Origin of the sequence: Microbacterium sp. LS_15 (genome assembly GCF_041954735.1) — a bacterium.
Classification (GTDB): domain Bacteria; phylum Actinomycetota; class Actinomycetes; order Actinomycetales; family Microbacteriaceae; genus Microbacterium.
In genome coordinates this window covers 110289-222554 of record NZ_JAVAYD010000003.1, presented here as the reverse complement: position 1 = coordinate 222554, position 112266 = coordinate 110289, and the positions used below count along the sequence as shown (strand labels likewise).

The 112266-nt window shown below is 69.7% G+C and carries 106 protein-coding genes, 5 tRNA genes and 1 other RNA gene (1 of these 112 cut by a window edge); 30 read left to right on the top strand and 82 right to left on the bottom strand.

Translation table 11 applies throughout. From position 1 onward, the window contains the following. The first annotated feature begins 38 nt into the window (after window positions 1–38). The 3 genes from pstC to pstB are packed head-to-tail and all read left to right on the top strand — an operon-like array spanning window position 39 to window position 2918. Window positions 39–1004, top strand: coding sequence for a phosphate ABC transporter permease subunit PstC (gene pstC / locus RAC69_RS06935; protein WP_341933726.1), 966 nt, complete (start codon window positions 39–41; stop codon window positions 1002–1004). 1 nt (window position 1005) lies between these two features. After that, complete coding sequence (pstA, locus tag RAC69_RS06930) at window positions 1006–2103, top strand: phosphate ABC transporter permease PstA (RefSeq protein ID WP_341933725.1); 1098 nt, start codon at window positions 1006–1008, stop codon at window positions 2101–2103. A gap of 35 nt (window positions 2104–2138) precedes the next feature. Further along, window positions 2139–2918, top strand: a complete 780-nt coding sequence (pstB, locus tag RAC69_RS06925; RefSeq protein WP_251587067.1) for a phosphate ABC transporter ATP-binding protein PstB — start codon at window positions 2139–2141, stop codon at window positions 2916–2918. Window positions 2919–2990: 72 nt separating this feature from the next. Here pstB and RAC69_RS06920 read toward each other — a convergent pair whose 3' ends face one another. From RAC69_RS06920 to sigK, 4 genes are all read right to left on the bottom strand, one after another. Continuing rightward, on the bottom strand, window positions 2991–3875 hold the full coding sequence (locus tag RAC69_RS06920) for an aminodeoxychorismate lyase (RefSeq protein WP_375086081.1): 885 nt from the start codon (window positions 3873–3875) through the stop codon (window positions 2991–2993). Window positions 3876–4056: 181 nt separating this feature from the next. Further along, window positions 4057–4686, bottom strand: coding sequence for a DNA-directed RNA polymerase subunit beta (locus RAC69_RS06915; RefSeq protein WP_375086079.1), 630 nt, complete (start codon window positions 4684–4686; stop codon window positions 4057–4059). Between the two features lie 26 nt (window positions 4687–4712). Continuing rightward, window positions 4713–5537, bottom strand: coding sequence for an anti-sigma factor domain-containing protein (locus RAC69_RS06910; RefSeq protein ID WP_375086078.1), 825 nt, complete (start codon window positions 5535–5537; stop codon window positions 4713–4715). Then, complete coding sequence (sigK, locus tag RAC69_RS06905) at window positions 5534–6133, bottom strand: ECF RNA polymerase sigma factor SigK (protein ID WP_341933721.1); 600 nt, start codon at window positions 6131–6133, stop codon at window positions 5534–5536. Before sigK ends, RAC69_RS06910 begins: the two co-directional genes overlap by 4 nt. 209 nt (window positions 6134–6342) lie before the next feature. On the opposite strand from sigK, the gene RAC69_RS06900 reads away from it, so the two are divergent. From RAC69_RS06900 to RAC69_RS06890, 3 genes are all read left to right on the top strand, one after another. Next, window positions 6343–7002: a fasciclin domain-containing protein gene (locus RAC69_RS06900; RefSeq protein WP_375086136.1), complete on the top strand. Its 660-nt coding sequence runs from the start codon at window positions 6343–6345 to the stop codon at window positions 7000–7002. A 129-nt stretch (window positions 7003–7131) separates the two neighbouring features. Next, window positions 7132–7204 (top strand) — tRNA-Lys (locus tag RAC69_RS06895). Between the two features lie 141 nt (window positions 7205–7345). Beyond that, complete coding sequence (locus RAC69_RS06890) at window positions 7346–7894, top strand: type 1 glutamine amidotransferase domain-containing protein (protein WP_341933719.1); 549 nt, start codon at window positions 7346–7348, stop codon at window positions 7892–7894. Between the two features lie 30 nt (window positions 7895–7924). On the opposite strand, the gene RAC69_RS06885 is transcribed toward RAC69_RS06890, so the two are convergent. Continuing rightward, a complete protein-coding gene (locus RAC69_RS06885) occupies window positions 7925–8446 on the bottom strand; it encodes a CGNR zinc finger domain-containing protein (RefSeq protein ID WP_375086076.1) in 522 nt (173 codons plus the stop codon). A 25-nt stretch (window positions 8447–8471) separates the two neighbouring features. Here RAC69_RS06885 and RAC69_RS06880 point away from each other — a divergent pair, with 25 nt between their 5' ends. Further along, window positions 8472–8672 (top strand): hypothetical protein, encoded by a 201-nt coding sequence (locus tag RAC69_RS06880; protein ID WP_375086075.1) that lies wholly within the window; start codon window positions 8472–8474, stop codon window positions 8670–8672. A 15-nt stretch (window positions 8673–8687) separates the two neighbouring features. On the opposite strand, the gene RAC69_RS06875 is transcribed toward RAC69_RS06880, so the two are convergent. The 12 genes from RAC69_RS06875 to RAC69_RS06820 form a co-directional block, all read right to left on the bottom strand. Then, a complete protein-coding gene (locus RAC69_RS06875; RefSeq protein WP_341933716.1) occupies window positions 8688–9218 on the bottom strand; it encodes a DUF1697 domain-containing protein in 531 nt (176 codons plus the stop codon). Next, entirely contained in the window at window positions 9215–9796 is a 582-nt protein-coding gene (locus RAC69_RS06870) for an isochorismatase family protein (protein ID WP_375086073.1), read from the bottom strand. The genes RAC69_RS06875 and RAC69_RS06870 overlap by 4 nt, the downstream gene beginning before the upstream one ends. 78 nt (window positions 9797–9874) lie before the next feature. Then, window positions 9875–9950 (bottom strand) — tRNA-Thr (locus RAC69_RS06865). Between the two features lie 73 nt (window positions 9951–10023). Beyond that, window positions 10024–11580 carry an alpha/beta hydrolase gene (locus tag RAC69_RS06860; protein WP_341933714.1) on the bottom strand — a complete coding sequence of 519 codons (1557 nt, stop codon included), beginning with the start codon at window positions 11578–11580 and terminating at the stop codon, window positions 10024–10026. Further along, window positions 11577–12734 (bottom strand): DNA polymerase III subunit delta', encoded by a 1158-nt coding sequence (locus RAC69_RS06855; protein WP_375086071.1) that lies wholly within the window; start codon window positions 12732–12734, stop codon window positions 11577–11579. The genes RAC69_RS06860 and RAC69_RS06855 overlap by 4 nt, the downstream gene beginning before the upstream one ends. Before the next feature lie 53 nt (window positions 12735–12787). Beyond that, entirely contained in the window at window positions 12788–13417 is a 630-nt protein-coding gene (gene tmk, locus RAC69_RS06850) for a dTMP kinase (protein ID WP_375086070.1), read from the bottom strand. Between the two features lie 28 nt (window positions 13418–13445). Then, window positions 13446–16301, bottom strand: a complete 2856-nt coding sequence (gene topA / locus RAC69_RS06845; RefSeq protein WP_375086068.1) for a type I DNA topoisomerase — start codon at window positions 16299–16301, stop codon at window positions 13446–13448. A 98-nt stretch (window positions 16302–16399) separates the two neighbouring features. Continuing rightward, a complete protein-coding gene (locus RAC69_RS06840) occupies window positions 16400–16729 on the bottom strand; it encodes a helicase (protein WP_375086066.1) in 330 nt (109 codons plus the stop codon). Window positions 16730–16763: 34 nt separating this feature from the next. Beyond that, window positions 16764–17102 carry a TadE family type IV pilus minor pilin gene (locus RAC69_RS06835; protein ID WP_375086065.1) on the bottom strand — a complete coding sequence of 113 codons (339 nt, stop codon included), beginning with the start codon at window positions 17100–17102 and terminating at the stop codon, window positions 16764–16766. Further along, window positions 17102–17347: a DUF4244 domain-containing protein gene (locus RAC69_RS06830; RefSeq protein WP_375086063.1), complete on the bottom strand. Its 246-nt coding sequence runs from the start codon at window positions 17345–17347 to the stop codon at window positions 17102–17104. Before RAC69_RS06830 ends, RAC69_RS06835 begins: the two co-directional genes overlap by 1 nt. Window positions 17348–17400: 53 nt before the next feature. Continuing rightward, on the bottom strand, window positions 17401–18240 hold the full coding sequence (locus RAC69_RS06825; RefSeq protein WP_375086061.1) for a type II secretion system F family protein: 840 nt from the start codon (window positions 18238–18240) through the stop codon (window positions 17401–17403). Between the two features lie 50 nt (window positions 18241–18290). Then, window positions 18291–19298: a TadA family conjugal transfer-associated ATPase gene (locus RAC69_RS06820; RefSeq protein WP_375086060.1), complete on the bottom strand. Its 1008-nt coding sequence runs from the start codon at window positions 19296–19298 to the stop codon at window positions 18291–18293. Between the two features lie 379 nt (window positions 19299–19677). Here RAC69_RS06820 and acs point away from each other — a divergent pair, with 379 nt between their 5' ends. After that, the gene (acs, locus tag RAC69_RS06815; RefSeq protein ID WP_375086058.1) at window positions 19678–21645 is read left to right on the top strand and encodes an acetate--CoA ligase; all 1968 of its coding nucleotides are present in this window, start codon (window positions 19678–19680) and stop codon (window positions 21643–21645) included. Between the two features lie 58 nt (window positions 21646–21703). On the opposite strand, the gene RAC69_RS06810 is transcribed toward acs, so the two are convergent. Both RAC69_RS06810 and RAC69_RS06805 read right to left on the bottom strand, forming a co-directional pair. After that, window positions 21704–22162, bottom strand: coding sequence for a RidA family protein (locus tag RAC69_RS06810; protein WP_375086057.1), 459 nt, complete (start codon window positions 22160–22162; stop codon window positions 21704–21706). Next, complete coding sequence (locus tag RAC69_RS06805; RefSeq protein ID WP_375086055.1) at window positions 22159–22383, bottom strand: hypothetical protein; 225 nt, start codon at window positions 22381–22383, stop codon at window positions 22159–22161. The genes RAC69_RS06810 and RAC69_RS06805 overlap by 4 nt, the downstream gene beginning before the upstream one ends. 76 nt (window positions 22384–22459) lie before the next feature. Between RAC69_RS06805 and RAC69_RS06800 the strand changes: the two genes are divergently transcribed. The 5 genes from RAC69_RS06800 (at window position 22460) to RAC69_RS06780 (ending at window position 27393) form a co-directional block, all read left to right on the top strand. Further along, a complete protein-coding gene (locus RAC69_RS06800) occupies window positions 22460–25018 on the top strand; it encodes a transglycosylase domain-containing protein (RefSeq protein WP_375086054.1) in 2559 nt (852 codons plus the stop codon). Beyond that, window positions 25015–25953, top strand: coding sequence for a metallophosphoesterase (locus RAC69_RS06795; RefSeq protein ID WP_375086052.1), 939 nt, complete (start codon window positions 25015–25017; stop codon window positions 25951–25953). The genes RAC69_RS06800 and RAC69_RS06795 overlap by 4 nt, the downstream gene beginning before the upstream one ends. Before the next feature lie 53 nt (window positions 25954–26006). Further along, window positions 26007–26083: transfer RNA gene (locus tag RAC69_RS06790), tRNA-Pro, on the top strand. An 84-nt stretch (window positions 26084–26167) separates the two neighbouring features. Next, window positions 26168–26641 carry a VanZ family protein gene (locus RAC69_RS06785; RefSeq protein ID WP_375086050.1) on the top strand — a complete coding sequence of 158 codons (474 nt, stop codon included), beginning with the start codon at window positions 26168–26170 and terminating at the stop codon, window positions 26639–26641. After that, window positions 26638–27393, top strand: a complete 756-nt coding sequence (locus tag RAC69_RS06780; RefSeq protein ID WP_375086048.1) for an HAD-IIB family hydrolase — start codon at window positions 26638–26640, stop codon at window positions 27391–27393. The genes RAC69_RS06785 and RAC69_RS06780 overlap by 4 nt, the downstream gene beginning before the upstream one ends. A gap of 60 nt (window positions 27394–27453) precedes the next feature. Here RAC69_RS06780 and RAC69_RS06775 read toward each other — a convergent pair whose 3' ends face one another. The 16 genes from RAC69_RS06775 to ffs form a co-directional block, all read right to left on the bottom strand. Next, entirely contained in the window at window positions 27454–28713 is a 1260-nt protein-coding gene (locus tag RAC69_RS06775) for an alpha-hydroxy-acid oxidizing protein (RefSeq protein WP_375086047.1), read from the bottom strand. A gap of 11 nt (window positions 28714–28724) precedes the next feature. Further along, the gene (locus RAC69_RS06770; protein WP_375086046.1) at window positions 28725–29447 is read right to left on the bottom strand and encodes a FadR/GntR family transcriptional regulator; all 723 of its coding nucleotides are present in this window, start codon (window positions 29445–29447) and stop codon (window positions 28725–28727) included. A gap of 103 nt (window positions 29448–29550) precedes the next feature. Next, window positions 29551–30204 (bottom strand): thymidine kinase, encoded by a 654-nt coding sequence (locus tag RAC69_RS06765; RefSeq protein WP_375086044.1) that lies wholly within the window; start codon window positions 30202–30204, stop codon window positions 29551–29553. Between the two features lie 7 nt (window positions 30205–30211). Next, complete coding sequence (locus RAC69_RS06760; protein ID WP_375086043.1) at window positions 30212–31681, bottom strand: malate:quinone oxidoreductase; 1470 nt, start codon at window positions 31679–31681, stop codon at window positions 30212–30214. A gap of 83 nt (window positions 31682–31764) precedes the next feature. Beyond that, window positions 31765–32835: an aspartate-semialdehyde dehydrogenase gene (locus tag RAC69_RS06755; protein WP_375086041.1), complete on the bottom strand. Its 1071-nt coding sequence runs from the start codon at window positions 32833–32835 to the stop codon at window positions 31765–31767. Window positions 32836–32946: 111 nt separating this feature from the next. Then, window positions 32947–34227: an aspartate kinase gene (locus RAC69_RS06750; protein ID WP_341933694.1), complete on the bottom strand. Its 1281-nt coding sequence runs from the start codon at window positions 34225–34227 to the stop codon at window positions 32947–32949. Between the two features lie 85 nt (window positions 34228–34312). Further along, a complete protein-coding gene (locus tag RAC69_RS06745; protein WP_375086039.1) occupies window positions 34313–35245 on the bottom strand; it encodes a DMT family transporter in 933 nt (310 codons plus the stop codon). Continuing rightward, window positions 35242–35835, bottom strand: a complete 594-nt coding sequence (gene recR, locus RAC69_RS06740) for a recombination mediator RecR (RefSeq protein ID WP_375086037.1) — start codon at window positions 35833–35835, stop codon at window positions 35242–35244. Before recR ends, RAC69_RS06745 begins: the two co-directional genes overlap by 4 nt. Beyond that, window positions 35835–38165: a DNA polymerase III subunit gamma and tau gene (locus RAC69_RS06735; RefSeq protein ID WP_375086035.1), complete on the bottom strand. Its 2331-nt coding sequence runs from the start codon at window positions 38163–38165 to the stop codon at window positions 35835–35837. Before RAC69_RS06735 ends, recR begins: the two co-directional genes overlap by 1 nt. 176 nt (window positions 38166–38341) lie before the next feature. After that, window positions 38342–40846 (bottom strand): glycoside hydrolase family 65 protein, encoded by a 2505-nt coding sequence (locus tag RAC69_RS06730; RefSeq protein WP_375086033.1) that lies wholly within the window; start codon window positions 40844–40846, stop codon window positions 38342–38344. Next, the gene (locus RAC69_RS06725; RefSeq protein ID WP_375086032.1) at window positions 40843–41673 is read right to left on the bottom strand and encodes an HAD family hydrolase; all 831 of its coding nucleotides are present in this window, start codon (window positions 41671–41673) and stop codon (window positions 40843–40845) included. Before RAC69_RS06725 ends, RAC69_RS06730 begins: the two co-directional genes overlap by 4 nt. A 55-nt stretch (window positions 41674–41728) precedes the next feature. Further along, entirely contained in the window at window positions 41729–42949 is a 1221-nt protein-coding gene (locus tag RAC69_RS06720) for an acetate/propionate family kinase (protein WP_375086030.1), read from the bottom strand. Then, window positions 42946–45063 carry a phosphate acetyltransferase gene (gene pta, locus RAC69_RS06715; RefSeq protein ID WP_375086028.1) on the bottom strand — a complete coding sequence of 706 codons (2118 nt, stop codon included), beginning with the start codon at window positions 45061–45063 and terminating at the stop codon, window positions 42946–42948. Before pta ends, RAC69_RS06720 begins: the two co-directional genes overlap by 4 nt. A gap of 50 nt (window positions 45064–45113) precedes the next feature. After that, window positions 45114–45689: a hypothetical protein gene (locus RAC69_RS06710; RefSeq protein WP_375086026.1), complete on the bottom strand. Its 576-nt coding sequence runs from the start codon at window positions 45687–45689 to the stop codon at window positions 45114–45116. Window positions 45690–45790: 101 nt separating this feature from the next. Beyond that, a complete protein-coding gene (locus RAC69_RS06705) occupies window positions 45791–46411 on the bottom strand; it encodes a rhomboid family intramembrane serine protease (RefSeq protein ID WP_375086024.1) in 621 nt (206 codons plus the stop codon). A gap of 40 nt (window positions 46412–46451) precedes the next feature. Beyond that, an RNA gene (ffs, locus tag RAC69_RS06700) (signal recognition particle sRNA small type) lies at window positions 46452–46548 on the bottom strand. 89 nt (window positions 46549–46637) lie between these two features. Between ffs and RAC69_RS06695 the strand changes: the two genes are divergently transcribed. From RAC69_RS06695 to RAC69_RS06685, 3 genes are read left to right on the top strand one after another with little or no spacing between them, the layout of a single operon-like run. Beyond that, window positions 46638–47627 (top strand): MoxR family ATPase, encoded by a 990-nt coding sequence (locus tag RAC69_RS06695; protein WP_341933686.1) that lies wholly within the window; start codon window positions 46638–46640, stop codon window positions 47625–47627. Window positions 47628–47640: 13 nt separating this feature from the next. Further along, window positions 47641–48855: a DUF58 domain-containing protein gene (locus tag RAC69_RS06690; protein ID WP_375086135.1), complete on the top strand. Its 1215-nt coding sequence runs from the start codon at window positions 47641–47643 to the stop codon at window positions 48853–48855. Then, complete coding sequence (locus RAC69_RS06685; RefSeq protein ID WP_375086022.1) at window positions 48842–51085, top strand: transglutaminaseTgpA domain-containing protein; 2244 nt, start codon at window positions 48842–48844, stop codon at window positions 51083–51085. Before RAC69_RS06690 ends, RAC69_RS06685 begins: the two co-directional genes overlap by 14 nt. Before the next feature lie 30 nt (window positions 51086–51115). Here the strand turns inward: RAC69_RS06685 and RAC69_RS06680 are convergent, their stop codons facing one another. From RAC69_RS06680 to mpaB, 12 genes are all read right to left on the bottom strand, one after another. Further along, entirely contained in the window at window positions 51116–52006 is an 891-nt protein-coding gene (locus tag RAC69_RS06680) for a rhodanese-related sulfurtransferase (protein WP_375086020.1), read from the bottom strand. Window positions 52007–52066: 60 nt separating this feature from the next. Next, window positions 52067–52801, bottom strand: a complete 735-nt coding sequence (locus RAC69_RS06675; RefSeq protein WP_375086018.1) for a hypothetical protein — start codon at window positions 52799–52801, stop codon at window positions 52067–52069. Further along, window positions 52798–53526: an ABC transporter permease gene (locus RAC69_RS06670; protein WP_375086017.1), complete on the bottom strand. Its 729-nt coding sequence runs from the start codon at window positions 53524–53526 to the stop codon at window positions 52798–52800. Before RAC69_RS06670 ends, RAC69_RS06675 begins: the two co-directional genes overlap by 4 nt. After that, entirely contained in the window at window positions 53523–54239 is a 717-nt protein-coding gene (locus RAC69_RS06665) for an ATP-binding cassette domain-containing protein (RefSeq protein WP_375086016.1), read from the bottom strand. The genes RAC69_RS06670 and RAC69_RS06665 overlap by 4 nt, the downstream gene beginning before the upstream one ends. A 12-nt stretch (window positions 54240–54251) precedes the next feature. After that, the gene (gene mpaP / locus RAC69_RS06660) at window positions 54252–55919 is read right to left on the bottom strand and encodes a daptide biosynthesis intramembrane metalloprotease (protein WP_375086014.1); all 1668 of its coding nucleotides are present in this window, start codon (window positions 55917–55919) and stop codon (window positions 54252–54254) included. Continuing rightward, a complete protein-coding gene (mpaM, locus tag RAC69_RS06655; protein ID WP_375086012.1) occupies window positions 55906–56733 on the bottom strand; it encodes a daptide-type RiPP biosynthesis methyltransferase in 828 nt (275 codons plus the stop codon). Before mpaM ends, mpaP begins: the two co-directional genes overlap by 14 nt. 104 nt (window positions 56734–56837) lie before the next feature. Next, entirely contained in the window at window positions 56838–56957 is a 120-nt protein-coding gene (gene mpaA3, locus RAC69_RS06650) for an MpaA3 family daptide-type RiPP (RefSeq protein ID WP_375086010.1), read from the bottom strand. Between the two features lie 35 nt (window positions 56958–56992). Further along, window positions 56993–57106, bottom strand: coding sequence for an MpaA2 family daptide-type RiPP (gene mpaA2, locus RAC69_RS06645; RefSeq protein ID WP_375086134.1), 114 nt, complete (start codon window positions 57104–57106; stop codon window positions 56993–56995). A gap of 49 nt (window positions 57107–57155) precedes the next feature. Then, a complete protein-coding gene (gene mpaA1, locus RAC69_RS06640) occupies window positions 57156–57290 on the bottom strand; it encodes an MpaA1 family daptide-type RiPP (protein WP_375086009.1) in 135 nt (44 codons plus the stop codon). Beyond that, on the bottom strand, window positions 57280–58476 hold the full coding sequence (mpaC, locus tag RAC69_RS06635; RefSeq protein WP_375086007.1) for a daptide-type RiPP biosynthesis dehydogenase: 1197 nt from the start codon (window positions 58474–58476) through the stop codon (window positions 57280–57282). The genes mpaA1 and mpaC overlap by 11 nt, the downstream gene beginning before the upstream one ends. Continuing rightward, window positions 58473–59732, bottom strand: coding sequence for a daptide-type RiPP biosynthesis aminotransferase (gene mpaD / locus RAC69_RS06630; RefSeq protein WP_375086005.1), 1260 nt, complete (start codon window positions 59730–59732; stop codon window positions 58473–58475). Before mpaD ends, mpaC begins: the two co-directional genes overlap by 4 nt. Then, window positions 59729–60796 (bottom strand): daptide biosynthesis RiPP recognition protein, encoded by a 1068-nt coding sequence (gene mpaB / locus RAC69_RS06625; protein ID WP_375086003.1) that lies wholly within the window; start codon window positions 60794–60796, stop codon window positions 59729–59731. Before mpaB ends, mpaD begins: the two co-directional genes overlap by 4 nt. A 138-nt stretch (window positions 60797–60934) precedes the next feature. On the opposite strand from mpaB, the gene RAC69_RS06620 reads away from it, so the two are divergent. Further along, a tRNA-Ser gene (locus RAC69_RS06620) sits at window positions 60935–61022 on the top strand. Between the two features lie 161 nt (window positions 61023–61183). On the opposite strand, the gene RAC69_RS06615 is transcribed toward RAC69_RS06620, so the two are convergent. The 8 genes from RAC69_RS06615 to RAC69_RS06580 all read right to left on the bottom strand — a co-directional run bounded on the left by RAC69_RS06615 (window position 61184) and on the right by RAC69_RS06580 (window position 70137). Beyond that, window positions 61184–61786 carry a GNAT family N-acetyltransferase gene (locus RAC69_RS06615; RefSeq protein WP_375086002.1) on the bottom strand — a complete coding sequence of 201 codons (603 nt, stop codon included), beginning with the start codon at window positions 61784–61786 and terminating at the stop codon, window positions 61184–61186. 32 nt (window positions 61787–61818) lie between these two features. Beyond that, window positions 61819–62448: a phosphatase PAP2 family protein gene (locus RAC69_RS06610; protein WP_375086001.1), complete on the bottom strand. Its 630-nt coding sequence runs from the start codon at window positions 62446–62448 to the stop codon at window positions 61819–61821. A 31-nt stretch (window positions 62449–62479) separates the two neighbouring features. Further along, entirely contained in the window at window positions 62480–63844 is a 1365-nt protein-coding gene (locus tag RAC69_RS06605; protein ID WP_375085999.1) for a multidrug effflux MFS transporter, read from the bottom strand. 91 nt (window positions 63845–63935) lie between these two features. Further along, window positions 63936–65090, bottom strand: a complete 1155-nt coding sequence (locus RAC69_RS06600; protein WP_375085997.1) for a cystathionine gamma-synthase — start codon at window positions 65088–65090, stop codon at window positions 63936–63938. Between the two features lie 53 nt (window positions 65091–65143). After that, window positions 65144–66520 carry a cystathionine beta-synthase gene (locus RAC69_RS06595; protein ID WP_375085996.1) on the bottom strand — a complete coding sequence of 459 codons (1377 nt, stop codon included), beginning with the start codon at window positions 66518–66520 and terminating at the stop codon, window positions 65144–65146. An 88-nt stretch (window positions 66521–66608) separates the two neighbouring features. Continuing rightward, window positions 66609–67571 (bottom strand): carbohydrate ABC transporter permease, encoded by a 963-nt coding sequence (locus RAC69_RS06590; RefSeq protein ID WP_375085995.1) that lies wholly within the window; start codon window positions 67569–67571, stop codon window positions 66609–66611. Continuing rightward, on the bottom strand, window positions 67571–68710 hold the full coding sequence (locus RAC69_RS06585) for a carbohydrate ABC transporter permease (protein WP_375085993.1): 1140 nt from the start codon (window positions 68708–68710) through the stop codon (window positions 67571–67573). The genes RAC69_RS06590 and RAC69_RS06585 overlap by 1 nt, the downstream gene beginning before the upstream one ends. Before the next feature lie 107 nt (window positions 68711–68817). Next, window positions 68818–70137 (bottom strand): ABC transporter substrate-binding protein, encoded by a 1320-nt coding sequence (locus tag RAC69_RS06580; protein WP_375085991.1) that lies wholly within the window; start codon window positions 70135–70137, stop codon window positions 68818–68820. Between the two features lie 273 nt (window positions 70138–70410). Between RAC69_RS06580 and RAC69_RS06575 the strand changes: the two genes are divergently transcribed. After that, entirely contained in the window at window positions 70411–71415 is a 1005-nt protein-coding gene (locus tag RAC69_RS06575; RefSeq protein ID WP_375085989.1) for a LacI family DNA-binding transcriptional regulator, read from the top strand. A 112-nt stretch (window positions 71416–71527) separates the two neighbouring features. On the opposite strand, the gene rplL is transcribed toward RAC69_RS06575, so the two are convergent. Next, entirely contained in the window at window positions 71528–71908 is a 381-nt protein-coding gene (gene rplL / locus RAC69_RS06570) for a 50S ribosomal protein L7/L12 (RefSeq protein WP_096715155.1), read from the bottom strand. 48 nt (window positions 71909–71956) lie between these two features. After that, window positions 71957–72445, bottom strand: coding sequence for a 50S ribosomal protein L10 (rplJ, locus tag RAC69_RS06565; protein WP_375085988.1), 489 nt, complete (start codon window positions 72443–72445; stop codon window positions 71957–71959). A gap of 444 nt (window positions 72446–72889) precedes the next feature. Between rplJ and RAC69_RS06560 the strand changes: the two genes are divergently transcribed. Next, a complete protein-coding gene (locus RAC69_RS06560; RefSeq protein WP_375085987.1) occupies window positions 72890–73570 on the top strand; it encodes a YqaJ viral recombinase family protein in 681 nt (226 codons plus the stop codon). 19 nt (window positions 73571–73589) lie between these two features. Here the strand turns inward: RAC69_RS06560 and RAC69_RS06555 are convergent, their stop codons facing one another. From RAC69_RS06555 to RAC69_RS06530, 6 genes are all read right to left on the bottom strand, one after another. Beyond that, window positions 73590–74111 carry a hypothetical protein gene (locus RAC69_RS06555; protein WP_375085986.1) on the bottom strand — a complete coding sequence of 174 codons (522 nt, stop codon included), beginning with the start codon at window positions 74109–74111 and terminating at the stop codon, window positions 73590–73592. Continuing rightward, window positions 74108–74872, bottom strand: coding sequence for an LPXTG cell wall anchor domain-containing protein (locus tag RAC69_RS06550; protein ID WP_375085984.1), 765 nt, complete (start codon window positions 74870–74872; stop codon window positions 74108–74110). Before RAC69_RS06550 ends, RAC69_RS06555 begins: the two co-directional genes overlap by 4 nt. Next, entirely contained in the window at window positions 74869–75465 is a 597-nt protein-coding gene (locus RAC69_RS06545) for a S26 family signal peptidase (protein ID WP_375085983.1), read from the bottom strand. The genes RAC69_RS06550 and RAC69_RS06545 overlap by 4 nt, the downstream gene beginning before the upstream one ends. A gap of 53 nt (window positions 75466–75518) precedes the next feature. Continuing rightward, window positions 75519–76178, bottom strand: a complete 660-nt coding sequence (locus tag RAC69_RS06540) for a SipW-dependent-type signal peptide-containing protein (protein WP_375085981.1) — start codon at window positions 76176–76178, stop codon at window positions 75519–75521. A 2-nt stretch (window positions 76179–76180) separates the two neighbouring features. After that, window positions 76181–76819 carry a SipW-dependent-type signal peptide-containing protein gene (locus tag RAC69_RS06535; protein WP_375085980.1) on the bottom strand — a complete coding sequence of 213 codons (639 nt, stop codon included), beginning with the start codon at window positions 76817–76819 and terminating at the stop codon, window positions 76181–76183. A gap of 197 nt (window positions 76820–77016) precedes the next feature. Further along, complete coding sequence (locus RAC69_RS06530) at window positions 77017–77889, bottom strand: LysR family transcriptional regulator ArgP (protein ID WP_375085979.1); 873 nt, start codon at window positions 77887–77889, stop codon at window positions 77017–77019. 70 nt (window positions 77890–77959) lie between these two features. Here RAC69_RS06530 and RAC69_RS06525 point away from each other — a divergent pair, with 70 nt between their 5' ends. Further along, window positions 77960–78613 carry a LysE/ArgO family amino acid transporter gene (locus RAC69_RS06525; protein WP_375085977.1) on the top strand — a complete coding sequence of 218 codons (654 nt, stop codon included), beginning with the start codon at window positions 77960–77962 and terminating at the stop codon, window positions 78611–78613. A 52-nt stretch (window positions 78614–78665) separates the two neighbouring features. Here RAC69_RS06525 and RAC69_RS06520 read toward each other — a convergent pair whose 3' ends face one another. The 8 genes from RAC69_RS06520 to RAC69_RS06485 all read right to left on the bottom strand — a co-directional run bounded on the left by RAC69_RS06520 (window position 78666) and on the right by RAC69_RS06485 (window position 83963). Beyond that, window positions 78666–79469 carry an amino acid ABC transporter ATP-binding protein gene (locus RAC69_RS06520; protein ID WP_375085976.1) on the bottom strand — a complete coding sequence of 268 codons (804 nt, stop codon included), beginning with the start codon at window positions 79467–79469 and terminating at the stop codon, window positions 78666–78668. After that, window positions 79456–80121, bottom strand: coding sequence for an amino acid ABC transporter permease (locus RAC69_RS06515; RefSeq protein ID WP_375085975.1), 666 nt, complete (start codon window positions 80119–80121; stop codon window positions 79456–79458). The genes RAC69_RS06520 and RAC69_RS06515 overlap by 14 nt, the downstream gene beginning before the upstream one ends. A gap of 3 nt (window positions 80122–80124) precedes the next feature. Further along, a complete protein-coding gene (locus tag RAC69_RS06510) occupies window positions 80125–80943 on the bottom strand; it encodes a transporter substrate-binding domain-containing protein (protein ID WP_375085973.1) in 819 nt (272 codons plus the stop codon). Between the two features lie 172 nt (window positions 80944–81115). Continuing rightward, window positions 81116–81805: a 50S ribosomal protein L1 gene (gene rplA / locus RAC69_RS06505; RefSeq protein ID WP_096715141.1), complete on the bottom strand. Its 690-nt coding sequence runs from the start codon at window positions 81803–81805 to the stop codon at window positions 81116–81118. Window positions 81806–81816: 11 nt separating this feature from the next. Further along, window positions 81817–82248 (bottom strand): 50S ribosomal protein L11, encoded by a 432-nt coding sequence (rplK, locus tag RAC69_RS06500; protein ID WP_025102337.1) that lies wholly within the window; start codon window positions 82246–82248, stop codon window positions 81817–81819. A gap of 191 nt (window positions 82249–82439) precedes the next feature. Beyond that, window positions 82440–83534: a transcription termination/antitermination protein NusG gene (nusG, locus tag RAC69_RS06495; protein ID WP_375085971.1), complete on the bottom strand. Its 1095-nt coding sequence runs from the start codon at window positions 83532–83534 to the stop codon at window positions 82440–82442. A gap of 40 nt (window positions 83535–83574) precedes the next feature. Further along, on the bottom strand, window positions 83575–83850 hold the full coding sequence (secE, locus tag RAC69_RS06490) for a preprotein translocase subunit SecE (RefSeq protein WP_096715139.1): 276 nt from the start codon (window positions 83848–83850) through the stop codon (window positions 83575–83577). A 40-nt stretch (window positions 83851–83890) separates the two neighbouring features. Continuing rightward, a tRNA-Trp gene (locus RAC69_RS06485) sits at window positions 83891–83963 on the bottom strand. Between the two features lie 189 nt (window positions 83964–84152). On the opposite strand from RAC69_RS06485, the gene RAC69_RS06480 reads away from it, so the two are divergent. Then, window positions 84153–85976: an HSP90 family protein gene (locus RAC69_RS06480; protein WP_375085970.1), complete on the top strand. Its 1824-nt coding sequence runs from the start codon at window positions 84153–84155 to the stop codon at window positions 85974–85976. Window positions 85977–86064: 88 nt separating this feature from the next. Then, a complete protein-coding gene (locus RAC69_RS06475) occupies window positions 86065–88863 on the top strand; it encodes a hypothetical protein (RefSeq protein ID WP_375085969.1) in 2799 nt (932 codons plus the stop codon). Window positions 88864–88964: 101 nt separating this feature from the next. On the opposite strand, the gene poxB is transcribed toward RAC69_RS06475, so the two are convergent. Next, entirely contained in the window at window positions 88965–90689 is a 1725-nt protein-coding gene (poxB, locus tag RAC69_RS06470; protein WP_375085967.1) for a ubiquinone-dependent pyruvate dehydrogenase, read from the bottom strand. Between the two features lie 127 nt (window positions 90690–90816). Between poxB and RAC69_RS06465 the strand changes: the two genes are divergently transcribed. The 3 genes from RAC69_RS06465 (at window position 90817) to RAC69_RS06455 (ending at window position 93299) form a co-directional block, all read left to right on the top strand. Further along, window positions 90817–91473: a DedA family protein gene (locus RAC69_RS06465; RefSeq protein ID WP_375085966.1), complete on the top strand. Its 657-nt coding sequence runs from the start codon at window positions 90817–90819 to the stop codon at window positions 91471–91473. A gap of 69 nt (window positions 91474–91542) precedes the next feature. After that, the gene (locus tag RAC69_RS06460; RefSeq protein WP_375085964.1) at window positions 91543–92652 is read left to right on the top strand and encodes a sensor histidine kinase; all 1110 of its coding nucleotides are present in this window, start codon (window positions 91543–91545) and stop codon (window positions 92650–92652) included. Continuing rightward, window positions 92643–93299, top strand: a complete 657-nt coding sequence (locus RAC69_RS06455; protein ID WP_375085962.1) for a response regulator — start codon at window positions 92643–92645, stop codon at window positions 93297–93299. The genes RAC69_RS06460 and RAC69_RS06455 overlap by 10 nt, the downstream gene beginning before the upstream one ends. Window positions 93300–93360: 61 nt before the next feature. On the opposite strand, the gene RAC69_RS06450 is transcribed toward RAC69_RS06455, so the two are convergent. From RAC69_RS06450 to gabT, 6 genes are all read right to left on the bottom strand, one after another. Next, complete coding sequence (locus RAC69_RS06450; RefSeq protein ID WP_375085960.1) at window positions 93361–94725, bottom strand: NAD-dependent succinate-semialdehyde dehydrogenase; 1365 nt, start codon at window positions 94723–94725, stop codon at window positions 93361–93363. Window positions 94726–94748: 23 nt separating this feature from the next. Next, complete coding sequence (locus RAC69_RS06445; RefSeq protein ID WP_375085958.1) at window positions 94749–96215, bottom strand: NAD-dependent succinate-semialdehyde dehydrogenase; 1467 nt, start codon at window positions 96213–96215, stop codon at window positions 94749–94751. A gap of 40 nt (window positions 96216–96255) precedes the next feature. Then, window positions 96256–97800, bottom strand: coding sequence for an APC family permease (locus tag RAC69_RS06440; protein WP_375085956.1), 1545 nt, complete (start codon window positions 97798–97800; stop codon window positions 96256–96258). Then, window positions 97800–98684, bottom strand: coding sequence for a universal stress protein (locus RAC69_RS06435; protein WP_375085955.1), 885 nt, complete (start codon window positions 98682–98684; stop codon window positions 97800–97802). Before RAC69_RS06435 ends, RAC69_RS06440 begins: the two co-directional genes overlap by 1 nt. Beyond that, window positions 98684–100066, bottom strand: a complete 1383-nt coding sequence (locus tag RAC69_RS06430) for a flavin monoamine oxidase family protein (RefSeq protein ID WP_375085953.1) — start codon at window positions 100064–100066, stop codon at window positions 98684–98686. Before RAC69_RS06430 ends, RAC69_RS06435 begins: the two co-directional genes overlap by 1 nt. 99 nt (window positions 100067–100165) lie before the next feature. Beyond that, window positions 100166–101527, bottom strand: coding sequence for a 4-aminobutyrate--2-oxoglutarate transaminase (gene gabT / locus RAC69_RS06425; RefSeq protein WP_375085951.1), 1362 nt, complete (start codon window positions 101525–101527; stop codon window positions 100166–100168). Between the two features lie 106 nt (window positions 101528–101633). Between gabT and RAC69_RS06420 the strand changes: the two genes are divergently transcribed. Continuing rightward, entirely contained in the window at window positions 101634–103142 is a 1509-nt protein-coding gene (locus tag RAC69_RS06420) for a PucR family transcriptional regulator (protein ID WP_375085949.1), read from the top strand. Window positions 103143–103173: 31 nt separating this feature from the next. Here the strand turns inward: RAC69_RS06420 and RAC69_RS06415 are convergent, their stop codons facing one another. The 3 genes from RAC69_RS06415 to RAC69_RS06405 all read right to left on the bottom strand — a co-directional run bounded on the left by RAC69_RS06415 (window position 103174) and on the right by RAC69_RS06405 (window position 107049). Beyond that, window positions 103174–103800, bottom strand: coding sequence for a TetR/AcrR family transcriptional regulator (locus tag RAC69_RS06415; RefSeq protein WP_375085947.1), 627 nt, complete (start codon window positions 103798–103800; stop codon window positions 103174–103176). A gap of 31 nt (window positions 103801–103831) precedes the next feature. Continuing rightward, window positions 103832–105430: a glucoamylase family protein gene (locus RAC69_RS06410; RefSeq protein WP_375085946.1), complete on the bottom strand. Its 1599-nt coding sequence runs from the start codon at window positions 105428–105430 to the stop codon at window positions 103832–103834. A gap of 167 nt (window positions 105431–105597) precedes the next feature. Next, a complete protein-coding gene (locus RAC69_RS06405; protein ID WP_375085944.1) occupies window positions 105598–107049 on the bottom strand; it encodes a helix-turn-helix domain-containing protein in 1452 nt (483 codons plus the stop codon). A 134-nt stretch (window positions 107050–107183) separates the two neighbouring features. Here RAC69_RS06405 and aceA point away from each other — a divergent pair, with 134 nt between their 5' ends. The 3 genes from aceA (at window position 107184) to RAC69_RS06390 (ending at window position 110709) form a co-directional block, all read left to right on the top strand. Beyond that, window positions 107184–108509 carry an isocitrate lyase gene (gene aceA / locus RAC69_RS06400; protein WP_375085942.1) on the top strand — a complete coding sequence of 442 codons (1326 nt, stop codon included), beginning with the start codon at window positions 107184–107186 and terminating at the stop codon, window positions 108507–108509. Between the two features lie 19 nt (window positions 108510–108528). Further along, window positions 108529–110184: a malate synthase A gene (gene aceB / locus RAC69_RS06395; RefSeq protein ID WP_375085940.1), complete on the top strand. Its 1656-nt coding sequence runs from the start codon at window positions 108529–108531 to the stop codon at window positions 110182–110184. Between the two features lie 90 nt (window positions 110185–110274). Further along, a complete protein-coding gene (locus tag RAC69_RS06390; protein WP_341933640.1) occupies window positions 110275–110709 on the top strand; it encodes a hypothetical protein in 435 nt (144 codons plus the stop codon). Between the two features lie 30 nt (window positions 110710–110739). On the opposite strand, the gene RAC69_RS06385 is transcribed toward RAC69_RS06390, so the two are convergent. Continuing rightward, entirely contained in the window at window positions 110740–111243 is a 504-nt protein-coding gene (locus RAC69_RS06385; RefSeq protein WP_341936199.1) for an Lrp/AsnC family transcriptional regulator, read from the bottom strand. 115 nt (window positions 111244–111358) lie between these two features. Here RAC69_RS06385 and ald point away from each other — a divergent pair, with 115 nt between their 5' ends. Continuing rightward, window positions 111359–112266, top strand: the 5' portion of a protein-coding gene (gene ald / locus RAC69_RS06380) for an alanine dehydrogenase (RefSeq protein ID WP_375085938.1). Its footprint extends 187 nt past the window's final position; only the first 908 of its 1095 coding nucleotides appear in the window; its start codon is at window positions 111359–111361; the stop codon falls past the right edge of the window.

Sequence of the window (112266 nt, the reverse complement as noted above, 5' to 3'; positions counted from 1 at the left end):
CCCGAAAGCCCCTCAGAGCACACCGTGGAGCCGCTCAGATGACCACCACCACAACGGGCCAAGAAACCCGTTCACCCGGGTCGCGCACCGCCCTGCGCCGACGGGGCGATCTCGTCTTCTCCGGCACCGCACTCGGGGCCGGCATCGTCATCCTCATCACCCTCGCCGCCGTCGCGATCTTCCTCATCGTGCAGGCGATCCCCGCGCTGTCGCCCGACACCTCGAACAACCACATCCTCGACGGACAGCAGTTCCTCTCCTGGGTGTGGCCGTTCGTGTTCGGAACCCTGTGGTCGAGCCTCATCGCCCTCGTCATCGCCGCACCGATCGCGATCGGCATCGCGCTGTTCATCTCGCACTACGCCCCTCGCCGCCTCGCGGGAGTGCTGGGCTACATCATCGACCTGCTCGCCGCCGTGCCCTCGGTCGTCTTCGGCCTCTGGGGCGCACTCACCTTCGCGCCGATGCTCGTGCCCTTCTACAAGTGGCTCAACGAGAACCTCGGCTGGATCCCGCTCTTCGGCGGCACGCCGTCCGGCACCGGCAAGACCATCCTCACGGCATCCCTCGTGCTCGCGGTCATGATCCTCCCGATCATGACCGCCATCTGCCGCGAGGTGTTCCTGCAGACGCCGAAGCTGCACGAGGAGGCCGCCCTGGCCCTCGGCGCCACGCGCTGGGAGATGGTGCGCATGGCCGTGCTGCCGTTCGCCCGCAGCGGCATGGTCTCGGGCGCCATGCTCGGCCTCGGCCGCGCGCTCGGCGAGACCATGGCCGTGACCCTCGTGCTCTCGCCGCTCGGCATCATCACGTTCAACCTGATCAACCCGGAGAACCCGACGACGATCCCCGCGATCATCGCACTGCGCTTCCCCGAGGCTCACGACGAGGGCGTCAACACCCTCATCGCGGCCGGTCTGATCCTGTTCATCGTCACCTTCGTCGTCAACTTCATCGCCCGCTGGATCGTCTCGCGTCGCGCCGAGTTCTCGGGAGCCAACTGACATGACCGCCACCATGACCCCCACCCCGGTCGCGGCGACCACGCACACGACCTCGGCCGGCCACCTGGCGAAGTGGATGCCGTGGGCCCTGCTGCTCGTGGCGTTCGTCGTGTCCGCGACGGTGTTCGCGTTCATGAACGCCGGCGGCGACCCCGCCGACTTCAACATCGCCCTGACGCTCGTCGTCGGACTGCTGCTCTACATGGTGCTGATCTTCGTGGTCTCGTCCGTGGTGGAGAGCCGCCGTCATGCCGTCGACCGTCTCATGACCGCACTCGTCTCCGGCGCCTTCGTGGTCGCCCTGCTCCCCCTCGTCTCGCTGCTCTACACGGTCGTCGTGAACGGCCTCGCGCGCTTCGACGGAGAGTTCTTCAGCTTCTCGATGCGCAACATCGTCGGCGAGGGCGGCGGCGCCGTCCACGCCATCTGGGGAACCCTGCTCATCACGCTCGGAGCGACGATCATCTCGGTGCCGATCGGTCTCATGACGTCGATCTACCTCGTGGAGTACGGCGAGGGCCGCAAGCTCGCGCGCGGCATCACGTTCCTCGTCGACGTCATGACCGGCATCCCGTCGATCGTCGCCGGTCTGTTCATCTACTCGGTCTTCGCCCTCATCGTCGGGCCGGGAACGAGGATGGGCATCATGGGCTCGCTCGCCCTGTCGGTGCTGATGATCCCCGTCGTGGTCCGCGGCTCGGAGGAGCTGCTGCGCATCGTGCCGAACGAGCTCCGCGAGGCGGCGTACGCGCTCGGCGTGCCGAAGTGGCTGACGATCCTCAAGGTCGTGCTGCCGACGGCCATCGCCGGCATCACGACGTCGATCATGCTCGCCATCTCCCGGGTGATCGGCGAGACCGCCCCGCTGCTGCTCACGGTCGGCATCGTGCAGGGCATGAACACGAACATGTTCAGCGGGCAGATGGCCACCCTCCCGGTGTTCTCGTACATGCAGGCGAAGTACCCCGGCATCCCCGTCGATGCGTATCTCGACCGCGCCTGGGCGTCCGCCCTGACCCTCATCCTCATCGTGATGGTGCTGAACCTGCTGGCGAGGATCATCGCCAAGGTGTTCGCCCCCAAGACTGCCGGCCGCTGAGCCGCCCCCACCCGACCGAACAAGAAGGATCACTCGTGTCCAAGAGCATCGAAGTCAACGACCTCAACGTCTACTACGGCGACTTCCTCGCCGTCGAGGGCGTCAACATCGACATCAAGCCGAACACCGTCACGGCTTTCATCGGCCCGTCCGGGTGCGGGAAGTCCACCTTCCTGCGCACCCTGAACCGCATGCACGAGGTCATCCCCGGCGCACGCGTCGAGGGCGAGGTGCTGATCGACGGCAAGAACCTCTACGGCGCCAGCGTCGACCCGGTGCTCGTGCGCCGGCAGGTCGGCATGGTCTTCCAGCGTCCGAACCCGTTCCCGACGATGTCGATCAAGGAGAACGTCCTCGCCGGGGTGAAGCTCAACAACTCGCGCATGGCGAAGAGCGATCAGGACGCCCTCGTCGAGAAGTCGCTGCGCGGCGCGAACCTCTGGAACGAGGTCAAGGACCGCCTCGACAAGCCGGGCTCCGGTCTCTCGGGCGGTCAGCAGCAGCGTCTGTGCATCGCCCGCGCGATCGCCGTCTCCCCCGACGTGATCCTCATGGACGAGCCGTGCTCGGCGCTCGACCCGATCTCGACCTTCGCGATCGAGGAGCTCATCGCCGAGATCAAGCAGGAGTACACGGTCGTCATCGTCACGCACAACATGCAGCAGGCGAGCCGCGTCTCCGACAAGACGGCGTTCTTCAACATCGCGGGAACCGGCAAGCCGGGCAAGCTCATCGAGTACGACGACACCAGCACGATCTTCACGACGCCGTCGGTGCAGGCCACCGAGGACTACGTCTCGGGCCGCTTCGGCTGAGTCCGGGAGAAACCAGACCTCACCCTCCGGCCGGTGTGTCCCTCGCGGACGCACCGGCCGCGGCGTTCGTCCTCAGTCGCGGGGCGAGAGCAGGTACTCGTTCAGCTCGGCCGTGAAGGCGTGATCGACGGGGATCTCGACGTCGTCGACGGCGGTGATCGGAGCGGCCAGACGCACGCTCGACACGAGCCACGCGGCGTCGACGGACGTCAGATCGGATGCCGGGATGCGGTCGTAGTCGGCCGCGAACCCACGTGCCGTCAGGAACTCGTACACGCTCAGCTGCGTGGTGCCGTGCAGGATGCCGCCGTTCGGCGCCGGGGTGAGGAATCGGTCGCCGCTGCGGAGGATCAGAGAGGCGGTCGGCGCCTCCAGCACGTAGCCGTCGCGCGAGAGGAAGACGGCGTCGTCGGCGCCACGGCGGTGGGCCTCGCGCAGCGCCGCCATGTTCACGGCGTACGACAGCGTCTTGGCGCCGAGCAGCAGCCAGGGTGCGCGCTGTGCGATGTCGAGGTCGTAGCCGCGATCCAGGGTGACGACGCGCACGCCGTTCTCGCGGACGCCGGAGAAGTCGGATGCCGGGGCGACCGTGACCCATGCGGTGGGCGTCGGCCCGTGCTCGACGCCGCGGCTGAGGATGAGCTTGATGACGTACTCGCCGTCGCCGCAGCCTTCTGCAGCGGCATCCACCGCCTGATGCCACTGCGCCTGATTGGGCACCGGCAGGTCGCACAGACGCGCCGAGTGCGCGAGACGCTCGAGGTGCGGCACCACCTCCTGCGCGTGCCGGTCGACGACCCCGATCGACTCGAAGACCCCGTCGCCGCGCTGGGTGCTGAGCTCCCCCACGCTCAACGCGGGGGCGGCGGCGTCGACCTTCGTGAAGGTGTCTGCGAAGTCGGTGCGGTCGGCATCGACCTCTGCCGGGTCGATCATGAGAGCGAATCGCTGAGCCATGATCAGAGCCTACGACGCGGGGAATACCAGCCGCCGCATCGCGTTACACTGGTACAGGCCGGGCCGCATAACCCCGGGCTCCAATTTTCGCCGCTGCGAGCGGCCTTCCGCCGAGAGGCGTTCTTGCGGCCCGGTCTTCTCCTGTCCGGGCTCGGTCGCGACGACCAGGCCAGCCCGGCTGTCAGGCCAGCGCGCCCTGGCGCCACAGCACGGCGGACGCGGACAGATCCTGCGCATAGCTGCTGAGGCGGAGCGCCCGCGTGGTCAGCTCGCTCGCCCTCGCCGGTTCGGTCACCTCGTAGTCGTCGGCGGTGTGCGTCGCCCCAGACGCCTGCACGCGGCAGAAGGCGGCGGCGCGGTCGAGCGCCACCGCGAAGTCGCCGCGGAACGCTCCCCGCAGGATCGTATCGATCAGCACGACGAGCTCATCCGGGTTGGCCGGGACCGGCGCACCGGCGATGACGGCATCCGCCGAGGGCAACTCCACCCGCCCCCGCTCGTAGAGGAGCGCGGCGGTCTGCGGGTCGGCATGGATCGCGAGCTGCAGCAGGTACAGGCGCCACAGAGCTCCGGGCAGCGTGCGCGACGGCGCCTTCGACCACAGCTCGGCGATCTCGTCGATCCCGTGCTCGTCGGTGAACGCCACGAGGCGCTCCGCGCTCGCGCCGCTCTCGTCGGCGCGGACCCTCGTGAGGAGAGCGGATGCCGTGGCATGCGCGACGCGCGTCTCCTCTGCCGGGTCGTGGCGACCCACGATGTTGTCGAAGGCGCTGCTCGGACGACGCACGGGGCGGGAGTACTGCTCAGGCATCACTCCAGGGTACGCGCGACTCGACGTCAGGCGGTCGGGATCGCCGCGATCGGATCCGACGTCGGGGCGCCGCTCGGCGAACCACCCGCCTGCTCGACCGTGATCGCGATCACGTCGCCCTCGTGCATGTCGCCGGACAGCAGCGCGGTGGCCGAGCCGTCCTGCGCCTCGAAGACGCCGGCCGAGATCGGCTGGTCGCCGCGGACGAACCACAGCTCGTAGTCCTGGTCGTCGGGCAGAGAGGCGATGCCGTCGGCCACGAGCACGGCTTCGCCGACCGAGGCCGACCAGTGGGCCGTGGCCGTGCCGCCGTCGGCCAGCTCCACGCTGCCCTGCTGGGCGTCGTCGGCGGACTGGATCTCCTGCAGTGCCACGACGCTCGCCGGGCGGTTCAGGTAGTCGTTGAGCGCGACGGTGCCGACACCGACGCCGACGAGCAGTGCCAGGCACGCAGCGAGCGCGAAGAGCACACGCAGGCGTCGGGCGGGCGCCTTGGCACCGGCCTCGCCGCCGAGCGCGGGACGGCGGTCCGACGCGGTGGACGCCTGATCATCGCCCTCCTCGGAGTCGGGTTCCCGGGCGGAGCCGTTGGCGGGTGCCGATTCGACGAACACCTCGCCGTTCTGCGGCGTGGTCGCGATCCGAGCGAGCAGCGAGGAGCGGAGGTCGACAGGCGGCGCGACCGGGGCCACGCCCTCGGCGAGCATCGCCGCGACCGCGGCATCCGCGTCGGCGATCCTCTGCCACTCCGGATTCGCGACGAGAGCCGCGTGGTAGCGCTGCTGGTCGTCGGGCGACAGCGCGCCGAGCGCAGCTCCTGCCGCGAGCTCTGCGAATTCGTTCTCGTTCATGCTGTCACCCCCAGTGCTGTGCGCAGACGGCTCAGTCCGTCTCGCATCCGAGTCTTGATGGTCCCCAGCGGGGCTCCGAGGAGCACCGCGACTTCGTTCTGACTGTATCCGCCGAAATAGGCGAGGACGAGCGCTTCGCGCTGCGCCTCGGGAAGACCTGCGAGGGCGTTTCTGACCTTCTCGCCCTCGATGCCCAGTTCGACCCGTTCCGCGACGCTGTCGTGCGCGACCCCGATATCCCTGTACCCAGCCTTCACATCCCGGTCCGCGCTGGACTGGGACGCTCTGACCCGGTCGACCGCACGGCGGTGCGCGATCGTCATGACCCAGGTTCTTCCCTGCCCCTTGTTCGGAGCGAACCGTGTAGCGGATTGCCAGATCTCGAGAAAGACCTCCTGGAGGACCTCCTCGCTCTGCGAGCGGTTCACCAGTACGCGCAGGATGAGGCCGAAGACGCGGGACGAGAGCGAGTCGTACAGCTCCGCGAGCGCACGCTCGTCACCCTCGCCTATGCGTATGAGAAGGTCGGCGACAGCATCCCTCGCCGTACCGTCCTCGGGTACGTCCATCCCGTCGATGACCATCTCTACAAGCATGCCGCATCCTCCTGCCTTTCCCGCGCATCCGTCACCGGAACGTGAGGGAAAAGAACTGCTCGTGATGTGTTCGTGACCCGAGGTCGAAACGGATTGGAATCGGCGCTCCCGAAACCCGTCCGAACTTTTTCCCATCCGATCTCCGAGGGGTTCCGAACAGCTGTCAACGCCACGGAGAGGCCGTGGCACAGTTTCTGAAGGAGCACGAGATGTTCAGCACCAAGAAGAAGGTCACCGCAGCGATCACCCTGGGTCTGGCAAGCGCGTTCATCCTCGCCGGATGTTCCATGGGCGGCGGTTCGACCGACGAGCCGGCCGAGTCGTCCGCACCCGAGACGTCGGAGTCGACGGCTCCCGAGACGATGGACCCGGCTGGCGACCTCGTCGGCCCCGGTTGCGCCGCATACGCCGAGCAGGTTCCGGACGGCGCCGGCTCCGTCGAGGGCATGTCGAAGGACCCGGTCGCAGTCGCCGCGTCCAACAACCCGCTCCTCACCACTCTCGTCTCCGCGGTGAGCGGTCAGCTCAACCCCGACGTAAACCTCGTCGACACCCTGAACGGTGACGAGTTCACCGTCTTCGCTCCGGTCGACGACGCCTTCGCGAAGATCGACCCGGCCACCATCGAGTCGCTCAAGACCGACAGCGCCACGCTGAGCTCGATCCTCACGTACCACGTGATCCCCGGCCAGATCGCCCCGTCCGACATCGACGGCACGCACACCACCGTGCAGGGCGCTGACCTCACCGTCACCGGCAGCGGCGACGACATCATGGTCAACGACTCCGCCAAGGTCATCTGCGGTGGTGTCCAGACCGCCAACGCCACGGTGTACCTCATCGACTCGGTGCTGATGCCCCCGATGTGATCCCGTCATACCGAGGAGCACTCTCGGTAACCGTCTCGCCACCAGGGGGAGGGCGGTGAGATGATCCAGGGGCCGTCGACGATGCGAATCGTCGGCGGCCCCTTCTGCGCGCCCCTAGACTGGGAGCACGGGCCTCTAGCTCAGTTGGCAGAGCATCGGACTTTTAATCCGCGGGTCGTGGGTTCGAGCCCCACGGGGCCCACCCTCACCGAGATCGCGATTCGCTCCGAACCCGTAGCATCCGCCTGGCGATCCGGCCACCCCCTTCCTCGTACCGTGCCCTTCGCGAGAGGCTCGAGGAGTCCCTCACCCGGGGACCCAGACCTCCACGAAAGGACGCATCATGGCGACTCTGACCGACAGCCGCGTGGCATTCCTCGCGACCGATGGATTCGAGGACAGCGAGCTGACCAGCCCGTGGGAGGCCGTCCAGGCCGAAGGGGCGAGTGCGACCCTCATCGCTCCCGAGGGCCAGCAGATCACCGGCAAGAACGGGCACGTGCAGCACGTCGATCTGACGGCGGATGCCGCGAAGGCCGACGAGTTCGACGCACTGGTCCTTCCCGGCGGCGTCGTGAACGCGGATCACCTCCGTCTCGACAAGCCGTCGATCGCCCTCGCTCGGACCTTCTTCGAGCAGCACAAGCCCGTCGCCGTCATCTGCCACGGCGCCTGGATCCTCATCGAGGCGGGTGTCGTCGACGGCCGCACCCTCACGAGCTATCCGAGCCTGGCCACCGACCTCCGCAACGCCGGCGCCACCTGGGTCGACGAGGAGGTCGTCGTAGACAGCGGCCTCGTCTCCAGCCGCACCCCCGACGACCTGCCCGCGTTCAACGCGAAGCTCGTCGAAGAGGTGGCCGAGGGCAAGCACGCCGGCCAGACGGCCTGATCTCCCCCTCTGCGGACCGGCGGTCCGGTGTCAGGCGCTCGCCCGAGCGCGGTGACGCCGGACCGCCGCTCTGTTCGCGCACCGCACCGAGCAGAAGCGCTGCCGACCGTTGCGGGTGATGTCGACGACCACGTTGGTGCACGGCGACGCCTCGCATCGGCCGAGGCGATCCATGCCCCGGGTCACGAGATGCAGTGAGGTCCCGACGGTGATGATCGCACGGAGGACGAACGGCAGCGACGCCACATCATCGCGGTAGTGCAGGTGCCACCCTTCGCCGTCGTGGTTCGTGAGTCGCGGATACGCGGCTGCCTCGGCCATCTGGTCGTTCAGGATCCGCGCCCGCTCGGCGGGGTCGTCCTCATCGACGATCTCGAGCCAGTCGTCGATCACTTCGCGCACGCGCTCGTGATCGTCGGACTCCGGCGGGAACACCATCGTCATGCCCATCGACAGCGTGCGCTTCTCGATCGCGGCGCGGTCGGCGGGCCACTCGTTGGCCAGGGAGGCAGCCAGGAGGACCGCGTACTCGCCGTAAGGGTTGAGATGCATAACGCCATTACATCACGCTGGAGGCATGACCTCCTTGCATACGGTGCCCCTCCCCTGCCCTGCTCCCCTCACTCACGAGCACGCCTGGCTCGTCCAGTCGCAGCACACGACCAGTGAGGGCGAGGTGCTCTACGTGCGCTGCAGCGACTGCGGAACGCGTCGCGTCGACCTGCAGACGCACCGCGCCCTGCCACCGTCGGCCGTCAGCATCGAACTGAACGGATGACGATCAAGGGTCGTCTCACGCGGAAAGCTGCAGGAGTGTGCGGACCGTGCGCAGATTACGAGCCGTGCCGGCGACACCCAGCGCCCTGTCGAGCACGGCCTTCGTGAGGCGCGTGTTCTGCACGCCGCCCTCGCCGTAGTCCACCCACAGTTCCCGCCCGACCAGCGCGACGCGCTCCCCCGGCACGAGCCTCTCCGTCAGCGCCTCCACCGCCCCGTCGCGCGCGTCGCTCTCGAGGAACATCGCATGGAGCATCTTCTCCGACGCATCGGGGAACGGGTGCTCCTCCACGGCCGCAGCGAGCTCGGCATGGGAGCGGTGGATGACGGAGGTGTCGACGTCGAACTCCTCGGCGATGAGCGCACGGACGCGAGAGCATGCGGCATCCGGGTCCGACGGGGTCTCGCAGATGACGTTGCCGCTCGCGATGTACGTCGAGACGTCATCACCCAGTTCGGGCGCCAGCACCTCGCGCAGCCGCGCCATCGGCACCTTGCCCCGACCGCCGACGTTCACGGCACGCAGGAGCAGGACACTGCGGGTCATGCCTCGCGACTCTCGACGAGCACCGCGCCCGCGTGCGCGAGTTCGGCCAGCGCCGCTCGGCTCTGCTCCGGCGCGACACCCGCGATGAGGTCCGTGAGGATCCGCACCTGCACGCCGTGCGCGATCGCGTCGAGAGCCGATGCGCGAACGCAGTGATCGGTGGCGATCCCGACGATGTCGGCCTGGAGCACGCCCGCCCCGGTGAGGATGTCACCCACCGTCTCGCCGCTCTCGGTGCGGCCCTCGAACATCGAGTACGCCGGGATGCCCTGCCCCTTGTGCACGTGGTGGGTCACGGCGTCCGTATCGAGGAGCGGGTCGTACGCGGCTCCCTCCGTGCCCGCGACGCAGTGCACGGGCCAAGAGTCGACGTAATCCGGCTCGGGGTGGAAGTGCCCGCCGTTGTCCCCCTCGGCATCATGCCAGTCACGCGACGCCACGATCACCTCGTAGTCGCCGGCATGCGCGTCGAGGTACGCGGAGACGGCGGATGCCACGGCATCCCCTCCCTCGACGGCCAGAGCACCCCCCTCGGTGAAGTCGTTCTGCACGTCGACGATGAGAAGCGCTCTACCCATGCTCCGAGGGTACGCCGGAGCGAGACCTCTCGGGGATACCAGAAGGCCCCGTGATGTTCTTCGCATCACGGGGCCTGGTGGAGCCGCTTGTCAGAATCGAACTGACGACCTTTTCATTACGAGTGAAATGCTCTGCCGACTGAGCTAAAGCGGCGCGATCATCGATATTACCCGTTCCGGACGCGCACCGCGAATCGAGGTCGGAGCCGTCCGGCGCGAGGCCGCGATCACTCGCAGCGCAGACCGTCTTCCGGCACCGTGTCGTCGAGCAGGAACGCCTCGACGGCGCCGTCCACGCACGTGTTGCCCTTGTTGTATCCGGTGTGCCCCTCGCCCACCCGGGTGATCAGCACACCTTCGGACAGCTGGTCTGCGAGCGACTCCGACCACTCGTAGGGGGTGGCGGGGTCGTTGGTCGTGCCGATCACGAGGATCGGCCCCGCGCCCTCCGCGGTGATCTCCCCGCGGGTACCGGTCGGCGGGTACGGCCAGACCGAGCAGGAGTCGGGACCGTCCCAGTACGGAGCGATGGTCGGCGCACCCTCGGCGATCTTCGCCGACGTCGCGGCCTCGGCGGCCGGATCATCTTCGACCGGGTAATCCATGCAGTTGTACGCGCGGAAGGCCTCGGAGGAGTTGTCGAGGTAGCTGCCGTTCTCACGTCCGTTGTAGAAGTCGGCGAGCAGGAACGCCGTCGAGGGGTCGCCCTGCAGTGCTTCGTCGAACGCCTGCGTGAGGTAGGTCCAGCTGTCCTGCGAGTACAGGGCGGCGATGATGGCGGTCATGAGAGCGTCGGCGCCGAGCATCCGTCCGTCGCCGTTCTTCAGCGGCACGGCGTCGACGCTCGCGAGCAGGGCTCCGAGGTCGGCCATCGCCTCGTCGACGGATCCGTTGAAGGGGCACTGGCCGGAGTCGAGGCAGTCCTGCATGTAGGCGCGGAGCGCCGATTCGAAGCCCAGCGCCTGCGTCGCCCCCACATCGAGCCCGGACACCGCCGGATCGATCGCTCCGTCGAGCACGAGACGTCCGGCCTTCTCCGGGTACAGGTTCGCGTAGGTGGCGCCGAGGAACGTGCCGTACGAGTACCCCAGGTAGTTCAGCTGCTTGTCGCCGAGGACGGCACGGATCAAGTCCATGTCGCGCGCCGCGTTGATCGTCGTGACGAACGGGAGGATGCCGCCGCTGTTCGCCTCGCACGCGTCGGCGAACTTCTTGTGCGCAGCCAGCAGCTCGGCCTCCCAGTCGGCGCTCCCGCGCGGAGCCGTCGGGATCGAGTACAGGTACTCGTCCATGCCCGCGGCGTCGAAGCAGGTCACAGCGGTCGACTGCCCGACCCCTCGCGGATCGAAGCCGATCACGTCGAAGTTCTCGATCAGGTCGGCGCCGACGGCGAAGTCGAGGCTGTCGCGGATGAGATCGACGCCGCTGGCACCCGGGCCGCCGGGGTTGGTGAGCAGCGACCCCTGTGCGGTTCCGGTCGCCTGGTGACGGACCACCGAGAGCGTGATCTCTCCGTCTCCGGGGTTCTCCCAGTCGAGCGGCGCCGTGACGTCGGTGCAGTCGAAGCCGGTGCCGCACTCGGTCCACGTGAGGGTCTGGCCGTAGAACGGCATCAGGTCGTCGCTGACGCCCTCTGTGTCGGGTTCGTTGGTGACGGAGGGCTTGGGCTCCGCCCCCTCGGGGATCATGGCGTAGAGGCAGCCGGAGAGCGCGACGGATGCCACGGCGAGGCCGGCGACGGTCGCGAGGACGCGGCGGAGGCGAGAAGTCTGTCGGTCGGTCACGGTGTCCTCCCGCTCGTGACGGTCACGAGCAAGCTCTCCAGGGCGAGCAGCGGTGCGACGTTGCGCTCCAGCGACTGGCGGGTCTCGGCAAGGTGGTCAAGTACGACAAGGGTACGTGTCTCGGGCCACGCGGACGCGAGTGCGGCGAGTTCGTCGCGAAGCTCGCTGTTGATCAGCTCGTCGTCGCGCCCGAACTGCAGCATGACGACGTCTCGGAACAGCGACTGGAGATCGGTGAGCACGCGGTCGATGCCGTCGCGCAGGCTGCGGGTCGCGCGCTTCTTCTGCTCGTCTTCGAGCGCGGAGATCTGCGACCGCAGCGCTGGCGGCACGGCCTGCCCCTCGGCGATGCCCACGGTGCGCAGAAGTGTGGCCCGCTCGGCAGCGTCGCGCTCGGCCGTCAGCGCCTTCGCGTCGTCGGTCGCCGCCTGGATGATGCGCCCAGCGACCTCGACCGCGTCGTTGACGCCGCGCACCCCGATCACCGACCGGAGCGTCTCGTCGCGACGACGCCGCGCGGCATCGTCGGTGGCGAGCCTCTGGGCCATGCCGATGTGCCGCTGCGCATGGCGCGCGGCCTGTTCGGCGACGGCCGCGTCGACGCCGGTGCGGAGGGTGATCAGGCGGGCCACGTCGGCGACGTCGGGCTCTCGGAGTCGCAGCGACCGCACGCGCGATCGGATGGTGGGCAGCAGGTCCGCCTCGCTCGGCGCGCAGAGCACCCACACCGTCTGCTCGGGAGGCTCTTCGAGCGCCTTGAGCAGCACGTTGGACGTCCGCTCGACCATGCGGTCGGCATCCTCGACCACGATCACGCGGTAGCGCCCGGCCGAGGGGGCGAAGTACGAGCGCTCGACGAGCGACCTCGCCTCCGCGATCGTGATGATGACCTTGTCGGTGCGCAGTGCGGTGACGTCGGGATGCGTCCCGGCGAGGACCTGCCGCATCGTCGCCTCATCGTCCGGCCTGTCGGCGACCAGAGCGGCGGCGAACGCGTACGCGAGCGTGGAGCGCCCGGAACCGGGCGGCCCGGTGATCAGCCACGCGTGCGAGAGCGCCGCGGGATCGGACGCCGCAGCGCGGAGGGTCTGGACAGCGGCATCCTGCCCCCAGACGTCGCCCCACGGGAAGGGAGGGGATACGGTCTGGGGCATGCACTCAGCCTAATCGGCGGCACCGACGTCCGTGGGCGTCGGTGTCCCTCTCGTCAGTCCAGCAGGCTCCGGACCCTCGTGCGGATGCTGTCGGCGATCCGTTCGGGGGATGCGGCAGCGTCCAGCACCAGGAACCGGTCCGGTTCGTCGGCGGCCAGCGCGAGGAACGCCTCGCGGACACGGCTGTGGAACTCGCTCTTCTCGGCTTCGAGACGATCGAACGGCTTGTCGGCGGAGTCCAACCTCTTCCGGGCTTCGTCCTGATCGAGGTCGAGGAGGATCGTCAGATCGGGGAGCGCTCCCTCGGCGGCCCACAGGGAGAGGTTCCGGATCTCGGCGGCGTCGAGCACACGCCCCGCTCCCTGATAGGCGACCGAGGAGTCGAGATACCGGTCCTGCAGCACGACCTCGCCGCGCGCCAGGGCCGGACGCACGACCGTCGAGACGTGATGCGCGCGGTCGGCGGCGTAGAGAAGCGCCTCGGCACGCGGAGCGATGTCCCCGCGGTGGTGCAGCACGATGTCGCGGATGAGCTGGCCGACCTCCGAGCCTCCCGGTTCCCGGGTGCGCACGACCGTCCGCCCCGTGCCCGTCAACCACTCCGCGAGAAGATCGGCCTGCGTCGTCTTCCCCGAGCCGTCGCCTCCTTCGAGCGTGATCCACACACCGCGGTCCGAGGTCATGAGCCGGCTCGCGCTTCGGTCGGTCCGCTCACTCGGCGCGCTTCTTCGCGGCGTTCGCCGCACGGGTCGCCGCGGCCTTCTTGGCCGCCGCCGAGCGTGCGGCCGCCTTCTCGGCATCGGTCTGCGGCTTCTTGGTCGCCGCCTTCTTCGCAGCGGGCTTCTTCGCGGCGGGCTTCTTGGCCGGCGCCTTCTTCGCTGCGGCTCCTCGTGCGCCCCGCTTGGGGGCGGGCCCCTTGGCACGCTTGTCGGCGAGCATCTGCACCGCGATCTCGAAGGTGATGTCCTCCGGCTTCTGCCCCCGCGGGATCGTGACGTTGGTCTCGCCGTCGGTGACGTAGGCGCCGAAGCGTCCGTCGCGGATGCGGATGGGCTTGCCGCTCACGGGGTCGGCCTCGAACTCGGCGAGCGCGCTCGATGCGCGGCGGGCTCCGGCTCCGTACTTGGGCTGCTTGTAGATCTCCAGCGCCTGATCGAGCGTGACCTCGAAGATCTGCGACTCGCTCTCCAGCGAGCGCGAGTCGGTGCCCTTCTTCAGGTAGGGCCCATAACGACCGTTCTGCGCGGTGATCTCGTCGCCGGATTCCGGGTCGGTGCCGACGACGCGCGGAAGGCTCAGCAGCTGCAGAGCGGTGTCGAGGTCGATCGTGTCGACCGACATGGAGCGGAAGAGCGATCCGGTGCGCGGCTTGGGGGCGGCGTCCTTCTTGGCTCCGCGCTTGGGCTTCGGTTTCTCGACGACCTCACCGGTGGACTCGTCCACAGCGGCGTCGTCGGAGACCGGGTCGTTCTCCTGCACGTAGGGGCCGAATCGCCCGTCCTTGACGACGATGACCTTGCCGTTCTCGGGGTTCACGCCGAGAACGCGATCGCCCGCGACGGGTGCGTCGATGAGCTCCTGCGCCTTCTCGGCGGTGAGCTCGTCCGGCGCGAGGTCCTCGGGGACGTTGACGATGCGCGGCTTCTCGTCGGGAGCCGCGGGGTCGACCACCTCGAGGTAGGGCCCGTACTTGCCGAACCGGAGGGTGGCCGTGTCGGTGATCCGCGTGGAGTTGAGCGCCCGGGCGTCGATCTCACCGAGGTTGTCGACGACCTGGCGCAGACCGACCTGCTGGTCGGAGCCGTAGTAGAAGGAGCGCAGCCACTCCACACGCTTCTGCTCACCGCGCGCGATCGCGTCGAGGTCGTCTTCGAGGGCCGCGGTGAAGTCGTAGTCGATGAGGTCGGCGAAGTGCTCCTCGAGCAGCCGCACGACGCTGAACGCGAGCCACGTCGGAACGAGGGCCTGGCCGCGCTTCGTGGCGTAGCCTCGGTCGATCACGGTGCCGATGATGCTCGCGAACGTCGAGGGCCGGCCGATGCCGTGCTCCTCGAGCGCCTTCACGAGCGACGCCTCAGTGAAGCGGGGCTTCGGAGTCGTGCGGTGGCCCTTGGCCTCGGCATCCGTCATCCGGAGCTCGTCGCCGACCGCGACGACGGGCAGCGACTGCTCGTCGGAGGTGTCCTGCGAGTTGCGCTTCTCGTCGCGTCCTTCCTCGTACGCCTCGAGGAAGCCCTTGAAGGTGTAGACGGTGCCGGATGCCGTGAACTCGATGCCCTGTGCGTCGACGCCCGACGCCGACGACGTGTCGACAGCGATCGTGACGGTCGTGGTCTCGTACTTCGCGTCGGCCATCTGGCTCGCGACCGTGCGCTTCCAGATGAGGTCGTAGAGGCGGAACTCCTCGCGGTCGAGCTCCGACGACACGGATGACGGCGTGCGGAAGGTCTCGCCGGAGGGGCGGATGGCCTCGTGAGCCTCCTGGGCGTTCTTGCTCTTCGACTTGTAGACGCGCGGCTTGAGCGGCACGGCACTGTCGCCGTAGAGCGCGACCGCCTGGCTCCGCGCCGCCTGCACCGCCTGGGTGCTCAGCGCCGTGGAGTCGGTGCGCATATAGGTGATGTAGCCCTTCTCGTACAGACGCTGGGCGACGCTCATCGCCTGCTTCGCGCTCATCGAGAGCTTCCGTCCCGCCTCCTGCTGCATCGTGGAGGTGGTGAACGGCGCGTAGGGGCTGCGGGTGCCGGGCTTGGCCTCGACCTTGGAGACGGTGCCCACGCCGGCGGCGTCGACCGCGAGCGCGAGAGCTGCCGCCTTCTTCTCGTCGAGGACGACGACGGCCTTCTTGAGCTTTCCGGCGTCGTCGAAGTCGGTGCCTCGAGCGAGCTGACCGCCGTCGACGCGGACGAGCCGCACCCGGAACCCCGAGCTCGACGAGGCGAGCGCCTCCACGTCCCAGTAGTCGGCGGAGACGAAAGCCATGCGCTCGCGTTCCCGCTCGACGATCATGCGGGTCGCTGCGGACTGCACGCGTCCGGCGGAGAGACCGGTCTTGACCTTGTACCAGAGCACCGGGGAGACGTCCCAGCCGTAGAGGCGGTCGAGGATGCGGCGGGTCTCCTGGGCGTCCACGAGGTCGGTGTCGAGTTCGCGGGTGTTGCCGACGGCGGCCTGGATCGCGTCCTTGGTGATCTCATGGAACACCATGCGCTTGACCGGGACCTTCGGCTTGAGGGTCTCGAGCAGATGCCAGGCGATCGCCTCGCCCTCGCGGTCCTCATCAGTGGCGAGCAGGAGCTCGTCGGCGGACTTGAGCGCGCGCTTGAGTTCGGCGACGGTCTTGGTCTTGCGGTCGGAGACGACGTAGTACGGGTCGAAGTCGTTGTCGACGTCGATCGAGTACTTCCCGTACGCCTGCTTGTCGGCCGCGGGGATGTCCTTCTTGTCGGCGAGGTCGCGGATGTGACCGACCGAGCTGAGCACCTCGTAGCCGTCACCGAGGTACCCCTGAATAGACCTCATCTTCGTCGGGGACTCGACGATGACCAGCTTCTTGCCTTGAGCCAAGGGTGCATCCTTTCTCCGAAGCACACCATACACACCGCCGTGATGGGTTCGTCACAGCGGCGACCTGCGTTCTCGCGGGACCGCGCTTCGCGCCGTCGTCATCTCTCCTCGGGTGGCCCGGCGCGGGCACGGGAGACGGCGGCGAGTCCAGCGTACGCCGCCTGGACCTGCACGGTCGCCACGAGTCCGGCCAGGGCGCAGCCCGTGACCTGCGCGCCGGATGCCCGTGCGACGCGCGCGGCGAGACCGCACGGGTCTTCCGTCGCGACCACGGCTCCGCTCGCGGCGTCGGCTGCGGCGAGCGCCGCGGCGTCAGCGGCTCCGGCGGCGCGCTGCGCGGTGACCGCGGCGCCGCCGACGGCGGCCAGTCCGAGCGACAGGGTGGCTGCGACGACCAGCAGCCCGGCTCCGAGGGCTGTCCCGGCCATCATCGCCTCCCGCCGGGAGGAGCCGCTGCGTCCATCACAGGCCCCCTGCGAGGGCGCAGCTCGACGCGCGGAGCGGGAGGCGGACGGTCGCGATCGCGACCTCGCTGTGCGCGGTGACGCAGACCACGTCGCCGGCTGCGCGGCTCGCCATACCGGCGCCGGGCACCGCACGCGCGACTGCCGCCGCTGCCGCCCCCTCGCCCTCACCCCGTCCGAGCAGCCGCGCGGCGTCGGCCGCGGCATCCTGCAGTGAGACCTGCCGCGACGCCGCGCCGAGCGCTCCGGCCCCCAACAGGAGTGTCAGCACCACGGCGGGCAGCGCGAGGGCGAGTTCTGCGGCGACCGACCCGCGGTCGTCGCCCGGCTGACGCATCATGAGACCGTGAGCGCGCGGCGCACGATGTCGGTGAGGATGCCGCGCACCTCGCCGGACCGCATGATGACGACGAGGAGGCCGGCGAAGGCGACCGCTGCCATCGTGGTGATCGCGTACTCGGCTGTCGCCGACCCGCTGTCGTCTCCGAAGAGCAATGCCGCGCGGCGGCGGGTCAGGGGCGGGATCGTGCTCTCGGTACGGATCGTGGCCAGGCTCGGGATCGTGGTCGGGATCGTGGTCATGGTGTTCCTCTTTCTCCGGGGTTTTCTTTCTCTGTGGCTTCTCGTGGGTGGGATCAGAACGGCAGGGGCGTCGAGGCGAGCACGCTGAGGAGCAGCGGGGCGACGCCGAGCAGCAGGAAGGCGGGCAGCGTGCAGACGCCGAGAGGGATGAGGAGTCTGGTCGAGAGCCGCGCCGCGCGCAGCCGGCCGTCGACGCGAGAGGAGTGCCGGTCCTGCGCCGCCGACGCACGGAGGAGCTCGACGGCCGGCACACCGGCGGATCGGGACAGGTCGAGGACGGCCCCGAGACGTTGTCCGTCGTCGAGGCGCGACGCGCCTGTGTCGCCGACGAGGCGGAGCGCGCGGTCGACGGACGCTCCTCCGGAGAGCGCCACAGCGACCAGTTCCGCCTGCATGCCCGGGGTGCCCGGCCGCGGACGCGCCTGCCTCAACAGGTGAGCAGTCCATGCACGGGCGGCCAGCACGAGCGCGAGCCCGGCCACCACGCATCCTGCCCCGACGGTATTGGTCGCGACGATGCCGAGGGTGTCGAAACCGAGCGCGAAACCGAGGACGAGGCCCGCGAAGGGCATCCACAGCAGCAGTCGCGCGGTCCCCGCGGGTTCCGCCAGCGCAATCCGCACGTCGTCGGCCGCCGCCGCGGCGTCGCGCAGAGTGTCGGCGATCATCCGCAGCACCTCGGCCAGCGGAGCACCGACGGTTGTGGCGACCTCCCACGCCGCAGCGAGATCCCGCCAGGCCCCGCCCTGCGCATCGATCGCGGAGACGAGCGGTTCTCCGGCATCGACCCGGTCGACGATCGACATCGCGTGCGGGTCTCCGAGGTCGGCGATGTGCCGCCACGCGACCAGCGGAACGGCACCGGCCTGCAGCAGCACGGCGAGTGTCTGCACGGTGGTAGCGGGATCCGAGTTCCGCGGCGGCGCACTCCGGCGGAAGAGCCTCACCACGGCCGCACCTCTTCTATAGCGAGCCGATCGCCGTCCACCGTGAGCACGCCTGCCTTGTCTATGCGCCTCGTTCCGTCCGGGTCCCTGTGCAGGTGCAGGACCATCCCGAAGGCGCTGACCGCCTGTCGTGCGAGAGCCGTGGCATCCATGCCCGCGAGCGCACCGAGGGCCTCCAGGCGAGCAGGCACGTCTCCGAGACCCGAGGCGTGGAGCGTTCCCGCGCCACCGTCGTGGCCGGTGTTCAAGGCGCTCAGCAGCTCGCGCACCTCTTCGCCGCGGCATTCGCCGACGATGAGGCGATCGGGCCGCATCCGAAGCGATTCCCGCACGAGGCGGGCGAGACTGATGCCGCCCGCGCCCTCGAGGTTCGGCTGCCGCGCCTCGAGCGCGACGTGGTGCGGATGACGAGGAGCGAGCTCCGCCACGTCTTCGATCGTGATGATCCGCTCGGCGTCCGGCACGGCGGTCAGCAGCGCCGACAGCAGTGTCGTCTTGCCCGTGCCCGTGCCGCCGGAGATGAGGATGTTCGCGCGATCCCTGACGAGGCCGAGCAGCCACCGCCGCCGCCTGCCGTCGAACGATCCGAGAGCGGCGAGGGCATCGAGGTCGGCGACCCGGACGCGCGGGACGCGCACGGAGAGCGCGGTCCCGGAGGCCGAGACGGGAGCGAGCACTGCGTGGACGCGGATCCCGGACGCCAGCCGCACGTCGACGCACGGCGCCTGGTCGTCGAGGTGACGCCCGCCGAGACCGACCAGGGCGACGGCGAGGTCGCGGACCTCCCGCTCCGAGGCGCGCCATCGGGGAACGGCTTCCGTCCCCCTCCCCCGGTCGACGAACAATCCTGACGGACCGTTCACGAAGATGTCGGTGATGTCCTCGTCGGCGCAGAACTCCGCGAGCGGCCCGAATGCCGGATCCAACGGCATCCGCGTCGCGCCGACGCCGACGCCCGTGTCGACGCGCGTGTCGCGCGGCTCGATGACGAATCCCTGACTCATGGCTCGACGCTAGACAGCGCGACCGCTCCGTGGACGCGGCGTCCGCTCGCATCCGCGGCGGCTGTGCACAACCCGTCCGGCCCCCCTGCGGTGCAGAGACGGTGCGGCACGCGATCACACGAGAAAGGCGGCACCTCACGGGGGGAATGAGATGCCGCCCACGGCGGCCCTGTCGGGGGAATCGGGCGCGCCAAGGCCGGAATGAAGAATTCGGCTGTCGTCGAGTGTACGCACGGCGACCGTCCTCACAAAACCGGGTCGGATACCGACTTTCGGCAGTATGCGACGGCATCAGCCGAGACTAGATTCGCCCTCACGCGGCCGAGCATCGGCTCGGTCGCGCCCGCACGACCCGCACGCCGCAAAGGAGCGCCTGCCGATGAGCAGTCAGATCGATCACCTTCTCGACGAGACCCGCAAGTTCCCGCCGTCCGAGGAGTTCGCCGCCCAGTCGGTGTCATCGCCGGAGCTGTACGAGCGCGCTGCGGCCGACCGCGAGACGTTCTGGGCCGAGCAGTCCCGTGAGTTGTTGAGCTGGAGCACGCCGTTCACCCGGGTCCTCGACTGGTCGACCCCGCCGTTCGCGAAGTGGTTCGACGACGGCGAGCTCAACGTCGCGTACAACTGCCTCGACCGCCACGTCGAAGCAGGCAACGGCGACCGCGTCGCTCTGCACTGGGAGGGCGAGCCGGGCGACTCGCGCACCATCACCTACGCCGAGCTCACCGATGAGGTCAAGCGCGTCGCCAACGTGCTCGAAGGACTCGGCGTCGGACACGGCGACCGCGTCGCGATCTACCTGCCGATGATCCCCGAGGCGGTGGCCTCGATGCTGGCTGTCGCCCGCGTCGGCGCCATCCACTCCGTGGTCTTCGGCGGTTTCAGCGCGGACAGCCTCCGCGCGCGCATCGACGACGCGGGAGCCAAGCTCGTGATCACGGCCGACGGCGGCTACCGCAAGGGGCGCGTCTCCGCCCTCAAGCCCGCGGTCGACCAGGCGCTGTCCGACCGCGGCGACGGCGAGCAGCAGACCGTCGAGCACGTCCTCGTCGTCAAGCGCGGCGAGAACGAGGTCGACTGGGAGGAAGGGCGAGACATCTGGTGGCACGACGCCGTGCCAGCGGCATCCGCCGAGCACACCGCGCAGTCCTTCCCCTCCGAGAACCCGCTGTTCATCCTCTACACATCCGGCACCACCGGGAAGCCCAAGGGCATCCTGCACACCTCCGGCGGATACCTCACCCAGGCGGCGTACTCGCACAAGTACGTGTTCGACCTGCACCCCGAGACGGACGTCTACTGGTGCACGGCCGACATCGGCTGGATCACCGGACACAGCTACGTGACCTACGGACCGCTCGCGAACGGCGCCACCCAGGTCATCTACGAGGGCACGCCGGACTCCCCCCACCCCGGGCGCTGGTGGGAGATCATCGAGAAGTACAAGGTGTCGATCTTCTACACCGCGCCGACGGCGATCCGCTCCTTCATGAAGATCGGCCGCAGCGTCCCGCAGAAGTTCGACCTCTCGTCGCTCCGACTGCTGGGCTCGGTGGGCGAGCCGATCAACCCCGAGGCCTGGATCTGGTACCGCGACGTGATCGGAGCCGGCAAGACCCCGATCGTCGACACGTGGTGGCAGACCGAGACCGGCGCGATCATGGTGTCCGCCCTCCCCGGCGTGACGGCGACCAAACCGGGCTCGGCCCAGGTGCCGCTGCCCGGGATCTCCATCGACGTCGTCGACGAGTCGGGCACCGAGGTGGGCAACGGCAACGGCGGTCTGCTCGTGATCACCGAGCCGTGGCCGAGCATGCTCCGCGGCATCTGGGGCGACCCGGAGCGCTACAAGGAGACGTACTGGGAGAAGTTCGAGAAGCAGGGCTACTACTTCGCGGGCGACGGTGCGCGGCTCGACGACGACGGCGATCTGTGGCTGCTCGGCCGCGTCGACGACGTCATGAACGTCTCCGGCCACCGGCTGTCCACCGCGGAGATCGAGAGCTCGCTCGTCGCGCACGAGGCCACCGCCGAAGCCGCCGTGGTGGGGGCCTCCGACGAGACCACGGGTCAGGCGGTGGTCGCGTTCGTCATCATCAAGGAGAGCTACCTGTCGGCCCACGATCCGGCCGGGCTCGCCCAGCAGCTGCGTCTGTGGGTCGGCGAGCAGATCGGCGCGATCGCGCGTCCGCGCGACGTCTACATCGTCGGCGAGCTCCCGAAGACCCGATCGGGGAAGATCATGCGGCGTCTGCTGCGCGATGTCGCGGAGGGCCGCGAGGTCGGAGACACCACGACGCTCGCGGACACCGCGGTGATGAGCATCATCTCGGCGCAGGTCAAGTAGGACGGATGCAGAACGCCCCCTCCCGACCGGGAGGGGGCGTTCTGCGTGTGCAGCGACGTCAGGCCAGGATGAAGGTGACCTCGACCTCGACCGGGCTGTCGAGCGGGAGCACCGGCACGCCGACGGCCGCGCGGACATGGCGTCCCGCGTCCCCGAAGATCTCCCCGAGCACGACGCTCGCACCGTTGATGACGCCGGGCTGACCGGTGAAGTCGGGAATGGATGCCACGAACCCGCCGACCCGCAGGACGCCGGCGATCCGGTCGACGCCGCCCGCGGCATCCGCAGCGGCGGCGAGCGCGTTCAGAGCGCAGGTGCGGGCATAGGCGTTCGCGTCATCGGCCGCCACCTCGGCGCCCACCTTGCCGGTAGCGGGCAGAGCGCCGTCGGCGAAGGGCAGCTGGCCGGAGGTGTAGACGAGCCCGTCGCGGACGACCGCGGGGACGTACGCGGCGACGGGTGCAGCGACGGCCGGGAGCTCGATGCCGAGCTCGGCGAGGCGCGCGGAGACGCTCATGCCGCTCCTCCCTCGAACTGGCGCGACGCCTGCTCGGCAGCCGCGAGACCGGAGTTGCCTGCCGCGTCCGACGAGACCGGCCGCTTGAAGTAGGCGACGAGCCCGCCCTCGGGTCCCTGCACGACCTGGACGAGCTCCCAGCCCTGCTTGCCCCAGTTGTTGAGGATCGCGGCCGTGTTGTGGATCAGCAGCGGCGTGGTGAGGTACTCCCACGTGGTCATGGCTCTCCTGTCTGGCGGCATCCGGTCGCGGATGCGTCGAAGGTGGTTTTTCAGGGAAGTCCCCTACGATCAGCGTATGCCTCAAAAGAATCGCACGGTGAAGGGTGCGCTCGGCGGGGTCCTCGGACTCGTCGGCCTGAGCGCGGTCGCCGGCCTCCTCGTCACGGCCAGCGTCACTCCCGTCCTCGCCATGACGGGTATCGCCGGTTCGCAGGCCCTCACGATCTTCGAAGACCTGCCCGCCAACCTCGACGTGACCGCTCCGATGGAGCAGTCCACGATCTACGCGACCGCAGCGGACGGCTCCGCGGTGGAGCTCGCGTCGTTCTACGAGCAGAACCGCGTGCCCGTGACGTTCGAGCAGATCAACCCGGTCGTTTTCGACGCCGTCCTCTCCAGTGAGGACAAGGGCTACTACACGCACGGCGGCGTCAACGTCGGGGCGACGGCGAAGGCCCTCGTCGACAACCTGCGCGGCACCAGCGATCGAGGCGCCTCGACCATCACGCAGCAGTACGTGAAGAACGTGCTCATCCAGGAGTGCGAGCAGAAGGCGGATCCGGCCTCGGGCACCTATGCCGACGACCTGCAGCAGTGCTGGCTGGACGCGACCAACGCGTCCGGCTCGAAGGGCATCGAGCGCAAGCTCCAGGAGATGCGGTACGCCCTGCAGATCGAGAAGGAGTACTCCAAGAACGACATCCTGCTCGGGTACCTCAACATCGCCAACTTCGGCGGCACCGTCTACGGCATCGAGTCGGCGGCGAACTACTACTTCTCCACCACGGCCGCGAACCTCACCGTCGCGCAGGCTGCGACGATCGCCGGCATGGTGCAGAACCCGAATCAGTACCGCATCGACCGCCCGAACGGGACGTGGACCGACGACGACGGTGTAGCGCACAACTCCGAGGCCGACGGGTACGCCGACACGCTCGAGCGGCGGCACTACGTGCTCGGTCGGATGCTGACGGACGGCAAGATCACACAGGCGCAGTACGACGAGGCGGAGGCGACCCCGATCACGCCCGCGATCAGCGTCCCCACCCAGGGATGCGTCGCCGCGAACGACATCGCGCGCAGCGCCTACTTCTGCGAGTACGTGAAGTCGGTCGTGCTCAACGACCCCGCGTTCGGTGACACCGCCGACGAACGCCGTGACCTCCTCCGTCAGGGCGGCCTGAAGATCTACTCGACGATGAACATCGACATCCAGAACGCCGGCGCACAGGCGATGCTCGAGACCGTCCCGGGGAACTACGACAACCAGTACTTCGGGGCGGCGGGCGTCTCGCTCGAGACGACCACGGGGCGCGTTCTCGCGATCACCCAGAACACGACGTTCAGCGAGACAGTCCAGGGCGACCAGGCGTACACGTCTCTCGTCTTCGCGACCGACAAGGCGCACGGAGGGTCGAACGGCTTCTCGGTCGGATCGACCTACAAGCTCTTCACGCTGATCGACTGGCTCGAGGAGGGCCACTCGGTACGCGAGACCCTGAACGGCAGCAACCGGGTGTTCCAGAACTTCAAGTGCGGCGACGACCGCATCCGGAACAACACGAAGATCCAGAACTTCAACAATGCCGGTGGTTACACCGGCACGGTCATGAAGTTCACCGCCGACTCCCTCAACAGCGGTTACCTCGCGATGGCCGAGAAGCTCGACCTCTGCAAGATCAACGCCGTGGCCGACCGCATGGGCGTCACGCTCGCCAACGGCGGCAAGACGACCGATGATCCTGCGGCGCCGTACGACATCCTCGGCCCGAAGTACATCTCACCGCTCGCGATGGCAGGTGCTTATGCGACCGTCGCCAACGGCGGCATCCACTGCACCCCCAAGGCGATCGACCGCGTGGTGGATGCCCAGGGCAAGGAGCTCCCTGTCCCGGAGTCCAAGTGCTCGCAGGTCATCTCCGCCGAAGTGGCGAACACCGCAGCCTTCGCTCTTCAGGGCGTCATCAACGGTGGAACGGGCCGGAAGGCCAACACGAACGACGGCACGCCGCTCATCGGCAAGACCGGAACACACGAGTCCTGGGGAACCATGATGATCGAGTCCAGCACCAAGGTCACGACGGCCGTCTGGGTCGGCCGTTCGCAGGGCCAGGCGAGCATTCTGCGTCAGTCCTGGGGTGGGACGCCTCTCAACGAGATGCGCTACAGCCTCGCGCGAACGATGCAGCGCACTGCGAACGGCATCTACGGAGGCGACGCCTTTCCGCAGCCGGACGCGAACCTGAGCAAGCAGGTGCTGACGGACGTCCCGAACGTGGTCGGCATGGACACGGCCACCGCGACCGCGACCCTGCAGAACGCCGACTTCCAGGTGGTCGTCGGCCCCGCCGTGGACGGCCCGGCAGGAGACGTCATCGTCGCACAGGATCCGAACGGACAGGCTCCCAGCGGCGCGACCGTGACCATCTCGCCGAGCAACGGGCAGGGAGCGAGCGTCCCCGACGTCACGGGTCAGTCGAAGACCGCCGCGGGCAGTGCGCTGTTCGCCGCAGGCTTCACGTCGATCTCTTTCGACAATTCCTGCAACCCGAACGGCGCCGCCGTGGCGTCCACGAACCCGGCGGCGAACACAGCGGCGAACAAGTCCACGCCGATCACGGTCTCCTGCCAGTGACGTCGCGCACAGCGGTGCACCCGGCCCTCGTCGCGCTCGGCGCGGTGGGGGCCGTCGGCGCCGCGGCAGCCGTCTGGGGCTTCGGGATCGAGCGCTACCTCTTCACCGTGCGGGAGGTCTCGGCGTCCGCTCTGCCGAAGGGCTCCGCGCCGATCCGCGTCCTGCACCTCTCGGATGCGCACATGGCGCCCTGGCAGCACCGGAAGCAGGACTGGCTCGCCTCGCTCGCCCAGCTGAATCCGGACCTGATCGTCAACACCGGCGACAACCTCGGCCACCGCGACGGCCTGGCCGGGATCCGCCGAGCCTTCGATCCTCTCGCGGGCATCCCCGGTGTCTTCGTGCACGGGTCGAACGACGTCAACGCGCCGTCGCCGCGCAACCCGCTCCTGTATTTCACCGGCCCCTCGAAGAAGAACAACACTCCGTCGCCGCGCCTCGACACCGCCGCGATGGATCGGTACTTCACCGACGAGCTCGGCTGGGTCGGGCTGAACAACGCCGCGGCCCGGATCGACGTGAACGGCAGGGCGGTGGACTTCTTCGGCGTGAACGACGCCCACCGGGACTGGGACGACCTCGACGCGCTGCCCGCGGCCATCGACTCCCTCGGGCCGCGCGAACCCGGAACACCGGTGCTGGGCGTCACGCATGCTCCCTATCAGCGAGTGCTGAACTCGTTCGTCGACCTGAGCGCCGACGCGATCCTCGGCGGCCACACGCACGGGGGGCAGGTCTGTCTCCCCGGCTACGGTGCCCTGGTCGCGAACTGCGACATCCCGCTCAAGCAGGCGAAGGGACTCAGCACCTGGGCGCACGGCGGCCGCTCTGTGCCGGTCAACGTCAGCGCCGGGTGCGGCCACTCGATCTACGCGCCCGTGCGGTTCGCCTGCCGCCCCGAGGCGACGCTGCTCACGCTGACGGCGCGCGACTGACCCGCCGATTGGGTGCGGGAGGGATTTCCCTGTAGACTCGGAGGGTTGCAAAACGGGGTGTGGCGCAGCTTGGTAGCGCGCTTCGTTCGGGACGAAGAGGTCGCAGGTTCAAATCCTGTCACCCCGACCAGTGACATCGGAAGGCCGCCCTCACGGGCGGCCTTCTCTGTATCGCGGCACCGCATGATCAGCACGCACGGCGGAAGGGGATCGCATGAGCGCACTGCTCCCTGCCCCTCGACGCTGGACCCGCGGGATCGCGATCCTGCTCGGCATCCCCTTCCTGGTGGGGCTGGGACTGCTGACCCTCACTCCGGCCCGCGTCGAGGAATCGATGCCGAATCTCCTCGAGCTCGTCCTGTCGACCGCACACCGGGTGGGCTGGGACTGGCTCGACTTCACCCGCCTCGAGATCCTCGCCAATGTGCTCGTCTTCGTCCCGGTAGGAGTCTTCGCCTTCCTCCTCGTGCCGCGTCGCGTCTGGCCGGTGGCCGTCGTGATCGGGCCTGCGATCTCCGTCGCCATCGAGGTCGCACAGCGGCTTGCCCTCCCCCATCGCGCCGCCACGGTGAGCGATGTCGCCGCGAACTCCGGCGGCGCGCTGATCGGGGTCTTCCTCGCGATCGCCTGCACCCTCCTCTTCGCACCGAGCACGACCCGACCGCCCCGTAGTCTGGAGACAGCATGACCGCGCCCGCCCTCGTCGCCTTCGACCTCGACGACACGCTCGCCCCCTCCAAGGGAGTCATCAGCGACCGCATCGCCGCGCTGCTCATCGCCCTGCTGCATCGCGGCGATGTCGCGATCATCTCCGGCGGCAACGAGCAGCAGTTCCGCTCTCAGGTCGTCGCACAGCTCACGACGGTCGATGCCGATGCCCTGTCCCGCCTGCACCTGCTGCCCACGTGCGGCACCCGGTACCTGCGCCACGACGGCACCGACTTCGCCCCCGTGTACGCGCACGATCTCAGCGCGGAGGAGAAGGATGCCGCCCTGACCGCGCTTCGGGAGGAGGCCGAACGCCTCGGCTTCTGGGAGTCGCAGCCGTGGGGTGACATCCTCGAGGACCGCGGATCGCAGATCACGTTCTCCGCCCTGGGCCAGAAGGCTCCGCGCGATGCCAAGCACGTCTGGGACCCCGACGGCTCGAAGCGGGCGGCCCTGCGGGATGCCGTCGCCGCGCGCCTCCCCGGACTCGAGGTCCGCTCGGGGGGATCGACGTCGATCGACATCACCCGAGCCGGCATCGACAAGGCCTACGGGATGCAGCGTCTCGCGGACCTGACCGGCATCCCCCTCGCGTCCATGCTCTTCTACGGTGACAGGCTCGACGAGGGCGGCAACGACTACCCGGTGCTCGCTCTCGGCGTCCCCTCGATCCCCGTCGAGGGGTGGGAGGATACGGCGGACAAACTCGACGAGCTCCTCGCTTCGCTCTGATCCCCCCGCAATCCGCCAGGGCCCGACATCTCGTCGAGCCCTCGGCGGCCTGAGAACGGCTCAGCGTACGACGGCCTCCGACGCGCTCTTCGCGACGGGCACCATTCTCGTCAGCTGCGTCACGTGCGAGGGCTCCAGTTCCGCCAGCGACGCGACACCCAGCAGCCGCATCGTGCGCTCGATCTCGGTGCGCAGGATGGCGATCGTGCGATCCACGCCTGCCCGGCCACCGGCCATGAGGCCGTAGAGGTACGCCCGCCCGATCAGCGTGAAGTCCGCGCCGAGGGCGACCGAGGCGACGATGTCCGCGCCGTTCATGATGCCCGTGTCGACCATGACCGTGAAGTCGTCGCCGACCGCTCGACGGACCTGGGGAAGCAGGTGGAACGGGATGGGCGCGCGGTCGAGCTGGCGCCCGCCGTGGTTCGACAGCACGATGCCGTCGACGCCCGCATCGCGCAGTCGCACGGAGTCCTCGACGTTCTGCACGCCCTTGATGACGATCTTGCCTGGCCACAGGTCGCGGATCACGGCGAGGTCGTCGTAACTGATGGTCGGGTCCATCGCGGCGTCCAACAGCTCGCCCACCGTGCCGCCCGTCGTGCTGAGAGAGGCGAACTCGAGCTTCGGCGTCGTGAGGAAGTCGTACCACCACCATGGTCGCGGGATCGCGTTGACGATCGTGCCGAGCGTCAGCTGCGGCGGGATGCTGAAGCCGTTGCGCTTGTCGCGGAGCCGCGCACCGGCCACGGGGGTGTCGACCGTGAACTGCAGCGTGTCGAACCCCGCGGCCGCCGCCCGACGTGTGAGCTCGTACGAGATCTCGCGGTCGCGCATGACGTAGAGCTGGAACCAGTTGCGTCCGTGCGGGTTCGCGGCCTTCACGCCTTCGATCGAGGTCGTGCCCAGGGTCGACAGCGTGAACGGTATGCCTGCGGCTGCCGCGGCCCCGGCGCCGGCGACCTCGCCCTCGGTCTGCATGAGTCTCGTGAACCCGGTCGGCGCGATGCCGAAGGGCAGCGCCGACGGGCCGCCGAGGATCTCGACGGACGTGTCGACCTGCGGCGCAGGGCGCAGGATGCCGGGGTGGAACTCGACGTCCTGGAAGGCCTGCCGCGCACGCCGGAGCGACAGCTCGCCCTCCGCGGCTCCGTCGGTGTAGTCGAACGCGGCCTTGGGCGTGCGTCGCTTCGCGATCGTGCGGAGGTCGGCGATCGTGAGGGCCGCGTCGAGCCGCCTCTTCTTGCCGTCGAGCTGCGGCTTCTTGAACTTCATGAGCTCGAGGAGCTCGGCGGGGTTGGGAAGCTGGCGCTGGACCATGCTCTGACCTCTCAGTCGATGGACGGGATGCCGCGGGTGAGCCCCGTGGCGCTGTAGTAGCCGGTGATGTGGGCGCGGACGAGCGAACGGGCGCCCTCTGAGTCCTCCGAGTGGATGGCTTCGATGATGGCGCGATGCTCGGAACGCAGCCGGGCCGCCATGGCACCCCAGTCGGGGATGGAAGCCGCGCCCTGCTGCACGTACGACTCGATCGCGGTGCGGAGCCCCGCCATCATCGCGGCGACGACCGTGTTGCCGCTCGCCTCGGCGAGGGCGAGGTGCAGGTGCGCGTCCAGCGCGAGGAACTCCACGGGGGCGAGACCGGGGGCGTCCATCGCGTCGAGCACGCGTCCGACCTCGTCGAGCGCCGGGGCGGACTGCGATGCGAGATCAGCGGCGACGGCGTCTTCCAGCACCAGGCGGGTCCGGACCACGTCGTCGAGCGGAAACCCCTGCGCGGCGACCTGCAGACGCAGCAGCGTCGACATCCCCCCCGTCGGCGTCGCGATCACGATGGCCCCGGATTGCGGCCCGGAACCGGTGGACGTGCGGATCAGCCCCATGACCTCGAGCACCCGCAGCGCCTCGCGGACGCTGGAGCGCCCGACGCCGAGCTCCGTGGCGAGATCGCGCTCGGAGGCGAGCCGATCGCCCGGACCGAGGCGTGCATCGAGAAGCTCGCGCTCGACGTGCTCGAGCACGAGGCGCCAGGCGCGCGCGGGCTGATCCGACATCCGCTCTCCTCCGCTCGTGTGGTCTGACCACAGTATCGAGTGTGGTCAGACCACGCAAGACGAGCCCGTCACGCAGCCGCGGACGGGCGAGAGCGAGGGGGTCTCAGCCCAGGCGTCCGCCGGACTCCTGCAGGTAGCAGGCGCCGCACAGCGACTCGTAGGTGGTGAGCTCCGGCGCAGCCGCCCCCTCCGCGCCTTCGTCGATGGCGACCTGATCGCCCGAGAACACGAACCGGCCGCCGATGACTCGTCCGTTGAACACGGCCTTCCGTCCGCAGCGGCAGATGGTCTTGAGCTCCTCGAGGGAGTGCGCGATCGCCAGCAGTCGCGCGGAGCCGGGGAACGCGTGCGTGAGGAAGTCGTTGCGGATGCCGTAGGCGATGACCGGGATCCCGTCTTCGATCGCGATGCGGAACAGATCGTCGACCTGCAGAGCGGTGAGGAACTGGGCCTCGTCGATCAGGAGGCACGCCACATCGACGGGGCCCTCTGGAAACAGCTCACCCTCGGCGGCGCTCCGCACACGATCGCGCTCCGCGTCGAACAGCGCACGCGCGTCGTCGTCCGGGCCGATCAGGAAGTCGACCTCGCGCGTCATCCCCAGTCGGCTGGAGATCTCGGACGCGCCCTTCGTGTCGATCGCGGGCTTCGCCAGCAGCACGTGCTGGCCGCGCTCCTCGTAGTTGTAGGCGGCCTGGAGCAGAGCAGTGGACTTGCCCGAGTTCATCGCGCCGTAGCGGAAGTAGAGCTTCGCCACCGCTACGCTACTCGTCGATGCCGAGCGTGGCCGCCGTCGACGACGTCGACGACGCGGCCAGAGCGGGCTGCGTGTTCAGCTTCTCGCCGAACGTCGGGATCAGCTCGCGCAGCTCGGACTCCCAGCCCGGGTACTCGTCGGGAAAGCACTTCTTCAGCAGGTCGAGCATGATCGGGACCGCGGTGGACGCACCGGGCGACGCACCGAGCAGACCGGCGATCGAGCCGTCGGCGGACGCGACGACCTCGGTGCCGAACTGCAGCACACCGCCCTTCTTCGGATCCTTCTTCATGACCTGGGCGCGCTGACCGGCGTCGATCAGCGTCCAGTCCTCATCCTTCGCGGTCGGCATGAACGTGCGCAGGCTGTCGACCTTCTTCGCGTGGTTCTTCAGCAGCTCGCTGACGAGATAGGTGATGAGGTCGGGGTTCGCGAACGCGACCCGCAGCATCGGCATGAGGTTGTGCGGTCGCACCTGGGTCACGATGTCGAGCAGCGACCCGTTCTTCAGGAACTTGGGGCTGAAGGTGGCGAACGGACCGAACATGAGCGACGCCTCGCCGTCGACGACGCGCGTGTCGAGGTGCGGCACCGACATGGGCGGCGCGCCCACCGACGCCTGCGAGTAGACCTTGGCCTTGTGCTGCGACACGATCTTCGGGTCGCTGGTCTTGAGGAACTGTCCGCCGATGGGGAAGACGCCGTAGCCCTTGATCTCCGGGATGCCGGAGCGCTGCAGCAGCTTCAGCGCCCACCCTCCGGCGCCGACGAAGACGAAGCGCGCCTTGATCTCGGCAGGCGTGCGACCGACGGTCGTGCGGTACTTGACCAGCCACCCGTCCTTCTGCTTCTTCAGCGAGCGGACCTCCTGGTTGGTGCGCAGCGAGACGCCCGACTTCGTGAGGTGGCCGAACAGCTGGTGGGTCAGCGCGCCGAAGTCGACGTCGGTGCCCGCCGGTACGCGGGTGGCCGCGAAGGGCTCGCCCTTGCGGCGCTGCTGCATGAGAAGCGGCGCCCACTTGTTGATGACGCGCGAGTCCTCGCTGTACTCGATACCCGCGAACAGCGGCTGCTTCTTCAGCACCTCGTAGCGGTCCTTGAGGTACGCGACGTCCTTCTCGCCGCGCACGAAGGTCATGTGCGGCGTCGCGTTGATGAACGTCGACGGCTCGTCGAGCACACCCTTCTCGACCAGCGAGGACCAGAACTGGCGGCTCTGCTGGAACTGCTCGTTGATCGAGATCGCCTTCGCCGGGTCGAGCGGTGCGCCCTTCTGCTGCGGCATGTAGTTCAGCTCGCACAGCGCGGCGTGCCCGGTGCCCGCGTTGTTCCAGGGATTGGACGATTCCTGGGCCACGTCCGACAGTCGCTCGAAGGCGACGATCTTCCAGTCCGGCTGCAGCTCGTGCAGCAGGGTACCCAGGGTGGCGCTCATGATGCCACCGCCGATCAGGACGACATCGACTGTTTCTGTCACCAGGACAGTCTAGTTCGCGGGCACGGCACGACTGACCACGCGGGCCGGCCCGACGAGACCGGATCCGCATGGCGGGGATGTCGTCAGGCTATGACCGCCAAGCGCTCGGCGAGGATCTCGGCGATCTGCACGGCGTTCAGCGCGGCTCCCTTGCGCAGGTTGTCGTTGCTGATGAACAGCACGAGGCCCTTGCCCTCCGGCGCCGACTGGTCGGCGCGGATGCGACCGACGAAGCTCGGGTCCTTGCCTGCGGCCTGCAGCGGAGTCGGCACCTCGTCGAGCACGACACCGGGGGCGGCGCCGAGCACTTCGCGCGCCCGCTCTGGAGTGATGTCGCGAGCGAACTCGACGTTGATCGACAACGAGTGACCGGTGAAGACGGGGACGCGCACACAGGTGCCCGCGACGCGGAGACCAGGCAGCTCGAGGATCTTGCGACTCTCGTTGCGGAGCTTCTTCTCCTCATCGGTCTCGTTCTCGCCGTCGTCCACGAGGTTGCCCGCGAACGGGATCACGTCGAACGCGATCGGTGCGACGTACTTCTCGGGCTCGGGGAAGTCTATCGCCGAGCCGTCGTGCACGAGGCGCAGGGTGTCGCCCTGCGCGAGGACTCCCTCGACCTGGCCGAGGAGCTCCTGCGCACCGGCGAGTCCGGAGCCGGAGACCGCCTGGTAGGTCGAGACGATCAGCCGCTCGAGACCGGCCTCGGCGTCCAGCGCCTTGAGCACGGGCATCGCGGCCATGGTCGTGCAGTTCGGGTTCGCGATGATGCCGCGGGGGCGGTCGTCGATCGCGTGCGGGTTGACCTCGCTGACCACGAGGGGAACCTCGGGGTCGTTGCGCCACGCGCTCGAGTTGTCGACGACGACGGCGCCGGCCTCGGCGAACCGCGGAGCGTAGGCGCGGCTGGCGGTGGCGCCGGCCGAGAACAGGGAGATGTCGATGCCCGCGGGGTCCGCCGTCTCCACGTCTTCGACGATCACGTTCGCTCCCCCGAACTCGATCGCGGTGCCCGCCGAGCGCGACGACGAGAACAGACGCAGGTCGCGGATCGGGAAGGACCGCTCGGCGAGAATCTCGCGCATGACGGTGCCCACCTGGCCGGTGGCGCCCACGATGGCGACGGAGAGTCCTGAGTCGGAGATGCGGGTCATGATGTTCCTTGGCGTCGAGCAGTACTGCAAGCGAGGCTTCGGGCGCGGCGTCGGGGTGCGGATGCCGCGCCTGGCGCCGATGTCAGGGTGTGGGCGAGTCTACCGTGCCGGTCAGCGACCGGTGCCGGCGTGGACCGTGGCTTCGATCTCGCCGTCGAGTCCGTAGGCGCTGTGCACGGTGCGAGCGGCCTCTGCGAGATCGCTGTCGCGCAGCACGACCGAGATGCGGATCTCCGACGTCGAGATCATCTCGATGTTGATGCCGCCGGCCGACAGCGCCTCGAAGAGGATCGCCGAGACGCCGGAGTGCGTGCGCATGCCCGCTCCGACGACCGACAGCTTGCCGATCTGGTCGTCGTGCACGAGGTTGCTGAAACCGACCTCGGCCTGCTCGGCGGCGAGCGACTTCAGCGCGGCGGCGGCATCGGCCTTGGGCACCGTGAACGAGATGTCGGTGCGGCCCGTCGCCGACACGTTCTGCACGATCATGTCGACGTTCGCACCGGACTTCGCGACGATCTTGAAGATCTCGGCGGCCTTGCCCGGCACGTCGGGCACGCCTGCGACGGTGATCTTGGCCTGGCTGAAGTCGGTGGCGACTCCGGCGACGATCGGTTCTTCCATCTCAGCTCCCTCGGCTTCGCGGGGGTTCTTCATTCCCTCGCCCAGAACGTAGGTGCCCTCCGACGACGAGAACGTCGAACGGGCGTGGATCAGGACGCCGTGACGGCGTGCGTACTCGACGGCGCGGATGTAGAGCACCTTGGCGCCGTTCGCGGCGAGCTCCAGCATCTCCTCGCTCGAGATGTGGTCGAGCTTCTGCGCCTTCGGGATGATGCGCGGGTCGGAGGTGAAGATGCCGTCCACGTCGCTGTAGATCTCGCACACGTCGGCCGACAGCGCCGCGGCGAGGGCCACGGCCGTGGTGTCTGAGCCGCCGCGTCCGAGCGTCGTGATGTCGCGGGTGTCGCGGTTGAAGCCCTGGAAGCCGGCGACGATCACGATCGCGCCCTCGTCGAGCGCCTCGCGCAGACGGACCGGGGTCACGTCGACAATGCGGGCGGCGCCGTGCTGGGAATCGGTGATCATGCCGGCCTGGCTGCCGGTGAACGAGCGCGCCTCGAAGCCCATCGAGTGGATGGCCATCGCGAGGAGCGCCATCGAGATGCGCTCACCGCTGGAGAGCAGCATGTCGAGCTCGCGGGGGGCGGGGATCGGGGCGACCTCGTTCGCGAGGTCGAGCAGCTCGTCGGTCGTGTCGCCCATCGCGCTGACCGCCACGACGACGTCGTGTCCGGCACGGCGCGTGTCGACGATGCGCTTGGCGACGCGCTTGATGCTCTCTGCGTCGGCGACGGACGAGCCGCCGTACTTCTGCACGATGAGGGCCACGTTCACTCCCTGGGATGTCGGGCGGATCCGCCCACGCTCATTCTACGATCGGGTCGTATACCCGACCGCGCATGTGACGCGGCACTCAGGGCGCGGGCGGGGCCGTGGCCAGGTCGGGGGCAGTGGATGCCGGAGGCCGCAGCCGTCCGCCGGTGGCGGCGAACCAGCATCCGGCGATGATGAGGGGGAACCCGATGAGCAGTCCCGGCGTGAGCGGCTCGGCGAGCACGATCGCCCCGAGGATGATCGCCACCACCGGGTTGACGTAGGTGAACAGCGGTGCGCGAACCGGCCCGACCTCGCGGATGAGGGCGAAGAAGGCGAGGAACGCCACGGCGGTGCACACGACCGCGAGGACGAGCAGTGCTGCGATCGAGGTGATCGTCGGCACCTCGTGCTGGGTCAGCAGACCGATCGGCAGGTACAGGATGCCGATCATCAGCAGAGAGAGCGTGATCGTTCCGAGCGACGGCACGTCGGCGAGCTTGCGCGCGACGATGAAGGGGGCGATCGCGTAGAGGATCGCGACGAGCAGCACCTCTCCCGCGGCGAGCAGGCTCACGTCGCCGCCGAAGAGGCCTGGCCCGGCGACGACGATCGCCACGCCGACGAAGCCGACGAGAAGGCCGATCCCCCGCGCGGGGCGCACTACACCGCGGTCGCCGCCGCCCAGCGCGATCAGGGCGGCGAACAGCGGAACGGTGGCGACGAGCAGACCGGTCATACCGGACGGCAGGGTCATCTCGGCGTGGCCCAGCAGCACGAACGGACCGGCCATCTCGACGAGGCCGAACGCGAGGACCCACGGCCAGTGCTTCCCCGCGGCCTTCAGCGCACCGCCGCGGATCGTGAACGGGAGCAGCAGGAGTGCGGCGATGAGCGTGCGGCCGGCGACGACCGCGGGCGGAGAGAACGACTCGACCGCGACGCTGATGAACAGGTACGGCACGCCCCACAGGAGCGCCATCGCCCCGAAGAGCAGCCAGCCTCGACGGGAGAAGCCGCCGTGTGCGTTCACAGCACGCGCCGGCCCTCGAACGCGCGCCCGAGGGTGACCTCATCGGCGTATTCGAGGTCGCCGCCGACGGGGAGACCCGAGGCGAGGCGCGAGACCGTGATCTGCATCGTGGTGAGGAGACGACTCAGGTAGCTCGCGGTCGCCTCGCCCTCGAGGTTCGGGTTGGTCGCGAGGATGACCTCCTGCACGGTGCCGTCGGCGAGGCGCGTCATGAGCTGGGCGATGCGCAGATCGTCGGGGCCGATGCCCGCGATCGGGCTGATCGCCCCGCCGAGCACGTGGTACAGACCGCGGAACTCGCGCGTTCTCTCGATCGCGGCGACGTCCTTCGCGTCCTCCACGACGCAGATCAGGGATCCGTTGCGGCGCGGGTCACGGCAGATCGCACAGCGCTCCTGCTCGGCCACGTTGCCGCAGATCTCGCAGAAGCGCACGCGCACCCGGATCTCGGTGAGCAGCTCGGAGAGACGCGCGACGTCGAACGTCGGTGTCTGCAGGATGTGGAAAGCGATCCGCTGCGCGGACTTCGGACCGATGCCCGGCAGCCTGCCGAACTCGTCGATCAGTTCCTGGACGATGCCGTCGTACATCAGGAGAACCTCGTGGGGGGCTCGTAGGGCTCTTCGCGCACGAACGTGGCGCCGAGCACCTGGCGGATGACGGCCTCACCGTAGCGCTGCACTCCCCCGCTCGGGGTGCGGTCGGTGACGACCGGGGCGGATGCCGGTGCCGATCGAGGCGTCGGGGCTGCTGGCGCGGAGGCGGCCGAGGGCGACGACGGGGCGGAGGGACGAGACGGCCCTCGGGGCGGCGCCGGCTCGTACGACGGGTCATAGGGCGGCTCGTCGTCATAGGGCGGCGGCTCGTCGTCGTACGGCGGTGGTACGTCGTCGGCGGGATCGGCCTCACGCGTCACGGTCGGCGCCGCCGCCGCGCGCGAAGACGCGTCGGCCTCGGCGGGAGCGGAAGCGGGCGCCTCCTGGGCAGGAGCGGCGACTTGATGGTTCGCAGAGGCCGCCGGGGCTGCGGGGGTCGCGGAGGCCGCCGGCGCCACGGCGGGCGACGCCGGAATCGGCGCGACCGCCCACTCCGTCACGGGTGCGGCGGAGTCACTGCGGGCCTGGGTGCGCCTCGATCCCGCTGACGCAGGCTCCGATGCGGGTGCGCCGGCTGAGGAGGACTCGCTCGACGCCGGGCCGCCGGAGGAGGACGGCTGCCGTGGGGCGCCGCCCTGCGGCATGGGTGCTGGCACGTACTTGACGCGGACGCCGAGCTCCTGCTCGATCGCGGTGCGCAGATGATCGGACGGCCCCGATCCCGGCGTCGTCCCCTTGAATTTCGCGACGTCGTGCTGGCTCGTGAACCCGAGCGTGAGGACGTCGGTCTCAGTGACGTAGGCCAACGGCTGCACAGCGGTGGCCAGCAGCCAGGAGCTGCGGCTGATGTCTTCGAGACGCTTGAGGACGGCGGACCACGACGACGTGACCCGCTCGAACGTGACGGGACCCGAGGGCGCCGCCGCCGGCTGAGTCGGGGACGCGAGTGCCGAGGTCGCGGATACCGAGCTCTCGGATGCCGGAGTGGGTGTCTCGGAGGATTCGGCGCGTGCCGTCTCGGTCGCTGCGCTCCCTCGCTCGACGACCGGAGAGGAGGATGCGTCCTCACGCTCAGCGGCCGGGGCGGCGCCGGCGGCCGGAGCGGTGGAGGCAGGCGCGGAAGCGCGAGGGGCCGGGGTCGACGGCGCAGTCGCCCGACCGGCAGCCGCGCGGGGCTGCGCGGGCGGCGCGGCGGCCCCGGCATCCGTCGGCCCCGCCAGCACACGGGCGACCATCAGCTCGAGATGCAGCCGGGGCGAGGTCGCACCCGACATGTCGTCGAGGGCTGCGCTCACGACGTCCGCCGTGCGCGAGAGACGGGAGGAGCCGAACGCCTCGGCCTGCGAGCGCATGCGCGCGAGCTCGTCGTCGGCGATGCCTCTGAGCACGGCCGAGGCGCCGGCGCCGACGGCTGCGATCACGATGAGGTCGCGCAGGCGCTCGAGCAGGTCGTCGACGAAGCGGCGCGGATCCTGTCCGGTCTGGACCACGCGGTCGATCGCGGGGAACGCCGCTGCGGCGTCGCCCGCGGCGAGAGCGTCGACGATCTCGTCGAGCAGGGTCGCGTGCGTGTAGCCGAGCAGCGCGACGGCACGCTCGTACGCGACGGTCACGGTCTCGGAGCCGGCCGGGGAGTCCGACCCGGCGATCAGCTGGTCGAGCAGCGACAGGGTGTCGCGCGGCGATCCGCCGCCGGCGCGCACGACGAGCGGCAGCACACCCTTCTCGACGACCACGCCCTCTTCGGCGCAGAGCTTCTCGACGTACTCGAGCATCGCGGCAGGCGGCACGAGCCGGAAGGGGTAGTGGTGCGTGCGCGAACGGATCGTGCCGAGCACCTTCTCTGGCTCGGTGGTCGCGAAGATGAACTTCACGTGCGGCGGGGGCTCTTCGACGAGCTTGAGCAGCGCGTTGAATCCCTGCGGCGTGACCATGTGGGCCTCGTCGAGGATGAAGATCTTGTAGCGGTCGCGGCTCGGGGCGAAGGTGGCGCGCTCGCGCAGGTCACGGGCGTCGTCGACGCCGTTGTGGCTCGCGGCGTCGATCTCGACGACGTCGAGGGACCCGCCGCCCGCCCGCGACAGCTCGACGCAGCTCGGGCAGGTTCCGCACGGGACGTCGGTCGGCCCCTCGGCGCAGTTCAGGCAGCGGGCCAGGATGCGGGCCGAAGTGGTCTTGCCGCACCCGCGCGGGCCGGAGAACAGGTAGGCATGGCCGACACGATCGCCGCGCAGTGCGGTCATCAGCGGCTCGGTCACCTGGGACTGCCCGATCATCTCGCCGAACGACTCGGGGCGGTAGCGGCGGTAGAGGGCTGTGGTCACCAGAACAGCCTACGGCGTGCCGCCGACATCGAGGCAGCCCCGGCCTCCGGCATCCGCCCGTTCCGTCCGCCGTCGCCGTGCCGCCCCTTTCCGCACGAGCCACCCCGTTGTGCAGCGGAGGCAGCGGGGTGGCTCGAGACGAAAGGGGTGGCTCTGCGCGACGGTCGCGAGAATACTCAGTCGTCGTCGCCGATCACGGGAATCGCCGTGGTGATCACCGGCACGGATGCCGAGAGCAGCGTGCCGTCCTCGCGCACCGCGTTCGCGAACTGGCGAAGCGTCGGACGCCCGGGGATGAGGGGTCCCTGGTCGGCCAACGGCACGACGGCGTCCTCGCCGACCGACGCGATGAACGCCTCGCCGCGAACCGTGAAGGGCACCGGATCGCCCACCCGTACGTGCACCCGGAGCTCGTCTGCGGTGAGCGTGACCTGGAGCATCGATCCCTGCCACTGCAGCGGGAACGACAGCGACGGCCAGTCGGCGGGCAGGCGGGGATCGAAGCTCAGCTCGCCCGCCCAGTCGCGCATCCCGCCGAAGCCGCACACGAGAGCCGTCCATACGCCGCCGGCCGAGGCCACGTGCACGCCATCCGCCGCGTTGTGGTGCAGATCGTGCAGGTCGACGAACAGCGACTGCTCGAAGTACTGCAGCGCGAGGTCCTGGTATCCGACCTCGGCGGCGAGGATCGACTGCACGACGGCGGACAGCGTCGAGTCCCCCGTCGTCAGCGGGTCGTAGTAGTCGAAGTCGGCCTTCTTCTCCTCCGGCGTGAAGTGGTTGCCCTGCAGGAAGAGCGCGAGCACCACATCGGCCTGCTTGAGCACCTGGAACCGGTAGATCACGAGCGGGTGGAAGTGCAGCAGCAGGGGGCGCTGGTCGGACGGCGTGTGCGCAAGGTCCCAGACCTCCCGCTCGAGGAACAGGGAGTCCTGCGGGTGGATGCCGAGGGCCTCGCTGTACGGGATGAACATGGCGTCCGCCGCACGCTCCCACGCGTCGGCCTCGCCCTCGCCGAGGCCCGTGCGCTCGACGACCCTGGCGAACTCCTCGCCGTTCGCCTCCTGCGCCTCGCGCACGACCCGCGCCGCGTAGCGCAGGTTGTAGCGCGCCATGACGTTCGTGTACAGGTTGTCGTTCACGACCGTGGTGTACTCGTCGGGGCCGGTGACGCCGTGGATGTGGAAGGTGTCCACCCCGTCCTCTCCCGACGTGCCAGGCACCGCCTGAGACGTGCGCCAGAAGCCGAGCGTCGCCCACAGCCGCGCGGTCTCGATCGCCACGTCGATGCCCTCGCGGCGCAGGAAGTCCTCGTCGCCCGTCGCGCGGACGTACTTGCCCAGGGCGAAGCTGACGTCGGCGTTGATGTGGTACTGCGCGGTGCCGGCGGCGTAGTACGCCGACGCCTCCTCGCCGTTGATGGTGCGCCAGGGGAACAGCGCTCCTGCCTCGTTCAGCTGCGCGGCGCGCTTCCGTGCAGCGGGGAGCATGTGCACGCGCGCCCGCAGCGCGTTGCGCGCCCACTGCGGCGACGTATAGGTGAGGAACGGCAGGACGTAGATCTCGGTGTCCCAGAAGTAGTGACCGCTGTATCCGGATCCGGTGAGGCCCTTCGCCGGGACGCCGTTGCCGTCGGCACGGGCGGAGGCCTGCGCGAGCTGGAACAGGCACCAGCGCGTCGCCTGCTGGATGTCGTCGCGCCCGGCGATCTGCACGTCGCTGCGATCCCAGAACGCGGCGAGCCATTCGGCCTGCCGCGCGAACCGCGACTCGACGCCCTCGGCCATCACACGGTCCAGCGATCGGCGGCACCGGTCGACGAGCTCGCGAGCCGGCACGCCGCGCGACGTGTGGTAGCTCACGAGCTTGGTGATCGTGATCGGCACCCCGGCCTTCGCCTGGACGCGGAAGACGTTCTTCGAGATGTCCGGGTCGATGAGCGTGCGCGAGGTGTACTCGTTCTCGGTCTCGATGAGGTGGTCGGCGACGACCGCGACCGTCATGCCGGACGCGGCGACGGAGTAGGACAGCGCCGAACGGAGGCCGTCCTGCCAGTGCTCGGCGGGTTCGAGTACTCGCTCCGTGATCTTCTCGGCCTTGCGCGGGTCGAAGCCGCCCTTCGCCTCGGCGGGTGTGCCCGCGTAGACGCCCGCGCCGTCCTGACGGTTCAGCAGCTGGCAGCTGACCGTGACCGGCGCGTCGGAGTTCTCGACGACGACCTCGAGGCGGAGGATCGCGAGGTGACGCTCCTCGAAGCTGACGATGCGCTCGTCGCGCATGCGCACGCGCTTGCCGGACGGCGTCTCCCAGACGACGACGCGCTCGAGCACGCCGGTGCGCATGTCGAGCGTGCGACGGTACTCGCGCACGTCGGCCACGTCGAACGAGATCGGCTCGTCGTCGACGTAGACGCGCATGACCTTGGCGTCGGGGGCGTTGACGATCGTCTGCCCGACCTCGGCGAAACCGTAGGCCTGTTCGGCGTGCCGGATCGGCCAGGTCTCGTGCAGGCCGTTGACGAAGGTGCCGTGCTCGTGCGCGCCGCGCCCCTCGATGTGATTGCCGCGCAGGCCCAGATATCCGTTGCCGACACTGAACAGCGTCTCACCCACGCCGCTCTCGGAGTAGCGCGTCTCGATGAGCTTCCAGGGGTCGACGGGGAAGCGGTCGCGGTCGATCATGCGGTCTCCTCGGAGTCGGAGTCGTTCGGGTTCTCGGCGGAAGAGGCGGAGTCGGTCAGGAAGGCGTCGAGGTCGGTGACGACGACGGTGGCGCCGGCGGCGCGCAGCGCGTCTGCGCCGGTGCCGCGGTCCACGCCCACGACGGTCGCGAAGCCCGCGGCGGCGGCGGATGCGGCGCCCGAGGTCGCGTCCTCCACGGCGACGCTGCTCGCGGGGTCGACGCCCAGCGCCTCGGCACCGGCGCGGAACATGTCGGCTGCGGGCTTGGATGCCAGTCCCTCGCGCTCGGCGACGACGCCGTCGACGACCACGCGGAAGAATGAGCGGATGCCGGCTGCGCCGAGCACCTCCTCGGCGTTCTTCGAGCTGGACACGACCCCGATCGGGACCCCGGCAGCGGTGAGCTTCTCGACGAGGGCCAGGGATCCCGGGAACGGCGCGATGCCCTCCGCGCGCAGCGAGGCGGCGAACGCGGCGTTCTTGCGGTTGCCGATGCCGCAGATCGTCTCGGCCTCCGGCGGGTCGTCGACCTCGCCCCAGGGCACCTCGACGTTGCGGCTGTGCAGCAGGCTCGCGACGCCGTCGTACCGCTTCTTCCCGTCGACGTAGTCGAAGTAGTCGGCGTCGGTGTACGCGGGTGTGATGCCCCAGCGCTCGAACACCTCGTCGAACACGACCTTCCAGGCGCGCATGTGCACTTCGGCGGTCGGCGTCAGCACGCCGTCGAGGTCGAACAGGACGCCGTCGGCGCGGAGCAGGTCGGGCAGTGCTTCGGGCACAGGAGCCTCCAGGAGAAGGACGAGGGTTCCGGCACCTCTCCGTGCCACTGTGCAAGCGTAGTGCCGCACGTGGCCGCCGGTCACCCCCGGAAGGGGTGTCGTGTCAGAGCATCCGCGAGGTCTGCCTGGCGATCTCGAGCTCCTCGTCGGTCGGGACGACGAGGACGGTCACCGCCGAGGCGTCCGTCGAGATGCGCCTGATGCCCCGGCGCCGCTCGACGTTGCGGCCGTGATCGATCTCGACGCCCGCGAATCCGAGCGTCGCCATGGCCTCCTCGCGCACGGCGGCGGCGTTCTCGCCGACGCCCGCGGTGAAGGAGATCACGTCGACTCCGCCGAGCTGCGCGATGTACGCACCGGCGTACCCCCGCAGACGGTGGATGTACACGTCGAAGGCCAGGGTCGCCGCGGCATCCCCCTGCTCCCGTCCGGCGAGGATGTCGCGCATGTCGCTGCGACCGGCGAGCCCCTTGAGGCCGCTGCGGGTGTTGAGCAGCGCGTCGAGGTCGTCGATCGAGTAGCCGGCACGGCGGGAGAGGTGCACGAGGGCCGCGGGGTCGAGGTCGCCGGAGCGGGTGCCCATCACGAGCCCCTCCAGCGGTGTGAGCCCCATCGACGTCTCGACGGATCGGCCGCCGTCGATCGCGGTGACCGAGGCGCCGTTGCCGAGGTGGAACACGAGCTGGCGCAGCGAGGCGGGGTCGCGGTCGAGGTAGGCGGCTGCCGCCTCGCTCACGTACTGGTGGCTGGTGCCGTGGAACCCGTAGCGGCGCACCCGGTGCTCGGCGGCGAGCTCGGCGTCGATCGCGTACGTGTACGCGGCGGGCGGAAGAGTCTGGTGGAACGCGGTGTCGAACACCGCGACATGCGGCACATCGGCGAACACGGCCTTCGCCGCGCGGATGCCGGCGAGGTTGGCCGGGTTGTGCAGCGGCGCGAGCACCGCGAGCTCCTCGATCTGGGCCTCGACGTCCGGAGTCACGAGGGTCGGCGCGTAGAACCGCGCTCCCCCGTGCACGACGCGATGGCCGACGGCGGCCGGCGGGTGCTCGTCGAGCGAGGGGCCGTGCTCGGCGAACTGCTCGAGCATGACGGCGAACGCCTGGCGGTGGTCGGCGACGGGGCGCTCGTCCTCGGAGGTCGCGTCGAGCATCGTCACGACGGCGTCGCCCGCGGCATCCGGCCGAACGGTGTGCGCGATCGCGCTGACGTCCTGCCCGATCCGCTCGATGAGGCCGCTGGCGAGCTCGCGCTCGTCCTCGATGTCGATGAGGCTGTACTTGAGCGACGACGATCCGCTGTTGATGACGAGGATGGTGGTCATGAGTCGGCCTCCTGCGCCTGGATCGCGGTGATCGCGACGGTGTTCACGATGTCGTCGACGAGTGCTCCCCGCGACAGGTCGTTGATCGGCTTGTTGAGCCCCTGCAGCACGGGGCCGATCGCGACGGCACCGGCCGACCGTTGCACGGCCTTGTAGGTGTTGTTGCCCGTGTTGAGGTCGGGGAACACGAACACCGTCGCGCGTCCGGCGACCGCGGAGTCGGGCAGTTTGGCCTTCGCGACCGCCGCGTCGGCGGCGGCGTCGTACTGGATCGGCCCCTCCACGAGCAGCTCGGGCGCCCGTTCGTGCACGAGGGCGGTGGCCTGGCGCACCTTGTCGACGTCGGCGCCCGTGCCCGACTCCCCCGTCGAGTACGAGAGCATCGCGATGCGCGGGTCGATGCCGAACTGACGAGCCGTGGCCGCCGAGGAGATCGCGATGTCGGCGAGCTGCTCGCTGGTGGGATCGGGGATGACGGCGCAGTCGCCGTACACGAGCACCCGGTCGGCGAGCGCCATGAGGAAGACGCTCGAGACGACCTGCACCCCCGGCTTGGTCTTGATGATCTCGAACGAGGGGCGGATGGTGTGCGCCGTGGTGTGCGCGGCGCCCGACACCATCCCGTCGGCGAGACCGAGGTGCACCATCATGGTGCCGAAGTACGACACGTCCGTCACGGTGTCCGCGGCCTGTGCGAGCGTGATGCCCTTGTGGGCCCGCAGCCGGGCGTACTCCTCGGCGAAGCGCTCGACGAGCTCGGGGTCGGTGGGGCTGAGCACCTGCGCCGCCTCGATGTCGACGCCGAGCTCGACCGCACGAGCCCGCACCGCCGCCTCATCGCCCAGGATCGTGAGATCGGCCACCTCGCGCGCGAGCAGGGTGGCGGCGGCGCGCAGGATGCGGTCGTCGTCGCCCTCCGGCAGCACGATGCGCCGCCGGTCGGCCCTCGCCCGCTCGATCAGCCCGTACTCGAACATCAGCGGTGTGACGACCTTCGACTCGGCCAGGCCCAGCTGCGTGGTCAGCTCCGCGACGTCGACGTGGGTCTGGAACAGGCTGAGAGCGCGGTCGTAGCGGCCGCGCGAGTCGGGCGAGATGCGTCCGCGCGCGCCCATCACACGCACCGCCGTGTCGTAGGTGCCGAGGTCGGTGGCGATGATCGGCACGGTCGAGGTGAAGCCGTCGAGCAGCTGCACGATCGGATCGGGCAGCGGGAAGGGACCGTTGAGGATGATCCCCGCGACCCGCGGGAACGTGCCGGAGGCGTCGGCGAGCAGCGTCGCGAGCAGCACCTCTGTGCGGTCGGCGGGGATGACGACCACGGCTTCCTCGGTGAGCCGGGGCAGCACGTTCACCATCGACATGCCGGCGACGACGATCGTGAGGGCCTCACGGCCGAGACGGTCGGGGTCTCCCTTGATGAGTCGTCCGTCGACGGCGGAGAGGATGCCGCGGATCGACGGCGCGACGAGGGTGCGGTCCTCGGGGAGCGCCCACACCGGGGTGGTCCGCGCCGGACGGAGTGCGGCGACCGCCTGCTCGATGTCGCCGAGGCGGTCGGGATCGGCGCGGTTCACGACGATCGCGAACAGCTCGGCGCGCTCGACCTCCAGCTCCGACAGAGCGAGGGCGCCGATCTGGCCGACGGCCTCTGGCGTGCGGGCCGTGGTCGTGCCCAGCTGCTCGGCCTGGCGCTGCTGGTCGCGGCCGCTGAGGACGAGCAGCACGGGTGCGGCGAGGTTCGCGGCGATCCGAGCGTTGTACCCGAGCTCGGCGGGGCTGGCGACGTCGGTGTAGTCGCTGCCGATGATGACGACGGCGTCGCACTGCGCCTCGACGGCCTTGAAGCGGGCGACGATGGTCGAGAGCGCCCGGTCGGGGTCGTCGCGGACGTCGTCGTAGGTCACGCCGATGCAGTCGTCGTAGTCGAGCTGCACGCCGTCGTGGGCGAGCAGCAGCTCGAGCACGTCGTCGCGTTCGGCGACCGAGCGCGCGATGGGCCGGAAGACACCCACGCGCGGTGTGACGCGCATGAGCGCATCGAGCACGCCGAGGGCGATCGTGGACTTCCCGGTATGGCCTTCGGCCGAGGTGATGTAGATGCTCTGCGCCACGGCTCCAGCCTAGGCGCACCTCCCCTTCCGGAGCCTGGATGCGGGGCGGATCAGCAGGGCTGCGACATCGCGTCGACGACCGCGACGGCATCCTCCGTGTAGCGCGTGTAGTACGTCGGGTCGAGGTTGACCTGCTCGCGGTGGATGGCCAGCGAGCGGTCCATCGACTGCCAGTCGGGCACGCGGGCGAGACGCCGGTAGAAGAGCGTCGCGGCGGTCGCCGGGTCCATGCGCTGCTCGACGCTGCCCCACCACTCCTGCTGCTGGAAGAGCCCGATGCTCGTGGTCCTGCTGCCGTCGGGGTTCGTGAACCCGCTCGTCTCCCAGTCGCCGTAGTCGATGTTGTGCAGGCTGCTCTCGCCCGTCGCGGTCATGACGCCGAGCACCTGGCCATCGCGGCCGAAGCCGAGCGCGGTCGCCGTCTGCATGATGGTCGCGGCGTTCTCCAGCTGCTCCCCCTCCCAACCGGCGACGCCCGCCTCGGGGTAGGTGCTCGGATCTCCGAGGCAGATCGCGAGGGGCTTCTCCTGCGCGAGGCCGAGCGGGATGAGGATCGCGGCGAGCGCGACGGCCACGACGCCCGCTGCCGACAGGGCGATCCGTCGGAGGAGGCGCCTGCGCTGCATCCTGCGCTGTGCGCGGCGACGCGGGGTCGGTCGACGTCGCGCACGGGAGCGCCGGCGCTGCGTCGCCGCCCGGCGTGCTCGCGTGCGACGCGCTGTCGACGTCATGGCCGCCCGCGTCCGCCGCTCGCGCTGCGTCCGATGAACGCGGCGAGCCCTCCGCCGATCGCGCCGAACAGGTGCGCCTGCCAGGAGATGCCCTCGCGCACGCCCACCACGCCGGCGAGCATCGATCCGCCGTAGAGCGCGATGACGATGACGGCGATGACGGCGTAGAGGATGCGGTGCGACACCCGTCCCGGCGCGAACACCCGCAGCACGGTGTAGCCGAAGTACCCGAACACGAGTCCGGAGGCGCCGACGGTCAGCGTCCCCGGCGCGTTCAGCAGCCAGGTACCCGCTCCCCCGATGACGGCGGCGAAGGCCGTGACCGCCCAGAACCGGCGGGCGCCCTCGACCGCGACGAGGCAGCCGAGCACGAGGAACGGCACCGAGTTCGCGATGAGGTGCTGCCAGTTCGCGTGCAGCAGCGGTCCGACGAACACCCCGGGCAGACCCGACGGGTTCCACGAGCGCAGGCCGAAACCGGTGAACGACCCGGGGAGCACGGCATCCGCGAACTGCACGAGCCACATGGCGGCCAGGAGGAGGATCGGCGAGGCGAAGCGGCCCAGCGCACTGCGGCGCGGGGAATCGGCGGTGCTGGTCACATCTGGCCTCGTCACGTCTCGATCCTGACAGGACCGGCAAGGAGGACGCTGACAAAAAAGTGACCCTCCGCGCACCCAGCAGAGCCCGGTTACCCTTGCTGCGTTTCCGCCCTGGGGGAATTGGCCTGGATGCCGCCACGCGGAGAGCCGTCTGCAAGTCTAACCGATGCGGAGCCCGTCCCCAGCCGCGCGGGTTACGATCGGTTCACGCGCACCGCAGCGCCCACGCGAGAGGGAACGCATGCCAGACAATCCGCCCCCGAGCCCGACGGTCATCGACGCCCAGGAATTCGCCGCGCAGACGTCCGCCATTGTCGGCTCGATCGGTCGGGTCATCGACGGCAAGCCGGATGCGGTGCGCAGTGCCCTGGTCTGCCTCCTGGCCGAGGGTCACCTGCTGATCGAGGACGTGCCGGGCGTCGGCAAGACCATGCTCGCCAGGGCGCTGGCGGCGAGCGTCGACGCCACGGTCCGGCGCATCCAGTTCACCCCCGACCTGCTGCCGGGCGACGTCACGGGGGTCAGCGTGTACAACCCCGTCGACCGGGAGTTCGAGTTCAAGCGTGGCGCGGTGTTCGCGAACATCGTGATCGCCGATGAGATCAACCGGTCGTCGCCGAAGACCCAGTCGGCGCTGCTGGAGGCCATGGAGGAGGGTCAGGTCACGGTCGACGGCTCGACGCACCTGCTCCCGGATCCGTTCCTCGTCGTCGCCACCCAGAACCCTCTCGAGATGGAGGGCACCTACGCACTGCCCGAGGCGCAGCGCGACCGCTTCATGATGCGCATCTCGATGGGGTACCCGGATGCCGCGGCCGAGGCCGAGATGCTGCGGCAGCGCGACACGGTCAATCCGCTCGCGTCCGTGACCGCTGTCGCCGACGCCGCCTCGATCACCGCGCTCATCGCGTGGGCGCGCTCGGTGCATGTCGCCCCGGCGATCGAGGAGTACACGGTCGCCCTCGCGCAGGCCACCCGCGTCGATCCCAGCCTGCATCTGGGCGCCAGCCCGCGCGCGACGCTGCAGCTCATCAGGGCAGCGAAGGTGTGGGCGGCGCTCGACGGACGCGACTTCGTGATCCCCGATGACGTGACGGCGCTCCTGATCCCCGTGCTCGCCCACCGTCTGCTCCCCGCGCGCGGCGCGCACCGCGCCGGAGCGCAGCCCGTCGAAGCGGCGCTGCGGCAGATCGCCGATCGCGTGCGCGTGCCCGTGGCCGTGCGCTCCTGACCCGGACTCCGTGATGCCCCGCCGCCGGATGCTGACGCTGCGAGGCACGGGTGCGCTCCTCGCCGGCCTCGGCTGCATCGTGGCGGCGAATCTCGTGGGTGCCGCGATCCTGCTCTACGTCGGAATCCTGCTGCTCGCGCTGACGGGGTTCGCGCTGCTCACCGTGCGGGCTCCCCGTCGCTCCGGCTCGGTCACCCGGCAGGTGTCGACCGACCTGATCACGGTGTCGGAGACGTCGCGCGTGACCCTGCGTTTCGCCCTGCGCGCGCTGCGTGTGCCGCGCGGCCTGTGGCGGGACGAGCTGCCCGACGCGGTGTCGGGTGATGCGGCCGGCGAATATCCGCCGGAGACCGGGCAGCTGACCTATCTGCTCACGGGGGTGCGCCGCGGAGTGTGGCCGATCGGACCGCTCGTGCTGCGCACGGTCGATCCCTTCGGACTCGCCCAGCGCGAGCAGGCCTTCGGTGAGACCCGCACGGTCACCGTCGTGCCGGAGGTGTTCACCCTGTCGCCGCTCACCGTGAAGGTCGGCGCGGCAGGGGGCACCGCGCAGACCTCGTCGAGCCGGCTCGGCCAGGGCAGCGACAACCTCTCCCCGCGCCGCTACATCCCCGGCGACTCGATGCGGCGCATCCACTGGAGGGCGACCGCGCACCGCGGCCAGCTCATGGTGCGGCAGGAAGAGGAGGAGTCGAGCCCCGACGCGCTCGTCGTCCTGGATCGGAGCGCAGCGCGGTGGCGGAGGGCCGACGATGCGGCCGATCCGGCCTTCGAGGCGGCGGTGGCGCTGTGCGCCTCGGCCGCCGTGCACCTCATGCACGAGGGCTACGGCGTCGACGTGATCGACAGCGCCGGTGCGCTGCTCGGCACGCTGCGCGGTCACGAGGACGACCGCGACGGCCTCCTGGTCGCGCTGGCTCTCGTCACTCCCCGCGGCGATGCGCGCGACCTGGCAGCGCTGGTGGGCGGTACGCCTCCCGGCCCCCTCGTCTACATCACCGGCGAGATCGACGAGGAGGATGCCGCGCTGCTCCGCCCGGCCGGAGCCGCCGCTCCGATACTCTTCGCCACGACCCCGCTCGAGGGAGCGGCTGCCGCGGCCGCCCAGCACGGCTGGCGCGTGGCCACCCTCGGCGACGACATCGCCGAGGCCTGGGAGGACGCACTGCCCGACCGCCTCAGCGGCGCGCCCGTCGAGCCCGAGGGGTCGTCCGATGCCTCGCGCTGAGGGTCGTCCGACTCCCGCCTGGCACCGCGACCGGGAGCTCCCCGGGAGCGTCGTCGCGTCGTCGGTGCTCGCCGGCGCCGCAGGCCTCGTGGCGATGTGGCCGTTCACGTCCGTCATCCGTCCGGGAGCCTGGTCGGCCACCGTGCTCGTCGTCATCGTGCTGACCGCCCTCACGGGGATCATCGCGCGGACGCTCCTGAAGCACCGGCGCGCATGGGTGCGCGACCTCGTCGCCCTCGCCGCGCAGCTCGTGGTGGCGATCGCCGCGCTCACCCGGCTCATCGCGGGAGAGACCGCGGTGTTCGGGCTCGTCCCCACCGACGCGACGATCCTCACCTTCCGAACCCTCGCCGCCGCCGCCGGCGAGGAGATCGTCTTCGGCGCTGCGCCGCTCGATCCCTCGCCCGGCCTGCAGGCCGTGATGGGGCTCGGGTTCGCCGTCGTCGCGATCCTGCTCGACCAGCTCGTGGCGCAGCGCGGCGCGATCATCGCGTTCCTGCTGACGGCGGCCATCGGCGCCATGCCGATGATCGTCACGGTGAGCGGCACGGACGTCGTGTGGTTCGTCATGCTCGGCATCCTGCTGCTCCTGCTGCTGCGGTACACCGCCGCACAGCATCCGGAATCGCCGCGGCGCACGTCGACCGCCGTCGCGGCGGGCGTGGGCGTCGCGGCGCTCGCCGCCACCGTGATCGTGGCCCCCGCGCTGCCCGTGTCGACGGCGCTGGCCGGCACCGGGACGGGCGTCACGGTCGATGCCTCGCTGCGTCTGGGCGACGACCTGCGCCAGCCGAATCCGGTCGAGGTGCTCACGCTCGCGACCACGGCCGACACCGCCCCGTATCTGCGTCTCACGACCCTGTCGCGCTTCGACGGCCGCGTGTGGGAACCGGACCGGGGAGGCTTCGAGCCCCAGGACGAGGGGTTCGGACCCGACGAGTGGAGCCCCGAGATCGCGGTCGAGGAGCAGAGCACGTCGATCAGGGTCCTCCGCGTGTCCAGCTCGTGGCTGCCCGTGCCGTACCCGGCGACCGAGCTGCAGGGCGTGCCGTCGTCGTGGCGGGTGAGTCAGGAGAACCGCACCGTGGCCTCCCGGAACGCCGACGCGGTCGGCAACGACTACACGGTACGGTCGCTCGAGGTCGACCCCACCCTCGAGCAGATCAGGGCGACACCGGCCGCTCCTCTCGTCGTCGACCCCGACGAGGAGGCCGTCGAGCTGCCCGCCGTGATCGGCGAGACCGCCGACGAGGTGACCGCGGACGCGACCAACGACTACGACCGCCTCATCGCCCTGCAGTCCTGGTTCCGCAGTCAGTTCTCGTACTCGCTGGAGACTCCGGTGGAGGAGGGCTTCGACGGCACGGGCGCCGACGCGGTCGCGCAGTTCCTCGATGTGAAGTCCGGCTACTGCATCCACTTCGCCGGAGCGTTCGCGCTCATGGCGGAGAGCCTCGACATGGAGGTGCGGATCGTCGTCGGCTACCTGCCCGGCGCACTGACCACGACCCAGCGCGGCGAGGATGCCGTCTACTCCGTGTCGAGCGATCAGTTGCACTCCTGGCCGGAGGTGCTGTTCCCGGGCATCGGGTGGGTGCCGTTCGAGCCGACGGCGTCGCTCGGCATCCCCACGGCGTTCGCCGCCGGGTCCACATCGGGCGGGGGCAGCACCGGCACGACGCCGGACGCCCCGTCGGCAGCGCCCGAGGCACCGCAGACCACGGGTCCCGAGGTCGAGCGTCCCGACGCGGGGGACAACGCGGGCGCCACGGGTCAGCTCGACCGACTCGACCCGACGCCCCCGCTTCTGGCGACGGTCGGCGTTCTGGTCGTGGTGCTGCTCCCGGCGCTCGTGCGCCTCTCCCTTCGCAGATCGCGGCGCACGCGCGCGCGTCGCGGGGACGCCGGCGCGGCGTGGGGCGAGCTGAGGGCGACGATGCTCGATCTCGGCATCGCGGTCTCGGATGCCGAGTCGCCGCGCATGCGGGCCGCCGACCTCGTGCGGGACAGGCGGGTCGGGGCCGACGATGTGCGGGTGCTCACGGACGCCGTCGAGCGGGCGAGCTACGCGCGCCCCTCGACGGAGAAGGCGGATGCCGTCGACGACGCGCTCGGCCGGGTGCTCGCCGATCTGCGACGCAGCGTGTCCCGCCCGGCCCGCGTGCGGGCGTTCCTGCTCCCCCGGTCGCTCTTCGCGACGCGCGGAGCCGACGCGCCACTGCTCGCCTGATCCCCGGTTCCGCTGCGCGGAGCGAGACCGTCAGGCGGCGTGCACCTGACAGCGGACCGCGTCGCACGCCTCGCACACCACGAACTGGGTGCGGCAGGAGGGATCGAGACAGTTGGCTGTGCGCTTGGTCGAGGCGCCGCATCCCTCGCAGACGCCGATCACGGCGGCGTGATCGGAGAAGTCGACCGATCCGCGCCTGTCGAACACGTAGAGCGACCCGTCCCACAGGCCGTCGTCGCCGTACGTCTCGCCATAGCGGACGATGCCGCCCTCGAGCTGGTACACCTCGCCGAAGCCGCGTGACGTCATCAGGCTGGAGAGCACCTCGCAGCGGATCCCGCCCGTGCAGTAGGTGACGATCGGCTTGCCCTTGAGATCGTCGTAGGCGCCGGAGTCGAGCAGCTGCACGAAATCGCGGGTCGTCTCGGTGTCGGGCACCACCGCACTGCGGAACCGGCCGATCTGCGCCTCGAGCGCATTGCGGCCGTCGAAGAACACGACATCGTCGCCGCGTTCCTCCACCAGCTCGTGCAGGCCCTCCGGGCTCAACCGGACGCCGCCTCCCACGACGCCGTGCTCGTCGACGCGGAGCTCTCCCGGCGCACCGAACGAGACGATCTCCTCGCGCACCTTCACGCTGAGCTTGGGGAAATCGAGGCTGCGGCCTTCAGCGTCGACGCCGGTACCCTCGCTCCACTTGAGGTCGACGTCGCGGAACGGCGCGTAGGAGCGGAAAGACCTCGCCCAGCGCTTCAGCACCGGCAGGTCGCCGCCGAGGGTGCCGTTGATGCCGTCCTTCGAGATGATCAGCCGTCCGCGCAGGCCCAGGGCCTCTCCGAGATCGCGCTGCCACACGCGGATCGCCTCAGGGTCGGAGAGCGGGGTGAACACGTAGAAGAGCACGATCTTGGGGGTCGCCACCCAGCGATCTTACGTCGCCCTCGATCACAGGCGGTCGATCGCTTCTTGTCGGTTCGACGCTCAGTTCAGATCCCGCCTCACGAAGAGTGCTGCGCCTCCGAGGAGGCTGAGGGCCACCCAGGCAGCGGCGATCACCGTCGCCACCGGTGAACCGAGCCGGTCTCCGTCGGAGAGCCCGACGGCGCGGACGTCGAAGTCGAGCGCTTCGAGCATCGTGAGGAGCGGCAGGTGCGAGGCCACGCCCGGCCAGACACCGACGATGAGCGGGGCTGCTCCCAACGAGAGCGGCGCGACGAAGAGGGCGACGAGATGAGACTGCACGACGAGACCGACACCCAGGCCGTACAACGCCGCAGCAGCACCGAGCACCAGCGTGCGTCCCACCGTGGCCGGGTCCACGGGGATGCCGCCCATCGCCACCACGAGCGCCGCGTGTCCCCCCATGATGCTCGCCAGAGAGACGCCTGCCCCGGCGATCGCCGTCGCCGGCATCCTCGCGAGAAGCACGACCCGCCGGCGCTGCAGCATCAGCCGTTGCGCGATCACCCCATCCCGGAGATCGATGGTGTAGCGGAACGAGCCGTAGACCGCGGCGAGCACGCCCCCGTACACCGCCAGGATGGTGCCCAGCGGTGCGGCGAGCGCCGCCCGCTCGGTGCGCGACGCCTCGGTCAGCTCCGCCGGCACACCCGTGGCGATCATCAGGGACATGCCGACCGCCGCCACGAGCATCCAGAGCAGCACGACATCGCGGAACAGGCTCGACGCCTGCATCCGGAGAGCCCGTACGATCACATGCGCCTCCTCGACGCGGCCCACCAGGCCGTGATGATCAACACGAGAGCCCACGCGACAGACACACCCAGGGCGGGCACGAAGTCGAGCATCCGGTGCTGCTGGTCGGGCGCGCCCAGCGCCGCCAGCGCGAGCCCCGGCGAGAACCGGGCCACCTCCGGCACCGCGCGAAGCATCGCGAAGTCGAGAGCGAGCGGCACCAGGATGATGAGCCCAGCCGCCAGGTAGTAGTTCCGGACGATCCAGCCGATCGCGACGCCTATCGACGCCCCCAGGGCCGCTCCGAGCACGGCGCCGCCATATACCCGCCATGCCCCGCCCTCGAGGGACAGAGCGAGTCCCTCGCGGTGCAGGAGGACACCGACGATCACTGTCCATGCTCCGAGGAGACCGACGACCAGGACGAGACCCACCACCACTCCGGCGAGGATCTTGCCCCAGAACACACGCACGAACCCGACGCCGGTGAGCGTTCGCCCGAGCGACGCGTAGTAGCACTCCCGCGTGACTCCGTACGCCCCGACGAAGGCAGCGGAGACCCCCGCCCACGCGAGCGGCCCGAGAAGGCGCGTCGTCGCCGCGCCCGCGTCGATGCCGGCGAGATCGAGCCTCCCGCCGTCGGACAACAGGACGAACACAGGCATGAGGACAGCGACCAGATAGATCGCGACCACGGACGTGCCGCTCAGCCAACGCAGCACCTCGCTCCGGACGACGTTCGTCATGCCGTCGCCCCCTCGACCAGGTCGAAGTATCGACTCTCCAGCGACTCGCCGCCGCCGCCGACGAGGTCTTCGAGCGGACCGGTGAACAGCACGCGACGCTTGATCACGACCACCTGGTCGACGATCTGCTCCAGCTCGCCCAGCTGGTGGCTGGAGACGAGCACGGTTCCGCCTCGGGTCGCGAACGCCCGAAGGAACCTTCGAAGCCACCGGATGCCATCGGGGTCCAGACCGTTGGCGGGCTCGTCGAGGATGAGCGTCTGTGGAGAGCCGATGAGAGCCGCAGCGAGGCCGAGTCGCTGCGCCATTCCGGTCGAGAACGTCCTCACCCGTCGATCACCCTCCCCGGCGAGGCCCACCTCTTCGAGCACCGCATCCACCCGCGCCCGCTCGGCTCCGGTCGCGATGCGGCAGATCTCGAGGTGCCTTCTCGCCGTGATCCCGCCTTCGAAGCCGAAGCCGTCCATGTGCACACCGACGTGGGAGGCGGGATCATCGAGCTCGTCGAAGGGAACACCGTCGACGAGGCTCTCTCCGCTCGTCGGCGCTTGGAGTCCGACGATCGATCGGAGCGTCGTCGACTTCCCCGCTCCGTTGGGGCCGAGGAGCCCGACGACCGCCCCCGTGGGGACGACGAACGACACTCCCTCGACGGCCGTCCGCCGGCCGAACCGTTTCGTGAGTCCTCTGACCTCGATCGCGTGCTTGTCCATTTCGATCCTTTCCTACTTGTCACTGAGAAGCGACGACAGCGGCTCCTCCACTCCTGTCGCCCAGAGCGCGCCCCACACGCTGCGCACACCGTGCTCGACCCGCGCCTTTCCGACATCGACCACATCGCTGGCGCCCTCGAGGTGGACGCGGGCGATGACCTCCGCCGCGATCGTGGCGCCCGGCGCCGTCACCGGCAGGAAGGCCTCGAGCGGCGCCGGGACCGGCCGCGGTGACGTGGGCTTCGCCGTCCCCCGGGCGATCTCGACATCCCCGAGGATGCCGTTGGTCATCAAGACCACCGACGCCGCGCCCTGGAGGTCGGCAGGGCGCGTCGTCTCGGCCTGGACCAGCGCCACACGACCGCCCTCCATGAAGAAGCCGTAGGTCGTGGAGAGCGGCACGGTGATCAGCGAGCCCGCGGTGGCGACGCCCATGAGCAGAGCGACGATGACCGTGCAGAATCGGAGGCGGGACGCCCCAGAGCGGAGTACGCGCCGGAGCCCCCGGAGGAGCAGCACGGCGCCGACCGACACGACGCCTGCTTCCACCGCGACGACCAGCACTCCTCCTGCGGGGCCTCCTCCGGCGAGTGCGTCGGCGATCCTCGCGACAGCCATCAGCACCAGCACGATCGGTGTGACGATGCTCGCCAGGCCGAACGGCACACTCCACCACCGATCGAGATGCTTGTCCTCAGGCTGGACGCCGAACAGCAGCCGCGAGATCGCGCCAGTGGCGTCTCGGATGGACCGGTCGCGGAGGTTCGGCTCGTCCAGCGCGCTCATGAGCGCGAGGTAGCCGTCGAAGCGCACGAAGGGAATGAGGTTCACGAGGACGATCGCGGCGCACGAGAGGGCGAGAAGGAGGAGAACCGCGTCGATCTCCGGTGTCGTCACGGTCAGCGCGACGATGATCGCTCCCGCGCCGACGGCACCGTGAATCGCCGGTCCGGCGAGAGCGACGGCGACGCGCTGGCGCCGATCGCGCAGGCGCCAGCCGTCCGTCACATCGACGAAGAACGCGGGCGCGAGATAGAACAGCATGATCCCCGCGCGTCGCGGGCGGCCTCCGAATCGCGCAAGGGTCAGGCCGTGCGCGCACTCATGCAGAAGGGTCAGCGCGGCGAGCGCGAGGACGAGGACCACGAGCTCCGTCAGCGACACGGGTGAGACGAGGGTGTGCCAGAGTTCGGGCGTCTGAGGGACTGCCGAGACGATTCCGGCGACGAGCAGAACGGCCAGAGGCACGAGCACGTTCTGGGCTCTGGCCGGGGCGGCGAAAGCCGTCAGGCGATCGAAGATCGCCGGCGCGTGCAACGTCGCGAGTTGGATGGTGAGGGGCGGCCGGAACGACACCCGTCCCGGTGGCGTCTTCGACGAGCCGTCCAGCAGACCGCTCGCTCGAAAGCGTTCGATCAGATGCAGAAAGGAGTCGGCGGATTCCGCTGCCGCGAACCGGCGTTGGAGTTCGTCGAGCCTGCTCTGCCCATCCAGTGAGGTGAGGAGTTCGACCACGGCCGAGGAGACTCGCGACGACGGCACCCCGTGGATCATCGTGACCCACCGATCTCCGCTCGTGCGCTCGAATGTCACTCCTCGGGCGAGCCGTGGTCGCGTGCCCGCGTGGAGCGGCGTATCCGGACGGCTTCGGGAGCCGAACCGGAAGCTAGGCGGGGACACGATCGTCCCCGCCGCCTGTGCCGCCGGCCGCGGTCGTCGTGAGGAGGTCGATGTCCTCGCTGCCGTGCGAGCGGACTCGAGAGATCCGTGGCGCACGGAACCCCGAGGCGATGAGCTCTTCCGCGAGCTCATCGCAACCGAGCACGCGGAGCCTGCTCGTGAGCACCGTCACGTCTCCGCCAGCCGCCAGGTCGGATGTCCGTACCCAGTTGACCAGGCGGGTCCGACCCTCATCCTCGATCTGCTGAGCGAAGAGATACTCCTCACCGCCGTTCGGTCCAGGAATCCGGATCTCCTGCTCGCGCGGCGTGGCGAGCATCTCAGCCGAGGCGCCTGCGGCCACGGTGAGAGCGAAGATCCCGTCGTCCGCCAAGTGGCGCTGCACACTTCTGTACAGACGCGACCTTCCCTCGCGGTCGAGCAAGGTGATGGAGGTGGCTCCCAGTATGGCGAGCGCGTATCGGCCGGCGAGCCGGAAGTCGCGCATGTCGCCGACCACGCACCTCACCTGTGGCTCGCCCGGCAGCGCCCGATGGAGATGGGCGAGCATGTCAGCGGAGAGATCGAGTGCAGTCACCCGGTGCCCCGATCTCACCAGCGGGATCGTCAACCTGCCCGTTCCGGCGGCGATGTCGAGGATCGGTCCGTCCGTGCTGCGCGCGAGCGCGATCACCTCGCGGATCTCCGCCCGATCGGCCCCCACGAGGTGCTGGTAGAAATCGGTGCCGACGCCTTCGTACAGATCGATTCCCCTCCCCGTCGCTCCCGCGGCGGTCAGACGTGTTCGTACGGCCGCGGTGATGAGGCCTGACATCTGCTCTCCTCCTTCCTTGTCGACGACTCGTGTGTCTGCAGATACGGTGAGGGTCCGGCGGTGCGGGCGCGTTCGCGCCCGCACCGCCGTCCCGCTCGCGATCGTCAGGTCGCGATCGCTGCTGCCCCGCCGATGATGGCGATGATGTAGCTGGCGTGCTCCCACCACTCCAGCGGCGCGTCGATGTGGTCGAGCTCGAGGAACTCCAAGGCGTCCGTGTGCATGTGTCACCTCCTTTCCCTGTTCGGAGCGCGGTCCTCTAGGTGAGGGCGAGAATCCCGATGATCACTCCCGCGGCGAAACCTCGAGTCCAGTCGAGTGAGTCGTCAGGGGCGTCCATCGGCTCGAGTTCCGTGAACTCGAGCTTCGGCATCGCAGTGTGCATCTGTGTCCTTTCGTTGATGGCCGGGTGCCGGTCGGAATCAGGTCGCGGCTGCTGCGCCGATGCCGATGAGGATCAGCGCGCTGCCCACACCCTGGTAGAAGCTCTCCCAGCTGGGTGCTTCCATCGCGTCCAGATCCTCGTATCGGAGGAAAGCGTCGTCTTCACGGTTCATGTGTGTCACCTCCCCTCACGGGCCTGGGGCCGCCATCGGCGGCGCCGCTCCGGTCGCTCCACGCCGAGGCACGGAGCACGTCGCGGAAATCCTGCGGACCGAGGCCCGCCAGCATGGGACGCCCGGCTCCCCATGCGCGCATCGTGGCCACGGCGATGCGTTCCAGATCGCTCTCCGCCGGGGTGGGCGGTGGGGCGATCGCCCAGCGCTCGATGAGCTCGGCGATTCCCAGAGCGGGATGGCCGGGGAGCGACGAGGAGCTCGCGACGTCAGACCAGAAGCGCTCCAGGCTCACGCGATCACCCCAGCGGGAGTCGCCCCCGCAGACTCGCTGCCAGACGACCGCTATGACCGCCGCCGTGGCCGCCATCTTCCTGGCTCCGAGGACGAAGGCGACCTCGTTCGCGACGTACCAGTGACGCGGCGCGTACCTGTCGTGTCCGCGCAGCGCGGCGGTCCGTTGCGTCGCGGCACTCAGGCGTGCCAGGCGGAGTCTGGTATCGCTGCTGTCCACCTGCTGATCGCCCGCCTCGAGGATCGCTCTCGCGATGGCCACCGCGTCGGCTCGCGCCCGGGCGCTTCGGCGCGGGCTGGTCGACGCCCCCGCCAGCCGGAGGAACGCTTCGAGAGCCCCTTCGCGCACGGACGCGGCGGGGAGCGTCGAGAGGTTCTCCGGGTCCAGGAGCGCGTGCCTCGGCACGAGCGCGCGGCCGATGACGAGCCGGTGCCCCTGGTCGTTCGTGAGGATTCCCACCCCGTTCGTCTCCGAAGAGGTGCCGATCGTCGTGGGCACGGCGACGATGTCGACGGGCGGGGGAACGTCCGGCAGGAAGGTGAGCGCCTCACGGGACGCCCGCTCGACGGCGAAGTCGAGAATCCGCTCCGGGAGAAGTGACAGGGCGGCGAGCTTGGCCGCGTCGAGCACCGTGCCGCCGCCCACGGCCAGAACGACCTCGGGGCGCCGGATCGCGACGTGTGCGGCGATCTCGACGAGCGTGCGCACGTCCAGGGAGGACGGGTCGACCTCGACGACGTCGACCAGACGGGCGGGAGGCTCGAGAACGCGTATGGAGCTGTCGGCGATCACGAGGGTTCTGCGATTCGCCGTCAGCCGACGCATGATCCGCCGGGCTACACCCCTCCCGTGCCATAGCGTGGGGAGGCGACCGCGGAATCCGCTCGTCATGGCGCAGCCGCCCTCATCTGGGCCAGGCCCGCTCTCACGCCCGCCTCCATCTCGGCGAGGTCGGCAGCACGGAACCCGTACGCCGGGATCAACCCGATCGAGCTCGGACCGGGTTGCACACGCACACCATGGGCGGCGATGGCTGCGACGACATCGAGGACCTCCGCTCCCGACAGTTCCTCGCCGTGAGCGGTGCGCAGGCTCAGTCCGAGGAAACAGCCCCGTCCCCGCACCGCATCGACCGATCCGTCCGCCCGCAGCGCTTCCGCGACTCGTCCGAGCTCGGCGGCGAGTGCGTTCACGGTCCCGATCACGTCGATGCGTTCGAGCTCGTCGATGACCGCCTCGACCGCCGCCGCGCACGCGGGCGTTCCCGCCTGAGTCTCGCCGTGCACGAACGTCCATCCTCCGCGAACGAACTCCGTCGAGATGCGGGGACCGACGAGAAGAGCAGCAGCCCCGGCCACCCCGTTCGTCAGCGCCTTGGAGAGGATCATCACGTCGGGGGCGGCGTCCCAGACCTCGCTGGCGAACATGCGTCCGGTGCGGCCGAACCCGGTCGCGACCTCGTCCGCGACGACGAGGAACCCGTACTCCTCTCTCAGGGCGAGAAGGCGTGAGACGAAGGCGTCTGTCAGGGGATAGGCGCCACTCCCCAGCAGCGGCTCGACGACGACCGCCGCGACCCTGGCTCCCTCACGCCGGAGCAACATCTCGAGCTCCTCGCCGTCGTCGGCGTGCGCCACGTGCCGAACGGAGCGCCGGTCGACGGCGTACGCCTCCTGCAGGAGGTCGTCGCCGCTCAATGCGTGGCTGCCGTACATCGTGCCGTGATAGCTGCCTCTCAGACCGACGATGACCGATCGGGACGCGACACCCCTCTGCGACCAGTACTGACGCGAGAGCTTCATCGCAGCGTCGTTCGCCGCGCCTCCGGACGTCGAGAAGATCACTCGGCGGTACTTGACCGGGTCGGCGATCGTCAGGAGCCGTTCGGCCGCCCTCTCCGCGTATCGGTGTGGCGCGCGGAACAGCGTTAGGTAGGACGCGGCGCGCGATGCGCGGCTCACTGCTTCGAGCACGGCCGGGTTGCCGAATCCGAGGGGCACGTTCCACAGGCCACTCGTCGCGCACAGCTGGGACGACCCGTCGGCGTAGGTGACCCGGTGCCCCACGGCGCCGACCGCTGTCTGGCTTCGGGCGAATACGGTGTCCGCCGGCACCATCGACGTCCACAGCGCAGGAGGGGACGTCATCGAGCCACGGCCTTCGATGCCTGCCCGGAGGTCTTCGACGCGCCGAATTCGATTCCGAGCGCCACCCGAGCTTCGTGGCAGAGGCGGCGCGCATCGGACGCCGCGATCGCAAGACGTCCCGCCAGTCGTTCACCGGCGAGCTCCGCCGAGGCCGAGGTCTGCGTGGCATCGACGACGGCCGCCGTGAACGGCGACAGCGCGCGGCGACGTCGTGAATCGACCTCGGCGAGCACGAAGCCCGTCGGGGTTCGGAGGAGGAAGGGCGCCGAAGCGCGCGGTTCGGCATCCGCCCCGCCATCGTCCAGGAGCCTCCACCCGAAGCCGGAGATCGTCGCCCGGTCGGTCGCTCCCAGCATCTTGAGCAGATCGGCAGCTCGCAGGTAGCGATCGAGCCGGCCCTGAGTCGGGTGATCGTCGACGAACGGATCGGTCGACGACGCATCGCCCGACGCCGCTCCCCGCGGGACGGGGAGGCCGATCTCGCACGGCGAGGACGAGATGTCGCCGCGCACATCGCCTCTCATCCCCACGCAGAATCGGCCATCCGCCCTGACTCTGATCGCCGTGGGCGTGTGCATCTCGTGGGGACGCGCGAGTCCCGAGCGATTCGCCAGGACCACTCGCGGGTCGAGGAGCACTGACGGAAAGACGCCGGTGCGGCGCGCGAGCTCGGCATCATCGAGGAAGGCCCGCCGTCCTGCAGCGTCGACGACGACGACCACGGTCGGACCGACGAGCTGCACGAAGGCGGCGGCGATGTAGTCCTGGAGCTCGACGGTGCATTCGGCCAGGAACATCTCGTCGCCCGGCTCGTCCAGCCGCCCGCTGTAGCGGAAGACATCGGCCGCGCTGGCTGAGGACTGAGCGCCCTCCGGAAGGAGAACCGCGTCGTGCGACTCCGCCATGTCCAGGACAAGACGATCCGGACCATGCGCATCGACCAGGTACACGCGCGAGTACCGCCCTCGCTCCCCCGTCGCGTACTCGCGAAGCGCTCGCGCGCCCCCGATCTCCGACCCGTTCACGTCGACCCCCGATGCTTCGCGACGCTGTTGCGTCTTCATATGAAGCTATACAGACCTCATCGAGCTATCAATATATTCCGTGCGACGCGCATGACGGGGCGGCGGTGCGCACCTCGCTGCACGGTCACTGGTCGTCGACCAGCGGTCCGATCGGATAGACTGGTCCGGTTGTTCCCTGGTGACGTGTCCGAGCGGCCGAAGGAGCACGCTTGGAAAGCGTGTGTTGTGCAAGCAACCGCGGGTTCGAATCCCGCCGTCACCGCCAGACGACTGAAGGGCCTCACGACGTGGGGCCCTTCAGTCGTCTCTCGAGCACTGCAGGATCCCGGAGCCCTGAGCGCAGCGAAAAGCGCAGTCGCGCTGTCACCGCCGCACGGCGGAGGGGCCCACGAGACGGGGCGCCTGGGACGTCTTCGCCCGCTGCAGCTATCGCGCGAACGTCACGCCGTAGCTCTGGCCGCCCGGCTCTGCGGGGAGCGGCGTCATGCCGAGGCGCTCGTAGAAGGCGGCGGCGCCGGTGTTCTTGGGGTCCATTCCGAGGTGCAGGGCCGGAACTCCGCGGCGGCTGAGCTCGCCGAACAGCGTCTCGATGAGTCGCCGGCCGAGACCCTGGCCCTGCGTCTCGGGCAGCAGGTCGACGTGCAGGTGCGCGGGGTAGTCGGCGGCCAACGCATTGGTGCCAGGCGCCTGTCGGTAGCCGTACTCGACCATCTTCTCCTCGCGGGTGGAGGGCTCGTCCGTCCGCGGGTACTTGGCCGTCAGCGCAGGCCACCATTCGTCGCGGAACCAGGCCTGGAACGCCTCCGTGTCGTCGGTCGCGACGATGTAGCCGATCACTCGCTCGTCATCGGCTTCGACGACCCACGCGAGATCCGGGTGCCGCTCGGCGTACGGCACGGCGAAGAGGTCGCCCCACAGCGCGTCGTCCGAGAAGATGCCGGTCGCGTCCTCCCCGGCATCCGCCGTCTTCACGCACACCTCGTACAGGGCGGCGCGATCGGAGGGACGATACGGGCGGATGCGGGACACGACGACTCCTCGATGAGTGCTGGGGGACGTGGTCAGCCTATCCGGCTCGGGATGCGCTTCGACGTCGTTCGCGCCCACGGCAGCATGATGGCGGCGACGAGCAGCACTGCACTGGAGCCGACGAGCGCTCCGCCGACCGTGTCGGTCGCCCAATGCACCGAGAGCAACGTGCGCGACAGCGCCATGGCCACGATCCAGAGGGCGCCGACGATCGCGACCCACAGCCGCGGGAAGAGCAGGTAGAGCACGATCGCGATCGTCGCGGCGTTGGCGGTGTGACCGGAGGGGAAAGACCCGAAATCGCTCACCACGATCATGTCCTCCGGACGAGCACGCCCGAAGAGGTTCTTCAGCAGCTGCACGAGTGCGGCGCTTGCGAGGAACGCCACGGCCGCGAAGACAGCGCCGCGCCAGCGTCGAGCCAGGAGCAGCGCGATGATCACGAGCAGCGGCACCGCGAGGATCGCCACCCATCCCCCGCCGATGTGGTCGAGCACCAGGGCGCCCGTGAGCATCCAGTCGGCGCGGTTCTCGACGATCTCGCTGTTCCACCAGCTGTCGAACCCCGGAGGCTCGGTGTAGCCGAACACGATCACCGCACCGAGGGCCGCCGCCGCCGCCAGCAACCCGATTCCCCACCACAACAGCGTTCGTGATCTCATCGGACCATTCTGCCGGGTGAATCCCGAAGGTTCAGGGAGCGAGCATGCCGACGCTCCGTGGCCGCACGATGAGCCAGAGCGATAGGACGGCGATCGCAGCGCATCCGACCATGACGGATGCCATGGTCGTCGCGGTGATCCCCGCGCCCTTCGAGATCCACCCGACGATCGGAGAGATCAGTCCGGCGACACCGAAGTTCGTGGCCCCGATCACCGATGCCGCGGTTCCGGCCGCCTTGCCGTGACGGTCGAGGGCGAGCACCTGGACGTTCGGGAACGTGAAACCGCACGCCGTCATGAAGAAGAAGAGCGGCACGACCGTACCCCAGAGGCCGAGGCGGAGCTGGTCGGTCACGATGATCGCCGCGCCCGCGAGCAACAGCACCGCGGTCGAGTACGCCATCACCCATTGCGGCCCGAAGCGCGCGGCGAGACGGGAGGCCGTCTGCACCCCGAGCACGACTCCGAGCGAGTTCACGGCGAAGAGCAGACCGTACTGCTGCGCATCGAGGCCGTGGGTCTGCTGGAAGAGGAACGGCGAAGCCGACAGATACGAGAAGAGTCCGGAGAACGTCATGCCGCCGATGATCAGCACGCCGATGAACACCCGGTCGGAGAACACCGAACGATAGCGCTGCAGGACAGTCGCTCCGCCCTTCTCCTGGCGCCGGGCGACGGGCAGCGTCTCGGGCACGAAGATGAGCGCCGAGACGAGCATGACGACGCCGTACAGCGCCAGGACGATGAAGATTCCCTGCCACGGCATGAGCGTCAGCAGCCAGGAGCCGATGAGCGGTGCGGCGACGGGTGCCACGCCCGAGACGAGCGCGAGGCGCGAGAGCATCACGACGAGCCGGCGCCCGCCGAACAGGTCGCGCACGATCGCCATCGCGACGACGCCGCCTGCCGCAGCGCCCACACCCATCAGCACGCGCGCGCCGCCCAGCAGCGGCAGCGTCGGAGCGAACGCCGCAGCGATGCTCGCGAGCACGTGCAGCGCGGTCACCGCGATGAGCGGGATGCGGCGGCCGACCTTGTCGCTGAGCGGTCCGACGACGAGTTGGCCGAGCGCGAATCCTATCATCGTGCCCGTGAGGGTGAGCTGCACGGCCGCCGCCGTGGTCTGGAAGTCCTCCTCCAGCACCGGGAACGCCGGCAGGTAGAGGTCGATCGTGAACGGGCCCAGAGCGGTCAGCGCACCGAGCAGCACGATGTACAGCGTCCGGCGCCCGTTCGAGATCGAGTCGCCGGGGTGCAGCATGATGGGCGCGGTCGCGGGGTTCGACCCCAGCGTGCGGATGGCGCCGGTCGCGGACGGCACGCGGATGCTGCCGGTCGCGGTGCGCTCGGGGGTGGGAGTGGTCGGCACCGAATCGGTGCGGGGCGCGTCAGACACAGGTTCTTCCGGGTCGAGGGGGAGCTGCTCGAAACGATTCGAGCGAAGCATCCATGCTACTCCCTGCGCTCCCCGGCCGCCGCCCGACGACTCAGCGCGCGATGCGCGCGAGTCCCTGTTCGAGGTCGGCGATCAGGTCGCCCGCGTCCTCGATCCCCACCGAGAGCCGCACGATGTTCTCGGGCACGGCGAGCTCCGTGCCGCGTACCGAGGCGTGCGTCATGTCCGGCGGGTACCCGATCAGCGACTCGACGCCGCCCAGCGACTCCGCGAGCGCGAAGAGCTCCGTCGACTCCGCGAAGGCCTTGGCCGCGTCGGCTCCCGCCGCGAGGCCGAGCGACAGCATCCCGCCGAATCCGCTCATCTGCCGCGCGGCGATGTCGTGCCCCGCGTGGGAGGCGAGACCCGGGTAGTAGACCTGCGCGAACTCGGGACGCTCCGCGGCCCACTCGGCCACGGCCCGCGCGTTCTCCGTGTGCTGGCGCATGCGCACGGCGAGGGTCTTGATGCCGCGCGTCGTGAGCCAGGCGTCGAGGGGCGCCGAGACCGCGCCGACCGCGAACTGCTGGAACTTCACGTCGTCGACGAAGCGGTCGTCGCCGAAGATCACGGCACCGCCGAGCACGTCGGAGTGTCCGCCGAGGTACTTCGTCGTGGAGTGCACGACGACGTCGGCGCCGAGCGACAGGGGCTGCTGCAGCGCCGGCGAGGCGAAGGTGTTGTCGACCACCGCGATGGCGCCGGCGGCGTGCGCGATCTCCGCGATGAGTGCGATGTCGACGACCTTGAGCAGCGGGTTGCTGGGCGTCTCGACCCACACGACCTTCGTCTCAGGGCGGATCGCCGCGCGCACGGCGTCCGCATCGGAGAGCTCGACGATGCTCGAGACGATGCCCCACTTGGCCAGCACCTTCGCGAAGAGCCGGTAGGTGCCGCCGTACACGTCGTTGCCGAGCACGACGTGGTCGCCGGGTGCGAGGATGCCGCGCAGCAGCGCGTCCTCGGCGGCGAGGCCCGAGGCGAAGGAGAGCGCGCGCGTTCCGCCCTCGAGGGCGGCGAGCTGCGTCTCGAGCGAGGAGCGCGTGGGGTTGGCCGACCGGTTGTACTCGTACCCATCCCGGAACTCGCCGATGCCGTCCTGCACGTGCGTGGAGGACTGATAGATCGGCGGGATGATCGCGCCGGTCGTCGGGTCGGGCGCCTGGCCGGCGTGGATGGCTCGCGTGGCGAAGGAGTGCTCGGACATGCCCTCAGCCTACGTCGGCGGTCGGGGTGCCGGCCGTCCCGTTACGCCCGGCGTCAGCGCGACAGGTACGACAGCAGATCCTGCCGCGTGAGCACGGTGTGCGGGCGGCCGCCCTCGGTCACGAGCAGCGCGTCGGCGTCGGCGAGCGCGGCGCGCGCCTGCGCGATGGGAGCGTGGATGCCGATGAGCGGCAGCCTCTCCCCGACGTGTTCGCCCACGGCATCCGTCGCCTTCGCCTCACCGCGGAAGAGCAGGTCGAGCAGGCCCTTCTCGTCGACGGTCCCGACGACTTCGCCCATCATCACGGGAGGCTCGGCGCTGAGCACGACGAGCTGCGACACCTCGTATTCGGTGAGCAGGCCGATGGCCTCGAGCACGGTGTCGGTGGGGTGCGCGTGCACGAGGTCGGGGATGCTCTCCCCCTGTCGCGTCGCGCGGGCCGCGAGCACATCGGCGACCGTCTCGCCCTCCTCGACGTCGCTGAACCCGTAGGAGCGCATCCATCCGTCGTTGAAGATCTTGCTCAGGTATCCGCGCCCGCCGTCGGGCAGCAGCACCACCATGACCGCCTCGGCCGGCAGCGCGCGGGCGACGCGCAACGCACCCACGACCGCCATGCCGCTGGATCCGCCGACGAGGATTCCCTCCTCGCGGGCGAGGCGCCGCGTCATCGCGAAGGCCTCCGCGTCGTCGACCGCGACGATCTCGTGCGGGACGGCCGGGTCGTACGCACCGGGCCAGATGTCCTCGCCCACACCCTCGACGAGGTACGGGCGGCCGGTGCCGCCGCTGTAGACGCTGCCCTCGGGGTCGACGCCGACGATGCGCACCCGGCCGCCGGAGACCTCGCGCAGGAATCGACCTGTGCCTGTGATCGTTCCGCCGGTGCCCACGCCTGCGACGAAGTGCGTGATCTCGCCGTCGGTGTCGCGCCAGATCTCCGGCCCCGTGGTCTCGTAGTGGCTGCGTGGACCGTTCGGGTTCTCGTACTGGTTGGGCTTGAACGCGCCGGGGATCTCCCGCGCCAGCCGGTCGCTGACGCTGTAGTACGACTCCGGACTGTCGGCGGCGACCGAGGTGGGCGTCACGACGACCTCCGCGCCGTAGGCTCGCAGCACGTCGATCTTGTCCTCGCCGACTTTGTCCGGCACGACGAAGACGCACGAGTACCCTCGCTGTTGCGCGACGAGCGCGAGCCCCACTCCCGTGTTGCCGCTCGTGGGCTCGACGATCGTGCCGCCCGGCTTCAGCTCGCCCGAGGCCTCGGCCGCGTCGACGATCCGCGAGGCGATGCGATCCTTCGCGGACCCGCCGGGGTTGAGGTACTCCAGCTTCACCAGCACGGTGCACTCGATGCCCTCCGTGACACGCTGGAGCTTCACGAGGGGCGTGTCGCCGATGAGGTCGACGACCGAGTCCGCATACTTCATGTCTTCAGGGTAGACGTGAGGATGCCGCGACCGGGGCCGTGTTGCGCCCGGTCGCGGCATCTGTCATCGACGTTTGCGTCGTCGCACGTCAGCCCTTCGTGGAGCCCGCCAGCAGGCCTCGCACGAAGTAGCGCTGCAGCGCGAAGAACACGATGAGCGGGATGATGATCGACACGAAGGCGCCTGCGGTGAGCAGGTACCAGTCGTTGCCGCGCGTTCCGGTGATCTCGGCCAGCAGCTTCGTGATCGGCGCCGCGGCGCCGTCGGCGAAGACGAGGGCCACGAGCAGGTCGTTCCAGACCCACAGGAACTGGAAGATCGCGACAGACGCGATCGCCGGCATCGTGAGCGGGAGCACCACGCGGAAGAAGATCTGTCCGCGCGAAGCGCCGTCGACGCGTGCGGCCTCGATGATCTCACCCGGGATCTCCGACATGAAGTTGTGCAACAGGTAGATCGCGAGCGGCAGCGCGAACATCGAGTGCGCGAACCACACCTGCGCATAGCCCTGCGATGCGTCGAGCGGTAGCGTGACCTGCAGACCGAACAGGTTGATACCCCGTGAGAACGAGCTGAGCAGCGGCACCAGGGCCATCTGGATCGGCACGATCTGCAGCGCGAACACGAAGATGAACAGCGCGTTGCGGCCCTTGAAGTCGATCCAGGCGAAGGCGTACGCCGCCATCGCCGCGATCATCAGCGGGATCACGGTCGCGGGGATCGTGATCGCGATCGAGTTGATGAACGACTCGAGGATCGTCAGCTGCGTGGTGCCCGACTGCAGCACCTGCACGTAGTTGTCGAACGTCACCTGCGGGTTGGTGAAGAACTCCCACCAACCACTGGACTGGATCTGGTCGCGGGGACGGAACGACGAGATGAACAGCCCCAGCGTCGGGATGGTCCACAGCACCGCGATGACGATGGACCCGACCGACGCCCACGGACGCGAGAGGCGCTTGCGCGCGCGTCCCGCCGCTGCGTCGAATCCGCCGCCCGTCGTGATCGCGCGGGTGGAGGCCGGTGTCTCGGTCTTCAGAGTGTCGCTCATCATCGCACCTCCCGCTGCTTCTTGATCTGTCTGGCGTTGTAGATGACGATCGGCAGCACGAGGACGAAGAGGATGACCGACAGCGCCGCGCTGCGACCTGCCTCGAACTTCGAGAACTGCGTGTACATCTCGTTCGCCAGCACCGAGGTGCCGTAGTTTCCCGCGGTCATGGTGCGGACGATGTCGAACACCTTCAGCGAGGCGATGGAGATCGTCGTGAGAACCACGATGAGCGCCGGACGGATCGACGGGACCGTGACCGAGCGAAACCGCTGCCACGCGTTCGCACCGTCGAGCTCGGCCGCTTCCAGCAGCTCGGCAGGCACGCCCTTGATGGACGCCGAGAGCACAACCATCGCGAAACCGGTCTGCACCCAGATGAGCACGACGATGAGGAACAGGTTGTTCCACGGCTCGTTGAGCAGCCACTGCTGCGGCGTGCCGCCGAACCAGACGAGGATCTGGTTGAGCAGACCGATCTGCTTGAAGTCGCCGCCGCGGTACTCGTACATGAACCGCCAGATGATGCTCGCGCCGACGAACGAGATCGCCATCGGCATGAACACGAGCACCTTGTAGATCTTCTCGCCGCGGGTGCGGTCGATGAAGACGGCGTAGGCGAGACCGACGATGGTCGACACGGTCGGCACGAGCAGCACCCAGATGATCGAGTTGACGACCGAGGTGATCCCGTCGGACTGGGTGAAGATCCACGTGTAGTTCGCGAACCCGACGAAGTCCTTGCCCGACGAGTTCAGGAACGACGCGTACATCGTCTGGATCGACGGGAGGATGAGGCCGACGAGCAGCAGGAGCATCGCCGGGGCCATGAAGGCCACGAGCTGGATCAGGTACCCCGCCCCGTCGCGGGACCGGTAGTCCAGGAAGAAGAACACCGCTCCGACCAGCACGGCGACACCCATCGCCCAGTAGTAGGAACTGAAGAAGAACATCACGGCGAGCGGGATGAGCAGGCACATCGCCAGCCGCACCCACGTGTAGATCGCCCCTCGGCGCGGAGCGACGTCCACGAGGAGGAGGATGACGGCCACGACCACCGCGAAGGCGATGACCACGACCACTGCTTGAAGGATCGGAGGAAGAGTCCCGATCCACTGGAAGAATGCTGTCGCGTTCACGGATTCCCCTTCATGACGCGTGCGGATCATGCCCGCACGTCGATGTGCGGGCCACGGGATCAGAAGGAGGGCCGCCCCGAGAAAAGGGGGCGACCCTCCTCATCCGATCAGCTGGACGGCCAGCCGGTCTCGATCTGCGTCAGGACCTCGTCGGTCGAGGTGCCGTTGACCCAGGCCACGATCCCCTTCCAGAACGTGCCAGCGCCGACGGCACCGGGCATCAGGTCGCTCGCGTCGAAGCGGAAGGTGGTGTCCGGGTCCTGGAGGATCTTGATGGTCTCCTGGAGGATCGGGTCCTTCGCGTTCGCCGGGTCGAGGCCGTTGTTGGCCGAGGTGACGCCGCCGAGGCTCACGCGGCTGTTGGCCCACTCGGGGCTCGACAGGTACGCGAGGACCTTCTGCGTGGCCTCCTTGTCGGTGAACGCCCCGACGATCTCACCGGCACCGGTGACGGCCTTGTCGTCAGCGGACTCACCCGGGAGCATGAACGCCCACACGTCGCCGTCCTCGGCGATCTCGGTGCCCTCCGGGAAGAAGCCCGACAGGAACGAGGCCTGGTGCGTCAGCGCGCACGTCCCCCCGGCCAGAGCCGGAGCCACGTCGCCGAAAGCGGTCGAGTTGATGGAGCGCACGTCGCCGAATCCCGCGTTCACGTTCGACGGGTTGAGCAGGATCGATCCCACCGAGTCGAAGGCGGTCTTGATCTGCGGGTCGGTGAACGGGATCTCGTTGTCCACCCACTGGTCGTACACGTCGGGGCCCGCCTGACGCAGCACGTAGTCCTCGACCCAGTCGGTTCCGGGCCAGCCGGTCGCGGTGCCGGATTCGAAGCCGGCGCACCAGGCGGGCCCGCCGATCTTCGACTGGATCGTCTCCGTGAGGGCCTGCATCTCGTCGAGGGTCGTCGGGACCTCGACGCCCCACTCCGCGAACTTCGCCGGCGAGTACCAGATCCAGCCCTTGACGTTCGCCATGAGCGGCGCCCCGTAGAAGGTACCGTCGACGGTGCCGTAGTTCACCCAGTCCTCGGTCCAGTACTCGTTGGCGTTCTTCTCGACCTCTTCGGGCGCGGGCTTCAGGTAGTCGCGGTTCGCGAAGTCGGCGAACAGACCCGGCTGCGGGAAGATCGCGATGTCCGGCGGGTTGCCGCCCTGGGCACGGGTGCCGAGCTGCGTCTCGAAGTCCTGACTGCCCTCGTACTTGATCGTGATGTCATTCTCCTCGGCCCAGTCCTTCCAGGACTCCTGGAGGAGTTCGGCCTCGGAGTCGACGATCGTGCCGTAGATCGTGACGGTGTTGTCTCCGCCGCCGTCGCCGCCGCTGCCGCCGCCCGGTGCGCCGGGAGCACCGCAGCCCGCGAGCGCGATGCCCGCGACACCCAGGAGGGCGATCGGCGCGTAACGCCGAGAACGCTGTGACAGACCCATGTGAATTCTCCTCTTCGAGTTTCACGACTCCCGGTTGATCGCGCCGCCCCTCGGCGCAGATCGGGAACCGATTCCACGCAAACATACCGGCGCCCCGCTCCGCGGCACAACACACGATCATCACAAGCTTGCAACCATTCCGCACGGGGCCCCCGCTCGCATGGGAGCGCTCCCGGGACGATTGTATGGAACCGGTTCCCTTCACGCGCCCGACGAGCTACCATGTCATCCGCGCACGCTGATGTGAGCACAGGCCCGGGTCGAGGAGGACCGATGAGCACGATCGCTGACGTCGCGGCGCGTGCCGGTGTGTCCAAGGCCACCGCCAGCCGCGCCCTCACCGGTCGCGGCTACGTCTCCGAGGAGACGAGACGGCGGGTGTCGAACGCCGCGGACGAGCTCGCCTACGTGGCCCACTCCTCCGCCACCAGCCTCGCCACCGGTCGCACGCAGACCGTCGGCGTCATCATGCCCCCCGTCGACCGCTGGTTCTTCGCCGAGCTGCTCGACGGCATCCAGGAGTCCCTGTTCGCCCTCGACTACGAACTGGCGCTGTACGGCATCCGCGAGGGCAGCGAGACGCGCGAGCGGCTGTTCGACACCGTGCTGCCCGGGCGCCGCTTCGACGGGATCATCGCCGTCGGCATTCAGCCCAGCGCGCAGGAGCTGGAGCGGCTCCACCGGTCGGAGCGGCCTCTCGTGAGCGTCGGGCCGTACAGCGAGGGGTCCAGCGCCGTGTCGATCGACGACGTCGCCGCAGGTCGTATCGCGACGGAGCACCTCATCGACCTCGGTCACACGGACATCGCCTTCGTCGGAGGCTCGAACGATCCCGGCCGGCTGAGCTTCGGTGACGCACGACGCATCGACGGGTACCGCGAAGCGCTCAGCGCCGCAGGACTGTCCGAGCGCGCACGTATCGCAGACTCGCCGCCCACGATGCCCGGCGGATATGCGGCCGCCGTCGAACTGCTCGGCGACCGGCGCGCACGCCCCAGCGCCGTCGTGGGGGTCTGCGACGAGACAGCGATCGGAGCCATGATCGCCGCGCGACGACTCGGGATCGCAGTGCCGACCGAACTCAGCGTCGTCGGGATCGACGACCATCAGCACGCCGAGATGTTCGCGCTCTCCACCATCAAGCAGTCACCACGCGAACAGGGTCACGAGGCCGTGCGTCTGCTGCAGCGTCAGATGGAGGAGCCTGATTCGCCGCTCGAGCGGTGCGTGACGGCATCCGTGCTGGTGGTGCGCAGCTCGACCGCCGCGCCGCGCTGAACCGGCCGCCAGCGGCGTCGGAACCCGAGCGCAGACGCACGAAGGCCCCGGGGCGACCCGGGGCCTTCGCAGACGTTCGGGAGGAGGTGCGAGCACCTCGACCCGGACGGGATTACTTGAGGGTGACCGTCGCGCCGGCCTCTTCGAGAGTGGCCTTCGCCTTCTCGGCGGTCTCCTTGTTCGCGCCCTCGAGGACGGCCTTGGGAGCGCCGTCGACGACAGCCTTGGCCTCGCCGAGGCCGAGCGAGGTGAGCTCGCGGACGGCCTTGATGACCTGGATCTTCTTGTCGCCTGCAGCCTCGAGGATGACGTCGAAGGAGTCCTTCTCCTCGACCTCTTCCGCGGCGCCGGCGCCGCCGGCGCCGGCAACGGCGACGGGTGCGGCAGCGGTGACCTCGAACTTCTCCTCGAACGCCTTCACGAAGTCGTTGAGCTCGACGAGGGTCAGGCCAGCGAACTGCTCGAGCAGCTCCTCGGTGGAAAGCTTCGCCATGATGTATCTCCTAGATAGATGGGGTTGTTGTACGAGAACGTCGGACGCTTACGCGGCCTCGGCGGTCTCGAGCTTTTCGCGAAGCGCGTCGATGGTGGCGGCAGCCTTGCCCATCGTCGCCTTCATCATGCCCGCAGCCTTCGCCAGCAGAACCTCACGGCTCTCGAGCGAGGCGTACTTGTTGACCTCGTCGGCGGTGAGGGCGTTGCCCTCGAAGATGCCGGCCTTGATCACGAGAAGCGGGTTGGCCTTGGCGAAGTCACGAAGAGCCTTGGCAGTGGCGACGAAGTCACCGTGCACGAACGCGACGGCCGACGGACCCTTGAGGTCGTCGTCCAGTGCGGTGATGCCGGCCTTGTTGGCGGCGATCTTGGTCAGCGTGTTCTTCACCACGGCGTACTCAGCGTCCTGACGGATGCTGTTGCGCAGCTGCTTGAGCTGGGCAACCGTCAGACCGCGGTACTCGGTCAGCAGAACGGCAGTCGAGTCCTCGAATGACTTCGTGAGCTCGGCGACCGATGCATCCTTCTGCGCCATGGTCACTCCTTGGTGTGTACGAGGCGCCTCACGGCGGTGAGGCACCGACCTCGACCGCGTGCAACAGAAAAGCTCCGGCGCAAGCGCACGGAGCTTCGGAGAGTTCGTGTCCTGCGCGGGCCCCTGCTGAGCAGAGCTTCGATCGTTCGTGTTCGCACACGCACGATGACCAGCGGTCTTCGGTTACCCCCACTCTACCTCACGTGCGCGCGCCTCCCAAATCCCGTCGCGATTCCCGACGCCTCCCCGTCCGCTCTCCCTCACACGGACGCCGAGACCCGCGGCGCGCGACGGTGTGCTCGGTGGGTGCGGACGGAGGAGGTGGGTCTCGGCGAACGCGGGTTCGGGACGGGACAGGAGAGGACGGGAGGACGGAACAGCAGGGGGATGCCGCGGACGGCGTGTACGGCGGCGCGGGTCGGCAGCCGGGGTTAGGCTCGTGAGGTGACCCCGGAACTCCAAGCGCGCATCGTTGCGGACTCCCGCGACCGCGTCGCCTGGATGCGCGCGAGATCGCGCGGGATCACCGCCACCGACGTCGCCGGGCTCACGAGCGCGAACTCCATCGCCCGCGCCGCCGACTCCAAGCTGGGCGGCGGTCCGCGCTTCGGCGGCAACGCCTACACCGACCACGGCCGCCGGCGCGAGCCGGAGATCGCGGCCTGGGTCGCGGCGACGCACGGCATCCTCCCCTCGTCCGCGCTGTTCCGCGCCGAGGTCGAGCACCGTCATCTCGCCACCCCCGACGGCATCGCGGTCGACACGGCCGGGCGCATCGAGCTCGCCGAGATCAAGACGACCAACAAGGCCTTCCGCGGCATCCCCCGCACCTACCTGCGTCAGGTGTGGTGGCAGCAGCACGTGCTGGGCGCCGAGCGCACCCTGTTCGTATGGGAGGAGCACGTCGACTTCGCCCCGGTGCACGACGAGCCCCGCTGCGTCTGGATCGACCGAGACGACCGCGAGATCGCCAAGCTCGTCGGCCTCGCCACCGAACTCATCGACGAGCTGTACCGGCGGACGACCGGTCAGCAGGTCCCCCGCAGGTTGCCGGTCGCCACGACCAGCCGCCGGGAGCACCTGCGCGAGCGCGACGCGTTCCGCGCCCTGGCACTCGCCGACTGAGCTCGGCCGCGCACCGACGTCAGGTGCAGGTCGCGCCGAGCCCGGCGAGCGTCATCGAGAGCTGTCGCGAGACGCCGACCGATACCCAGGCCGTTCCGGCCAGGAGGTTGTTGACGGTCAGCGTCGTGGTACTGCCGAGCAGGTTGGTGATCAGGCTGCTGAGCAGCGTCTGCGACAGCACCGCAGTGTGCGTGTAGACCCCGCTCGACGGACCGGAGGTGCTGATGTTCGATGCCGGGACGACCGCCGTGGTCGCCCCCTGCGTGAGCGTCAGTCGCACCCCGCTGGCCGGGTAGATCGACGTCCACACGAGCGTCACGCCCTGGAAGATGCCGAGCGCGTTGTTCGTGATCGTGCACGCGGTGATGGTCGCCGGCGGCACCGTGAACGACGTGAACGTGCTGGAGGCCGCGTACTCGAGGTCGGTGAAACGGGCGTCGACCTGCTGCGTGCCCCCGAGCGCGCTCGCCCCCGCGAGGACGCTCACGCCGAGGATGCCGGCGAGCAGCCGCCGCCGTGATGCACGAGCTCGCGCGGTCACGGCGCTACCTCCGCATCCCGGCCCTCATCCCGCGAATCCGGCGCACCCCGCGCGCCCCGCGAATCCAGCGCACCCCGCGCATCCTGCGAAGCCCGATCACTCCGCGCATCCCGCCGGCCACGCCCCCGCCGCCGGATGCGCCCCGCGAGCAGCACCGCCCCGGCGCCGACCAGCACGATCCCGCCGACGAGCATCCCCACGGGCGCCGTTCCGCCGGTGGTCGGGAGGGTCGGCAGCCCGCCGCCCGCGTCGGCGACGACCGCGTCGCCGACCCCACGGGCCGAGACGCGCACGTCGGTGAAACCCGGCCCGTCGTCATCGCCGCCCATGGCCACGCGCAGGCGCAGGTGCGCGGTCTGCGTCGACGGGAAATCGACGAGCACGGCCTCGCTGCCGTCGCGCGGGATGGTCCACGATGTCGCGAGCACCGTGGCGCCACCCGGGCAGGCACCGTCGGTCCAGGGCTGCAGACAGAGCTCCGCATCGAGGAGCAGGGGCGCCGCGCCGGTCGCACTCACGGCGAGCGTCACGGTCCCGGGGTCGACATCGGCGTCCGCGCTGACCGCCACGTCCCACACCACCGATTCGCCGGGGAGCAGGTTCGCGGCCTCGGCCCAGTCGGCGACGGAGACGATCCGCAGCACGGAGCCCTGCACGACCTCCGTGCTCGGCGCCGCCCAGGCCGGCGCCGCGGCGAGAGCAGCTCCCGCGGCGAGCGCGACGGCGAGCCCCGCGCCGGCCGCCGCCCGGGAGGTCGTCATTCCCGCCCTCGCTCACGCCGCCTCCGCGGCCAGAACGCCCAGACGACGAGCGCGGTCGCCGCGACCGTGATCCCGGCCAGAACGAGGGGATCGCCCAGGCCGGCGATGACCGATGCCACGCCCGGCACCGAGAAGAGCACGCGCCGCACCGAGGTGACCGCGTACGGGAACGGATCGTCGGAGGCGTTCGCATCGCCCCGCATCGTGATGATGCGCTCGTCTGCGGCGGCTCCGCCGGCGACCGAGGTGATCCGGTGGGTGATGGGCAGTTCCCCCGGCCGGTCGACGGTCACGACATCTCCGACGACCACGTCGGACGCGGGCACCCTCTGCACGACGGCGACCGATCCGGCGGGGGTCGTCGGGGACATCGACCCGGTGCGGAACATGATGAGCGTGACCTGCAGCGCGAAGGCGAGCACGACCAGCGCGATGCACACCGCACCCGCGGCGGCGGCGATCCACAGCGCCGAGTCGACGAGGAAGCGACCTACGCCGCGGGGCTCGCGTGCGGTCGGCGCCGCGGCCGAGCCCTCGGCCATCCGCTCTGCCGAGCGTTCGCGCCGTTCCCGACGAGTGGTCGGTGTGCTCATCTCCCCTCCTCTCCTCGCGCCATCTGCATGCGTCGCCCTCGAGATCCGTCCCGCTACGACGACGTGCCCTGGATCTGCCACGTCTGCGTCATCGTGAGCCCCTGCGCCGCGTTGACCACGGTCGTCGGAAGCGTCACCGCGACGCAGTAGTTGAGCTGGTTGCCGCCGTTCGCAGCGACCACCTGCGGCACGGACGTCGTGGCCGCTCCCCCGACCGTGAGCGGCGATCCGTCTGCGACGATCACGCTCGAGGCGCCGGATGCCGCGGCGTAGGTCGCGGCCGTGCACGACTGACTCGGCGTTGTGGCCGTCGGCACGAGGCGCACGCCGTACGTGAGGTACGTGGCGAGACCGGTGCCGCCGGGTGTGCCGGCGGTGAGCTGCAGGGTTCCCGCCGCCGACGGGGTGGCGGTCTTGACGCTGAACAGCGCGTAGGTCGTCGTGCCGGGCACCATGGCGGTCGGTGCGACGGCGAAGCTGAGCGCCGCGGCGGCACCGGTGGTGGCGTGGTTGGAGAACGTCGCCCCGTCGGTGGCGCCCACGATGTCGAAGCGTCCGGCGGTGAACGTCGACGACGCGTACTCGGAGTCGTTCCATGCGGCGAGGGTCATCGTCGCGCCGACGCCGAACACGAGCCCGCCCGCGAGGACGGCCCGGATTCGACGGGAGCGCAGTCGCTTCCTCTCCCGCATGCGTCTGCGGGTGTCGGCCATGATCAGTCTGAGACGGAGGTGGCTGTGAACTCCCACGTCGCGGTCGCCGTCGCGCCCTGGGTCAGCGCAGCACCCGCCGTGACGGCGAAGCACAGCTGCACGGGTGCACCGGCCGTGCCGGGGGCGGTTCCCTCAGCGAGCGGCACCGATGTCGCTCCGGTCTGGGCGCTGAGCGTCGCTCCGGACGCGACGACGGTTCCCGTGGCCCCTGCCCCGCAGGTCGCTGCGGCGCCGATGGTGGTGACGGTGTACGACAGGTTCGCCTCGTTGCCGCCGGTTCCGGCGGTGATCCCGGCGGGGACCAGGGTCGCCGCGTTCGTCGTCGTGGCGTCGAGTCGTACCCAGAACGGCGCGTAGACGACGTCGCCCGGCGACATCGACGCGGCGACGGCGGGCAGTTGGAACACGAGGGATGCCGCAGCATCGCCGTTGTCGATGTTGTGGTCGTCGTACCCGGTGGTGGCGCTCGTGGTCGAGCCCTCCAGGTTGAACGATCCGGCGCCGAACGTGCCGGTGGCGAACTCGGAGTCGTTCCAGGCGGCGAGCGTCACACCGACGCCCACCCCCAGCACGACGCCTCCGGCGAGGACGGCGAGAACCTTCCTCCTGCTGTCCGTCCTCCTGGTGTCCGTGGTGACCATGTCTCTTCCCCCTCAGGAATCGAGAGTGCGCGGACGAGGTGGACGATCTTCCCTCAAAGACCGATGCCTGCACACTCTTTCGTCTTGCATGCGCCTCGACGAAACCGCTCCCACAAGACACATGCCCGTTCATCAGATTGAATACCTATTCAATCGAGGATGCAACGGCCTGTCGCAGAACGGATCGCAGACGTCCGTCAGGGGGCGAGCACGCGATGTGCCTCCTCGGCCACCTCGGCGGCGATCGCATCGAGCAGCTCGGAGCGGAGGTTCCACTGCTGCCAGTAGAGAGCGACCCGCAGCGGAGGACCGCCGAGATCGACGAGTCCGCCCTCGTCCTGCAGCCGCGGAACCATCCCCCACCCCAGCCCGAGCCGGACGGCGAGCGCATAGTCGTGGGATGCCGGGACGTAGTGCCGCGGAACTCCCTGAGCGGTCACGCCCCTCGCCGCGAGCCACTCGTGCTGCAGCGTGTCTCGACGGTCGAAGTCGACGAACGGCGCCGTCGCGAGCGCCTCGCCGGTCACCCCGTCCGGGAACCAGCGCTCGGCGTAGCGGGGCTCGGCCATCGCCCGGTACTCCAGCACCCCGAGCGGCGAGACCGAGCACCCGGCCACCGGCGTCGCCTCGCTCGTCACCGCCGCCATGACCGTGCCCGACTCCAGCAACCGCGCGGTGAAGTTCTGGTCGTCGCGGTGCAGGTCGACGTCGATATCGTGCGTGCGCGACAGACGCGCCAGCGGGGCGAGGAACCACGTCGCCATCGAGTCGGCGTTCACCGCGAGCGGGATCCGCGGCCGAGCCATCCCGCCGTCCAGTCCCAGCCCGCCGAGCGCGTCGTGCTCGAGGAGCGCCGCCTGCCGGGCGAGCCGCACGACGGCCTCCCCCGCCTCCGTGAGCCTGGCCGGCTTCGCACGGACGACCAGAACGCGGCCGAGCTGCTGCTCGAGGCTCTTCAATCGCTGACTCACGGCCGACGGCGTGATGCGCAGCACGCGGGATGCCGCGTCGAGGGTGCCCTCGTCGGCGACGGCGGCGACCGTGGCGGCGAGTTCCGGATCAATTCTCACATCAGCCACGCTAATGGTTCACAAGGAATCCTCGCTGGTGCTCATGATCGCCGACACCTAGCGTGAAGACATGCTCTCGGTCCTCTCGGGTCTCGGACTCGGCCTGTCGCTCATCGTCGCCATCGGCGCACAGAACGTCTTCGTGCTGCGCCAGGGCATCCGCCGCGAGCACGTGCTGCCGGTCGTGGTGATCTGCGCGCTGTCCGACGCCCTCCTCATCGCCGCGGGGGTCGCCGGCCTCGGTGTCGTGATCTCGGCCGCACCGTGGCTCGTCGACGTCGCACGCTGGGCCGGCGCGCTGTTCCTGCTCGGCTACGGACTCCTCGCCGCACGCCGTGCCTGCCGCGGCGGCGAACAGCTGCGCGTCGACGACGCGCCGACGACGGGTGCCGCATCCGACGGCGCGACGACAGCCACCGCGACGCGCACCGCGCTCGCCCCGGTACTCCTGACCGTCCTCGCGCTCACCTGGCTCAACCCGCACGTGTACCTCGACACCGTGCTCATGCTCGGATCGATCGCCGCCACCCACGGCGATGACCGGTGGCTGTTCGCCGCCGGGGCGATCGTCGCGAGCATCCTGTGGTTCACCGCGCTGGGCTTCGGGGCGCGCTATCTCGGTCGCTGGCTGCGCCCGGAGCGCTCGTGGCGCATCCTCGACGGGATCATCGCTGTGGTCATGATCGCGCTCGCGATCAGTCTCGTCGCGCCTCTGTTCGCCTGACGCCGCACGTCTGACACCGGGCGTCAGATCTCGGGCGTCCGGTCTCGGGCGCTCACTCCCCGTCGAGCGGGCGCAGGATGCGGGTCAGGAACCGCTGCGTGCGCTCCTGCCGCGGAGCGCCGAAGATGTCCTGAGGGGCGCCCTCCTCGACGACGACCCCGCCGTCCATGAACAGCACCCGGTCGGCTGCCTCGCGCGCGAAGCTCAGCTCGTGCGTGACGACCACCATGCTCCACCCTTCGTCGGCGAGTTCCTTGATGACCAGCAGCACCTCTCCCACGAGCTCCGGGTCGAGGGCACTGGTCGGCTCGTCGAAGAGCAGCAGGTCGGGCCGCAGGGCCAGCGCCCTGACGATGCCGACGCGCTGCTGCTGCCCGCCCGAGAGCTGGTGCGGGCGGGCGTTCTCCTTGTCGGCGAGCCCCACGCGCGCGAGCAGGGTGCGCGCCTCGGCGATCACCTCGGCCTTCGGCCTCCCCTGCACCCGCCAGGGTCCCTCGATGACGTTCTCGAGCACCGTGAGATGCGGGAACAGGTTGTGGTGCTGGAACACCATGGCCGACCGGTCGCGCAGAGCCAGGCGCTGCTGGGCCCGCTTCCGCCTGCCTCTGCCGTCCGCGTCGGCGAAGTCGATCCGCGGTCCGCCGGCGACCTCGATCGTTCCGGCATCCGGCGTCTCGAGTCCGTTGAGTGCGCGGAGCACCGTCGTCTTGCCCGACCCGCTGGGACCGATCAGCACGACGACCTCACCGCGGTGCAGCCTCAGATCGATCCCGCGCAGCACCTCGTTGTCACCGAAGCGCTTGTGCAGCCCTCGAGCGGCGAGCAGCTCCCCACCCGTTCCGTCAGTGCGCGACATGGCGATCGAGCCTCCTCTCCAGTGCGCTCTGCCCGAACGACAGGACGAGGCAGAACACCCAGTAGACCAGCGCCGCTGCGAGATACAGCACCATGAACTGGTACGTCGTCGACGCGATCTGCTGCGCGACCTTGAACAGCTCGGTCACGAGGATCAGCGAGGCGAGCGAGGTGTCCTTGACCAGGGAGATGAAGGTGTTCGACAGCGGCGGCACCGAGACCCGCGCAGCCTGCGGCAGGATGACGCGCGTCAGCGTGCGCGTGCGGTTCATGCCGACCGTGTAGGCGGCCTCCCACTGTCCCTTCGGTACCGAGAGGATCGCCGCCCGCACCACCTCGGCCCCGTAGCCGCCGACGTTGAGCGACAGCGCGATGATCGCGCTGGGCCATGGATCGATCGTCACGCCGATCGACGGCATCCCGTAGAAGATCACGAAGAGCTGCACGAGCATCGGCGTTCCGCGGATCACCGAGATGTAGAACCGGGCGATGCCGGATACCACCGGGTTCACCGAGATCCGCATGAGCGCCACGCCGACCGCGATGAGCAGACCGATGACGAAGGAGACGAGCGCCAGCGGCACCGTGGCCGTCAGCCCCGCGAGGGCGATCGGTCCCAGTGAGTCGAGGAACAGCTGCCAGGGGCTCTCCATGGGTTACTGGGTGACGTCGGCGCCGAAGTACTTGTCGCTGATCTCGGCGAGCGTGCCGTCGGCGCGCAGCTCCTCGAGGGCGGCGTCCACGGCCTCGACGAGCGACTTCTTGTCCTTCGTGAACACGAAGGCCTGCTCGCCGGCATCCTCGGTCTCCGCCGCGATCTTCAGACCGGTCGGGCTGTTCGTCTTCTCGTAGTCGAGGAACGTGAGCTTGTCGTTGATGGTCGCGTCGACGCGGCCCTGGCGAAGGAGCTCGACGGCCTGCGCCCACCCCTCGACACCCTCGACGTTCGCGCCCGACTCCTTCGCGAGGTCGTTCCAGTTGCTGGTGAGCGACTGGGCCGTGGTCTTGCCCTGCAGGTCGTCGAAGGACGAGATCGAATCGTCGTCCTCGGCCACCACGATCACACCCGGCGACACCGTGTACGGTTCGCTGAACAGGTAGGAGGCTTTCCGGTCGTCGTTGATGGTGACCTGGTTGGCGATCACGTCGAAGCGTCCGGCGTCGAGACCCGCGAAGATCGCATCCCACTGCGTCTCCTTGAAGTCGACCTCGAGGTCGAGCTTGTCGGCGACGGCCTGGATGATCTCGACGTCGTAGCCCGTCAGGTCGCCGGTGCCGCCGTCGCCGTGGAAGCTGAACGGGCGGTACGTGCCCTCGGTCGCGACCGTCAGCGTGCCGTCCTTCACGAGGCCGAAATCGTTCGAGCCCTCCTCCGAGGAGGAGCCGCTCTCGGCGGGCGCGGTGCTGCCGCTGCACGCGGTGAGCGCGACGGCGCCGAGGACGAGCGCGGTGACGGCGATGAGGCGACGGGACATGGATGAACCCTCCTGGGGTGGTGCGGTGCGCGGATGCTGTGGTGCGCGGAACTCACCCACAGTACGCGGGATCTCTCCGGCATCCCAGTCGGATGACGTCGGATGTCGCCATGGTGTAGGCGACGAAGAAGGCCCCCGCCGGGGCGGGGGCCTTCCTGTGAGCGCGTGAGCGTCAGATCGCGTTGACGTCCAGCGGGATGCCGGGGCCGAACGTGGTCGACACGGCGCCCTTCTGGATGTAACGGCCCTTCGAGCTCGACGGCTTGAGGCGGACGATCTCCTCGAGCGCTGCGTCGATGTTCTCGTTCAGCTGCTCGGTGGAGAAGGAGGCCTTGCCGACGACGAAGTGCACGTTGGCGTGCTTGTCGACGCGGAACTCGATCTTTCCGCCCTTGATGTCCTCGACGGCCTTGGCCGTGTTCGGGGTCACCGTGCCGGTCTTCGGGTTCGGCATGAGTCCACGCGGACCCAGGACCTTTCCGAGACGACCGACCTGGCCCATGAGCTCCGGGGTGGAGACGGCCGCGTCGAACGCGGTCCAGCCGCCGGCGACCTTCTCGATGAGCTCGGCGCCGCCGACCTCATCGGCGCCTGCAGCGATCGCCGCCTCGGCCGCGGGGCCGGTGGCGAACACGATGACGCGGGCGGTCTTGCCGGTGCCGTGGGGCAGGATGACGGTGCCGCGCACCATCTGGTCTGCCTTGCGGGGGTCGACCGAGAGCTTCAGCGCGACCTCGACGGTGGCGTCGAACTTCGACGAGCCGGTCTCCTTGGCCAGGGCGACAGCCTCGGCGGGAGTGTAGAAACGGTCTGCCTCGATCTTCTCGGCGGCAGCGCGGTAAGCCTTGGACTTCGTAGCCATGATTATCTCCCTCAGCCCTCGACCGTGATGCCCATGGAACGGGCGGTGCCGGCGATGATCTTCGAGGCGGCCTCGATGTCGTTCGCGTTCAGGTCGGCCTGCTTCTGCTCGGCGATCTGACGGACCTGGTCCTTGGTGATCTTGCCGACCTTGACGGTGTGCGGGGTGGCCGAAGCCTTCTGCACGCCGGCGGCCTTCTTGATGAGCTCCGCCGCGGGCGGGGTCTTCAGGACGAAGGTGAAGCTGCGGTCCTCGTAGACGGTGATCTCGACGGGGATGACGTTGCCGCGCTGCGACTCGGTCGCGGCGTTGTACGCCTTGCAGAACTCCATGATGTTGACGCCATGCTGACCGAGCGCGGGGCCGATCGGCGGCGCCGGGTTGGCTGCACCGGCGTTGATCTGAAGCTTGATCAGGCCGGTCACCTTCTTCTTCGGTGCCATTCTCTTTCCTTTCATCGAATCGGATGCCGCAGCACCCGCTTCTCCCACAGATCCGGCATCTCCGGACCGTGGTCGTCTGGACGCACGCGAAAGCGGCGCACAAACCACCACAGTCTACCCGATCCCGGGCGTACCCGGTGACGAGAGAAGGCCGCCCCGAGGGGCGGCCTTCTTCCTGCGACTCGTGGTCGTCAGATCATCTTGGTGACCTGGTCGAACGACAGCTCGACCGGCGTCTCGCGCTCGAAGAGCGACACGAGCACCGTGAGCTTGCCGCTCTCGGGCTTGATCTCGCTGATCGACCCGGGCAGACCCGCGAACGAGCCCTCCTTGATCGTGATGGTCTCGCCGACCTCGAAGTCGACCTCGGCCGGCAGCGGGCGTGCGACGGCGACGCCGCCCTTGGCCGCGATGTTCTTGGCGGTCGGGACGTCCTTGACCTCGACGAGCGACTTCAGCATGTTGAAGGCCTCTTCGAAGCGCAGCGGCGTCGGGTTGTGGGCGTTGCCCACGAAGCCGGTGACACCGGGCGTGTGACGGACGACCGACCAGGTGTCCTCCGTGAGCTCCATGCGCACCAGCACGTAGCCGGGGATGCGCACGCGCGTGACCATCTTGCGCTGGCCGTTCTTGATCTCGACGACGTCCTCCATCGGGACCTCGATCTGGTAGATCTCGTCCTCGACCTCGAGCGTCGACTTGCGCTGCTCGATGTTCGCCTTGACCTTGCGCTCGAAGCCGGCGTACGAGTGGATGACGTACCACTTGCCGGGGAGCATGCGCAGGTCCATGCGGAACGCCTCGTACGGGTCCTCCTCGGAGTCGACGTCGTCGGACTCCGCGGCTTCCTCGGCCTCCACGGCCGCGACCACGGGGTCGTCCGCGTCGTCGGCGTCGACGGCCGGGCGGTCATCCTCGCCGTTCACGTCGGGTCCGTCGTACGGGGTGACCTCCTCGGCCGCCTCCGCTTCCTGCTCTGCGGTCTCTTCGGCCACAGCGTCGTTGAGGACCTCAGCGGCGGCCTCGGACTCAGCCGCTTCGTCCAGGTTGAGAGCGTCGTTCACGATCGCATCCGCCTCCGGGTCGTCGATGTCGATGTCGGTGTCTTCTTCCGTGCCGGTCTCGTCGTCGCCGTCCACGTCCTCGACGTGGAGAGCCACGTGCTCGGCGGACGTGACGGAGAACTCCTCTGCGGCGAGGACGTTGCCCTCCTGGGCCTCGTCCTCCTCGCTGGACTGCTCGGCAGCGGTCGCCCAGTCGGCGTCGTCGGAATATCGTTCAGACACGGTGTTTCTTTCCAATCACTGCGGCCAGGACCGCAGGGCGTCAAGCGTCCGGAACTCCGAACACGATGTGCGTCAGCCACGCGAACAAGGTGTCCAGCCCGTAGACGATGCCCATGACGATCAGAACGAAGACGAGCACCACCGCGGTGAACTTGAACAGTTCCTTGCGGGTCGGGGTGACGACCTTGCGCAGCTCTGCGATGACCTGACGGAAGAACAGGGCGATGCTCCCGAAGAACCGGGAGATGGGGTTGCCCGTCTTCTCTCGGGTGGCGCCGGCCGCGACGACCTCGCCGCGCGGTTCGTCCTGATCCATCCTGAATGTACCTTTCGTGTGTCAGCGTTGCGCTGACGCGCAGGGCGGACAGGAATCGAACCTGCAACCTGCGGTTTTGGAGACCGCTGCTCTGCCAATTGAGCTACCGCCCTAGAGACCCTGGGTCTCGGGGTGTCGTCTCCATCCTGCCATCCGGCCCGGTCGTGTGGGCCGGGGCACGGCGAAAGAATGCAGACAACAACTGCTGGTCAAGCATACGGCATCCCTCGGCGGGTGCCGAACCGGCGGAGCAATCGCGCTGTTGCTAGGCTCGGCGGGCGGACGCAACGGAAGGGGATGCGGTGAGCTCTGACGTGCAGCAGTTCCAGGTGGATCTGCGCGGGGTCGTCGACCTCCTCAGTCGGCACATCTACTCGAGTCCTCGGGTGTACCTGCGTGAGCTGCTGCAGAACGCGAGGGACGCCGTCACGGCCCGCCGGGAGCTCGACGGCACCGGCGGGAGCATCCGCATCACCCCGCTCACCGACGAGAGCGGCGAGTTCGTGCTGCGCGACGACGGCATCGGACTGACCGCGGCGGAGGTCGCCGACCTGCTCGCGACGGTCGGCCGCAGCTCGAAGCGCGACATCTTCGACATGCCCCGCAGCGACTACCTCGGCCAGTTCGGCATCGGGCTGCTCAGCTGCTTCATGGTCGCCGACACCATCGTCATCCGCTCGCGGAGCGCGAAGGGCACACCGGCCGTCGAGTGGACCGGCAGCGCGGACGGCACGTTCCGGGTGACCGAGATCGACGACGAGCTGCCGATCGGCACGAGCGTGCACCTCGCGCCGCGGTTCGACGCCGACGAGCTGCTGCGCCCCGCCGCCGTGCGGGAGCTGGCGACCGCCTTCGCGGAGTTCCTGCCGGTGCGCGTCACGATCGACGCCCCCGGCGGTGACGTCGACATCACGAGGGCGGCTCCGTTCCTCGACGCGGCGACCTACCCCGAGGCCGCCGTGCAGTACGGACGCGACCTGCTCGGCGCCGCACCCCTCGACGTGATCGAGATCGGCGAGCCCGCGACCGGCACCCGCGGCCTCGCGTACGTCCTCCCCTACGCGCCCCCTCCCGGCGCTCGGCAGGCGACCCGCATGTACCTCGGCCGGATGCTGCTGTCGGAGCGTGCCGACGACGTGCTGCCCGACTGGGCCTTCTTCGTCAGGGCCGTCGTCGACTCGACGGGCCTGGCGCCGACGGCGAGCCGCGAGTCGCTCGTCGATGACACCGCGCTGGAGCACGTGCGCGAGCAGCTCGGCGCCGGCATCCGCCGCTGGGTGCTCGATCTCGGGCTCCGAGAGCCCCACCGCCTCGCCCAGTTCGTCGCCGTCCACGAGGTCGGCCTGAAATCGCTGGTGCGCCACGACGAGGAGCTCGCCCGCTTCATCACCCAATGGCTCACGCTCGAGACGACCCACGGGACCCTGCGCATCGGCGACCTCGTCGAGCGCTTCCCGCACATCCGATTCGCGCAGACCGTCGACGAGTTCCGGCAGGTCGCCGGCATCTCCCCCGCGTCCGAGGTGCTCGTCAACGGCGGCTACCTGTACGACGCCGACCTCGTGCGCATGCTGCCTGAGCTGTATCCGCAGGTGTCCGTCGAGCTCGTCGACGTGGGCGGGGAGCTCGACCGCCTCGACCCTCCCCCGCTCGACGATCGCGACGCCGCGGTCGCGCTGGAAGCCCGTGCGGGCGGGGTGCTCGCGGCATCCGACTGCTCCGTGACCGTGCGATCGATCGATCAGCCGGAACTCGCCGCGCTGTACGTCGCCGACCCCGAGGTGCTCCGCCGCCTCGACCGTGGTCGCACCAAGGGCTTCACCGGCGCGCTGTGGGGCGGCGTGCTGGACCGCATCGACGCCACCCTGTCGGCATCCCGCGATGACGACCTCAGCGCCCGCCTCTGCCTCAACTGGTCGAACCGCGTCGTGCGCGCTCTCGTGCGGGTGCAGGACGATGCGGTCTTCGCCCGCACCGTGCAGCTGCTGTACATCCAGGCGCTGCTCGCCGGCCACCACCCGCTCTCCGACGCGGATCGGGCGCTGATGACCACCGCGCTCAGCGACCTCGTCTCGCTCTCCGCCGGGATCGAGGGAGACGCAGTCCCCTTCGACGACGTCGTCTGAGCCTCCGTCCGTCGTCACCGACCCGTCCGTCCGTCGTCACCGACCCGTCCGTCCGTCGTCACCGACCCGTCCGCATGAAGGGGCCACCATGGCACGTCCGCAGAAGCGCTTCCGGCAGCTCATCGAAGAGATCGACCGCACCCCGTGGGGGCCAGCCGAGCAGGCGCTCGTCGCGGAGGCCGTCGCCCTCGCCGTCGAGCTCGGCGACGAGCGCCTCGAGTACGAGGCTCGGATGCGGCAGACGGCGTCGGCGAACATGAACGGCGCCACCGACGTGATGCTGAACTCCTTCGCGTGGTGCCTCGCCAGGCACGACGCCGACCCGCAGCGGTTCCCCGCGGACCTCGACTATGGCGGCGCCGACCTCATGTGGCAGTTCAAGTGGATGGCGTCGGCCCTCCGGTCGTCTCCGGCGTTCTCCGGCGAGCAGATCGCCGCGGTGCTCGACGACATGGAGACCCACTACCGCGCGGGCGGCCTCGGCCTCAGCGGCGTGCTCACCGCGCGCTTCGAGGACGCGTGGGACGCCGGAAGGATGGACGACGCGGAGGCCCTGCGCGTGCGCCTTGAGGCCACGCCCCGCGACGAGCACAGCCACTGCGACGCGTGCGGACGCAGCCAGTTCGCTGGATTCTTCGCGGAGACGGATCGGGATGCCGAGGCGATCCGACTCGTCGAGGAGATGCTCGAGGGCGGCTACTCGTGCGGTGAGGAACCGGAGCACGCCCTGTCGCGCGTGCTCCTGCCCTACCTGCGCGCAGGCCGCTTCGACGAGGCGAAGAGCGCCCACCTGCGCAGCTACCGCCTCGCGAAGGACAACCCCGACAACCTGCGCATCGTCGCGAACAACCTCGTGTTCGCCGCGATCACCGGCAACGAGGCCCGCGCCCTCGCCCTCGTGGAGCGCCACATCGGCTGGCTCGCGCATGACGGTCTCAACGTCGACGCCCACTTCGCCGCGCTGGGCGCGATCGCCTTCGCGCTCGACCGGGTCACGCTCGCGGGGCACGGCGACACCCCCGTGCGCGGGGCGGAGACCCCGGCGCTGGAGTCGTTCTTCGGACCGCACGAGGGTTCGTGGAGCGCCGCCGATCTCGCCGCGACGGCATGGGTCGCCGCCGAGCGCATCGGCGCGGACTTCGACCGCCGCGACGGCAGCGACGGCCACGCGCGCAGCATCGCACGGCTCCGCGCGCTCGAGGGCGAGCGGTACGACGTGCCGATCCGGTCGGACGCGTTCGTCGCGACCGCCGATGCGGTGACCCCGACGGATGCCGACGGCTGGTTCGACCGCGCCATGGACCTCGCGCAGTTCGGCGCAGAGCACGAGACGCTGCAGGCTCTGCCGAAGGCGCTGGCCGTCGAGGATCCGGCGAAGGTCGCACAGCTCATGTCGATGCGCCTCGGCATCCTCGTCGCCCTCGACCGCGCGGACGAGGCAGCCGACCTCCTGCCCGCCCGCATCGAGGCGCTGCGGGCGGCCGGACGCGACGAGCAGGCCGATCTCGAGCAGCGCCTGGGCCTCGCGACCTTCGGTCTGAACACTCCCGAGACGGTGGCCTCGCTCGAGGACGCCCTTGCGGCATCCGACGCCCTTCCCGCCTGGTCGCGCGGCGACCTGGCGATCAGCCGCGCCTCCCTGCACATGCACGCCGAGGAACCGGACGCCGCGCTCGATCTCGCCGAACGCGCGGCACGGGCGTTCGCCGAGGCCGGCGACGCACGGCTGTCGAACACGACGACCCTCATCGCGATCGCGGCCGTGCTGCAGAAGGGCGACACGGAGGCGGCGACGGCCCTGCTCGATCGCCTCCTCGCGCAGGACGACCTGAGCGACGGCCACCGTGCGCAGGCGCTGCAGACCCGCGCCCGCGTGCGCGGCGGGCAGGAGGCGTTCGTGGAGGGCGCGGCGGATGCCGATGAGGCGTGCCGCCTGCTCGCCGCGCTCGGCGCCACACGAGCGCTGGGTACCGCGCACCTGCTCGCCGGTGCGCTCTGGGAGGACGCCGGCGAGCCGCAGAAGGCCGTGGCGCGCTATCGGGTGACGTCTCGCATCGCCGCGCAGGAGGGCGGCGATCAGGTGGCGGCGGACTTCCGGCTCGCGCGCGCCATGCTCGCGCAGGGCGACGCCCCCGAGGCCGCCGAGCTCTTCGGTCAGGTGCTCGAACGCGAGGAGCAGGCCGAGGTGCATGCGGCATCCCGAGGCATGACCGCGTCGCTGCTGGCTCGCGCACTGGCGGGCGCCGGCGAGTTCGGCCAGGCCGTCGGCGCCTACGGGTACGCGGCCGAGCTGTTCGGCGAGGGCGAGGAGCCGGCCGATCAGGCCGTCTCGCTCACCGAGCGCGCCAAGATCCTCGCCCGCTTCGACGAGCACGACGCCGCGATCGCCGACCTCGAGTCCGCGGCCGAGATCGTCCGGGCCGTGCCCGACGCCGTCGGCGCACGGGTCGAGGTGCTGCACAACCTCGGGCAGGCGTACGGGGCTCAGCAGGACGAACGAGCCTTCCCGATGCTCGACGAGGTCGCCGCGCTGGCCGGGGAGCACGACGCGGGCTGGCTGCTCGCCGACGTCACCGACTCCCGCGCCCGTGCGCTCGCCTCGTTCGGCCGCACCGATGAGGCCGTGTCGTCGGCCCTGACGGCCGCCGACGGCTTCGCGGAGCTCGGCGACCTCGGCTCGGCAGGCGGCTCGGAGCTCTTCGCCGCGCGACTGCTCGCCTCGAACGAGCGCTCAGAGGATGCCGTGGCGATCTACCGCACGGTCATCGAGCACGCCGCGGGGCACCCGCCCCTTCTGCAGGTCGCCGCGCTCGAGCTCGGCGACGTGCTCGAGGGACTCGGGCGTCACGCGGAGGCCGCCGAGGTGCGGGCCCGGCTCGACGGCTGAGCCTCGGGGCGCGCTGCTGTCGCAGAAGTACGCTCGCGTCGCACGTTCTCACGGGAGTCGTGCGACGCGGGCGCATTCCTGCGACGCAGCGCGCGCAGGACTCAGAGGAACTGACGCCAATTGGCCCTGGCGAGGTCGAGCAGCTCGTCGCCCCGGCCCGACATGACCGTGCGGATGGCGTACAGGGCGAAGCCCTTGACCTGCGCGGCCTCGATCGCGGGCGGCATCGAGAGCTCCTGGCGTTCGGTCACCACGTCGAGCAGAGCGGGGCCATCGTGCGCGAGCACCTCGCGCACGGCATCCGGCAGATCCTCGCTGTTCTCGACGCGGCGGGCGAAGATGCCCATGGCCTCGGCGATCGCGGCGAAGCTCGGGTTGTCGAGGCCGGTGCCGTAATTGACGAACCCGGCGGCCTTCATCTCCAGCTCGACGAAGTTCAGCGAGGAGTTGTTCACCACGACCGTCTTCACCGGCAGCCCGTTCTGGGTGACGGTGAGCAGCTCGCCGAGCATCATCGCCAGACCGCCGTCCCCGGCGAGCGCGACCACCTGGCGGTCCGGGTGCGACACCTGCGCTCCGATGCCGTGCAGCAGGGCGTTGGCCATGGATCCGTGCGTGAACGATCCGATCAGGCGGCGCCCCTCGGTCATCGACAGGTAGCGCGCGGCCCACACGGTGGGCGAACCGACGTCGGCGGTGAAGATCGCGTCATCCGTCGCCTGCTCGTCGAGCACGCGGGCGAGGTACTGCGGGTGGATCGGGCGCCCCTTCTTGGTGGGCGTCGCGAGGTCGTCGAGCTTCGCGCGGGTCTTGCGGTAGTGCGCGACCGCGTCGTCGAGGTGCCCGCGGTCGGTCTTCGCGGCGAGTCGCGGCAGCAGGGCGTCGACCGTCGCCCGCACGTCGCCGACGAGGCCCAGATCGAGCGGATGCCGCTTGCCGAGCTGCGATCCGCGGATGTCGACCTGGATCGTGGTCGCGTGCTCCGGGTAGAACTGCTCGTAGGGGAAGTCGCTGCCGAGCACGAGCAGGGTGTCGGCCGCCTCCATCGCGCGGTACCCCGACGCGAAGCCCAGCAGTCCCGTCATGCCCACGTCGAACGGGTTGTCGTACTCGATGAACTCCTTGCCGCGCAGAGCGTGCACGATCGGAGCACCGAGCCGGTCGGCCAGCGCGACGACCTCGTCGTGCGCGCCCTCGACCCCCGCTCCGGCGAGGATCGTCGTCCTGGACGAGGCGTTCAACAGCGCGGCCGCGCGCTCGAGCTCGTCGGGGCTCGGCGTCACCACGGGGCGCGTGCGCTCGATCACCACGGCGCGGTCGTCGGCGATGTCGGCGAGTGCGACGTCGCCGGGGATCACGAGCACCGCGACCCCGCGTTGCTCGATGGCCGCGCGCATCGCGATCTCGAGCAGACGGGGCATCTGCCGCGAGTCGGCGACGTACTCGACGTACACGCTGCACTCGCGGAACAGCTCCTGCGGGTGCGTCTCCTGGAAGTACCCCGTGCCGATCTCGTTCGTCGGGATGTGAGCGGCGATCGCGAGCACGGGCACGCGCGAGCGGTTGGCGTCGTAGAGGCCGTTGATGAGGTGCAGGTTCCCGGGACCGCAGGAGCCGGCGACCACCGCCAGGTCGCCGGTGAGCGCGGCATCCGCTGCGGCGGCGAAGGCTGCCGATTCCTCGTGGCGCACGTGGACCCAGCGGATGCTGCCGTCCTTGCGGAGCGCGTCGGTGAAGCCGTTCAGCGAATCGCCCGGGAGTCCGTACACCCGCTCGATCCCGTTGGCTCCCAGTGTCTTGACGATGTTCTCTGCAACCGTGGCCATGCTTCGACCCTACGCCCGCGTGGTGGGCCCAGGGCCAGTGGGCAGCGCCCCGGTTTCCGGTTTTCCGCACCTCGACGGAGGGGCAGCCGCAGTGACGGCATCCGTCCTGCTCCGTAGCGTCGATGGCATGGACGCTTCCGAGGGTTTGGGCCTGTTCGCGGACTGGGCGATCGCGCTCATGGAGACGCTCGGCAGCGTCGGCGCCGGCGTCGCCGTGGCGATCGAGAACCTGTTCCCGCCGATCCCCAGCGAGGTGATCCTGCCGCTCGCCGGGTTCACCGCCAGCCAGGGCTCGATCGTGCTGTGGGAGGTGCTGGTCTGGACGACGGTGGGCTCGGTCGTCGGCGCGCTCGCGCTGTACGGCATCGGCGCCTGGCTCGGCCCCGCGCGTCTGCGCCGGATCGTCGACCGGATGCCCCTCATGAAGGTCAGCGACGTCGATCGCGCCGAGGCGTGGTTCGCGAAGCACGGCTCGAAGGCGGTGTTCTTCGGTCGCATGATCCCGATCTTCCGCAGCCTCATCTCGATCCCCGCGGGGATCCAGCGGATGCCGCTGCTGCGCTTCACGCTCCTGACGGCGGCCGGCAGCGCGATCTGGAACACGATGTTCGTGATGGCGGGGTTCCTGCTCGGCGAGCGGTGGCACCTCATCGAGCAGTACGCCGACGGTCTGCAGCTCGTCGTGGTCGCTGCGGTCATCGCCGCCGTGTCGCTCTTCGTCGTGCTGCGCGTGCGGCAGCGGGTGCAGGCCCCTCCCGCCGCCCCCGTCGAATCGCGCAAATGACGGTTTTCGGCCCCCGAGAGTTGCCAGTCACGCGATTCGAAAGCGCCGCCTGACCGGCACAATGGACTCATGACGTCCCGGCCGATCGTGCGCGATGTGCTGCGGATGCTGGGCGGCACCGCCGCCGGGATCGCGATGCTCCCCTCGGCGCTCGTCGCGGTCGTGACGACACCGCGTGGCCCGGCGCCGACGGTGCTCGACGCTCTCGCCGCCCGCCTCTCGTGGGTCGACGGCATCCCCCGTCGTGTCCCGCCTCCTGCGCGGCGCATCCGCGGGCTGCTCGCCCTGTCGGCGCTGCTGCAGCTCGTCGTGCTGTGCATCCTCGTGCTGATGGTCGCGGGCGTCGTGGTCGGCGTCCAGATGCTCATCGCGGCGGCGACCGGCGGTCCCGTGGCCCTGTTCAGCGCCCGCCCTGGACGCGTGACCTGGGCGACGGTCGGACTCTTCGTCGTACCGGGGCTCGTGCTGCTGTTCCTCGCGCTCTCGGGCCTCGGCGGCATCGCGTGGCTCGAACGGCGTGTCTGGGACGCGTTCCAGCGGCCGGGTGCCGGCGAGCTGTCGCAGGAGGTGGTACGGCTGCACGCCACGCTCGACGAGGTCGTCGATGCGGTCGATGCGGAACGGCGGCGGATCGAACGCGACATCCACGACGGCGTGCAGCAGCGAGTGGTGGCGCTGTCGATCCTGCTCGCGCGGGTGGAGCGCTCCGATCCCGCCGAGGGTGCGGCCCTGCTGCGCACCGCGCGCGACGAGACCCAGCACGTCCTCGACGATCTGCGCGACGTGGCCTGGCGGACGTATCCCGAGATGCTGCAGCGGGACGGACTCGCGGTGGCCCTGCGCGCCCTGCGCGACCGCGTGGCCATGCCCGTGCACCTCGATGTCGAGGCGGCGCCGATCGCCGATCGGGCGGCCGAGACCGCTGCCTACTTCGTCGCGAGCGAGGCGGTGACGAACGCGATCAAGCACGCGGATGCCGCATCGATCACGATCCGCGTGCGCAGCGGCGACGGGCTGCTGTCGGTCAGCGTCGAGGACGACGGCGTCGGCGGGGCGGATGCCGCAGGCACCGGGCTCTCCGGGATCGCGTCGCGGGTGGCAGCCCGCGACGGTCAGCTGCGGGTGCACAGCCCGGTCGGCGGCCCGACCGTGGTCGAGGCGGTGATCCCGTGCGGATAGCCATCGCCGAGGATTCGACGCTGCTCCGTGAGGGCATCGCGCAGCTTCTCGTCGCCGAGGGGCACGTCGTGACGGCATCCGTCGGCGATGCCGACGCCCTCCTCGCCGCCATCGCGGCGGACGAGCCCGACCTCGTGATCGCCGACGTGCGCATGCCGCCGGAGTTCGTCGACGAGGGCATCCGTGCGGCTCTCCGCATCCGCCGCGACCACCCCGGTGTCGCGGTGCTCGTGCTCTCGCAGCACGTCGAGCGCCGCTATGCGAGCGAGCTGCTGCTCGACGGCCGCGGCGGGGTCGGGTACTTGCTGAAGGACCGTGTGTCCGACATCGCCGGCTTCCTCGACGCGATCGTGCGGATCGCCGACGGCGGGGTCGCGTTCGACCCCGAGGTGATCAGTCGTCTCATCGCCGACCGGTTGGGCCCCGGTCAGCGCATGGGCGAGCTCAGCGAGCGCGAGGCCGCGGTGCTCGAGCTCATCGCGGAGGGCCACAGCAACGCCGGCATCGCCGAGCGGCTGTACATGAGTCAGAGCGGCGTCGAGAAGCACATCAACACGATCTTCACGAAGCTCGGAGTCGCGTCGGGGTCGGCCGTCAACCGCCGCGTACTCGCGGTGCTCGCCTACCTCGACCTCGCAGACGGATGAGACCTCGCGGACGGTAAGAGGGAGGGGCGGATGCCGCAGCATCCGCCCCTCTCCGTCCGCGTCAGCCGATGCGGATCAGCTTCTTGTTGACGAACTCGTCGGCGGCGAGGTGACCGAGCTCGCGGGCGGTGCCGCTGCGCTTGATGCCGCCGAACGGCAGCTCGGGGCTGTCGGCGAGCACGAGGTTGACGTAGACCATGCCGGCCTCGATGCGGTCGGCGACCCGCTCCGCCTGCTCGGCGTCGGTCGTGAACACGTACGAGCCGAGGCCGAAGGTGGTGTCGTTCGCGAGTGCGATCGCCGCGTCCTCGTCGGCGACGCGGTACACGACCGCCGCGGGGCCGAAGAGCTCCTCGCGGTACACGTTCATCTCGGGCGTGACGTCGGCGAGCACGGTCGGCGCGAAGAACGCCCCGTCGCGCGTGCCGCCGGTCAGCAGCGTCGCGCCCTGCTCGACGGCCGTGTCGATCTGCTTCTGCAGGTTCTCGGCCGCGGTCTCGGAGGAGACGGGGCCCAGCACGGTGTCGTCGAGCATGGGGTCGGTCGCTTCGACCGCCGCCATCGCCGCGGTGAACTTCTCCACGAACGCGTCGTACAGGTCGTCGACGATGATGAACCGCTTGGCGCCGTTGCACGCCTGGCCGTTGTTGTCGAGGCGGGCATCGACGCCCGCCTGCACGGTGGCATCCAGGTCGTCGGTCGACAGCACGATGAACGGGTCGGATCCGCCGAGCTCCAGGGCGACCTTCTTCAGGTTGCGACCGGCGATCTCGGCGACGGCGGCACCGGCGCGCTCCGAGCCCGTGAGGGACACGCCCTGCACGCGCGGGTCCGCGATCATCGTCGCGATCTGCTCGTTCGTGGCGAGCACGTTCTGGTACGCGCCCTCCGGGAAGCCCGCGTCGCGGTAGATCTCGGCGATCGCGTTCGACGACTCCGGGCACTGCGGTGCGGGCTTCAGCAGGATCGTGTTGCCGACGATGAGGTTCGGAGCCGCGAAGCGCACGATCTGGTACGCAGGGAAGTTCCACGGCATGATGCCGACGAGCGGTCCGAGCGACGAGCGGCGGATGATCGCCGAGCCGTCTCCGAGGATGTCGATCGGCTGATCGGCCATGATGGCCTCGGCCTGGTCGGCGTAGTACTCGGCGATGTCGGCCGCGAAGTCGACCTCTCCGAGCGCGGCCTCGTGCGGCTTGCCCATCTCGCGCACGAACACGTCGGCGAGCTCCTCGCGGCGCTCGCGGTGCAGCTCCGCCATGCGGCGGATGAGCGCGGCACGCTCGGCCACGGTCGACGAGCGCGACCATTCGCGGTGCGCGGTGTCGGCGGCCGCGACGGCCTCCTCGATCTGCGCATCCGTGAACGTGTCGAAGGACTTCAGCGTCTCCCCGGTGGCGGGGTTGATGACGGCGTAGTCGGTCATGGTTTCGTCCTCCTTCGGCTCGGTCAGGAGACCGGGATCAGGGTGTACTTGGTGGACAGGTACTCGTGGATGCCCTCGAAGCCGCCCTCGCGGCCGACACCCGACTGCTTGACGCCGCCGAAGGGGGCTGCCGCGTTCGAGACCACGCCCACGTTGAGACCCATCATGCCGGTCTCGAGGCCGTCGATCATGCGCTGACCGCGCTGCAGGTTCTCGGTGAACACGTACGACACGAGTCCGTACTCGGTGTCGTTGGCGAGGCGCACGGCCTCCTCCTCGGTGGCGAAGGTGGAGATCGCGAGCACGGGGCCGAAGATCTCCTCGCGGAGGATCGCCGATCCGGGCACGACGTCGGTGAGCACGGTGGGCTCGTAGTACGTGCCGACGCCCTCGAGCGCCTTGCCGCCCGCGAGCAGCGTCGCGCCGCGGTCGACGGCGTCATCGACGAGCTCGCCGGCCTTGGCCACGGCATCCGCGTCGATGAGCGGTCCGATCGCGACGCCCTCTTCCGTGCCCCGGCCGATCTTCATCGCGGAGACGCGCTCGGTGACGCGCTTCGCGAACTCGTCGGCCACGTCCTGGTGCACGATGAACCGGTTGGCGGCCGTGCAGGCCTGGCCGATGTTGCGGAACTTCGCGGCGAGGGCCCCGTCGACCGCCTTGTCGAGGTCGGCGTCGTCGAAGACGACGAACGGCGCGTTGCCGCCGAGCTCCATCGAGACGCGCAGCACGCCCTCGGCGGCCTGGGCGATGAGCTTGCGCCCCACCTCGGTCGAGCCCGTGAACGACAGCTTGCGCAGACGGGGGTCGGCGATGATCGGACCGGACAGCGCCGAGGACTTCGACGTCTGCACGACGTTGACGACGCCCTTGGGGAGTCCTGCCTTCTCGAGCAGCGAGGTGAAGAAGATGGTCGTGAGGGGCGTGAGAGCCGGCGGCTTGATGACGACGGTGCAACCGGCGGCGAGGGCGGGTGCGATTTTGCGGGTCGCCATCGCGAACGGGAAGTTCCACGGCGTCACGAAGAACGACGGGCCCACGGGACGCTGCGAGACGACCATGTGGCCGGTGCCCTCGGGGTTGATGCCGTAGCGGCCGCTGATGCGCACCGCCTCCTCGCTGAACCAGCGCAGGAACTCGCCTCCGTAGACGACCTCGCCGCGGGCCTCGGCGAGCGGCTTGCCCATCTCGAGGGTCATGAGCAGCGCGAGGTCCTCCTTGTGCTCCTGCACGAGGTCGAACGCCGTGCGGAGGATCTCGCTGCGGGTGCGCGGCGCGGTGGCCGCCCACGCGTCCTGCGCGGCCACGGCCGCATCGAGGGCCCGGATGCCGTCGGCCGGCGTCGCGTCGGCGATCGTGCGGATCACGTCGCCCGTCGACGGGTCCTTGACGTCGAAGGTCGCGCCGGTCTCTCCGTCGATCCACTCGCCGCCGATGAAGAGGCCGGTGGGGATGCTGTCGAGCAGCGCCTGCTCTGTCTGAGTGCTCATGGGTTCTCTCTCTGTGAGACGGGATATGGGGGTTCGAGGATCAGCGACGGCGGAGGCTCGGCGGGGCGTCGGCGGTGAGGGTCTCGCCGCGGAAGAACGCCGGGCGCCTGACGGCCTGCCAGATCATCACCGCGATGCCGATGACGATGATGCCGACGCCGAGCACGAACACGAGCCCGACGCCGCCGATGCTCGAGCCGCTGCCGTAGGCGGGGTCCATGGAGTCGACGAGCGTCGTGACGAACAGCACGGCGAGGATCGCTCCGCCGACCAGCGGGAACAGGAACGTGAAGAAGAAGCTGCGCGTCGAGTCGAACCACTGGCGACGGAAGTACCAGACGCACGCGAACGCGGTGAGGCCGTAGTAGAAGCAGATCATCATGCCGAGCGACAGGATCGTGTCGGTGAGCACGTTCTCGCTGACGAGTCGCATCACGGCGTAGAACACCGAGGCGACGACCGCCGACACGATCGTGGAGTAGCCCGGGGTGAAGAACCGCGGGCTGACCTTCGCGAACTTCTTGGGCAGCGCGCCGTAGTGACCCATCGCGAGCAGGGTGCGCGCGGGGCCGACGGCGGTGGACTGCAGCGACGCCGCCGAGCTCGACAGCACCGCCAGCGACACGAGGAACGCGAGCGGCCCGAGGATCGGGTCGGAGAGCGCGAAGAACACGTTGGCGCTGATGTCCTCGTTCGCGAGCCCGAGGTTGCCGTCGCCGACACCCGCGAACATGATGAGGCCGATCGCGAGGAGCAGGTACAGGCTGACCACGACGAACACGGTGACCATGGCCGCCCGACCGGGCGTCTTCGCCGGATCCTTGGTCTCTTCGTTCATGGTGAGCACGACGTCCCAGCCCCAGAAGATGAAGATCGACAGCGAGAGCCCGGCGGCGAAGGCGCTGAACGTGGGCACTTCGAACGGGTTGAACCACGACCACGAGAACGCGGTGGGGTCGGGGGCGTCGCCCGACACGGCCTTCACGATCGCGACGACCGCGAATACGACGAGCACGAGCACCTGGAACCCGACCAGGATGTACTGGAACTTCTGCGTGGTCTGCATGTCGCGGTACGACACGAGCGTCGCCCCGAGCATGAAGAGCAGACAGACGACGACGTTGATGAACGGGTTGAACGCCAGGTCTGCGATGTCGGGGTTGCCCGAGATCTGCGAGATCAGCAGGAACAGGAACTCCACGGCGATGCCGGCGAGGTTCGACAGCACGATGACGGTGGCGGCGATCAGGCCCCACCCCGTCATCCACCCGATCCACGGGCCGAAGGCGCGTACGCCCCACGTGAACGAGGTGCCGGAGTCTGGCATCTCGCGGTTGAGCTCGCGGTATCCGAACGCCGTGAGGAGCATCGGGATGAAGCCGACGAGGATGATCGCCGGGACCTGCGTGCCGACGACCGCGACGGTCGGACCCAACGAGGCGGTGAGCGTGTAGGCGGGCGCGATGGTCGAGACGCCGATGACCACGGCGCCGATCACGCCGACGGTGCCGACGCTGAGGCCCTTCTGAGAGATGCCGGTCGTCACACCGGATGCGGGCTCCGTCGCCCGGTTCGAGCTGCTCATCAGCGGACTCCTGCTTCGGTGCGCGTACGCGGGACGACGATCATGGGGACGGGCAGCTCGTGCAGCATCTTCGCCGCGGTCGAGCCGAGGAAGAGCCGGCGAGGCTGCGCGAGACGGCTCGATCCGACGAGGATCACCTCGCCGGGAAGCCAGGACAGGTGGGCGACCGCATCCTCGACGGTGTCGCCGGGGGCCTCCTCGACCGTGGCGTCGAGCGTGTCGGGCAGCAGCGTCGACGCGACCGCGAGCACGTCGCGGGAGTGCTCGTCGCCCGCGATGCGGATCGACCCCGTGTCGAGACCGGGAGGCACGTCGAAGGGGACGAGCGACACGAGCCTCAGACCGACGTGCGCATCGGCGGCGACCGTCGCCGCCTCGTCGAGGAGGTTCTCCGCGCCGGGACGGGTGCCGACCGCGACCGTCACCCGGGGCAGGACGTGGTCGTCCTCGGTCGAGGTGCCGGCGGGAGCCAGCGCGACGGGGATGGTCGAGGAGTGCAGCAGCTCCGACGCGACGCTGCCGAGACGGTGGCGCCCGAACAGGCTGCCGTTCGCGGCGCCGACGACGATGAGCCGGGCCCCGAACTCCTCGCCGGCGGCGATCAGCCCCTCGGCGAACGACTCCCCGAACCGCACGTGCCCGGTGCGGACGAGCTCCTGCGGCAGACCGGTGACTGCTTCCTCGAGCCACTGCGTGGCCTGACGACGCAGGTGGTCCTCATACGCCCGCTCGGGGGCGACGGCGGCGTTGCGCGTGCCCTCCGAGGGCAGCACGATGACGAGGCGCAGAACGGCGCCGAGGCTGCGAGCCAGTCGAGCGCCCAGCGCGGCGGCGTCCGCTCCGGCATCCGTCGCCGTATACCCGACGACGATCGAGCCGCTCATCAGCCGACCTCGGCCGTCTCGCCCGCATCCCTCGTCGACTCGACGATGTTCGACGCGACGAGATGACCCATGCGGATCGCCCCGTCGACGTGCTGGAAGCCCGCTCCGGCCATGTCGCTGCAGGCGAAGTGGATCGGTCCCACCGGCGTGCGCAGGTCGGCGCCGTACCGGTGCAGGCCGCCCATGTCGAAGCTCGCGGCGTAGGCGCCGCGGGTCCACTCCTCCGTGCCCCAGTCGCTCTCGTAGTAGACGACCGGATTCTTGGCCTCGGGCCCGTAGTAGTGCGACAGCGACTCGAGGATGCGCTCCCTGCGCTCGTCGTCGCTCAGCGCGAACAGGTCGTCGGCGTTCTGGTCGCTGACGAATCCGACGAGGGTGCCCCGCTCGTCGCCGTGGTTCGTGTTGTCGTAGGCCTCATGCGAGAGCTCGTACGGGCTGAACGCGGTGCCGCTGAGGCCCTGCTCGCGCCAGAACGGGGTCTCGTAGACCGCGTGCACCTTGATGACGAAGCCCATCGAGAGGTGCTGGTGCAGCTGGTGCTGGCGACGCGGCAGCGGAGGCACGAACGAGATCCGGTCGTACAGCACGGGTGCGTGCGCGAGGATCGCGAACCGGGCGCGGACCGTGAGCTCATCGGTCGTGGCGGTGACCCCGTCGGCACCCCACTCCAGCGTGCGCACAGGCTGGCCGAGCAGCACGTCGTCGCCGAGACGCTCGGCGAGCAGGATCGGCACCTGCTGCAGCCCGCCGACCACGCGCTTGTCGAGGATGAAGTCGGCGTCGACGAGGTTCGAGTACGAGCCGGCGGACGCCGCCATGAGCAGCGACTGCAGCAGCGAGAACGTGTGCGTCGGCTTCGTGAGCATCGCCGAGCCGGTGGCGAACGCGAGGTTGCGCACCGCTTCGTCGTCGTCGGTCTGCTGGCGCAGCCAGGCATCCCAGGTGACGCTGTCCCACTCCGCGGCCTGCGGGTGCTCCCACGGGCGATCGGGGTCGATCTGTGCCACCATCTCGTCGAGGCGGGCGGTGATCTCGGCGATGACCTTCTCGGTCTCGGCCGAGACGGGGAACATCTCCCCGGTGAACCGGTGCACCTGGCCGTCGGGGCCGACGTACACGCTGTCGCCGTCGCGGTAGCGGCTGTACGTCTCGAGCCCGAGCTCCTCGATCGTGTCCTTGAGCGCGTCCTGGTCGGGCGAGACCCACTGGCCGCCGAGCTCGAGCATGGCGCCGTCGATGACGTCGGTCCACAGACGGCCGCCGACGCGGTCGCGGGCCTCCAGCACGGCGACCGACAGGCCGGCCTTGCGCAGGTCGTTCGCCGCGGTGAGCCCTGCGGCTCCGGCTCCGACGATCAGCACGTCACGGGTGATCTCAGCCATCTGCTTCTCCTTCATGGGAAAGGTTGCCGGCCGCGACTCGAAATCCCCCGATACGAGTCGCGGCCGGACGTGTGTGCCGACCGCCTCAGCGGCCGTGGTTCAGGCGGACGCGAGCGCCTCGGCGATGACGTCGAGACCCTCGTTCAGGAGGTCGTCGCCGATCGACAGCGGCGGCAGGAAGCGGATGACATTGCCGTACGTCCCGCAGGTCAGCACGATCACGCCCTTCGCGATCGCGGCCTTGGCGACGGCGGCCGTGAGCGCGGCGTCCGGAGCCTTGGTCTCGGGATCGACGAACTCGGCCGCGATCATCGCACCGTGTCCGCGGATGTCTCCGATGCGGGGGTCGCCCTGCTGCAGGGTCGTGAGGCGGCGCGTGAGGATCTCGCCGATCTCCCTGGCGCGCTCGATGACGCCGTCGTTCTCGAACACGTCGATCGCGGCGAGCGCGGCGGCGCACGCGATCGGGTTGCCGCCGTACGTGCCGCCGAGGCCGCCGGTGTGCGAGGCGTCCATGATCTCGGCGCGGCCGGTGACGGCGGCGAGGGGCAGACCGCCGGCGATGCCCTTGGCGGTGGTGATCAGGTCGGGCTCGATGCCGAAGATCTCGCTCGCGAACATGTGGCCGGTGCGGGCGAAGCCCGTCTGCACCTCGTCGGCGATGAAGACGACGCCGTTCGCGCGGCACCAGTCGAGGATGGCCGGCAGGAAGCCCTCGGCCGGCACGATGAATCCGCCCTCGCCCTGGATGGGCTCGATGATGACGGCCGCGAGGTTGTCGGCGCCGACCTGCTTCTCGAGCTGCAGGATGACGCGGGCTGCGGCCTCGGGTCCGGAGAGGCCGTCGCGGAACGGGTACGACATGGGCGCGCGGTAGACCTCGGGCGCGAAGGGGCCGAACCCGCTCTTGTACGGCATCGACTTGGCCGTGAGCGCCATGGTGAGGTTGGTGCGGCCGTGGTAGCCGTGGTCGAACGCGACGACGGCCTGGCGGCCCGTGTGCTTGCGGGCGATCTTGATCGCGTTCTCGACGGCCTCGGCGCCGGAGTTGAACAGGGCGCTCTTCTTGGCGAAGTCCCCGGGCGTGAGCCGGTTGAGCGCCTCGGCGACCTGGATGTACGACTCGTACGGCGAGATCATGAAGCAGGTGTGCGTGAACTGGGCGGCCTGGGCGGCGACGGCGGCGGCCACCTTGGGGTGCGCGTTGCCGACCGTCGTCACGGCGATGCCGGATCCGAGGTCGATGAGCGAGTTGCCGTCGGCGTCGACGACGACGCCTCCGCCTGCGGCGACGGCCGCGACCGGCACGGTGTGCCCGACGCCGGCGGGCACGGCCTCGGCCTTGCGGGCGAGGATCTCGGCCGAGCGGGGCCCGGGGAGCTCAGTGACCAGTCGACGCTCCTGGGGGAGGTCGGGTCCGCCGAGGGGAACGGTCGCGGTGTCGGTGTCGAGGAGAGCCATGTCGCGAGCGTACGACCGCGACAGACGTGCCTGCATTCGCCGGACTGTACAATCTGACGAAGGGATTCGCCGCACCGTACATCCCTGTCGAAGCGGAGGGAGCCGGATGGAGATCGCCGACGAACCCACGCTGCAGGCGCTGCTCCGCCGTCGCGATCTGGGTCTGCGACTCGTGTCCGAGCCGCAGGAGCTCCCCGCGGAGGCGCTGGAGAGTCCGCTGCGCTGGGTGCACAGCTCCGACCTCGCCGACCCGACGCCGTTCCTCGCGGAAGACCTCGCCCTGCTGACCACGGGCGTCCAGTTCGACGCCGACACCGGGTTCGACGTGTACGTCGACCGGCTCGCCGACCGCGGCGTGCGCGGACTCGGCTTCGGCACGGAGGTGCATCGAGCCGGGATCCCCGACGAGCTCGTCGTCGCCTGCGCACGCCGAGGGATGCCGCTCTTCGAGGTCCCCTACCGGACGCCGTTCATCGCGGTGGCGCGCGCGCACTCCGAGGCCATCGCCGCGCAGGCGTACGCGCGGCGGTCGTGGGCGCTCGACACGCAGCGCGCCCTCGCCCTCGCCGCTTTGCGTCCTCGGGGGCTCGACGCCACCCTCGCCGAGCTCGGTCGGCGCCTCGGCGTCTGGGTCGGGATGTACGACGCCTCGGGGGCGCTGCAGTCCTCGCATCCCCGAGACGAGCTCCCGAGCGCAGCGCAGGATGTGCTCGCGCAGCACGTCGCCGAGGTGCTGACCCGCGGACTCGAGGCGGGGCAGTCGCTCACTGCCGGCGACCGCTCGTTCATGCTGTTCACGGTCGGACGCGGTGGCCGCCTGCGCGGCGTCATGGCGCTCGGCATCGACGGGCTCGACCCCGAGGCGCGCACGGTCGTGACCTCGGTCATCGCGATGGCGGGACTCGCGCTCGAGCAGAGCGAGCAGCTCGCACGGAGCCGACGCCGCCTGCACTCGCAGCTGCTGTCGTCGTTGCAGGGCGACGACCCCGCGCTCGCTCGTCGGGTGCTCGGCTCGCTGCCGCCCGCCCCGATCGTCGTCGCCGTCGCGGCCGATGCCCCGGCCGGCCCGTTGACCGACTGGTGGGATCGACGCCGGACGGACGAGGGCACCGCCTCCTTCGTCGCCGAGTCCGACGACGGCGTGACGCTGTGCGTGTCGGGCGTCGACGAGGGGCTGCTCGACGAAGTGGCCGAGCGCTTCGCCATCCGCATCGGGGCATCGGGATCGGAGTCGTACGACTCCTTCTCGCGTGCGCACGCGCAGGCCGTCGCGGCGCTGCACCAGCAGTCGGATGCCGGGGTCCACCGCTACGCCGACACGGTGGGCTCCAGCATCCTCAGCGCCCTCGCGACCGACGAGGCGCGTCTGCTCGCGGAATCCCGCCTCGCTCCCCTCCGCGACAGCGACCTCCGCTCGGCAGGCGAACTGGAGCGGACGCTGCGGGTGTGGCTCGAGCACGATGCGAGGGCGGAACCGGCCGCCGCGGCGCTCGGCGTGCACCGGCACACCCTGCGGTCGCGCATCGCCCAGGCCGGGACGCTGCTGGGCGCCGACCTCTCATCCTTCCCCGCACGCGCCGAGCTGTGGGCGCTGCTGCAGACGGCGCGCGACTGAGACGGCTCCGCCGGGTCAGGGCGTGGATCGGTCAGCCGACCGCGTCGGGCGCCGGATGCAGGTACCGCCCCACGAATTCCTCGAACAGGGGCACCATGTCGACGGAGTCGTCGAGCAGCCACTGCAGCTGGATGCCGTCCATCACGGCGCTGATCAGCCTCGCCGCCTGGGCCGGGTCGATGTCCGCGCGCACCTCGCCGGCATCCTGACCCCGGCGGAGGATCTCCTCGGCCTCGGCGGCCCGGTCGCGGTAGCGCGCGGCGAAGTCGGCGTGTGACGGATGATCCGGGTCCGTCGCCTCGGCCGACACGATCGCGTACAGCGAGGTGAGGCCGCGCGAGGTCTGGTTGTAGGCGACGACGCGCGTCGCCTGTTCGAGCAGCGTGTGCTCGGCCGGGTCGCCCGCGGCAGCACGCACCTTCTCGTCGCGCTGGTGCAGCACCTCCGCGAACAGCTCCTCCTTGTCGGCGAAGTGGTGCAGCAGGCCCGCCGGCGTGACGCCGACCCGCTTCGCGATCTCCCGCAGGGATCCGCCGTGGAATCCCGTGCGGGAGAACACCGCGAGCGCTTCGTCGACGATCGCCTGCCGGCGGGCCTGGCCGGCCGCGTAGGGGCCGCGGCGACCGCGTTCCGCGACCGGCTGCTGATCCGTGCTCACTGCCCGCTCCCGTCCTCCGACGCGAGGGGGGTCAGCCGCCGTGGCCGTGTCCCGCTCCCCACGACGAGCCGAATACCTGCTGTGTCATCGCGGGCCGCAGGCGCTGCTCCATCTCCCGGTCCACGAAGTAGTCCTTGAGTGTATCTTTCGTGAGCTCGTTGCCGATCGCCGCCATGATCATCGACTGGTCGAGTGACAGGTAGCGCTCGGCGATGGTGCCGCTGTGCACGGCGACCGCGTCGTAGAAGCCGCCGGGACCGTAGGCTCCGAGGTCCTGCTCGATGCCCTCGAGGTTGCGCAGGGCGCCCTCACGGTCGTAGGGCAGGGCGAGGAAGGCCGCGTGCGGGGTCACGACCCCGTCACCGAACTCCGGATCGGGGTCGGTGCCCGTCGAGCATCCGGGACGGTCGACGTCGACGTCGGTCTTCTCGGCATCCGAGGTGTATCCGTCCGAGCGCATTCCGGCGATGTCGACGCCGTACTCCGCGTACCCGCCGAAGGGGTCGCTCGCCGGCGAGAACCCCCAGTAGCCGTAGCCCGCTTCGTCGAGACCGTGCTGCTTCTGCACCGCGACCGTGATCGGGTGGTTGAGCTTCCACGACTTCGGGCCCCACTTCGTCTCGGGCACGAGCAGGTCGGGCATCAGGGACTCGAACATGCTGCCGCCCCAGCTCGGGACGAACGACATTCCGCCGTACTGGTAGGTGCCCTCCCACACCTCGACGCCGTCGTACGTGCGGTATTCGCCCTGCGGCAGCTGCTCCTGCCAGGCCCAGTCGCAGCCGGGAGGCATGGTGCGGTGCGTGCCGTACAGCGCGGTGGCGGGGATCTGCCCGTTCGCGATGCCGAGGTACGTCGCGATGCGGCTCTCGCTCACGGTCGTGTCGTAGTGGTGGCACGTGTAGAACGCGGTCTCGCCCGAGCCGTTGTACATGGGCGCCTCGACGCTGCAGTCCGGCGGAGCCGCGTCCCAGAATCCGCCGCGGTTCGTGCCGGCGGGGAGGCCTGCGGCACCGGCCGGGTCGAAGAACGACGCGAAGTCCATGGAGTCGTACAGCGCGTCCGCCTGCTCCGCGAGATCGGGCTCGGCCTCGCGGACGATGCGGAGGGATGCGGCGAGCCATCCGTTGTCGACCGTGCTGAGGAACGGGTACACCGGGTCGCCGGAGTCGGGCCAGGTCGTGAGCTTCTCCCCCGTGGTGGGCGAGTACCAGTTGTAGAACATGCCGCTTGCGTCGTTCCGCTCGAGGCCCGCGAGGGTGTCGAGAGTCGTGGCGAGGCGCTCGTGGGCCTCGTCGTCGCCGATGACGCCGAGGTCACGGGCCGTGACCGTGGACCACAGGTATCCGCCGATGTTCGTCGGCGAGGTGTACGCGCCCGGCGTCTGCAGATCGCCGGTGATGTTGTCCGACGGCAGACCCGTCTGCTCGTCGGTCATCGCGTCCAGCGATCGCCAGGTGTCGACCGCCCAGCGGTTCAGCTCTTCGGTACCGGGCTTGCCTCCGCCCGGCCCTCCTCCATGCCCGCCGCCGTGCCCACCGCCGGGACCGCCCGCTGCTGCGGGGCCGGCCACCGCGAGTCCCGCGACGACCAGTCCGGTCGCCGCCGCGGCGCTCATCCATCGCTTCATCGTGTCTCCTCATCGAGAACGGCGCCGCCGATCGCAGCGCTCCGACTCGCGAAAACCTAACACGTGTTCGGTGTTCGCTCAACCCCTCCCGCCGCTCTCCGCCCTGCCCCACCCCAGACACACCGCGCGCCGGGCGACGCGCGAGAGCGGATGCCGCGGCGAACCGCTCAGCGCGGCGCGTGGGCCTCGAGGAACTCGTACACGTCGGTCGTGTCGACGCCGGGGAACGACCCGGTGGGCAGGGTCGCGAGCAGCGTGCGCGGCGTCTTCACATTGGGCCAGGAGTGCTCGCGCCACCGCTCCTCGAGCTCGGCGGGCGCGCGACGGCAGCACACCTCGATCGAGTGCTTCGAGACGCCGCGGTGCGGGGTGTCGCGCCCCACGAACCACTTCGTGTCGTCGAAGCGCACGCCCACGCTCACCGAGTGGAGTCCCTCGCTCGACGCCTCGACGCGGGCGGTGCACCAGTACGTCCCGTTCCCTGTGTCGGTGTACTGGTAGTACGGGTTGAATCGGTCGTCCTCCTCGAACACCACGCGGCTCGTCCAGCGCCGACAGCACATCTGCCCCTCGATCGCGCCGAGACGGTCGGTCGGGAAATTCACGTCGTCGTTCTCGTAGGCCTTGGTGATCGTGCCCGACTCGTGCACTTTGAGGAAGTGCACGGGGATGCCGAGGTGCCGCGTCGCGAGATTGGTGAAGCGGTGCGCGGCGGTCTCGTACGACACGGAGTAGGCGTCGCGCAGGTCCTCGATCGAGATGGACCGTCGCGCCTTCGCCTCCTGGAGCGCCGGAACGACGTGGGCCTCGGGGATCAGCAGCGCCCCCGTGAGGTAGTTCGTCTCGACCCGCTGACGCAGGAACTCGGCGTAGCTGCGCGGCTCGGCGTGCCCGAGGATGCGGCTCGACAGCGCCTGCAGCACGGCGGTGCGGGCGTCGCCCTTGGCGGGCACCGCGCTCGAGAGGTAGAGGCGGCCGTTGGCGAGGTCGGCCACACTGCGCGTGGTCTGCGGCAGGTCGGGCGCGTAGTGCAGCGTGAAGCCGAGGTATGCGGCGATCTCCGAGGCGGTCCGCTGCGTGAGCGGGCCTCCGGGGTGCCGCACGGCGGCGAGGATCTCCGACGCCTTGGCCTCCAGATCGGCGAAGTGGTTGTCCTGACGCCGCATGAGGTGACGCAGCTCGACGTTCGCGCGCCGCGCCTCCTCCGGCGTGGCCGCGCGCTCGTCGCGCAACCGGTCGATCTCGCCGTGCAGCGCGAGCAGCGCCCTGAGGGCCTCGGTCGGCACGCTCTTCGCGATGCGGAACGGCTCGATGCCGAGCGCCTGGAACGTCTGGCCCTTCATCGCCCGTTCGAGCGCGATCTCGACGGCGCTCCGTTCGTCGAGCGGCTCCCCCTCGAGCAGTGCGTCGATCGTCACGCCGAGCGCCCGGGCGATGGCCTGCAGCAGGGTGAGCTTGGGCTCCCGCTTCCCCGTCTCGATCATCGACAGCTGGCTCGGTGCACGATCCACGGCCGAGGCGAGGTCGTCGAGCGTCATCCCGCGCGCGGTGCGCAGCTGCCTGATGCGCCGACCGATCGTGAGGGCGTCGGTCTCGTTCTCGTCGCTGAGAGGGTCCATGGCCGCGATTCTGTCACAGAAACAGAATTTTGCGCGATCTTCACGCCGCGGATGACCAGTCGAGCTGCCGATCTTCACGGATGGTTGTCATACGCCACCCGGCACCGCCGCCGGGATCCGATGAAGGAGACACCATGTCGAACACCGCTGAGAACCGCACCCCACGCCCCGCCGGTCTGCGGGCTGGCGACCAGGTCCAGACGGCCGCCGAGCTGCAGGAGATCTGGGACACCGACCCCCGCTGGGACGGCGTCGAGCGCACGTACACGGCAGACGACGTCATCCGCATCCGCGGCTCCGTCCGGGAGGACGCCACCCTCGCCCACCGAGGTGCGGAGAACCTCTGGAACCTGCTGCACACGGAGGAGTACGTACGAGCACTCGGCGCCTACACGGGCGGCCAGGCCGTACAACAGGTGCGCGCCGGGCTCAAGGCCATCTACCTCTCGGGCTGGCAGGTCGCGGCCGACGGCAACCTCGCCGGCCAGACCTACCCCGACCAGTCGCTGTACCCCGCGAACTCGGTGCCGGCCGTCGTGCGCCGCATCAACAACGCACTGCTGCGCCAGGACCAGCTCGAGCACGCCGAAGGGAACATCACCCAGGACTGGCTGGCGCCGATCGTCGCCGATGCCGAGGCCGGGTTCGGCGGTCCGCTCAATGCCTACGAGCTCGCGCAGTCGCTGATCCAGGCGGGGGCGGCGGCCATCCACTGGGAGGACCAGCTCGCGAGCGAGAAGAAGTGCGGGCATCTGGGCGGCAAGGTCCTCGTGCCGACCCAGCAGCACATCCGCACGCTGAACGCGGCCCGTCTGGCTGCCGACGTCGCAGGCGTCCCCACCGTCATCATCGCGCGGACGGATGCTCTCGCCGCCGACCTGCTGACCAGCGACGTCGACGAGCGCGACCAGCGGTTCCTCACCGGCGAGCGCACGGCCGAGGGGTTCCACCGCATCCGCCCCGGCATCGAGTCGGTCGTCAGCCGCGGCCTCGCGTTCGCGCCGCACGCCGACCTGCTCTGGGTCGAGACGGGTGAGCCCGACATCGAGCTGGCGCGGGAGTTCGCCGCGGCGATCCACGAGGAGTTCCCCGGCAAGATGCTCGCGTACAACTGCTCGCCGAGCTTCAACTGGAAGCGCCACCTCTCGGATGCCGAGATCGCGACGTTCCAGCGCGAGCTCGCCGACCTGGGCTACAAGTTCCAGTTCATCACCCTGGCCGGCTTCCACGCCCTGAACCACTCCATGTTCGACCTCGCCCGCGGCTACGCCGAGCGCGCCATGAGCGCGTACGTCGAGCTGCAGGAGGCCGAGTTCGCCGCCGAGGCCGACGGCTACACCGCCACCAAGCACCAGCGCGAGGCGGGCACCGGCTACTTCGACGTCATCTCGACCGCGCTCAACCCCGACAGCGCGACGCTCGCCCTCGCCGGCTCCACCGAGACCGCACAGTTCCACTGACTCTCAAAGGACACCGATCATGACCACTCCCACCGCTCCCCCGACCACCGCTCCCATCCAGACGACCCAGCAGGGTCCGGCGATCACGATCACCGGACCGATGCGCCCGAGGTACGACGAGATCCTCACGCCCGAGGCGATCGCGTTCCTCACCGAGCTGCACCACCGCTTCGCCTCGCGTCGGCACGACCGCCTCGCCGACCGGATGCGGCGGCGCTTCGAGATCGGCAACGGACACGACCCGCGGTTCCGCGACGACACACGGCACATCCGCGAGGACGACTCGTGGCGGGTCGCCGGCGCCGGCCCCGGCCTCGAGGACCGCCGGGTCGAGATCACCGGACCCACCGACCCGAAGATGACGATCAACGCGCTGAACTCGGGCGCCCGCGTGTGGCTCGCCGATCAGGAGGATGCGACCAGCCCCACCTGGAAGAACGTGATCGAGGGGCAGCTGTCGCTCCGCGACGCGATCCGCGATGACCTCTCCTTCACGTCCCCCGAGGGCAAGGAGTACCGCGTCGCGGCGGAGCGCACCCCCACGATCGTGATGCGTCCGCGCGGCTGGCACCTGCCCGAGAAGCACATCGCCTTCGTCGACCGTGCAGGGCGCCGCACGTCGGCATCCGGTTCCCTCGTCGACTTCGGGCTGTACTTCCTGCACAACGCGCAGGAGCTCATCGCGAACGGCCGCGGACCGTACTTCTACCTGGCGAAGATCGAGTCGAGCGAGGAGGCGAAGCTGTGGGACGACGTCTTCTCGTTCAGCGAGGAGTACATCGGCATCCCCCACGGCACGATCCGCGCGACCGTGCTGATCGAGACCCTGCCCGCCGCGTTCGAGATGGACGAGATCCTGTACGAGCTGCGCGACCACTGCGCCGGGCTCAACGCAGGACGCTGGGATTACATCTTCTCGATCATCAAGAACTACCGCGGCCGCGGCGCCCGCTTCGTGCTCCCCGACCGCAGCGAGGTGACGATGACGGTGCCGTTCATGCGGGCCTACACCGAGCTGCTCGTGCAGACCTGCCACAAGCGGGGAGCGTATGCGATCGGCGGCATGAGCGCGTTCATCCCGAACCGGCGCGACCCCGAGGTCACCGCTCGGGCGATCGAGAAGGTGTCCGCCGACAAGAAGCGTGAGGCCGGTGACGGCTTCGACGGCACATGGGTCGCCCACCCCGACCTGATCCCGACCGCGCAGGCCGAGTTCGACGCCGTGCTCGGCGACCGCCCGAACCAGGTCGACCGTCAGCGGCCCGAGGTCTCCGTGTCGGCGGCCGATCTGCTCGACCTGCACATCGGCCGCCCGATCACCGCGCAGGGCGTGCGCGACAACGTCTCGGTGGCGATCCGCTACCTGGAGGCCTGGCTGCGCGGACTCGGCGCCGTCGCCATCGACAACCTCATGGAGGATGCCGCGACCGCAGAGATCAGCCGCTCGCAGGTGTGGCAGTGGATCCATCAGGACCGCACGACCGACGACGGCACGCCGATCACGGCGGAGTACGTCGAGGGGTTGATCGGCGACGTCCTCGCGCGGGCGACCAGGTCGGCCGGCGACCGCTTCGACGACGCGGCTGACGTGTTCCGCGAGGTCGCGCTGCAGCCGGAGTTCCCGGCGTTCCTCACGGTCGGCGCCTACTCGCGCTTCCTCGTCGACGACGCCTGACCCCGATTCCGGACGGGCCGGGTGCCGCACGGCATCCGGCCCGTCCCGCGTTCCGGCCCGCGCCCGTTCGAGCGGGCGTAGCCTGAGTGCATGACCGACGTCTGGAACGGAATCGCCTCGGAGTTCCTGCACCTCTACCCGCGCGGGAAGCGTCTGCTCGCCGTCGCCGGAGCGGATGCCGAGCGCTCGCGCCGCGCGGCCGACGACCTCGCCGCGGCGCTGACCGACGCGGGGCAGACCGTCGAACGCGCGCACAGCGCCGACGGTGACGACGAGGCGCTGCGCGCCGACGTGATCGCCCCGTTCCGCGCGGGCGCCGCCGACGGCACCGCGCTCATCGTCTCGGGACCCGCCGCCCTGCTGAGCGAGAACTCACGCGGCCTGTGGAACTTCACGCTCTGGCAGCTCGCGGACGACGAGCCCCCGCACTCGGTGGCCTCGGCTCTCGTCGACCTGACGGATCCGGCGAATCCCTCGCGTCGCTTCGCGGACTACTGCGCGCTCCCCGCGTCCTACGGGGCCTGAGCAGGACGCAGCCCGCTCTGCTCCGACGGGTCAGCGGAACGACGCCGCCACGGAGTTGCGGTGGTAGTCGAAGACGATGCTCGTGCGGGTCGACGCGACGCTCGACTGCGCCGACAGGTGCTCGAGCACGAACTCCCGCATCTCCGACGAGTCGGCCACGGCGATGTGCAGCAGGAAGTCGTCGTCTCCGCCGAGGAAGAACACCTGGATCACCTGCGGCAGCACGCGCACGCGGTCGGCGAACTCGACGATGCTCTCCCGTCGACCGCTCGGACGAAGCGTGACGCCGATCACCGCTTGAAGGCCGGCGCCCAGCATCCGTTCATCGACGCTGGCGTGGAAGCCGGAGATCACGCCCCTGTCGACGAGCGCACGGAGTCTGGTGTGCGCCGTCGACGGAGCGACTCCGAGATGACCGGCGAGCTCGGCGTTGGTCATGCGACCGTCCGTGCTGAGCAGCTGGACGATCCGGCGGTCGGTCTCGTCGAGCGCCGGCGCCCGAAGAGTGTTCGGCTCGGGGCGGGGCGAGGGCATCTCCATGCGAACGATTATGCAGGATTCAGCGCATTCCCGAAGCTTCTTCAGGGATTCTGTCGCTCCCGCGACGTTTCTGCGATTCTTGACGCACGCACCGTCACCAGGAGGATCGATGAGGATCGGCGTTCCCACCGAGGTCAAGAACAACGAGAACCGCACCGCGCTCACCCCCGCGGGTGCCGACCGTCTCGTGCACGAGGGCCATCGCGTTCTCGTGCAGTCGGGCGCGGGCGTCGGCTCCGGTATCTCCGACGACGCCTACCGCGCCGCGGGCGCCGAGATCGTCGACACCGCCGAGGAGACCTGGGGCGAGGCGGAGCTCCTCATCAAGGTCAAGGAGCCGATCGCGCAGGAGTACGGCTTCCTCCGCGACGACCTCACGCTCTTCACCTACCTGCACCTCGCGGCCGACCGGGCCCTGACCTCGGCGCTCGTGGATGCCGGCACGACGGCCGTCGCGTACGAGACCGTGCAGCTGCCCGACCGCAGCCTGCCTCTCCTCATCCCGATGAGCGAGATCGCCGGGCGCCTCTCGGTCACGATGGGCTCCTACTCGCTCATGCGCTCGGCCGGCGGCCGCGGCGTGCTGATGGGCGGCATCGCGGGAGCCCCGCGCGCGAAGACCGTCGTGATCGGCGGCGGCGTCGCGGGCGAGCACGCTGCGGCGAACGCCCTCGGGCTGGGGTCGCAGGTGACCGTGATCGACATCTCCCTGCCGCGTCTGCGCGAACTCGAGCACCGCTACGGCGGCGCCCTCGAGACCCGGGCGTCGAGCCGCTACGACATCGCCGAGGCGCTGACGACCGCCGACCTCGTGATCGGATCCGTCCTGATCCCCGGGGCTGCAGCGCCGAAACTCGTCACCGATGAGATGGTCGCGGCCATGAAGCCGGGGTCGGTGCTCGTCGACATCGCGATCGACCAGGGCGGATGCTTCGAGGGCTCGCGGCCCACGACGCACGACGACCCGACGTTCGCCGTGCACGACTCGATCTACTACTGCGTCGCGAACATGCCCGG

Excerpts from the sequence above, each read along its gene's own strand:
- pstC (WP_341933726.1), top strand. The coding sequence starts at position 39 with ATGACCACCACCACAACGGGCCAAGAAACCCGTTCACCCGGGTCGCGC.
- pstA (WP_341933725.1), top strand. The coding sequence starts at position 1,006 with ATGACCGCCACCATGACCCCCACCCCGGTCGCGGCGACCACGCACACG.
- RAC69_RS06920 (WP_375086081.1), bottom strand. The coding sequence starts at position 3,875 with ATGGCTCAGCGATTCGCTCTCATGATCGACCCGGCAGAGGTCGATGCC.
- RAC69_RS06915 (WP_375086079.1), bottom strand. The coding sequence starts at position 4,686 with ATGCCTGAGCAGTACTCCCGCCCCGTGCGTCGTCCGAGCAGCGCCTTC.
- RAC69_RS06910 (WP_375086078.1), bottom strand. The coding sequence starts at position 5,537 with ATGAACGAGAACGAATTCGCAGAGCTCGCGGCAGGAGCTGCGCTCGGC.
- sigK (WP_341933721.1), bottom strand. The coding sequence starts at position 6,133 with ATGCTTGTAGAGATGGTCATCGACGGGATGGACGTACCCGAGGACGGT.
- RAC69_RS06900 (WP_375086136.1), top strand. The coding sequence starts at position 6,343 with ATGTTCAGCACCAAGAAGAAGGTCACCGCAGCGATCACCCTGGGTCTG.
- RAC69_RS06890 (WP_341933719.1), top strand. The coding sequence starts at position 7,346 with ATGGCGACTCTGACCGACAGCCGCGTGGCATTCCTCGCGACCGATGGA.
- RAC69_RS06885 (WP_375086076.1), bottom strand. The coding sequence starts at position 8,446 with ATGCATCTCAACCCTTACGGCGAGTACGCGGTCCTCCTGGCTGCCTCC.
- RAC69_RS06880 (WP_375086075.1), top strand. The coding sequence starts at position 8,472 with ATGACCTCCTTGCATACGGTGCCCCTCCCCTGCCCTGCTCCCCTCACT.
- RAC69_RS06875 (WP_341933716.1), bottom strand. The coding sequence starts at position 9,218 with ATGACCCGCAGTGTCCTGCTCCTGCGTGCCGTGAACGTCGGCGGTCGG.
- RAC69_RS06870 (WP_375086073.1), bottom strand. The coding sequence starts at position 9,796 with ATGGGTAGAGCGCTTCTCATCGTCGACGTGCAGAACGACTTCACCGAG.
- RAC69_RS06855 (WP_375086071.1), bottom strand. The coding sequence starts at position 12,734 with ATGCCCCAGACCGTATCCCCTCCCTTCCCGTGGGGCGACGTCTGGGGG.
- tmk (WP_375086070.1), bottom strand. The coding sequence starts at position 13,417 with ATGACCTCGGACCGCGGTGTGTGGATCACGCTCGAAGGAGGCGACGGC.
- RAC69_RS06840 (WP_375086066.1), bottom strand. The coding sequence starts at position 16,729 with ATGGCCGGGACAGCCCTCGGAGCCGGGCTGCTGGTCGTCGCAGCCACC.
- RAC69_RS06835 (WP_375086065.1), bottom strand. The coding sequence starts at position 17,102 with ATGCGTCAGCCGGGCGACGACCGCGGGTCGGTCGCCGCAGAACTCGCC.
- RAC69_RS06830 (WP_375086063.1), bottom strand. The coding sequence starts at position 17,347 with ATGACCACGATCCCGACCACGATCCCGAGCCTGGCCACGATCCGTACC.
- RAC69_RS06820 (WP_375086060.1), bottom strand. The coding sequence starts at position 19,298 with ATGAGTCAGGGATTCGTCATCGAGCCGCGCGACACGCGCGTCGACACG.
- acs (WP_375086058.1), top strand. The coding sequence starts at position 19,678 with ATGAGCAGTCAGATCGATCACCTTCTCGACGAGACCCGCAAGTTCCCG.
- RAC69_RS06810 (WP_375086057.1), bottom strand. The coding sequence starts at position 22,162 with ATGAGCGTCTCCGCGCGCCTCGCCGAGCTCGGCATCGAGCTCCCGGCC.
- RAC69_RS06805 (WP_375086055.1), bottom strand. The coding sequence starts at position 22,383 with ATGACCACGTGGGAGTACCTCACCACGCCGCTGCTGATCCACAACACG.
- RAC69_RS06800 (WP_375086054.1), top strand. The coding sequence starts at position 22,460 with ATGCCTCAAAAGAATCGCACGGTGAAGGGTGCGCTCGGCGGGGTCCTC.
- RAC69_RS06785 (WP_375086050.1), top strand. The coding sequence starts at position 26,168 with ATGAGCGCACTGCTCCCTGCCCCTCGACGCTGGACCCGCGGGATCGCG.
- RAC69_RS06780 (WP_375086048.1), top strand. The coding sequence starts at position 26,638 with ATGACCGCGCCCGCCCTCGTCGCCTTCGACCTCGACGACACGCTCGCC.
- RAC69_RS06775 (WP_375086047.1), bottom strand. The coding sequence starts at position 28,713 with ATGGTCCAGCGCCAGCTTCCCAACCCCGCCGAGCTCCTCGAGCTCATG.
- RAC69_RS06770 (WP_375086046.1), bottom strand. The coding sequence starts at position 29,447 with ATGTCGGATCAGCCCGCGCGCGCCTGGCGCCTCGTGCTCGAGCACGTC.
- RAC69_RS06755 (WP_375086041.1), bottom strand. The coding sequence starts at position 32,835 with ATGACCCGCATCTCCGACTCAGGACTCTCCGTCGCCATCGTGGGCGCC.
- recR (WP_375086037.1), bottom strand. The coding sequence starts at position 35,835 with ATGTACGACGGCATCGTCCAGGAACTGATCGACGAGTTCGGCAGGCTG.
- RAC69_RS06730 (WP_375086033.1), bottom strand. The coding sequence starts at position 40,846 with ATGATCGACCGCGACCGCTTCCCCGTCGACCCCTGGAAGCTCATCGAG.
- RAC69_RS06720 (WP_375086030.1), bottom strand. The coding sequence starts at position 42,949 with ATGACCACCATCCTCGTCATCAACAGCGGATCGTCGTCGCTCAAGTAC.
- RAC69_RS06710 (WP_375086026.1), bottom strand. The coding sequence starts at position 45,689 with ATGCAGCGCAGGCGCCTCCTCCGACGGATCGCCCTGTCGGCAGCGGGC.
- RAC69_RS06695 (WP_341933686.1), top strand. The coding sequence starts at position 46,638 with ATGCCAGACAATCCGCCCCCGAGCCCGACGGTCATCGACGCCCAGGAA.
- RAC69_RS06690 (WP_375086135.1), top strand. The coding sequence starts at position 47,641 with ATGCCCCGCCGCCGGATGCTGACGCTGCGAGGCACGGGTGCGCTCCTC.
- RAC69_RS06685 (WP_375086022.1), top strand. The coding sequence starts at position 48,842 with ATGCCTCGCGCTGAGGGTCGTCCGACTCCCGCCTGGCACCGCGACCGG.
- RAC69_RS06670 (WP_375086017.1), bottom strand. The coding sequence starts at position 53,526 with ATGACGAACGTCGTCCGGAGCGAGGTGCTGCGTTGGCTGAGCGGCACG.
- RAC69_RS06665 (WP_375086016.1), bottom strand. The coding sequence starts at position 54,239 with ATGGACAAGCACGCGATCGAGGTCAGAGGACTCACGAAACGGTTCGGC.
- mpaM (WP_375086012.1), bottom strand. The coding sequence starts at position 56,733 with ATGTCAGGCCTCATCACCGCGGCCGTACGAACACGTCTGACCGCCGCG.
- mpaA3 (WP_375086010.1), bottom strand. The coding sequence starts at position 56,957 with ATGCACACGGACGCCTTGGAGTTCCTCGAGCTCGACCACATCGACGCG.
- mpaA2 (WP_375086134.1), bottom strand. The coding sequence starts at position 57,106 with ATGCCGAAGCTCGAGTTCACGGAACTCGAGCCGATGGACGCCCCTGAC.
- mpaA1 (WP_375086009.1), bottom strand. The coding sequence starts at position 57,290 with ATGAACCGTGAAGACGACGCTTTCCTCCGATACGAGGATCTGGACGCG.
- mpaC (WP_375086007.1), bottom strand. The coding sequence starts at position 58,476 with ATGACGAGCGGATTCCGCGGTCGCCTCCCCACGCTATGGCACGGGAGG.
- mpaD (WP_375086005.1), bottom strand. The coding sequence starts at position 59,732 with ATGACGTCCCCTCCTGCGCTGTGGACGTCGATGGTGCCGGCGGACACC.
- mpaB (WP_375086003.1), bottom strand. The coding sequence starts at position 60,796 with ATGAAGACGCAACAGCGTCGCGAAGCATCGGGGGTCGACGTGAACGGG.
- RAC69_RS06610 (WP_375086001.1), bottom strand. The coding sequence starts at position 62,448 with ATGAGATCACGAACGCTGTTGTGGTGGGGAATCGGGTTGCTGGCGGCG.
- RAC69_RS06600 (WP_375085997.1), bottom strand. The coding sequence starts at position 65,090 with ATGTCCGAGCACTCCTTCGCCACGCGAGCCATCCACGCCGGCCAGGCG.
- RAC69_RS06595 (WP_375085996.1), bottom strand. The coding sequence starts at position 66,520 with ATGAAGTATGCGGACTCGGTCGTCGACCTCATCGGCGACACGCCCCTC.
- RAC69_RS06590 (WP_375085995.1), bottom strand. The coding sequence starts at position 67,571 with ATGAGCGACACTCTGAAGACCGAGACACCGGCCTCCACCCGCGCGATC.
- RAC69_RS06580 (WP_375085991.1), bottom strand. The coding sequence starts at position 70,137 with ATGGGTCTGTCACAGCGTTCTCGGCGTTACGCGCCGATCGCCCTCCTG.
- RAC69_RS06575 (WP_375085989.1), top strand. The coding sequence starts at position 70,411 with ATGAGCACGATCGCTGACGTCGCGGCGCGTGCCGGTGTGTCCAAGGCC.
- rplL (WP_096715155.1), bottom strand. The coding sequence starts at position 71,908 with ATGGCGAAGCTTTCCACCGAGGAGCTGCTCGAGCAGTTCGCTGGCCTG.
- rplJ (WP_375085988.1), bottom strand. The coding sequence starts at position 72,445 with ATGGCGCAGAAGGATGCATCGGTCGCCGAGCTCACGAAGTCATTCGAG.
- RAC69_RS06550 (WP_375085984.1), bottom strand. The coding sequence starts at position 74,872 with ATGACGACCTCCCGGGCGGCGGCCGGCGCGGGGCTCGCCGTCGCGCTC.
- RAC69_RS06545 (WP_375085983.1), bottom strand. The coding sequence starts at position 75,465 with ATGAGCACACCGACCACTCGTCGGGAACGGCGCGAACGCTCGGCAGAG.
- RAC69_RS06540 (WP_375085981.1), bottom strand. The coding sequence starts at position 76,178 with ATGGCCGACACCCGCAGACGCATGCGGGAGAGGAAGCGACTGCGCTCC.
- RAC69_RS06535 (WP_375085980.1), bottom strand. The coding sequence starts at position 76,819 with ATGGTCACCACGGACACCAGGAGGACGGACAGCAGGAGGAAGGTTCTC.
- RAC69_RS06525 (WP_375085977.1), top strand. The coding sequence starts at position 77,960 with ATGCTCTCGGTCCTCTCGGGTCTCGGACTCGGCCTGTCGCTCATCGTC.
- RAC69_RS06520 (WP_375085976.1), bottom strand. The coding sequence starts at position 79,469 with ATGTCGCGCACTGACGGAACGGGTGGGGAGCTGCTCGCCGCTCGAGGG.
- RAC69_RS06515 (WP_375085975.1), bottom strand. The coding sequence starts at position 80,121 with ATGGAGAGCCCCTGGCAGCTGTTCCTCGACTCACTGGGACCGATCGCC.
- RAC69_RS06510 (WP_375085973.1), bottom strand. The coding sequence starts at position 80,943 with ATGTCCCGTCGCCTCATCGCCGTCACCGCGCTCGTCCTCGGCGCCGTC.
- rplA (WP_096715141.1), bottom strand. The coding sequence starts at position 81,805 with ATGGCTACGAAGTCCAAGGCTTACCGCGCTGCCGCCGAGAAGATCGAG.
- rplK (WP_025102337.1), bottom strand. The coding sequence starts at position 82,248 with ATGGCACCGAAGAAGAAGGTGACCGGCCTGATCAAGCTTCAGATCAAC.
- secE (WP_096715139.1), bottom strand. The coding sequence starts at position 83,850 with ATGGATCAGGACGAACCGCGCGGCGAGGTCGTCGCGGCCGGCGCCACC.
- RAC69_RS06475 (WP_375085969.1), top strand. The coding sequence starts at position 86,065 with ATGGCACGTCCGCAGAAGCGCTTCCGGCAGCTCATCGAAGAGATCGAC.
- poxB (WP_375085967.1), bottom strand. The coding sequence starts at position 90,689 with ATGGCCACGGTTGCAGAGAACATCGTCAAGACACTGGGAGCCAACGGG.
- RAC69_RS06465 (WP_375085966.1), top strand. The coding sequence starts at position 90,817 with ATGGACGCTTCCGAGGGTTTGGGCCTGTTCGCGGACTGGGCGATCGCG.
- RAC69_RS06460 (WP_375085964.1), top strand. The coding sequence starts at position 91,543 with ATGACGTCCCGGCCGATCGTGCGCGATGTGCTGCGGATGCTGGGCGGC.
- RAC69_RS06450 (WP_375085960.1), bottom strand. The coding sequence starts at position 94,725 with ATGACCGACTACGCCGTCATCAACCCCGCCACCGGGGAGACGCTGAAG.
- RAC69_RS06445 (WP_375085958.1), bottom strand. The coding sequence starts at position 96,215 with ATGAGCACTCAGACAGAGCAGGCGCTGCTCGACAGCATCCCCACCGGC.
- RAC69_RS06440 (WP_375085956.1), bottom strand. The coding sequence starts at position 97,800 with ATGAGCAGCTCGAACCGGGCGACGGAGCCCGCATCCGGTGTGACGACC.
- RAC69_RS06435 (WP_375085955.1), bottom strand. The coding sequence starts at position 98,684 with ATGAGCGGCTCGATCGTCGTCGGGTATACGGCGACGGATGCCGGAGCG.
- RAC69_RS06430 (WP_375085953.1), bottom strand. The coding sequence starts at position 100,066 with ATGGCTGAGATCACCCGTGACGTGCTGATCGTCGGAGCCGGAGCCGCA.
- gabT (WP_375085951.1), bottom strand. The coding sequence starts at position 101,527 with ATGGCTCTCCTCGACACCGACACCGCGACCGTTCCCCTCGGCGGACCC.
- RAC69_RS06420 (WP_375085949.1), top strand. The coding sequence starts at position 101,634 with ATGGAGATCGCCGACGAACCCACGCTGCAGGCGCTGCTCCGCCGTCGC.
- RAC69_RS06410 (WP_375085946.1), bottom strand. The coding sequence starts at position 105,430 with ATGAAGCGATGGATGAGCGCCGCGGCGGCGACCGGACTGGTCGTCGCG.
- RAC69_RS06405 (WP_375085944.1), bottom strand. The coding sequence starts at position 107,049 with ATGGACCCTCTCAGCGACGAGAACGAGACCGACGCCCTCACGATCGGT.
- aceA (WP_375085942.1), top strand. The coding sequence starts at position 107,184 with ATGTCGAACACCGCTGAGAACCGCACCCCACGCCCCGCCGGTCTGCGG.
- aceB (WP_375085940.1), top strand. The coding sequence starts at position 108,529 with ATGACCACTCCCACCGCTCCCCCGACCACCGCTCCCATCCAGACGACC.
- RAC69_RS06390 (WP_341933640.1), top strand. The coding sequence starts at position 110,275 with ATGACCGACGTCTGGAACGGAATCGCCTCGGAGTTCCTGCACCTCTAC.
- RAC69_RS06385 (WP_341936199.1), bottom strand. The coding sequence starts at position 111,243 with ATGCCCTCGCCCCGCCCCGAGCCGAACACTCTTCGGGCGCCGGCGCTC.